Here is a 115,343-nt window from a genome sequence, read left to right as displayed (position 1 = left end):
TTCGTGAACTCGGCGATGCGCTGGGTGCGGGTCTCGCCGCCGTGGTTGGGGATCATCGCGTCGGTGAAGTGGGGGTTTATCTGGAAGGGAACCAGGCGCAGTGCGTCGAACTTCGACGGCTCCACGATGGGCATGTCGTTGGTGGTGCGGATGGAGGGGCAGGCCACGTTGGACCCGGCACTCCAGCCGATGTAGGGCGCGCCGGCCAGCACCCGCTCGCGGATGGCCCACAGCGACCCGTCGTCGTACATGGTCTTCAGCAGGTTGAACGTGTTGCCGCCGCCCACGAACACGGCCTCGGCGGACGCCACCGCCTTCGCCGCATTCTTCGCCTCGTGGACCGATGTCACCGCGATGCCCATCTTCTCGAACCGCTCTCTTGCCATGGTGGTGTAGTCCTCCCAGCTCACCGTCACCCCGGCGTAAGGTACGAATATCGCGTTCTTTACGCCACCCATGAAGGCGCGTATCCAGGGCTCGGCGTGGTCCAGCCAGCCACCACCGTAGTTCTTGGAGTTGCTCAACAGGAGGAGTCGGGCGCTTCGCTTGCTCATGACCGGTGTCCCTTTCGTCCGGGGATATTGGGGGTGTCTGCGGGCCGAGCCTCTAGTGTATCTTTCCTTCAAGGAGGAATCCATGCCCAACCCACAGGGTCTCCCGCTGGGAGAATCGATTCGATTTGGATGGAAGACGGTTCAGGCGCGCGCGGCCTTCATAGTCGGCGTCACGCTGGTTGCCTGGGCGGTGCCGGGCATCATCGAGTGGGCCGGCGACAGCGCGTTCGACACCCGGCTGCAGGAGTTCGGTATCTCCGTCATCGCGAGCCTGGTATCGAGCACGTTCGCGCTGGGCCTCGCCAAAATCTACCTCCGGTTTCGTGACGGCGAGACACCGATCTTCGAGAACCTCTTTGACGGTCTTGCCCGCCTCCACATCTACATCGCCGCCATGATCATCGTGGGCATCGCGGTTTTCATGGGCCTGGTCCTGCTGATCATTCCCGGAATCATCTTCCTGCTGCGGTTGTGGTTCGTGGGGTTCGTCGTTGTCGACGAAGCGGTGGGTCCGGTGGAGGCGATCCAGCGCAGCTGGGACATCACGCGCGGCCGCACCATGGACCTGTTTCTGCTCTTCCTGCTGCTGGTCGGCCTCAACCTGCTTGGCATCGTCGCGCTCGGCGTGGGACTGCTGGTCACGGTTCCCATCAGCGGGCTGTCGCTGGCCTTCGTGTACCGCGAATTGAAACCGAAGGCGGCGGTGGTGGTTGAGCAGCCGGTGCCGGCCACGTAGCCCTTCGCCGCAACACGAACTCAGGAGAGGTCCGGGGGGAGACGCCACTCGCGCGGCAGCTTGCGCCCGAGGCGGCGCGCGGCGTTTTCGTAGAGCGCGGTCACGAACTCGTGGCGGGCGACCGGATCGGTGAGGCTGGATTCGTCTTCCATGGCCGCGTCGGGAAAGCGGGCGCGTGCGGCGCGCGCGAAGAGCCCGTCCATGGACTCCGCAAGTTCATCGCCCCCCGCATCGAACACCCGGCTGTCGCCGTTGCCGCACGAGGGCGAGCGCGACTTCAGAATGAAACCATCCACGCCCTTCTCGCCGATCCACTCCAGGAAGCGGGTCGCAAAGGCACTCATCTCGTCGGTGAGATCGCGCCCGGTTTCCGGCTGAACCAGCCGGCTACCCGCCGCTTCGTGGACGAGGCGAATGACGGGCCGCGGAACACCCAGCCCGATCTCGAGTTCCGGGCACACCGGGATGGCGCGCACATGGCCGGCGATGCGCGACACCACGTCCGCGCGCACGATGTCTCCATCGTAGCGGCAATGGTCGAAGCCGAGACAGCGGCTCACAACGACAATGGGGGTGGGAAGGCGTGCCATGGAATCAATTGTATGGGGTATCGCGCTGTGGATGGAACACGGATGTTCCCGTCCTGCCGGGACGGAGATTTTTCGGAACCTCCCGCCCACCCGTTCGTAGAAAGATCACTAACAACCTCCAAGTCACCGCGACGGCTCCGGAACTGAGACCCTTGCGCTCCCCGCGCTTGCAGTTCCAGAGCCGTCTCTTTTGAACCGTTACGCCCGGTCAGGCTTCAACGGACGGGGAAGTCGTCGAGCCGTGCGCATTCGCGCAGGAAGTCCTCGATGGCCCGCTTCATCGGCCCCGGCAAGCGCATTCCCGACGCCATGGTGTGCCCCCCGCCACCGAAGCGCCGCGCCATCGCATTCGCGTCCACGTTGCCGTTGGAGCGCAGCGACACCTTGATGTCGCCCTCGGTGGTCTCCTTGAAGAAGGCCACCAGTTCCACACCCTTGATGGCGCGAACCAGGTCCACGAAGCCGTCGGTGTCGTCGTAGTTGGCGCCCGCGTTGTTCACCATTTCCAGCGTGGCGGAAATGACCGCCACCTTGCCGCCCGCCACGGATTCCAGCGTGCTCAACACCGGGCCCAGCAACCGGCCCGCACCCCAGCTCTTGCTGCCAAACACGCGGCGGTGCATCTCGAAGGGATTCGCGCCGGCATCGGTGAGCTCGGCCGCCGCGCGCAGCACGCGCGCGTCCGTGTTGGAAAACCGAAATGTCCCCGTATCCGTGATAATGGCGGCGTAGAGCGGATCGGCGATGTCCTGCGTAACGCGTCCCTTCATGTCGCGAATCAATTCCAGAATCAACAGCCCCACCGCGGCGGCGCTGGTGTCGGCCACCGTCGTCTCCGCGAACCCGGCCACCTCGCCCTGATGGTGGTCGATGCACGCCCGGGGCAGGGAAAGCGCCTGCAGCGCGCGGCCGATATGGCCCAGGTGGTCCCAGTTGTTCACATCCACGATGATGGCCGCGTCGATGCCGTCGATCAGCCCGCGCACATCGGGCTCGCCGTACACGTGGATCTCGTCCGCGGTGTCAAGAAAGCGCAGCACGTCGGGCGTGTCGGTGGAGTTGACAATCACGGCGCGCTTGCCGATCTGGCGCAGGAACCGCGCCAGCCCCAGCTCCGAGCCGATGGCATCTCCGTCGGGGTTGATGTGCGAAGAGATCACGAACGAGTCGTGGCGGTCGATGAACTGCCGGATGGAGCTCCACATGCGGGGCTACTTCTTCTCCGTTTCCAGCTCGTCCAGGAACTCCACCGCACGCCGCATATGGGGAATCACGATGGACCCGCCCACCACCAGCCCGACGCTGAATACCTCGAAGAACTCCTCGCGGCTGACCCCGGCCTGGTGGCATTCCTGGACGTGGTAGCGGATGCAGTCGTCGCAGCGCAGCACCATGGACGCCACCAGCCCCAGCATTTCCTTGGTCCTGGCGGGCAGGGCGCCGTCCTGGTAGGTGTTGGTGTCCAGGTTGAAGAACCGCTTCACCACCAGGTTGTCGGTGGCGAGGATGCGGTCGTTCATCTTCTTCCGGTACTCGTTGAAATCATGCACCATGTGCGACATGCCAGCCTCCGCGATCTCGTCTATAATGAGAGTGTCCCCCTAGCATACCGCACCTCGCGGGGGTGACGCCACCGGCGAGTCCCGGGCAGGTATCATGAAGATCCCGAGATTGCATTCCTGGACGGTGTCGATCGAGCGAGCCCGGGCGCTGCAGGTCGAACTGCGCGAGGAGCTGGTCTTCCACAAACTGCTCCTGGGCACCATTGGCACCGTCGCCGGCAGTGACATCGCCATCAGTCGCGACGGCAAACGCCTCATCGCCGCCACGGTGGTGATGTCCTTTCCATCCCTCGAGCTGCTCGAAACGCGTATCGCGGCGCGGCCGCTCACCTTTCCCTACGTGCCCGGCTACCTGTCCTTTCGCGAAGTTCCGGCGGTGATCGCGAGCCTGCGCCGGGTGAAGAACCCGGTGGGCGCCATTCTGTGCGACGGGCAGGGCATTGCGCATCCACGCGGCTTCGGCCTGGCGAGTCACGTGGGGTTTTGGGCCGGTGTCCCCGCCGTGGGGTCGGCCAAGAGCCGGCTGGTGGGCGTGCACGGCCCGGTGGGGGAGCGACGCGGAGCGCGCGCGAATCTCTACTACAACGACGAACACGTGGGAACGGTGCTGCGCACGCGCGACGGCGTGAAGCCCCTGTTCGTCTCCCCGGGGCATCTCATCGATTTTACCTCGAGCTGGCGTCTGGTGCTGGCGTGCTGCACGCGCTACCGGCTGCCGGAGCCACAGCGGCTCGCGCACATCGCGGCGGGGGAAGCGAAACGGGAGGGTGCGTGACTAGACGGCGCGCGCAACCGCGGCAATGCGGCTGTCGCGAATGAGATCGTACTTGCGGGCGAGGTCGTTGAACACGCGGATGCCGTCGAGCTCCTCGTCACCGAGGTCGTAGGACCAGGCGCGGGTGAGGTAGTCGTAGATCAGCATGGCGTCGATGCCGGATACGCGGGCGATGTCCTCGGCCACGGCCGGCAACCGTCCCACACCCTCGTCGCGCGAGGCGGTGAGCAGCAGCGCCATCTCGTTGGCCACCTGGCGGTCGTCGTAGACCCACACCGCGTGCACCAGCGGCGTTTTGGTGACCAGCTTCCACACGTCGGCCACGTTGTACCGAATGAGGCCCTTGACCCGCTCGGCGTTGGCCTCCCGGAATGCGGCGTCGCCGGTGAGAAGCACGGCGTCGTAGCGGTCGCGCCAGTCGTCCTGGCCGATCCGCTTCTCCACCAGCAGATCCGGGAAGACCTCGTGGTTCTCCGCCAGAACGATGCGCAGCACCGCCACCGCGTTGCGGCAGAATTCTCCCACCGCCACCCGTTCCAGCTCGTCGATGGGCTTCTGGGAAACCAGCATGATGCTGCCGGGCGCGCTGCGCCCCACCAGGGCCGGGCCGGCGAGCAGGTACTGGCCGACACCGCGGAGGTACTCGATGGTCGGGATGAGGGCGGCGTCGCAGCGCCCGCGCGCAAACGACTCGGTGATGGCCGCGGCCGGTTCCAGAGACACGCAGTGGCGCAGGGATTCGTCGTTGAGCAGGCCGAAGAGGAGCGGCCGGGTGGAGACAAAGTCGGTTGCGCCGAAGCGAAGCTGGCTCACGCGCGTCCTCCGGGACGTGGGCTGACGATCTTCAGGGTGTCGGAGCGCGGCGCACCAGTCCGCGCGTGCGATGCAAAGCGTTCTCGCTTATAGCACCGGGTGAAAAATTACAGCAAGCAATATTCCAGTCGGCAAGATGATCTGCAGACAATCTGCCCGCCGGCAGCGGTCGCCGGCACCCCACGGGGGTTCGGGGCGTGAGGACGCGATCCTCGCGGTCCTCAGGCCAAATCGCTGGACGCCCCCCGCACCCCCGGCTATCATCCTCGCTGACCGCCGGCAGCCGTCAGGACTCCATGCCCACCGAACCGACGCCACGAAAGCGCACGACGCGCATCAAGGAGGTTGCATTTTTCGGCCTCCTGACCGCGCTCGGCCTGGCCTTCTTCTCGCTGGCGCGCAACAACAGCTTCTGGCACGGCGACGACTGGAACTACCTCATCCAGGCCCTTGAGGTGGAGACGGACTGGCGCCAGCTCTTCTCCAGCCGACTGCACGAGACCATCCAGCCCCTCCCCAACCTGATCTTCTTCCTGGAATTCGAGGCCTTCGGCCTGAACGCCGCCTCGTACTACCTCTTCAACGTTCTGGTCCACTCGGTCAACGCGTTCCTGGTGTACTTCCTGGTGCGGACGCTGCTGCAGGACCGCGCCATCGCGGTGCTGTCGGGGCTCCTGTTCGAGTTCGCGGTGGGGAACTACGGGAAATCGGTGATGACCGTTTCAGGCAGCAGCGACCTGGTCATCACCGCCCTCACCCTGCTCACGATGATCTTCTACGTGAAGAACGAGCTCGAAGAGAACGGCGCCATCTGGGAGCGAAACTTCAACCTGTGCCTGCTTTTCTTCACCCTCTGCCTGCTCTCCAAGACATCCATGTTCTCGCTGCTGGGGCTGATGGTGGCGTTCAACCTGTTCTTCCGGGAGACGACGGGACGAAAGATATTCGACCGCAATGTCGTGCTGTTTACCGGGTTCGCGCTGGCGGTGCTGGTGGTCAAGCTGGCCATCCAGCGCGAGGTACCCGGTGCATCCGACATCGAGGTCACGTGGTGGTCGATTCCGCGCAATTTTGCGGGCTACCTGGTGCGCATGGTGTTTCCGATTCACTCCTCCACCCTGGTGGCCAACGCGGGGGCGCCCGTGCGGTTCATCTACGACTTCGCCACCGCCATCCGCGTGGTGATTCTGCTGTGCATCATTTCCTACTCGTTCTTCGGGTTCATTTTCGGTAACCGGGTTATCCGCTTCTTCATTGCGTGGACGTACATCGTGGTGACGCCGTTCTGCTTCTTTCGCTTTCCGGCGGACTGGCTCGATATTCGCTTTCTCTACCTGGTGTCGGTCGGTTTCGATTTGATTCTCGCCTCGGGTACGGTGCTGGCCGCCCGCCTGCTCTACCAGCACCGCTGGCGGCGAATGCTGCCCTACCTGATTCCGGTGTTCTTCGTGATGCTGTCCTATTTTGTGCTGGTGCAACTGGACGAAAACTACGAGTACAAGGCAAAGGCGCCAGGTCTCAACAAGGTGAAGGCGTCGTTCTACGAGATGTATTCAAGACGGACGGCGACGCACGAGACGCTGCCGGGGCCGGGAAACCGGAACTAGCCGGGATTGGCCTGGAGCAGGGACAGCATGGTGGTGACGAGCCCGGCGCTGTTTGCGGCGACGGCAACCACGAACAACGCGAGGAACCACACCGCGGCTTGCCGGCGTTTCATTGCCACCACCGCAATCGCCAGCAGAAGCAGAAGCGACACGAACCAGTGCTGTGAGTAGAGAAACATCTCGTCTCCCCACGCGCTGTGCAGGATCCAGTTGAACGCGAGTACCGCCGCGGAGGCCACGCCCACCGCGCTCCATGCCGGCCTGCGCCGCAGCGACACCACCACACCCGCCGCCGCCAGCAACACCGCAATCGCGCCCGGTAGGTTTCGCGCGGTGGGACGTCCCGGCCCCTCCTCGAAGGTGAAGCGGAACTGGTAGCGGTCGTCCGGGCGGAAGCTCATCGTCGGGCCGCCGGTGGAAATTCGCGCGGGTGCGATGGTGTTGGCGATGGCGGCCGGGAAGCGGATCGCCCGCGCGGGGAGATCGGCCCCGTGGATGAACGCCGTGGCCCACGACTTCGACCGGCCCGCTTCGAAGCTCTCGCCGCGAATCACCTGGTTGATGGCGAAGGAACTGGCGAAGGTCAGGATGGCGACACCCGTCGCCATCGCGGCCACCTGCAGCGTCGCGCGCGGACGGTTGCGGCCGGCGGCCCACATCGACCCCAGCATCAGGATGGCGATGATGGCCAGATTGGTGATGGTGATGCCTGCCGCCGCGAACATCACCGCGAACCACGCTGCCCACCGAACGGTGCGCGTTCGCTCCGTCGCCAGGAAGAGGTGATACGCGGCGGCGATGACCAGCGCGCTCAACGCCGGGTGATCGGGAATGCTGCCGAACACCAACGGACTGAAGGATACTGCGCCCAGCACGGTGAAGAGCGAAGCGAGCAGGAGCGACAGCCCGAGTCGCAGGAAGAGTGCAAAGACTGTTGCGGTGGTCACCGCCGACACGATGGGAACGATTAGCAACCCGAGGGCGCGCCTCGCCGCTTCTTCGTCATCGGTCACGCCGCTGCGGGTGAGCGCCATGGCGATCGCCCGTACAAAGGGGCTGGTGAAGGTGGCCAGGTTGGGGTGGGCAACGTTGCGGCCGGAGCTGCCCCAGCCGTGGCTCATGGCGCTGATGCGGTCGTTGGGATCTGCCTGAAAGACGACGTTGTACTGCTCGAACACCTCGAGCCGGTCGAGGCGGCGTTCGAGTGCATAGTGGAACGCAAACGACGCCAGCGCGAACACGAGGGCCAGCGTCGTGGCCGTCCGGCTTCTGGAATGGATCGCGCGCACTGCGTGTCCGGTGGGGAGCGCGCGCCGCCTACATCAGGTAGCGGACGCGTGTGCCGGGGATGGCTTCGAGGCGGCTCATGAGCTTGCTCTCGATGGTGCCGCTGAGCACGCACAGATCGTTGAGATAGTCGTTGTGGGCGTCGTGCAGCAGGCGGCGCACCAGCGAGATGGTCTTGCCGTCACCCGCGGGAAGCGTTACCTCCACGCGCACGTTGCGGCCGTAGAAGAACTGGTCGATACGCTCACGCAGCGCGTCCATGCCCTCTCCGCTCGCCGCGGAAACGAACACCGCGTCGGGAAAGCGCACCTGCAACCCCTCCAGCACCTCCGCCGGCACCTGGTCGACCTTGTTGAACACGTAGATCGTTTCCACACCGGGGTTGTCGATGCTGGCCACGGTTGTGTCGGCAATCTCCATCTGCTCTTCCCACGCGGGATGAGAGATGTCCACCACGTGCAGGTACAACTCCGCGGTGGCGGTGTCGCCCAGGGTGGCCTTGAAGCTGGTCCTGAGGTGGTCGGGGAGCTTGCGGATGAAACCCACGGTGTCGATCAGCAGGACGTCGTGGTCGTGATTCCCGTTTCCGTTGCCATTGCCGTTGTGGCCGTTCATGCGGCGCGTGGTGGTGTCGATGGTGGCGAAGAGCTGGTCGCGCACCACTACCTGGGCGCCGGTGAGACGGCGCATCACGGTGGACTTGCCGGCGTTGGTGTAGCCGATCAGCGCGGCGATGTGGCGCTCACCGCGTGCGCGGCGCAGCATTTCGCGCCGAAGGTCGATCTTCTTGAGCTGGCGCTTGAGATTGCCGATGCGCTGGTAGATCTTGCGGCGGTCCACTTCGAGCTGCGTTTCACCCGGGCCGCGCGTGCCGATACCGCCCGCCTGGCGCTCGAGGTGCTGCCAGAAGGACTTCAGCCGCGGCAGCGAATACTCCAGTTGCGCCAGTTCCACCTGGATCTTGGACTGCGTGCTCTTGGCGTGACGCGCGAAGATATCGAGGATCAGCTCGGTGCGGTCGATGACGCGCACGTTGAGTATCTTTTCCAGGTTCTTGGCCTGAGCGGGCGAGAGGTCATCGTCGAAGACGACCAGGTTGACGGCCCATTCGTCGCAGATCTGTTTGAGTTCGTCGACCTTGCCGACGCCGATGTAGGTGGTGGCGTCGATTCGGCCCCGTCCCTGGACGGTACGGCCGACCACTTCGGCGCCCGCCGTGACGGCAAGCTGCTCGAGTTCGTCGAGGTGTTCGTGCGCGGCTTCGGCGGAGGCACCCCGGAGGGCGACTCCCACGAGGTAGGCCCGTTCGACCCGCGCGCGGGTGATAACTTCAAATGCGCGCTTCACTTGGGAGGGCTTCCCCCGATATGTGGATTACGAACGGTTTCGATGGCGACTCCTTCTGGGACCTGTCCCGGGGGAAGTATAACAAGAGGCGGGCCAGTTCGGTAGTGGGGGGAAGAAATTGCCGGGGGGCGGGTGGTAGGATCGCCGGATCGACAGCCACCATCCCAAGGAGGCCTTGCCATGCCATCCCCGCTGGTCGAAGCCTGGGCCATGAGCAACGAAGCCAACCGCTACCTGCTCAAGCGTATCCCGGCCGCCTGTCTCCAGGACAGTTATGCGCCGCGCACGCGCACGGTGGCGCAGCAGTTTGCACACATGCACGGGGTCCGCGTGCGCTGGATGCAGTACGCCGCTCCGGACCTGGTGGGCAGGCTCAAGACCTTCCCCCGCGGGAGCACGCCAACCAAAGCGCAGCTGACCAGCGCGTTGAAGGCCTCGGAGAAGATGATCGCACGCTACCTCGAACGGTGTGAAGAGACCAGCGCGGTGAAGCACTGGAAGGGGAGCCCGTCCACGTTCCTCGCCTACATGGTTGCGCACGAGGCGCACCACCGCGGGCTGGCCATGGTGGCCATGCGCACGAACGGCCGCAAGCTCCCGAAGAAGACGGTGTATGGCCAGTGGCAGTGGGGGAAGACGTTCAACGAGCGGTGAGCCGCATTCGCCGCGCACCCGCAATGCTGGTCCGCAAGCGACGGTCCGCGTGACCTTTCCTACTTCAGCTGCACCAGGCGCTTGGTCACGCTGCGTTTGCCGATGGTGAGTTTGACGTAGTACACGCCGCTGGCCACGGTGCCGCCGTCGTCGCTCTGCGCGGTCCAGCCGGTGCGGTAACGCCCCGGGCCGTGCGTGGACTCAACCAGCGTTGCGATCAGCCGCCCGGTCACGTTGTACACCTTGACGCTCGTCGCCACCGCCGCGCCGGACAGGGTGTGTTCCACGCCGTCCTCGTCCACGACGCTGGTCGGGATCTCGTAGTCGATCGAGATGGCGTCGCGGAAAGGATTGGGCGATCCGGTGAGCAGGATCTCGTCGAGCTTGCCGGCCTTGAGCCAGAACGCGTCGACCACCGGGGCTCCGTTCAAGGAAACGGGTATGTCACCCATTTCGGGCGCGAGATCCTGGTTGTGGCTGGTGAGCGCCACCGGCGGCGGAATCATGCGCGCGGTCCCATCGCCCAGCACGGTGCGACGCGCCGCCTGCACGGCGCGCGTGGCCTGGGTCTCATCCGCGGGCGCTGCCACCAGGGCCAGGTAGACGGTTGCGGACTGACCGGGTGCCAGGTCGGTCAACACCGGCGACACGGCAACCACGTTCTCGCCGTCGTCACGAACATCCCATTCCGCCATTGCTTCCCCGGCCTGTGCAACCAACAGCACGGCGAGCGACTCGTCGTTGCCACGGAGCATTACACTGGCGGTCGTGTAGTCACCACTCACACCCTGTTTGCTGCGTGCCAGCAGCCTGTTGTCCGCGATGGCGGCGCCGGGAACCAGGGTTACGCCGATGCGCAGCCCCGGCAGAACCACGTTGCCGGTGTTTCGAATCACCAGGGCGGAGGCCACCATGCGATTGATGTGCGACAACGACCACGCGTACACCTCCTGGCGTACGGCAACAGCACCACCCTCCGCGGCGCCGTACTTCACCACCGCCATGACGTCGCCGATGGCGGCAAAGTCCTCGTCGATCTTGCCGTCGTGGTCGTTGTCGATGCGATCCAGCGGGTCCTCGTCGATTCTGCCATCGTGGTCGTCGTCCGCGCGCGGCGACGGATAGCGCGTGCCACCGGGTGCACCCTCCTGCACCATACCCACGCCGCCCGCAGGCAGCAGCGACTTCGTTCCACCCGCCGTGTTGAGCCGCTCGACCAGGTTGCCCTCGTCATCCGTGCTGAAAACGGCGATGCCGCCGCTCTCCAGCAGCAGGCGTCCACCCCGCGTACCGAACTTCCACGTTCCGGCGGGCACGATGGTGAGCACCACGTCGCCCGGGGCCACGCGAATGGTGCGCGGCTCCGCGGACGCGTCCCCCTGTGCGTGCGCAGGCCGGGGGTTTTGCCCCGCCAGCCCGCAAATGACGAACGGCGCGAGAAGCGCCGCCGTCCGCAGAAGATATGCCGTGTTGCGTGAACTCATTCCTGCGAAAGAAAGAAACTCAGACTCTCCAGCGCAACCGCCAGATTCACGTTGCGGAGGGAAACATCCTCCGGGACCGCGAGCTGGGTGGGCGCAAAATTGAGAATACCGCGCGTGCCCGCGCGCACCAGGATGTCGGCGATATCCTGGGCCGCGGCCGGCGGCGTGGCGATGACCGCAATGGCCACCGGGTCGCGCCGCAGCACCTCTTCGGCGTGGCGCTGGTGCGAGATCTCCACGTCCAACCACTTGCCGCCGACACGCTTGTCGTCGATGTCGAACACGTGGCGGAAGAAGAAGCCGTCGTCGCGGAAACCCTGGTGATAGAAGAGCGCCTGGCCCAGCGACCCGGCGCCGAAGAGCGCCATGGTCCACTGGTGGTTGAGCCCCAGGATCTCCATGATGGCCGCCTTCAATTCGGACACGCTGTAGCCCAGCCCGCGCGTGCCGAAGTTGCCGAAGTACGACAGGTCCTTGCGCACCTGCGCACTGGTGATGCCGCCCAGCTCGGCCAGACGTTGTGAGGACACGGTGGGCGTGCCGGACTTCTCCAGTTCCAGCAGAATCCGGAAGTAGTTGGAAAGCCGCCGGACCGTGAACTCGGATATCTTCTCCATCTTGAGTCTCACCTATGCGTCTTCCTCTTCCACGGCCAGGTGTGCAACGTCTACCACGCGGTCGCCCTCTTCCAGATTGATGAGGCGGACGCCCTGCGTGTTGCGGCCAATCACGGATATGCCCGAAATGGGGCAGCGGATGACGATGCCGTCCTTGGTGATCACCATCATCTGGTCGTTGTCCTTCACCTCCTGGATGGTCACCACCTTGCCGTTGCGCTCGGTGGTCTTGATGTTGATGACCCCGATGCCGCCGCGGCCCTTCACCGGATACTCCTCGAGCGGCGAGCGTTTTCCGTAGCCCTTCTCGGTGACGGTCAGCAGCGTCGCGCCCTGGCTCACCACCACCATGCCCACTACTTCGTCATTGTCGCGCAGCGTGGTGCCCTTGACACCGGTGGCGGTGCGGCCCATGGCGCGAACATCGCCCTCGTGGAAGCGGATGGAGCGCCCGTTCTTCTTGGCCAGCACGATGTCCTGGTCGCCGTTGGTGATGGCCGCACCGATCAACATGTCGCCGTCGCGCAGGTTCACCGCGATGATGCCCCCGCGCCGCGGGCGTCCGTAGTCGCTGAGCGTGGTCTTCTTCACCAGCCCCTTGCGGGTGGCGAGCATGAGGAAACGGTCCTCGCGGAATTCGCTCACCGGCACGCGCCCGGTCACGCGCTCACCCTCCTGCAACCCCAGCAGATTCACGATGGCCTTGCCGCGCGCCGCACGCCCCGCCTCGGGAATTTCGTGCACCTTCACCCAGTGGCAACGCCCGCGATCGGTGAAGAACAGGATGTAGCTGTGCGTCGAGGCGATGAAGATGTTGTCGACGAAATCCTCGTCGCGCATCTTGATGCCGGTGACGCCGCGCCCGCCGCGCTTCTGCTGGCGGTATGCATCCAGCGGGAGCCGCTTGATGTAACCGGCGTGCGAGATGGTGATCACCATGTCTTCTTCCGCAATCAGGTCCTCGATGTTGAAGTCCACCGGGCCGGCGTCCACGATCTCGGTCTTGCGCTCGTCGCCGTACTTCTCGCGGATCTCGTGGATCTCGTTCTTGATGATCTCGAGCACCTTCTTGCGGTCGGCCAGGATGGCCTTGAGCTCGGCGATCAGCTTGAGCAGGCCCTGGTACTCGTCCTCGATCTTCTGGCGCTCGAGGCCGGTGAGACGCTGCAGGCGCATCTCCAGGATGGCGTTGGCCTGGATCTCGGTGAGGCCGAAGTTGGCCATCAGGCCGCCGCGCGCCGTCTCGACGTCCTTGGAGGCGCGGATCAGCGCCACGATCTCGTCGATGTGGTCCAGCGCGATGCGCAGGCCCTCCAGGATGTGGGCGCGTTCCTCGGCCTTGCGCAGGTCGTACTTGGTGCGGCGCACCACCACGGACTCGCGGTGGTTGAGCCAGTGCTGGATCATGTCGCGCAGGGTCAGCACCTCAGGCCGGTTGTTGACCAGCGCCAGCATGATGATGCCGAAGGTGACCTGCATCTGCGTGTGCTTGAAGAGCTGGTTCTCCACCACGCGCACATCCGCGTCGCGCTTGAGAATGATGACCACGCGCATGCCTTCGCGGCTCGACTCGTCGCGGATGTCGGCGATGTCGCTGATGACGTCGTCCTTGACCAGGTCGGCGATGCGCTCGATGAGCATGGCCTTGTTCACCTGGTAGGGCAGCTCGTCGATGATGATCCACTCGCGGTCGCCCTTCGCCTCCTCGACGTGGGTGCGCGCGCGCACCACCACACGGCCACGGCCGGTGGTGTAGGCCTGGCGAATGCCGACGCGTCCCAGCACGATGCCGGCGGTTGGGAAGTCCGGGCCCTTGACCACGCCCAGCAGTTCTTCGTCGGCAATCTCCGGATTGTCGAGCACGGCAATGCTGGCGTCGCAAATTTCGCGAATGTTGTGCGGCGGGATGTTGGTGGCCATGCCCACCGCGATGCCGGTGGCACCGTTGACGAGCAGGTTGGGCACCTTGGCCGGAAGCACAATGGGCATGGTGCGTGACTCGTCGTAGTTGGGGCCGAAGTCCACCGTCTCCTTCTCGAGATCGGCGAGCATCTCTTCGGCGAACGACGTCATGCGCACCTCGGTGTACCGCTCCGCCGCCGGGGGATCGCCGTCCACCGAACCAAAGTTGCCCTGGCCGTCCACCAGCGGGTAGCGCAGCGCAAAGTCCTGCGCCATGCGCACGATGGTGTCGTACACAGCCTGCGTGCCGTGCGGGTGGTAGTTACCGGTGACGTCACCGGTGACCTTGGCGGACTTGCGGAACGCGCGGTTGTGCGAGAGCGAGAGATCGTTCATCGCCGTGAGCACGCGGCGGTGCACCGGCTTGAGTCCGTCGCGCACGTCGGGCAGCGCACGGGAAATGATCACGCTCATCGAGTAGTTGAGATACGAGTTGCGCATCTCCTCTTCGATGGGGATGGGCACGATCCTCTCGTTGATCGACATTCAGCTTTCTCCTGGTCTTCCTGAGCGGGTCCGGCCCGCAGGCGTAATCCTGCGCACGATTGTGTTTTTGCGGCATGGGGACGCCTTGTACCTGACTCGCGCGTCCCCGTTCCACCCCCGCCCGGCGGCGGGTTGTGAAACAATTTTCATGTGCCGCAATAATAGAGGGTCGAGGCCCGGATGGAAACTGATTTCCGGGGTCTTCGGGCCCTTCCACGGGGCGACGGACGTTCAACTTAACTATATGATAATAAACGAGTTGTGAACAATCCGGTGCCCCTTCGCACGGCCTCGCCGTTCCGCGGCGATTCCGGTGTTGATCGGCCGACATCACCCCGTGGCGCGGGCGCCCGCCGCGGAGGCCGAGCCAACGCCACGTTCCCGGCCCGGGCGCTCACCGCATCCGGGATCCGCCGGCTCCCGTCCGTCACCGTCTGCACCCCGTTCCTGTTGTTTCCCAACGACATGCGCCGCTCCACGCCGTTGGCTCGGCCTGTGCACTGCGGCGGTGGGCGCCGGCGCGGCAAGCAGGCGACCAGCGCCGAACGCGCGGAGGATTGGTTGACGTTTCAATGGAGGAGACAACATCACGAACCTGACCAAGTCGCTGTTTCTTATCTTGTGTTGTGTTTGCGCGATGCCGCTCGGGTGCGAGCCCGTCAATCGGCCCGAGCAAATATCAATCGCATAGTCAACGAGATCGTTCGTCTCCGCAAAGACGGCGTGTTTGATGTCTTTTCAGACGCTCCCCAGAGCCCCGTGGTTATCATCAATGCATGGGAGCAGCGTGGCTTCTTGGATCCTGAATCGGCGAGAGCCATGCGAGTTCGACTTTCGACGATGACCGGAGAACCGATCATTCGGTTACCTGTGGGATCGTCTCACGTGGTTCGAAGCACTTGCGCCGCTGGTTGGGCTTGTGCTGCTCGTCGCGGACATGCGTGGCAAGCTGCCCCGGTGGACGTTGATCGGCCACATGCGGGAACGCCGGGCAAACAAACAGAGAATCGACTAGGCTCCGCCGTCCCCCTTGCCGGCCCGCCAGCGGTCCCGCGCCTTGTCGGCCGCCTGACGGGTGCTCTCCTTTGCGCGCGCGAGCCAGCGGCGCGCGAAGGCAAACTCGAGTCCCAGCACGGCAAGCCCGCCGACAATGGTGAGCAACCCCGGGCCAGGCAACACCAGCATCGCCACACCCAGCAGCACGATGGTGCCGCCGATCACCGCGATCACCACGCGGCGCACGACGCGGTAGGCCCAGGTTCGTTGTGTTCGTTCCGCCATGCCGCCCTCCGGTTTCTCCGGCACGAGTATACACCGTAGTGTCGCGCGCGGAACAACGCGCCCTCATAAGAAACAACGGGAACAAAATGCGGCCCGCGACGCGCCCCCCTTGGAAACCATGGGCCCTTCTCTGATACAATTGATGCACGCGCTAAATCCGCCTCATCGTTTCTCCGGAGGCCCCCGGGTCTCCCGGTATTACCTCCAGTTCAGCAGAGCAGGTTGATTCTCATGCAACTCCGGCCTTCGCAGCGATGGCTTGCTTTCGCGCAACTGTGCGTCTTCTCCGTACTTGTTTCGTGCGGCCAGGGTGGCGACGTTGCCGCGCCGTCCGACACGAACTCGCACAACCGTAATGGCGGCGATGCCGCCGTCAACAGCTGGCGTCCCATGGACAGCGGCACCACCGAGCTGCTGTGGGGCGTTTCGGGTTCTCCCGCCGGCGAGGTAATCGCGGTGGGCACCCGCGGCACCGCCATTCACCTCGACACCGACCCATGGCAGGGCAAACCCACGCTGGTCTACCACGACCTGTGCGCCGTGTGGGGTGCGACGGACGGCCGCGCGCTCTCCGTGGGTACCGTCGGCACCCTCGTCGGTTACGACGGCGATGCGTGGGATCCCATGTCGAGCAGCACCACCCGCAGCGTGTACGACGTGTGGGGCTTCGAGGAGTACCAGGCGGTGGCCGTTGGCGACAGCGGCACCATTCTCGAGTTCGACGGCTCCGCCTGGACGACACTCGCCGACATCACCACCGTGACGCTGTTCGGCGTGTGGGGATCGTCGCCGGACAATGTGTTTGCCGTCGGGGTGGGTGGCACCATCCTCCACTTCGACGGCACCGCGTGGTCGTTCATGAACACGCCCACCACGGAAAACCTGTCCGCGGTGTGGGGCACGGCCTACAACAACGCGTGGGCGGTGGGCGACGGCGGCATCGTCATCCACTACAACGGCACCGTGTGGTCACCGGTGGCGCAGTTCGGCACCAACCTCTACGACGTGTGGGGCGTGGCGACCAACGACATCTGGCTGGTGGGCAAGGGTGGCCGCATCATGCACTACGACGGCAACTCGTGGATCGACGTGGCCAGCGGTACGGACCAGGACCTGTTCGGCGTGTGGGGGCGCTCGGCGGACGAGGTATACGCGGTGGGCGACGCGGGCACGGTGCTGCGCTTCGGCCCGGAGGAAGAGAGCAACGCCGCTATCTTCGCCCTGCACGACCATCCCGACGGCGGCGCGTTGCCCCCCGCCTACGGCCTGCGTATCGACGGGCTCCTGGGCGACGGGCGTTGGACCTTCAGCTTCGACTACGCAGACGCGCTGGAGAGCGCGGCGGTGACCCTGGTGTGCGACGAGGACGCCGGCACCATCCACATCTCGGGGCGCGCGTACGGCGGCAAGGTGGTCGACAACGCGTGGTCCGCCGATTCGCGCGGCTGGATCGACATCGACTTCACCTACACATCCAACTTCAGCGTTAAAGACGACTGCGGCGATATCGCGGGCGACGACTTCTACGTGACGCAGGAGAGCCCCGCCAACAACGGCACCGTGACCCTCGACGGATGGGGCGGAGACCAGGCGTTCTCCTTCTCGGACCGCTCGGGCGAGAACCACGGGTGCTCATTCACGTTCGACAACGACGAGGATTCCAAGGGCGACAAGGCCATTGCGGACGATCCGGCGGTGTGGTCGGGCTCGGGCTGGATTCAGCCGGCGGCGAACGGCTCGCGCGACTGGCTCTTCATCGGCGAACGGGTTCCCAAAGACTGATCAGGGCTGCTACTCCTCGCGGGGCGTCCGCGGCGTTCGGATTGCCGGGCGCGGCGGCTCGATGGTGCGGCGCATGCACACCGCACTCGCCGGGCACAGCGCGGTGAATTCGAGGGACCGCTGCATGGCCTGGGGTGCTTCTTCGCGCGCGCAGCGCGCGAAGCCGTGCCGCTCGAAGTATTCCGCCGCCGTGGTGGTTAACAGGAACATCTCGTTCACCTGACGCGACTGCGCCAGCCGCATGGCCTTCTCCACCAGCTCCGCGCCCAGCCCGCGCGCCTGCCAGCCCGCGTCCACCGCCACCGAGCGCAGCAGCGCCGACGCCGCGTAGATCTCCAGTGCGGCACAGCCGATAATCTTCCCCCGCGACCGCGAGATGAGCGTGGTGGCGAGAAAGTCGTCCAGGCCGTCGGCGGAGAGCCCGGCCGACGCGAGGAGCTCGCGGAGCTCAGGGAGATCACCCTCGGTGGCGGGCGCGACCTTGTGGGAGATGGGCAGTGACATATGCCGATTATAGCCGCTCCGCCGCGCGAGCGGGCCCGCGTTCCGCGGCCCGCCGCCCGAATCGCCGCTGGCACAGGGTGTTAAGCTGGCCTAGAATGATTCGGTTACCCCGTGCTGCTCCGTGCGGTCACCAGGAACACCTGCCCATGAACAACCGTCCGCTTCGAGGGGTGCTCGCACGCTTGCTTCTCGGCTGCGTCATCGCCGCCGGCTGTTCGAACGACCCCGTGGCCCCCGGTAGCCCACCGCCACCGGCGCCCATCGTGTGGAACCAGATCCGCGGCGGGCTTGGCGTTGGGGACATCCACGCCATATGGGGAACGTCGCGGCAGAATCTCTACGCCGCGCACGCCGGTGGCATTCTCCGTTACGACGGCAGCGCGTGGCGCGCGGAGTCGCTCCCCGCGCCACTCGACACGTTGCGTGCCCTGTGGGGCGCGTCGTCGTCGGTCGTATTTGCGGGTGGCGACGGCGGCACGATCCTGCGGCGTGCCGGCGGCGTGTGGAGCGCGATGTCCTCCCCCACCGGCAACCAGATTCGTGATTTGCACGGAACCTCCGCGACGAACGTCTACGCGGTTGCAGCCACCCCGCTCTATCCCGACACCACCGAGCTTCTCCACTACGATGGAAGCAGTTGGTCGCGGCTGGATGCGCGCGATGGCGTGGATGGCAACGCGGTGTTCGCGGCGGGTGGTACCGCGTTCGTGGTGTGCGACGCTGGCATCGTGCTGCGCCACGACGGCACATTGCTCATCGAGGACACCACCTTCTACACCGAGAACCTGTATGACGTATGGGCCGCGTCCGCCACCGACGCGGTCGCGGCGGGCGAGTTCGGCCGCATTCTGCACTTCGACGGCGCCGCGTGGGCACCCATGACCAGCGGCGTGGGAAGCACCCTGCGTGCGGTGGCGGGCAACGCGCCCGACGACATCGTGGCGGCGGGAGACAACGGCATGATGCTCCACTACGACGGCGCGTCGTGGTCGCCGGTTCCGTCCGGCACGACAAACCACGTCCGGTCGCTGTGGGTGTTCCCGGACGGTACCGGGGTTGCCGGCGGTGACTACGGCTCCGTGCTCATGGGCGGCGGCACGCAGTGGTCGCCGCGCCACCTGGGCCAGCCGTTTGCTTTCGAGGCGGTGTGGTCGAACCGGGACTACTACATCGCGGTGGGCAGCGGGCCGGGCGGTGGTGTGGTGCGCGATCGCGACGGCTTCGGTTGGTCGTTTCCGGAAGGTCTGCACGCCATTGCCGTGTCCGGCGATGTCCTCGTGGCCGGAGACGGCGGGGTGATCTACCGTTACACCGGCGGCGCGTGGCAGAAGGAGAACAGCCCTGCATCATCCACCCTGCGCGGACTGACCGCGCTGATCTCGCGCTTCGGCGAACCCTTCCGCGTGTACGCCGCGGGTGACGACGCAACCCTGCTGGTGTGGAAGGGCGGGGCCTGGACGCAGGCAACCGTGCCCGCCGGCGCCGAGAACCACCAGTTTGTGGACGTATGGGCGGCCGCCATCGACGATGTCTTCGCGGTGGCGAGCAACGCGACCTCGATTATCCGCTATGACGATCCCTATGAACTCAACGGCTGGACCATCGAGGACACGCCGGCGTCTGCGCCCCTGCTCGCGGTGAGCGGCTGGCGCGGCGACGTGTACGTCGCTTCGCAGGCGGGCGAGATCCTCTTCAACAATGGCAACGGGTGGAAGGCGATGGCGAGTCCGGTGGCCACGCCGTTGCGGGACATTCGCGCGCTTTCCGACACATCGCTCTTCGCGGTGGGTGACGGCGGCGTCATCATTCACTTCGACGGGGTTTCGTGGCGCAATACCGACTCCGGCTTTGCCGGGGATATCATGGGTATCTGGGGCACCGACGGGCGCTCGGTGTTCGCCACCGGCGCCGACGGCGCCGTCCTCCTGCACAACGACTAGTGGGTTTGACACCGCCCCGGGCGGGGTATAGTATTCACTGGCCGCAGTACAGGGCGGGCGCCGCCCGGGAGTACCATGATCGGGACGGTGGTTTCCCACTACAGGATTCTGAGCAAGATCGGGGAAGGTGCCCAGGGCGAGGTGTACCTGGCCGAGGACCTGGAGCTCGGCCGGCGGGTTGCCATCAAGTTCCTGCCCTTTCGCCTGTCGGGAGATCAACACGCCCTCGCCCGCTTTCAACGCGAGGCCCGGGCCGCCGCCGCAATCAACCACCAGAACGTCGTCACCATCCACGAGTTCGGTGTCCATGTGGACCAGCCTTATATCATCATGGAGTTCGTCGAAGGCACGCCACTTTCCGGCGTGATCCGCAACGGACGTCTCCTGGTGCGACGCGCGGTCGAGATAGCCCGGGCGGTGTGCGACGGCCTCGCCGAGGTTCATCGCGCAGGAATCGTGCATCGAGACATCAAGCCGGAGAACATCCATATCGACAAGGCCGGCCGCGTGCGCATCCTTGATTTCGGGCTCGCGCTGCGTGGCGAGCTGCCCACGTTGACGGACGAGAAGGCCCTGGTGGGCACCATCCTCTACATGTCACCGGAGCAGGCGCGTGGTGAGGATCTGGACCTTCGCTCCGATATTTTTTCCCTCGGTGTTGTTCTATACGAAATGTTGGGCGGGCGGCGGCCGTTCGGCGGTTCTCACCCGGCGGTGGTTCTCAACGCAATCGTGAACACGACACCGGAGCCGGTGGAACGGCTGAACACGCACGTCCGCGAGTCGACCGCGCGCGTGGTGCAGAAGGCCATGGCCAAGGACCCCGCGCACCGCTTCGGGAGTGCGGAAGCGATGGGCAAGGCGCTACGCCAGGCCGAAGGTTTCGAGGCTCGTATCCGGCGTCTTTTCCGGAAGCGCCTCTTCAAGATCGCTCTCCGTGCCGGGGCCGTTGCGCTAGTGGTCGGTCTCGCGTGGACAGGTTGGAACATCATCCATCACCGAGAACCCGAGTCCCTGGTCGTTCTCCCGTTTGTCAACATGTCCGCCGATCCTGAGCAGGAGTTCTTTGTGGATGGGATGACGGATCTTCTTATCACCCGGCTGGCGCAGATCAAGGACCTCAAGGTGATCTCCCGTACATCGTCAATGACCGAAAAGGGAAGGAAACGGCCGCTGCGTGAGATTGCCGATGATTTCCGCGTCCGCTACGTGGTGGAGGGGGCGGTGCTGCGTTCTGGCGATGAAGTCCGCATCACGGCACAGCTCATCGACGCGGTCGACGACATCCACATGTGGGCCGGCAGTTACGACGCCCCGACGTCGGGCGACATCATTGCCCTGCAGTCACAGCTCGCGACAAAGATCGTGCGTGAAGTGAGCGTGCGGATAACACCCGATGAGCAGGCCCGGCTGAAGACCAGCGGGGCGGTGGATCCAGGGGCGCTGGATGCGTACCTGCGCGGTCGCGATTCATTCAACCGTCGCACGCCAGCCGATGTGGCCGCGGCCATCGAGTGGTTCGATCTCGCCATCGCATTTGATTCCACGTTCGCGCCACCCCTGGCCGGCCTCGCCGCCTGCCACATCATTCGCGGCATGTGGAACTGGGATAAGGCCACCGTGGCTTTCCCCAACGCGCGCGAAGCGAGCGAACGCGCGTTACGGTTGGATCCGTTGCTCGCGGAAGCACACGCGTCGCTCGCCATGGTGCAGCTGTTCTTCGATTGGGATTGGACGGCGGCCGAGACCAGTTTTCGCACGGCCATCGGTCTCGAACCCAGCAACGCCATCGCCTACCACTGGTACGGCCTGTGCTTCATGATGCTGGGCCGTTACGACAGGGCCATCGAGCAGCAAATGAAGGCGGTCGATCTGGATCCAAACTCACCCATCATGCGCACCATACTCGCCCAGGCCTACGACATGAAGGGCCAGTACGAACAAGCCACCCGCGAGATCGAACGCGTGCTTGATATGTACCCGGAGTTCGGCCTGGCGTGGTTCGTGCGCTCCTGGATCGCCTACCACGAACACCGCTACCCGGACGCCATCGAGTACGCGCGCAAGGCGCGGGCGTTGCGTGTGGAACGCGCCGAAGTCCCCATGCTGGCGTCCATGGTGAAGCTGGGTGACGACCAGGCCGCAAGAGATGTGCTGGCCGACCTGTTCAAGCAGGAAAGGGTTCAGTACCACACATTGGCTGCCATGTATGCGTACTACGGCAACATCGATCGCGCGCTCGACCTGACCGAACAGGCCATCCAGGCGCACGAGTGGTTCGTTGTGGGACTGCGCTGCCGGTGGATGGAGCCGCTGCGCGACAACCCGCGTTTTCAGAAGCTCCTGCGCGAGCAAGTCCCGATACGCGGTCTCTAGGAAAGCGCGGCGAGTGCGGCACCGATTCGCGTCAACGCTTCCCGGAGATCGCTGGTCTCGATGCTCCACGCCAGGCGGACGTGGTGCGGGGCATCGAAGAAGCGGCCGGGCACGATGGCCACGCCGTGGTCGCGGTGCAGGGTTTCGCTGAGCGTCTCGCGGTCGATTCCCGCCACCCTCACCAGCCCGCAGGTTCCCGCGCGCGGTTTCACCCACGACAGGCGCTCGTTCCCGCGCACGAATTGATCCACAATGTCGATGTTGGGCATGAGCAGCGCGTTGGCGTTGTCGAGCAGTGCGTCAGCGGATGCGAGCGCGTGAAACGCGATGCGCGCGCTGGGGTGCGCGGTGTCGCCGGAGAACAGGTCGTTGAGACGGCGGATGCGCTCGGCAACGGCGGCCTCCGCCAGCACCCAGCCGAAGCGCAGCGCGTCGAGGCCGTAGACCTTGGTCATGCTGCTGGTCGCCACCACGTTGGGCGCAAGCCGCGCCGCGCTGCGCACACCCGCGGCGCACAGAAACTCCAGGTACACCTCGTCCACCAGCACGTGTGCGCCGGCATTCGCGGCGGCCTGCGCAATCTCCGCGAGCGCGGTATCATCCTCGTGCGCGCCGGTGGGGTTGTGCAGGTTGGAGAGCACCACCAGCGACGTCTTCGTGGTGAGCGCGCGCCGCACGTCGCCGGGATCTAGGCGCCAGCCGTTTTCCTCGCGGCGCGGCAGCGCAACCGCGCGCGCGCCGAAGTACGCCACCAGCTTCGCGAGCGGCTCATAGACGGGAGATTCCAGCAGCACGTCGTCACCGGGCTCGACGAACGCCGCGAACACCAGGTGGTTGGCCATGGAGCATGCGTGGGTGGTGACCACGTTCTCAGGCCCGAGACCGTGTCGCGCGGCAATGCGCTCCGCCACCGGGCGCCAGCCGTCGGCGTACGGCTCCACGGTGAGCACGTCGGCCAGGGAGAGGCCCAGCCGGTCCATGGGAAGCGTAGCCACGCCGCTGCGCGCGAGGTTGTATGTCGCGGGCGGGCGTTTCTTTGCCCAGAGGAGGTATTCGGAGCGGTGCGCGGGTCGATCCGGCCGGATCAACGGTGCCTCTGACCCTCGAGCCACGAGGCGTCGGCCATGTCCTGGGGACGGCCGACGGCACGCTTGTTGGTGGCCAGATCCTCGCGGTTCAATACCGGAATGCGGATTCCGTCGAGATTGACGTCGATCCGGCGCGGCCAGGCGTAGTCGAACGACACGCCTTCCAGTGTGGTCATGAAGTCGATGCGCTGTGGCGCGGAGCCGATCTGCACCACCGTGCCCTTGCGGGTGAAGTCTTCCGGCGAGAGGGTCTTGGTGGGAACACCGAACGTCTCCAGCGCGCCCATCACGCGGCCGGCGTTGTCGGGATCCGGCTTGACCCACAGGTCGAGGTTGCCGGTCGCGCGCGGGCGTCCATGCGCGGCCATCGCGTATCCGCCAACCAGCAGATACTCAGCCTTCGCGGTGGATAACGCGGACAATATGTCGTGATAATCTGTATTGAGCAATGTCGTACCCCATGAACGCCCACACATCGACGGTCAGCGGCCAGACCATCGCAATTCGATCCGCCGGTGTGGCGTCTTTCAAGTCGTCGTCGAACCCCTCGTGCCGTTCGAGCACGCGCACCCGGAGGTTCTTTCGGTTGACTGCCATGTTCTACACGTCCAGGTTCTTGACCGCGAGGGCGTTGTCCTGGATGAACTCGCGCCGCGGCTCCACCTCGTCGCCCATCAGAATCGAGAAAATCCGGTCGGCCTCCACGGCGTCCTGGATATCCACCTGCAGGATGGTGCGCGCCTCCGGGTCCATGGTGGTCTCCCAGAGCTGTACGGGATTCATTTCTCCCAGGCCCTTGTAACGCTGGATGTACACGCCGTCCGCGCCGCCCCAGTCCTTGAGGATGCGTTCGCGCTCTTCGTCGTTGAACGCGTACACCTCTTTCTTGCTCTTCTTGAGCTTGAACAGCGGCGGCTGCGCGATGTAGATGTAGCCCGCCTCGATGAGCGGCTTCATGTGCCGGTAGAAGAGTGTTAGCAGCAGCGTGCGAATGTGCGCACCGTCCACGTCGGCATCCGTCATGATGATGATCTTGTGGTAGCGCGCCTTGGTGAGGTCGAACTCGCCGGCACCGGTTCCCACCGCCGTGATGATGGTGCGAATCTCCTCGTTGGAGAAAATCTTGTCGGGCCGCGCCTTCTCCACGTTGAGCACCTTGCCGCGCAGCGGCAGGATGGCCTGAAACTCGCGGTTGCGGGCCATCTTGGCGGAGCCGCCCGCAGAGTCGCCCTCCACCAGGTATAGCTCGCTCACCTGCGGGTCACGCGCCGCGCAATCGGCCAGCTTGCCCGGCAGCGATGCCGATTCCAGCGCGGTTTTGCGCCGCGCGAGATCGCGTGCCTTGCGCGCCGCCTCGCGGGCGGTGAACGCGGAGAGGCACTTCTCGATCATCGCCTTACCGATGGCCGGATTCTCCTCCAGGTACTCCTTGAGGCCGTCCACCACCACCGCTTCAACGATTCCCTTGACATCGCTGTTGCCGAGCTTGGTCTTGGTCTGTCCCTCGAACTGCGGTTCGGGAATTTTCACGCTCACCACCGCGGTGAGCCCTTCGCGTACGTCGTCGCCGCCCAGCGTGACGCGCTCCTTCTTGAAGAGGTTGCGCTGCACCGCGTAGTTGTTGATGGTGCGCGTGAGCGCCGCCTTGAAGCCCACCAGGTGGGTGCCGCCCTCCATCGTGTTGATGTTGTTGGCGAACGAGAACACGTTTTCGGCGTAGCCGTCGGTGTACTGCAGCGCCACTTCCACCTGCACGCCGTCCTTCTCCGCCTGGATGAAGATGGGCTGCGGGGTGATCAGCGACTTGGCGGTGTCGATGTACTTGACGAAGGACACGATGCCGCCGTCGTACTGGAACACCTGGCGCTTGGGCTTCTGCGGCCGCTGATCGTCGAAAACGATCTTGAGTCCCTTGTTGAGGAAGGCGAGTTCGCGCAGGCGCTGCGCCAGCGTCTCGAACTGGTAGTCCACCTTCTCGAATATCTGCGCGTCGGGCAAAAAGGTCACCCGGGTTCCACGGCGATCGGTGGTGCCGAGGTCCTTGAGGTCATAGGAGGGAACGCCGCGGTCATAGCGCTGCATGTAATGCTTGCCGTCGCGGTGGATCTCGACCTCGAGCCACTCGGACAGGCCATTCACCACCGAAACGCCCACGCCGTGCAGACCACCCGACACCTTGTAGGAGTCGCGGTCGAACTTGCCACCCGCGTGCAGCGTGGTCATGACCACTTCCAGCGCGGGACGGTGCTGGGTGGGGTGCATGTCGACGGGGATGCCGCGTCCGTCGTCGGTGACGCTGACGGTGCTGTCCTCGTGGATGATGACCTCGACCTCCGTGCAGTGCCCGGCGAGGGCCTCGTCCACCGAGTTGTCGACAACTTCATAGATCAAGTGATGGACACCGTGAACGTCGGTGCTCCCGATATACATGGCCGGCCGTTTGCGCACGGCTTCGAGCCCCTTGAGCACCTGGATCTGTTTCGCTGTGTATTCTTGCGTCATCTCGGCCTTTCGCTCCGGTTCCACGGGCGGCACGGGGGGTGCGCTCTTGCGCTTTTCCGGCTGCCTGATTTCTTCGCTGTTCATCGTGTGTCCGTTCTATTCCATTTCCTTCGCGCCGAACCGGATTCTCACCAGATCTACGTCCGGGCACGCCGCGCGTAGCTTACGCACGAGTTCCTTTTCCATAAAGTGCAATTCCTGCATCCACGCCCCGTGGTCCACGTGGACGAAGAGCGTCCCGCGCTCGAAACGCATCGCGCGCGCGCGGCGCGCGAGTTCCGGCCCCACCACGTCGGGCCAGCGCTCGACGAGCCTGCGCTCACTGAATCGTTTCTGCAGCCCGAGATCCCGGAGAACGGACGGGAGGACCGCCCCGATGCGGGTAAAAGGACGCCGCGCCATACCTTCAGAATCTAGCGGTTTCGCGGCCGAAATGATACCTGTATTTTTGCGCGCCGGTCGGCGCAAATCCTTTGAAATAAATAAATTGTGGATGTAATCGGCGCGGTTAACACCGCCCCCGTCCGGGGGTGCGCGCGCGGCTCAATTCTCGCGCTCGATCCACCGGTCCACCCACGCCAGCATGCGCGCCTGGAAGTCCGCCTCCAGGGCCGGCTCAAACACAAAGTGCCCCGAGCGCGGGTAGACCACCAGCTCCGCCGGCACCTCCCGGCGCTTCAGGATGCGGTAGAACTCGCGCCCCTGCGACGGCGGCACCCGGGCATCGTTCTCTCCGTAGCACAGGAGCGTGGGTGTGATGACGTCCGCCGCATGGGTGACGCTCGAACAGCGGCGGTAGGTGTCCGCCACCTTCCAGGGGGTTCCACCCATGTAGGTCTCGATCAGCGGCGGGATGTCGGTGGTGCCATACTGGCTCAGGTGGTCGGTGACGCCCGCCCCCACCACCGCGGCGGCGAAGCGGGGCGTCTGCGTGATGGCAAACGATGTCAGCGTGCCGCCATAGCTCCAGCCCACGATGGCCAGCTGTTTCGGATTGGCCACCCCGCGTTCCACCAGCATGTCGATGCCGGTCATGACGTCCTTGAAGTCCCCACCCCCCCAGTCGCCCATATTGGCGCGCATGAAATCGCGCCCGTAGCCGCTGCTGCCCCGGAAGTTCGGGAAGAAGACGGCGTAGTCACGCTCCACGAAGGTGTGCGCCACCAGATCCGCCTGTGGCCATCCGGGCGCGCCAATCTGGGGGGAGAACGCGGCCATGCACGGGGTGGATGGTCCGCCGTGTATCACCGTCACCAGCGGCCGTTGCTTGCGGCGCCCCGCGGGTGTCACCAAGATGCCCTCGATCTCGAGGCCATCGAAACTCTTCCAGCGCACGATCTCCCCGCGGCCCAGCTTCGTCGTTGCGATGGCATCGTTGAGGTGGGTGAGTTGTACGGGCGCAAACGGCTGCGGCACCGAAACGAAGATCTCGGCGGGTTCCTCCATGGTGGTGCGCTGGAACGCCATGCGGGAGCCGTCCGCGGAGACGCTTACTCCACCGAAGACCGCGGTGCCCGCGCTCAAGCGACTCGACTGACCGCTCTCGGCGTCGATGGCAAAGATCTGCCGCGTCACCCCCTGTGGCGCCACCAGGTAGATGTTCTTCGAATCGGGGGACCACAGGTACTCGGCGCCGTAATCCCGTTCGTCGAAACCGGGTGAGACGTTGCGGGGGGGGGCGTCCCCGTCCACCGCGACCACGCACACGAAACAGGACCCGATCCAGTCCTTCACGCCGCCGTGGGAGAGAAAGGCCAGCGATTTTCCGTCCGGCGACCAGCGCGGATTGAAGTCCATGCCCTCGCGCGCCACCCGTGTCTTCATGGCACCGCTCGTCACATCAACCACGGCAATGTCGGAGCCGTAGAAGAATCCGATGGTTCCCTTCTGATCCTGGACGGTGACGGCCAGGCGCGTTCCGTCGGGGGACCAATCGAGCGTGGTGACATCGGCGGCGTCGATGGGCGGGAGTTCGCGGTCCGTGCCCGTGGCGACATCCACGATATGGATGCGCGACGGCGGCGTCGCCTCGTCTTCGATGTGCACGTCGGCTCCGTTTTCGGCGCGCCGGCGCGCCGCCTCCGATTGGCCGCCCGGGGTGAGAAACGCCAGCCGGCTCGCATCCGGCGACCACGCGAAGGCGGTGACGCCGTTGGGCGTGTCGGTGAGCTGGCGGGGCTCGGGGTCCGGAAGCGCAACCATGAACACCTGGTTCGCGCCCTCCCGGTCGCTGACGAATGCGAGCCGCCCCGATCCATCCGGCGCCCAGCGCGGCGTGTCATCCCACGCGTCGTCATGCGTGATGCGGCGCGCTGCGCCGCCGGCAACGTCCACCGTCCACACGTCCGCGTCCCACGCGCGTCCGCTGGAGTCCACCGCCGCCACGCCAAACGCCACCGTGGCGCCGTCGGGGCTGATGCGGGCCTCGGTGATGTTCTTCACCGACATGAGCTCCGCCACCGTCAGCGCGTGCGCGCTCGTCGCCAGTGTCAAACAGATTGCGAGCCCGAGCTGGATGCTTCGCGTCATGTCCTTCCCCCTCTTGTTGCTGTCGGTCATCATGCCGCCGAAATGCTTCCTTTGCTGACGTTGTAGAAGCGCGCACCGGGTGCGTGCACGTCGTCGATGGCCACCGGGCTGGTGACGAACACCTGGCGCGTCCCGTCCAGGGTGCGCTGCAGGCGCGCCATGATGGATGCGTCGAACTCGGAGAATACGTCGTCCAGCAGCAGTACGCACGGCTCGCGCAGCTCCGTTTCCAGATACGACAGTTCCGCCATCTTGAGCAGCACCGCGAACAGGCGCCGCTGTCCCTGCGAGCCGTAGCGCCGCAGATCCTGGCCGGCCATGCTGAACAGCACGTCGTCGCGATGCGGCCCCACCAGGGTCACGCCGCGGCGCGCCTCCTCGCGTGCCACCTCGGCCAACCGGTCGTGGAAGGCCCTGGTGAGGGTGGCCTCCTGGGTGATCTCGGCCGCGTGCTCCGCGGCGTCGTGCAGGGTGGTTTCGTAGCGCATCGCGAAATCAAACGGGCTGTGCACCTCGCCGGCGTGCGCGGTCATTTCGATTTCCATCAGCGCCACCAGTTCGCGGCGCCGCGCAATGAGATCAACGCCGCTTTCCACCAGGCGTTCGTTCCACGCCGCAATTTCGTCGCGGCCCGCTCGGGCCTTGAGTGCTGCGTTGCGCTGCTCGAGCGCGCGACGGTAGTCGCGCGCGCTGCGCAGGTACGCCGGTTCGGTCATCGTGCCGACCATGTCGAAGAAGCGCCGCCGGTGGTCGGGCTCGCCGGAAACGATGCGCAGATCGGCGGGGCCGAACAGCACCGCGGGAAAGCGTCCCGCCAGCGCGGAGCGGCGTGCCAGCACCTGGCCGTCCACCTTGATGGTCTTGGGTCCCTTGTGTTCAACCGAGAAGGCGAAGGTTTCGCTGTGTCCGTCGCTGAATGACGCGTCGACTTCTGCGCGGCAGAAGGTCTCGTCGAAATGGATCATCTCCGTGTCGGCCGCGGCGCGGAACGAACGGCCAAAACGAAAGAAGTACACCGCCTCGAGCAGGTTGGTTTTTCCCTGGCCGTTCTCGCCGACCAGGAAGTTCAGCCCCGGCGCGAATTCTATCTCGCCGCTTGCGAGATTGCGGAAGTTTGTGGAGAGGAATCGCTGGACGCGCACGCTGGGTGGGCTCCACCGCGGCGGCGGCTCCGCGCTGGGAGCGCCGCCGCGCGCGGTTCGGTTTATCAGTTGCTCACACGCTCAATCGCTGAGGCGCAGCGGCATCAGCAGGCACTCGTGCTTCATGTCGGCCCCTTCCGCCTCCGGCAGCACCACACCGGCGTTGTCGGTGCGGTCGAGCAGAAAAGCCACGTCGTCGCTGTCCATGGTGCGGAGAATGTCCAGCAGGTAGCGCGCGTTGTAGCCGATCTCCATCTTGGCCGCGCCGTAGCCGCACGTCACCTCTTCCACCGCTTCGCCCACATCGGGCGTCTTTACGGACAGGGTAAGCCGGTCGTCTTCCAGCACCAGCTTGACCTGGTGCGTGATGGCGCTGGAGAGGATGGCCACGCGACGGCACGCATCGGTGAGCTCTATCCGGCTTACGGTGAGCTTGCGGGTGTTCTTCTTGGGCATCACCTGGTTGTAGTCCGGGAACGGTCCCTCCAGCAGGCGCGAGTAGATCACGCTGTCGCCGAGATCGAAGGTGATGTGGTTGTCGGCCAGCGACACATTCACCGTGTCCAGTTCGGCCGCCAGCGAGCGATAGATGTTGAGCGCCTTGGGCGACACGATGACGTCCTTGTCATCTCCCGAGCCGGCGGCGTCGGGCAACCCCACCTTGGCCAGGCGGTGGCCATCGGTTGCAATCATGTTCAGCGCGCCCTTGCGGATCTCCCACAACACCCCACACAGCGAGGGGCGCGTGAGATCGGTCGAGACCGCGTAGCTGGTCTTGTTGATCATCTTGTCCAGGGTCGAAGCAGCAATCGAAAACGACACACTGGCCTTCTGCACGGGGAGCTTCGGGAACTCGTCCGAGCTCTTTCCGAGCATCTTGAAGCGGCTGCGCCGGCACTTGATGGAGATGCGATCACCTTCGGTCTCGATGACCACCTTGTCCTCGGGAAGTGAACGCGCAATTTCAAAGAACTTCTTACCCGGAACGGCAACACTGCCATGACCACTGGTTTCGCACGCGAGCGTGTTGGTGAGCGAAACATCAAGATCGTTTGCCGTCAGCGTGACCTTGCCGTCACCCTTCGTTTCCATCAGGAACGTCGACAGAATCGGAAGAGAGGTCTTGGTTGGTACAACGGCTGAAATACCCTGAAGACTCTTGAGCAAATCCTTCTGGTCGACTGTGATTTTCACACCCATTCCTCCCACCGTTTCGAGACAAAACTTTGAGGTTTGTTTAACGTGCCCTGGTTGTAGTGCTGGGGAGCCCGAGGACTATAGCGCACCCCGCGGTCTCTCGCAAGTTGGGGATGCATGGTGTGGAAAAGTTTTCGTGTCTCGCGGCGGGAGGGTTCTAGCGATAGATCGCCTTCAACCCGCCCCACGTGGTCGGTCGTGTGGGCACTACGTCGGGACCGAACTTCTGGATGCGATCGTTGCCGGGGTCGGTAACATAAAAATACCCATTCGCGTCGATGGCCACGTCCTCGGCCCGGTCGAAGAGCCCGTCGCCGCTGCCCGTGCCGCCAAACTTCTCGATGAACACGCCCTGCGCGGTGAAGCGCTTGATCCAACTGGGCGCTTGATCGACAACCCACACATTGCCTTGCGCATCGAAGGCGATGCCACGGGGTCCTTCGAACTGGTCGTCGTCCGGTCCCATGGAGCCCCACTCGGTCAGGAATGTTCCCGTGCCGGTGAACTTCTGCACCCGCCAGTTCGCGCTGTCGGACACATACACGTTCGCCGCGGCATCCACCGCCACCACCACCGGCTGATTGAATTTGCCCGCGGTATTCCCAAACCCTCCCCATTGGCCCAGGTAGCCCCCAGTGCTGGTGAAGCGCTGGATGCGGTGATTGAAGGAATCGGCCACGTAGACGCGGTAGTCGTGGTCAACCGCCACGCCCACCGGGAAGTTGAACTGCCCCGGCCCGGTGCCGGCAACGCCCCAGGCACGCACAAAAACGCCGTCCGCGGTGAACTTCTGGATGCGGTTGTTGTTGCGCTCCGCCACGTAGACATGGCCGCTGTCATCGGTGGCAATACCAAAGGGAAAATCAAACTTCCCCGGCTCCGTCCCCAGCCCGCCCCACGCCCCCAGGAACACCCCCTCGGCGGTAAAGCGCTGAATGCGATGGTTGTTGCGGTCGGCGACATACACGCTGCCATCCGCTCCCACTGTAATTCTTCGCGGGAAGTTGAATTCACCGTCACCGCTGCCGCTGGTCCCCCACGCGAGCAGAAAGACCGGTGGGGTGGCCAGGCTCGCGATGGGGAAGGCGAGCATCAAGAGAAGAAGAATATGCCCCAATGAGATCTTCATTGCTGTTGGATAATTGTATCACGCGCACCACGGATCGCGACTGGCTTCTTAACTAACTCTGGATTATTTAAATAACAGTAGTAGCAGTAGGACCTGTGGGTATGTGGGCGGTGCATCGTAAACACGCATGACACTATCGTGTTGCCGCCGTTCACACATGTCAACCGTGTGTGGAGTACACGCAGTTATCCTGTCCACTTGTTGATGTTGTTTTTCTCCCCACACATTGTCCACATTAGATTCCCCCAAATTGTGGAGAGTTTCTAAATACAAAGAGGCCGGGCGCTGATGACGGTGTTGCCGCATGGGAACCAACACGAACATCATCACACCCGGCCTCGTCTGGGAAGAATTGCTCGACAGTGTTAGGTCGAGAGCTCCTTCCGCAATTGACTGATGGTCGAGCGCAGCGAAACATCGCGTTCCACCATGTCTGAAATCTTCGAGCAAGCGTGGATCACGGTGGTGTGGTCGCGCCCACCAAACCGCTGTCCGATCTGCGCGAGCGACGCCTGGGTGAGCTCGCGGGCGAGATAGATGGCCACCTGGCGCGGAAAGGCAAGGCGCGCGGTACGCACCTTAGAGCGCATGGACTCGACGGGCACCCGGTAGTGCTGCGATACGATCTTCTGAATCAGCGAAATACTGGTCTTCTTGGGTGTCGACTTGACGAAGTCCTTGAGGACATCGTGCGCCATCTCGATGTTAACATCCTTCTTGTACACACTCGCGTGCACCAGAAGCTTGACCAGGCTGCCCTCGAGCTCGCGAATGTTGCTCTTCACGCTGTCGGCGATGAGCGCCAGCACATCGTCGGGAATCATGATGTTCTCGCGCTCCACCTTCTTGCGCAGAATGGCGAGGCGGGTTTCGTAATCGGGCTGCTGGATGTCGGTAATCAGCCCCCACTCGAAGCGCGACACCAGACGGTCTTCCAGGGTGGGAATCTCCTTGGGCGGCCGGTCACTGGTAACGACGATCTGCTTGCTGGCACCGTGGAGCGCGTTGAAGGTGTGGAAGAACTCCTCCTGGGTGCTCTCCTTGCCGGCGAGAAACTGGATGTCGTCGATCAGCAGCAGGTCCACATTGCGGTACTTGGTGCGAAACTCGTGGCTGGTGCCCTGGCGGATGCCCATGATCATTTCGTTCATGAAGGCTTCCGCCGAGCAGTAGTGAACGCGCGCGTGCGGCTGCCGCTTCAGGACGCCGTGGCCGATGCCCTGCATGAGGTGCGTCTTGCCAAGGCCGACGCCGCCGTAGATGAACAACGGGTTGTAGACCTGCGCGGGACGTTCCGACACGGCGAGACAGGCGGCGTAGGTCATGCGGCTGTTGTTGCCGACGACGAACTCCTCGAACACGTACTTCGGGTTGAGCCGCTCGCCCTCGGTTGCAGACCGCCGCGATCGAGACGCGGCCGAGATCTGCGAAATCTCCGGACGCCGCGAAATCTCCGGCGGGGCGTCATTGGCGTTCTGCAGCGACACCTGGGGATCGAGACCGATCACCTGGCGCAGCGCAAACTGGATCTTATCCGAATGGTGCTCGCTGACCCACTCCACGAAGAACTTGCTGGGGCAGTCGATGGTGACACGCGCACCATCCACGGAACTCAGGCGCATCGGCTTGAACCACGTCTCGAAAGTCTGTTTGTTGACGAGTGTGGCGACCGACGCGAGAAACTCCGACCACAGGTGGTCGTTGCCGTTCTGGCGGGAGGAAACCGACATGGAGGATACCCTTTCTCCCTGGGGGAGACTCCGTCACGCGCCTGCCGTCCGGCTGGCGTGTGCACAGACCCTTCATCAACCTCGTAACCACGACTTGGTGCGGGACCGTCGCGGTCGGCGGGCCCGGAAACTCTTGATTAATCGCCGGTTCCGACGCGGACCGGCAGCGGACGAGCGGTTATCCACAAATGTGGATAATACGCCAACTATTTGTGGACAAATAAGTTATGGGTAAAGCGGGGGTTGCGGTAGCGAAGTTGTCCACAGTACCTACTCTAGAGACTTTGAAACTGTCGGGAAATGCTTCAAACCCGGAAGAAATGCACCGAGACGGAAGTTATCAGAGCCGCGGCGGGGCCATCAACAGCGAAATGGAGTTGCTCACAGAAACGGACCATCTGGTGACATGGCAACCGGTTCAGTTGTCCACCGCTGTGGATAACCCTGTGGGTTTCTCCGGGCTTGACGGGCAGGGCCGATTGCTATAGAGTCTCCTCTTTCGGCGACTTATCGAAAGAGCACCCGTCCACGCCACCCGGTCGCCCCGGCCCGGTGGCCGGGCAGGATTTTTTATCACGCACACACAGGATTATCGATCATGAAGCGTACATTCCAGCCCAACCTCCTCAAGCGGAAACGCGATCACGGGTTTCGCAAGCGCATGAGCACGCGCGGTGGAAGGCTCGTCATCAAGCGTCGCCGTCAGAAGGGCCGCAAGCGCCTTTCGGCGTAGTGCATCCGGCGACGGAGTGCGGTGCCACCATGGGCCCGCGAGAATCCGCGCGATCATCCCGACGCCGCTTGCGCACGCTCCAGCACGCGTGGCAGTTTCGCCACTGCTATGACTCGGGGCGCAAGCTCGTTGCGAATCACACGGTTATATTTCTTTTCTCGCCGCCCGAACCGGATGGCCTGCGTATCGGGGTCGTCGCCAGTCGCCGTGTGGGAGGTGCTGTAAAGCGCAATCGCGCCAAGCGGCTGCTGCGGGAGGCATCGCGCCAGGTCATGGCGCTGTGGCCCGGCGACCACTGGGTGGTGCTGGTGGCGAGGGGGACCATCGTCACCCGCAGCGCGGAGGAAGTTCAGGCGGACATCGCGCTCGCGCTCCAGACGAATGGCGCGCACCGGGCGGGGAAATGACATGAACGGCACAGGAAGTGATCGTCAGATGTCTCGACGAATGTCCGCGCTGCTGCAACGCGCGCTGCTCGCGCTGATCACCGGTTACCGCCGCTGGATCTCTCCACTGCTGCCACCTGCGTGCCGCTTTCATCCCACCTGTTCGGACTACGCGGCTGAATCCATTCGTACCCACGGTGTAATGCGGGGCTCGGCCCTGGCGGCGCGGCGTGTGTGCCGGTGCCATCCGTTCAGCGCGGGTGGCTTCGATCCGGTCCCGCGGCGTGACAACGCCGGCGATGCGCCGGCGCACGGTTCTGTCCTCACGATGAAGGAAGTTCGATGAGCAAAGGATTCTCGATGGAGCGCCGCGCGCTCATCGCGTTCGTGGCGTCGATGGCCCTGTTTTTTGGCTACGACGCCCTGTTTCTCGCGCCCAAGATGAAGAAGGAGCGCGCGCGCCGCCAGGCCGAAGCGCTCGAGCAGGGTACGCTGGCCACGCGCGAGCCGGCCGCGGACACGTTGCGCCCCGGCAGGGAAGCCACACCGCCGGCCACGGCGCTCACTGCGCCTGCCGACACCAGTGCCCGCGTGACGGCGGAGGTCTTCGCCACACCGGAAGAAACCCCGTCGCAAACCATCACCATCGTGACGCCGCTGTTTGAGATCAAGCTCGACACGCGCGGCGCGGTGATCACGTCCGTGAAACTCTTGAACTACCTGACGCGCGATGAGCCGGTGGAGCTGCTGCCGGCCGGCGATAGCTGGTCTGGCACGCGCATGCTCTCCACCCGCGTCGATGGGCCCGCCGCGGATCTCGATCTGGACGACGTCGTCTTCGGCGCCAGCGCCGGTGGTGATGTGCTGCCCGATGGTGCGCGCGTGGTCGTGTCGGGGAGCGAGCCGGTCGACCTGGTGTTTCGCGCCGAGGGCAGCGGCGGCGTGGTGGAGCGCAGCTACCGCTTCTTCGGCGACCGCTACGATTTTGAGACGCGGCTCAGCATGAGCGAGGCGCTAGCGCCGGAGGCGGAGAACGTGGGGTGGAGCCTGGGCCCGGGGCTGGCCAGCACCGAGGCCAACGTGGGCAACGACCAGAGCGCGTTTCGCGCCACGGTGCTGCTGGGCGAGGAGAAGCACCGGCGCAAGCCGGGCGACTTTGGACGCTCGCACGTGGAGGACTACAGCGGCACATTTAACTGGGCGGCGTTGCAGAGCAAGTACTTCATGGTTGCGCTGTACCCGCAGCAGCCGACGCGCGCGGAAGTGCAGATGAGCGGCATTAAGGCCGAACACCGCATCAGCGAGACCATTGCCGTTCCCGCGGGTGTGGCGCGCGGCCAGGTCACGAGCATGATGCACGTGTACATGGGCCCCATGAGCTTCGACACGGTCGCAGCACTGGGCGTGGGCCTCGAGAAGAACATCGAACTGGGGATGAAGTTCATCCGGCCGGTGAGCGAGCTGGTGCTGAAGGCGCTCAAGGCGCTCTACCACGTGATTCCCAACTATGGCTGGGTGATCGTGATCATCTCGGTGCTCACCAAGGTTCTCTTCTACCGCCTGACGCACAAGAGCTTCAAGTCGATGAAGGAAATGCAGGATCTGCAACCGCGACTGCAGGCGCTCAAGGAGAAGTACGGCGACGACCGCCGCCGCGTGAGCGAAGAGACGATGAAGCTCTACAAGGAAGCGGGGGTGAACCCGCTGGGCGGGTGCCTGCCCATGGTGCTGCAGATGCCGGTGTTCATCGCGCTGTTCAACGTGCTGCAGTACACCATCGAGCTGCGCGGCGCGCCGTGGCTGGGGTGGATCAACGACCTCTCGCAGCAGGACGTCCTGTTCAAGCTGCCGCTGTCGCTGCCGTTGATCGGCGACAACTTCAGCCTGCTGCCGCTGTTGATGGGGGCGTCGATGTGGGCGCAGTCCAAGCTGGGCGGCTCGCCCACCGGCCAGGCCAACACGGCCATTCCGCCCGGGTTCAACACCATGCTGCCGATTGTTTTCACCGTGCTGTTCTACAAGATGCCCTCCGGCCTGGTGATCTACTGGATCATCAACACCGTCATCTCGGTGGCGCAGCAGTACTACATCGTCAAGGACTCGCGCCATGCCGAACCCGCCGCCGTGGTGGTCGAGCCGGCGCCGCGCAAGAAGGCCCGATCGGGTGGACGCAAGGGCCGCTAGGAGACGGCGCTCATGGCGGGATCCATCGAAACAGCCGGCAAGACCATCGACCAGGCGCTGGAAAAGGCGCTGAAGGAACTCGGTGCGCGCAAGGACGAGGTGGACATCGAGGTCCTGTCAGAGTCGCAGGGCGGGCTGCGCGGCATCTTCGGCGGCAAGATGGTGCGCATTCGCGTCACGCGCCGCAACGCGCCGGCGGGTGCCATCGGCAGCGAGAACTCGGAGATCGTCCGTGCCATCATCGGCGACGTACTGGGCTTCATGGGGGTGGACTTCACCCTGACCATCGAAGAGTCCGACGACACCACCTTCGTCAACATTTCTTCCAGCGGTCTCGACGGCCTTCTGATCGGCCGCCGCGGCGAAACGCTGTCGTCGATCCAGCACATCGTGAACCGCGTCTTCACCGGACGCACGCAGCGGCACAGCAAGATCACGGTCGACGTGGGCGGCTACGTGCACCGCAAGCACCGGCTGCTCATCGAGAAGGCGCACCGCCTGGCCGACCGCGTGCGGCGCACGCAGCGCGAGTGCGACTTCGAACCGCTCAAGGCCTCGGAGCGGCGCATCATCCACCTGGCGGTGGCGGAGTTCGACGACATCACCACCTACACGATCGGCGACGGACTGCTGCGCAAGGTGGTGCTGACGCCGCGTGGCTCCGACACGGGCGACCGGCCGCAAGACTAGCAACAGGGGCCGCGCGGGCGTGTTCAGCAACGACCGCACGGCGGGCCGCGCGGGCGTGTGCGACGCCGCTCCTCCGCTCATGGTCCTCGCGCGAAACATTTGAAATCGCGCTGCGGAAGTCGCGACGGAGCACCATCGCACATGCCCGGGAACCGTTGCGGCGCCCAGACCCCTTTCGTAGATTGATTACTCGGCCGCCCGGGCACGCATCCCCTGTGACTTCATGACCCGACGCGCACTCATTCTCTTGTTGATTCTCGCTCTCCTGCCGGCGTCGGTGTACGCGGCCGTGCTGAGCGGTGTGGCGCGCGATGCCGAGACGCGCGAGCCGATTGCGTACGTGACCGTGCAGGTGCTGGGGCGTTCCGACGCGGGCGACGAGCAGGCCCAGGGCGTCATGACGCTCGACAACGGCCGTTACGTCTTTGGAAACATCCCCCCCGGGCGCTACCTGGTGCGCTTTTCGCGCATCGGCTACACCGTGCGCGAGGACAGCCTGGTCGTGCGGGAGGGCTACGACTACACCCTCGATGCCACCCTCACGGTGGAACCGGTGCCGGTGGAGAAGATCGTGGTGGAGGAGGACCGGTACACCAGGATCGGCGCCGTCCAGCCGGGCTTCGTCTCCATCCGCGGCGACCAGCTCTCGTCGCTCCCGGGCATCGCCGAGGGTGATCCCATCCGCAGCCTGCAACTGCTGCCGGGCGTGCAGGCGGCGTCGGACTTCTCCAGCGCGCTCTACGTGCGCGGCGGCGGGCCGGACCAGACGCTGGTGCTGCTCGACCAGGCCACCGTCTACAATCCCACCCACGCTTTTGGCTTCTTCTCCACCTTCAACCCCGACGCAACCGGTGCGGTGAATCTGTACAAGGGCGCGTACCCGGCCGAGAACGGCGGCCGCCTGAGTGCGGTGCTCGACGTGCGCACGCGCGAGATCGCCACGCGCAACTTCAACGGCAAGGTGGGGGTGAGCACCATCGCGACGCGCCTGTCGCTCAACGGCCCTCTGGGCCGCGCGTCGTGGGCGGTCAACGGGCGGCGCACACACCTCGAGCCGCTGCTCAATGTCATCCGCGACGAGGACACGCAGGTGCCCGACTACTTCTTCTACGATCTCAACGCAAAGCTCTCGGTGCCCGCCGGGGGCGGACGGTTGGAGTTCTCCGCATACAACGGATCGGATGCGCTGGATTTCGACCTCGGGGTGGGGACGAGTCTCAAGCTGGACTGGGGCAACACGGTGGCGAGCGGGGCCTATATTCGCGCGTTCAGCGATGCGCTGCTCGCGACGGCACGCCTCTCTTTCAGCGATTACGGCAGCACCACCACCGCGAGTGCATTCACCACGCCCATCTCCATCGAGAATGACATCCGGGACGTGACCGCGGCCGCCGAACTCGCCTGGGAGGTGGGGCTGCGCCACACGCTGAGCGCGGGTCTTCAGGCGATCAAGTACAACGTGGGCTTCAACCAGGACTTCAACTCGGAAACCATCGTGAGTTACCGGCGCAAGCCGTTCGAGGCCGCGGCGTTTCTCTCCGACCGCTGGACGCCGTGGGCGGAGACCACCTTCGACCTCGGTGCGCGCGTGCGCTACATCGACGACGGAGAGCGCTGGCTGTTTGAGCCGCGCGCCGGCTTTGCCCAGGAGCTCACACCGACGGTGCGCCTCAAGCTGGCGGGCGGCATCTACCACCAGTACATGCAGCTGGTGGCCACCGAGGCGGTCTCCGCCGCGGACTTCTACGTGCCCATCGACGGCACCGCGGAGATCGGCCAGTCGTGGCAGGCGGTGGCGGGCCTCGATTGGCGCTGGCGGCCCTCCACGCTGTTCTCGATCGAGGGGTACTACACGGACCTCTCCAACCTGGTGTCCCTCGACAACACCACGCCGGCCAACGCGACGCTCGAGACCGCCGACGACATCTTCTATTTGAATGGGACCGGCTATGCTACGGGTGTCGAGCTGTTCGCGCGCCGCGACATCGGCCCGGTGACGGGGTGGATCGGCTACACGCTGGGATGGACGCGGCGCGAGTTCCCGGAGTTGAACAACGGACAGCAGTTCCCGCCCAAGTACGACCGGCGCAACGACCTGAGTGCCGCGGGCGAGTACCGGCGCGGCAAGTGGCGCTTCGGAGGCGCGTTCGTGTACGCCACCGGGCAGGCCTTCACGCCGGTGGCGTCGCGTTACACCATTCGCGACCCGGCCACCGGGGTGACACCCGACGACATCCAGTTGATCCAGGGTGAGCGCAACAGCGCGCGTCTGTTGCCCTACAACCGCCTCGACGTGTCGGTGGCGCGGGACTTCAAGCTCTTCGGGGCCCGCGCGGAATGGATGATCGAAGTGTTCAACCTCTACAGCCGGCGCAACGAGTGGTTCGTGCAGTACGACCGCACGGAAGAGGTCGTGGACGTGACGGTGGCGCGCATGCTGCCCATTATTCCCAGTCTCGGGGTGACGGTATGGTTCTGAGGCGATTGCTGCTTGTGTTGATGATGATGGTGTTGCCGGCGTGTTCCACTGAGCGCAGCGACGACGAGTTCTTTGCACCCGGCGGCGCGGGCGTTCCGGTGATCGATGCGACCATGGTGGTGGGGAAGCCATTCCCGAACGTGTACGTGACGGAAACACTGCTGCCGAACCAGCCGTTTAGTTATGAGGCGGCGGGGATCAATGGGGCGCGGGTGGTGATTGAGTGGGGCAGCCGCATCAGGATGCCCTACATCAATGAGACTCACGGGCTGTACGTACCCATGTTCCCCGATAGTCTTGTTCATAGCGATGTGATCTATGGCCTCACAGTTACCCTCCCTGACAACCGTGTGGTCAAGGCCACCACCACCACACCCGGCGCGCTACGCGTGCGCGAGTGGGTGCTGCTGGATGACGCCGGACAGACCGTGCAAGATACCCTGCGCACGTTTGACGAGTTTCCCAGCAACCCGGACACGCTGTACACGTTGAACCAGCTCACCTTCAGCAAGGGACTCCTGGAAGTCCGCCTGGAGAATGACCCCGCGCAGGGCTACCTCGTGGGCCTCGAGAGCCTCGATCTGGACTCGCCGCTGCTGGTGGACACGAGCTTCCTCGACGACGAGGACGTCGACAACTTCACGCGCCAGAACCAGTCGCCGCCGTTCGCGCCCACCCAGGCCTACCTGCGCGCACCGTGGTTCGCCATCTACTACGAGGGGCGCTACAAGGTGCGCGTGTTCAAGATGGACCGCAACTGGTACGACCTCGCCCGCACCGACCCGGTGCTGGGCCAGGGCGGCTTCGGGTTTGGCGGCGAGGCGGGCGACAACACGGTGCCACCGCTGTTCCACGTCGACGGCGGGGTGGGGCTGTTCGGCTCGCTGGCCTCGGACTCCATCGGCTTCTACGTCAACGCGCCGTAACGAGGCGCGCACGCGTGCTAGAATCAGCGGCTGATGTCTCTTCATACCGACACCATCGCCGCCCTGGCGACCCCGCCGGGGGAGTCGGGCATCGCCGTCATTCGCGTTTCCGGTGAGGGCGCCCTGGCGGTGCTGTCCACCGTGATGCGCTCCATGTCCGGAGACCGGTTTGCGGGCGAGTGGGAGCACCGGCGCCTCTACCACGGCCGCTTCGTGGCCCCGGATGGCGCCGCGATCGACGAGGTGATGGCGGCGGTGATGCGCGCGCCCGAGTCGTACACCGGCGAGGACGTGGCGGAGGTTTCCTGCCACGGCGGCAGTGCCATCGTGGCGCGGATACTCGAGACCCTGTTCTCCCTGGACGTCCGTCCCGCCGAGCCGGGGGAGTTCACCCGCCGCGCCTTTCTCAACGGCAAGATGGACTTGATCCAGGCCGAGGCCGTGGCGGATCTCATCCATGCCCGCACAGAATTGCAGCGCTCAGTGGCCGAGCGTCAGCTGCGCGGGGCACTGTCCGAGCGTATCGACGCCCTGGCCGACGGCATGCTGGGGCTGCTGGGACTGATCGAGGCCAACATCGACTTTGTCGAGGAGGGGATCGACGCGCTCAACATCCCCGATGCCCTGGCAGTCATCGAGCGCCAGCGCGCGGAGATCGACAACCTGCTCGCGTCCGCCGCCTTCGCCCGGCCCCTGCGCGACGGCTACCGCGTGGTCATCGCCGGGCCGGTGAACGCCGGCAAGAGCAGCCTCTTCAACCGCCTGGTGGGTGAGAGCCGCGCCATCGTCACCGAGATCCCGGGCACCACCCGCGACGTCCTGCGCGAAACCCTCGCCATCGAGGGCATCCCCTTTGTGCTCCACGACACCGCCGGCCTGCGCGAATCGGGCCCGGACCGCATCGAGTCCATCGGCATGGACCGGGCGCGTGACGCCGCCGGATCGGCGGATGTCGTCCTGTATGTCATCGATGGGAGCGAACCGCTCACCGATGAACAGCGCGCTTCCATCGAGCGGCTCGACGCGACCCGCGCAATCGTGGTAGTAAACAAGATCGACCGGCCGCGGCGGTTTGATTGGCCCGGTGCGCTGCAGGTGTCGGCCGAAACCGGAGACGGGCTTCCGGCGCTCAAGTCCGCGCTGCTGCGGCTGGCGCATTCGGACGATCTCACGCGGATGGCCCGCGATCGCGGCATCCTGAACGCGCGGCTGGTGGCGCTGCTCACGGCCGCCCGCGAACCGCTGGCCGACCTGGGGCGCGCCATCCGCGACCGCGAGACCCTGGAGCTCCTGGCGGTTCGGGCGCGCGATGTCCTCGCCTATTATGAAGAGGCAACGGGACGCCGCTACCGCGAGGATCTCCTGGACGTCATCTTCTCGCGGTTCTGCATTGGAAAGTGATTGTCAACTTTTGAGCTGTGCTTTGTAAACAAACGACCACGGTTATTGTCAACATTCCGAATGATAGATCGCTACGATATCATTGTAATTGGCGGCGGGCACGCGGGCTGTGAGGCCGCGCTGGCCGCCGCACGCATGGGGGCCAGCACGCTGCTGCTCACGCTGCGGCGTGATCGCATTGGCCACATGCCGTGCAATCCCGCCGTGGGTGGCCTGGCCAAGGGCCATCTGGTGAAGGAACTCGACGCGCTGGGCGGCGAAATTGCCCGCGCGACGGACCGGGCGGGCATCCAGTTCCGCATGCTGAACCGGGCCAAGGGCCCGGCGGTATGGTCACCCAGGGCCCAGGTTGACAAATACCGCTACGCGGCCCTCATGCAGGCCACCCTGGCGGCCCAGCCAATGTTGACAATTACCGAGGCCGAAGTGGCCGCCATTGTCAACGGCCCGGCCGGGTTCAGCGGTGTTCGATTGTCAACCGGGGCGGTGATCTCGGCGCCCGCATGCGTTCTCACCACGGGGACCTTCCTGCGCGGACTCATGCACACCGGTGAGACGCAGACCCGGGGCGGCCGCGAGGGCGAGCCCCCGGCCAACGGCCTCACCGCCAGCCTCACCGCACTGGGGCTGCGCACGGGGCGCCTCAAGACGGGCACGCCGCCGCGCGTGTTTCGCGACAGCGTGGACGTGTCGCGCATGGAGCTGCAGCCCGGCGACGACCCGCCGATCCCGTTCTCCCACAGGACAGATCGTATTGAGTTGCCCCAGGTGCCGTGTCACCTCACGTTTACAACCGCGCGCACGCACGACGTCATTCGCGCGAACCTTTCGCGCTCGCCCTTGTATGGCGGCGTCATCGAGGGTATCGGCCCGCGCTACTGCCCGAGTATCGAGGACAAGGTGGTGCGATTTGCCGACAAGGACCGCCACCAGGTGTTCGTGGAGCCCGAGGGGCTGGATCACCCGGAACTGTATCTCAACGGTATTTCCACCAGCCTGCCGGCGGACGTGCAGCTCGAGATCCTCGCGTCGATCCCCGGGCTGGAGAATGCGCGCATGGCGCGCCCGGGCTACGCGGTCGAGTACGACTTCTTTCCACCGGACCAGCTGCGGCGCACCATGGAGTCGAAGTTCGTGACCGGTTTGTACTTTGCGGGGCAGGTCAACGGCACCTCGGGCTACGAGGAGGCGGCCGCGCAGGGCTTCGTGGCGGGTGTGAATGCCATTCTGGCGCAACGCGGCGAGGCGCCGTTCGTGCCGCGGCGCGACGAGGCGTACATCGGCGTGCTCATCGACGACCTCACCACCAAGGACATCGACGAGCCGTACCGGATGTTCACCAGCCGCGCCGAGTTTCGATTGCTGTTGCGCCAGGACAACGCCGATGAGCGCCTGGTGGAAACGGGACACCGGCTGGGACTGGTGGACGACGCGGTGCGCGATCGCGTGCTCGTGCGCTGCGATGCGGTGCGAAGCCACATCGACTCCCTGCGCAAGGCGCAGTTTCCGGCGGACGGCAACGTATCGTTTGCGGCGGCGGGCCTGGAGCCGGTTCGTCACGGTGCGTCCCTCGCCGAGGTGCTGCGCCGGCCCGGGGTTCGCATCGCACACCTGCGCGACGTTGCGAACATCGGCCTCGACGCCGTGCTCGATGAACGCGTGGAGTGTGCCATCAAGTACGAAGGGTACATCGAGCGCCAGGCGCGGGATGTCCGCGCGCTGCGCGACCTCGACGGACGAACCATCCCGGTGGGGTTCCAGTATGACCTTGGTGGCATCAGCACCGAGGCGCGCGAGAAACTCTCCCGCGTCCGCCCCGAGACACTGGGCCAGGCGTCGCGGATTGCCGGTGTGCGCGCATCGGATCTCTCCATCCTTGCGGTCCACCTCGAGCGGCACCGCCGCGCCGCCTCATGAGCGAGCTAACCTCACAAGTTATTGTAAATAAAGCAATTACGCTTAATTCTAGCCTTCCCCCGGGCCCGCTTCTCGCCTATATTCAGGATCTGCTGCGCTGGAATCCGCAGCTGGGCCTGGTGTCGCGGCGCGATCCACTGGCCGCGTGCGAGCGCCTGGTCCTGGAAAGCGTGGAACTGCTGACACTCGCGCGCGCACGCGGGGTTGCATCTCCGGCGCGCTGCGTCGACGTAGGATCCGGGGGCGGCTTCCCCGGCATGGTGTGGGCCCTGGCGGAGCCGCAATGGCATTTCCTCCTGGTCGAGCGCAAGCTGGGGCGCGCCGCATTCCTGCGCGCAGAGGTTTTGCGTCTCGGGTTGACGCACGTGGAGGTGTTCGCGGGTTCAATCGAGGAGGCGGCCATACAGGACCCGTTGCGGGCAGCGTTCGGCATTGCGGTGGCGATGGCGGTCGGCGCGCCGGCGGACATCGCCCCGGGCGTGGAACCGCTGCTCTCAGCCGGCGGGTTGTTCCTGGGGACGATTCCTGCCGGAGTGGATCTTCCGCAACGGCTTGGAAAGGCCATTGAACTGGTTGGGAGCGAGGCGGGAGACTACGGCAACTACGCGCAATACCAGGTGCGCGGCGCCGATTAACGAAGGAGGGACCGTAATGCGTGGAATTCGAGGGCGCGTTATCGCTCTGGCGCTTGGAATCGCGGTGGTTGTGGCGTGCGGCGGGAAGGACGAGCCCGTCGAGCACATGGTGCTGGGTGAATTCGTGAGCGAACAGGACTCGTTCCCCCGCATTCGCTATTTCGAAACCGGCCTCGTCTCCATCAACGAGCGCTGCGCCGTCCGCAAGGTGAAGCTGAACCCCAAAATGCCACCGGTCTACGTCAATGGCGAGCCCGTCGGCTTCTGCTGAAGCCCGTGCGCGGTGGCCTTCGTGCAAGGCCCGGACCCCTATTTGATCGATATGGACGCCACCTTCTCGTGTGCGGTCCACCCCGAGCAGCCGGCCATCATCGACGCCGAACACCGCGTGTTCGTGAACTACGAGGTCTACTATGTGGGCTCGGACGCGGCACGGGAGGAATTCGAGGCCGAACCGTGGAGGTACACGGGCGGCGTGACGGATCCCGTGACGCGGGAGCGCTTCATCCCCGGGTCGGATAGTCCCCACCGGCTGTTCGACGGCCGCCAGTTCTACCTGGCGTCGCCGGAGAACGCGGCGACATTCGACGAGGATCCCGAAATGTACGGAACACTGCAGCCGGGGATGCGACCGAAGTCCTAGTCGCTGTTTCACGTGAAACCACCGGAACGAAGGGGCTACCGCAGGGCCGCCGAAGGGCCGCGGGAAGCGCTGACAAACTCCTTGATTCCGTAACGCCGCTGCCGCTATTGTGAGCCCAGGACAGGGCCCTCCCCACGAACAGTCTAATCGCTTGATATGAAAGGAATTACATAATTATGCGTCGGTTGCTGTGCGTGCTGGCCGCTTTCACCTTAGCGTGCTCGGGGAGTACCGAGACCGGGACCGAGCCGGTCAATCGCCCGCCCACGATCGCGTTTGGATTTGCCAAGCTTGGGGCTGTAAGAAACACATCCACAATACTTTCCGTTGCAGTTGACGACGCCGACGGGGATCCCATGACCGTCTCCTGGTCGATCACGCGCGGCGCGCTCACCCCTCAGAACGCCGCCAACACCGTCATGAGCTGGGCCGTGCCGGCGACGGTCGGCGAAGACACCGTGGTCGTCTCCGTCACCGACGGCAACTTCACGCGCCGGATCACCGAGCCCATCAAGGTCTGCTGGTCGTCCAGCGGTGCCCAGGCGACGTTCATCAAGTCGCGCTCGCCGTACATCGTGAGCCTCGATCCAGCCAATCCCATCCTTCCCGTCGATGCCGGTACGGAGACCAGCATCGAGGCGGGTGTCGAGATCCTGCTGGACAACGAGCAGACGGTGATCGATGTGAGCGGCCGCCTCGTTTCCAACGGCACCGATGCCGAGCCCGTGATTATCCGGCCCAACTTGCGCGGCCTGCAGTGCGGCGACGAACGCGGCTGGTGGATCGGCATCCGCGGATTCACGTCTGCCGGCCCGCCGTCCGATGGCGAGATCGAGCTCCATCACACCCAGGTGTGGTACGCGCTCAATGGTGTGTGGCTCATCAACAACGCGAGCGCAACCCTGAACGACTGTGCCATCGTGTGCAGTGGCGGGGCCGGTGTCCGGCACGATGGTTCGGGGATGCTCCGCGTGATCGACACCGAGGTGAGCAACGGGGCCGTGGATGGCATCGCGATCGGAAACAACGTGAGCACCGCCCTGCCGGATTCCGTACGCATCGAAGGCTGTGAGATCAAGTTCAACGCGAAGAGCGGCCTGGTTGTGAACATCGACGACCAGCCCGTGGCCGCGTCCATTATTGTGGAGTTCAACAGGATCGAGAACAACCTGCTGCGCGGGATCACGCTGGCGCGGGCCTCCTTCCCCGCCATTCATTTCAACGCCTTCAGTGGCAACGGCGTGGGTTCCGGTGTGTCCAATATCTACCTCGAGAACGGTTTCCCGAACGGCACCGGCGTGACCACACTCAGCGCGACCTGCAACTATTTTGGCGCGACCAGCCAGTCCGCCATCGACGCGACCATCCACGATTCACTCGACGCTCCCGTGCTCGTGCAGACACGCGTCGATACCGATCCGTGGCTCACCGCGAACCCATTCACCACGCCACCCAACTGCACACCGTAGGAGACCATGGGAAAGATCATCGCGGTTACCAACCAGAAGGGCGGTGTGGGCAAGACCACCACCGCCGTGAATCTCTGCGCGAGCCTCGCCGCCGCGGAGCGGCGCACGCTGCTGGTCGACATGGACCCGCAGGCCAACGCCACCTCGGGCGCCGGCATCGACAAGGCCGCGCTGAAGCACACCGTCTACGAGGTTCTCTTCGACGAGACCCTCGTGCGCGATGCCATCGTGGAGTCGCCAATGCCGTTTCTGCACGTGCTGCCGGCGAGTGCCGCGCTGGCCGGCGCGGAGGTGGAGCTGGTGGCCGAGCCGCGGCGCGAGTTCCGGCTCAAGCTGGCGCTCTCGAAGGTGCGCGAAGACTACGATTACATGGTGGTCGACTGCCCACCCAGCCTGGGCTTTCTCACCGTGAACACATTGACGGCGGCGGACTCGCTGCTGATTCCGTTGCAGTGCGAGTACTACGCGCTCGAGGGACTCGGGCAGTTGCTCTCCACCGTCAAGCGCGTGCAGGCCTCACTCAACCCGGCGCTTGCCATCGAGGGCGTGGTGCTCACCATGTACGACAAGCGCCTCAACTTGACGAGCCAGGTGGCGCAGGAAGCGGTCAACTATTTCGGCGACAAGGTGTTCAAGACGGTGATCCCGCGCAACGTCAAGTTGAGCGAGTCGCCGAGCTTCGGTAAACCCATCATTCTTTACGACGTTCAATGCCAGGGTGCGAAGAGCTACCTCGACCTGGCGCGCGAGGTGATTGGCGATGTCCAATAGGAAGGTTCTGGGACGCGGACTCGATGCACTCATTCCCACCGTGGGCAGCGTGGAACCCAGGGCCGATGAGGTGCCCACGCACATCCCGCTGGAAACGGTGGACGCCAATCCGTTTCAGCCCCGCAAGCGCTTTGACGACGACCGCCTCAAGGAACTGGCGGAGAGCATCCGCACCGACGGCGTGCTGCAGCCCGTGGTGGTGCGGCGCAAGGGGTCGCGCTACGAGCTGATCATGGGCGAGCGGCGCCTGCAGGCCGCCCGGCTGGCGGGCGTGCCCACCATCCCCGTGGTCATCCGCGACGTGCGCGATTCAGACGCGCTGCGCCTCGCGATCGTCGAGAACATCCAGCGCGAGAACCTCAATGCCATCGAAGAGGCCCAGGCGTATCGCCGGCTGATCACCGAGTTCAGCATGTCGCAGGCGGATCTCGCCGCCATGGTGAGCCGCGACCGCAGCTCGGTGTCCAACACGCTGCGGCTCTTGAACCTGCCCGAGGAGGTGCAGCGCATGGTGGAGTCGGGTGCGCTCACCGGTGGCCACGCGCGCGCGCTGCTCTCGCTCACCACCCAGAAGGAACAGCTGGTGCTGGCGCGCCGCATCGTCGAGCAGAACCTGAGCGTGCGCCAGGTGGAGGTGGCGGTCGGGCTGGTCCGTGAGAAGAAGAGCAGCGGGGGCAGACCCGCCCGGGAGAAGCCGGCCTACATCGCCGATCTCGAGAAGGCGTTCGCGCAACACCTGGGTACCCGGGTGTCTATCAACGAGAAGCGCGGCGGCAAGGGGCACGTCACCATCGAGTTCTATTCCTATGACGACTTTGAGCGGCTCGCGGCACTCATGAGCGTGCCGCTCCCCCGCTGACCACGGATGTCGAAACAGTTCTCGGTCATCATCGTTCCCCACGACAACCGGACGACGTGGAGCTTCCGCGTTTCCTACCGGCTGGTCGTCGTCTTTCTGGCGCTCCTCGGTCTGGCCGGGGTGTCGATGGCCGCCTTCGTCATCACATACGGACGTCTGGCCGGGCTGGCCCAGCGCTCGGTAAACGTGAGCCGGGAAAACGACCGCCTCAAGTTCCAGCTCGCCCAGGTCGACTCGCTGCGGTCCGAGCTGGAGAACCTCCAGGTCTTCCGGCTCCAGGTCAAAGGGATGCTGGGGATCCCCCTCTCGCCGGAGGACAGCCTGCTCGTGGCCAGCCTTTCACCGACTGCCAAGAGTCCATCCATCAAGAAGGTGGAAGAAGATGGGGGGGTGGGGCCCGAGGAGCAGCGCCTCATGCTGGAGGCAATGCCGTCGATGTGGCCGCTAAAAGGCTATGTGACAAGGGAATTCTTCGTAACGGGCGGGGAGAAGAGTCAACAATATCACCCGGGTATGGATATTGCTGCCCCGAGAAACACACCGGTATATGCGGCGGCCGATGGTATCGTTGAGATCAGTCGATTCGACGAGACCTACGGGTGGGAGGTGGAGATCGATCATGGCTACGGGATCCGCTCGGTCTATGGACACAATACCCGAAATCTGGTAAGTGTCGGGGACAGGGTGGCGCGCGGCAAGACGATCGCCTTCGTGGGGAGTACCGGTAAAAGCACGGCCCCGCATCTTCATTTTGAAGTGCGCGAGAATGGTGTGCCGGTCGATCCGCGGAAGTACCTGCTGAACTAGCGGCCGATCACTCGCATCAACTGAAGAAGGGTCCGGTTCTTATGCTGAAGTCTGGCTTCAAAGGCGCGACTCAATCGAACGAGGAGGCGAAAGTCATGTTTGGTAAGGACGACGGAATCACCACCGGCCAGGCCACGTTGAATTCGATGCTCGGCCAGGGCTGCAAGATCAAGGGTGACATTGAGATCCAGGGAACGATGCGTATCGACGGGACCTTCGAAGGCAACATTTCGTGCCCGGAGACCCTCATCATCGGCAAGACGGGTGTGGTCAAGGGCGAGATCAAGGTGAAGAACGCGGTCATCGGCGGCAAGCTCATCGGCAACATCGCTGCGGCGAACAAGATCGAGTTGCAGAGCGGTTCGCACGTCGAGGGCGACATCCAGACCGGTCGTCTGGTGATCGACGAGGGCGTGTTCTTCGAGGGCAACTGCAAGATGGGTTCGGCCGCCGGCAGCACGAGCACGACGGTGTCCCACCAGGACAGCACCAGCGCCAATAAGGACTGGGCGGCGCGCAAGGAAGAGCGCAAGCCCGAGCCCGCGAACATCCGCTAGACGCTCTCGTTCGAGAGAACCGATCCAGAACACGCCCCCGGATTCGTCCGGGGGCGTCTTCTTTTGGTGCCGGCCGATTTGCTACCCATTCCGGGTGAGTTGTCCACAGCTGGCGGGGTTCCTGTTAATAAGTCCCGCCTCGGCCACGTGTCGCGTAACGCATTATGTAACAAGGTGTTAACACGGCCATGCCCGAAAGGGAGGCGGCGTTGTCCACACTGGCGGCCCGGGCGGTCGTTCTAACTGGTTGGAAACCTTGATACTTCGCCCGGGAGGCCACGGGCGGAGCGCGAGCCTCGCGCAATAACCATTTGCAACCGCTGGGATTATGGTTCGTGTCGCGCTGGTGTTCAGCGTGCGACGGGCGTGTCGAGGCAACATCCGGCGATCGCCCGGACCAGCAACTCGCCCGCGCGCGACGCCCCGGCCGGGTTGAAATGACAATCGTCGTAGAAGAACTCGAGGGACTTTGGCAACGTGGCGGCAAGATCGCACACCGGTACGGCGCTCTCGGTGGCCACCATGCGCATGACGTCGTTCAGCTGCGCCATCGCCGCATCCATCTCCGCCTCGCCGTAGGTGACGCCGTCGCGGTAGCGCATCCACGACCGCGCCCGGGCCTCCGGGTCCACGGTGCTGTTCCAGGTGGTGGGCTGGGTCATGAACACCAGCGCGCACCCGTTGGCGCGCGCGATGCCCGCGATGGAGCGCAGGTTGCGCGCGTAGCTTTCGGTGTCGGTGCGCGGGTGCGACGTCGCGGGCGTCCCGCTTCGCTGCAGTTCGATGCGCCGCGCGTAGTTGGAAACAAGCGGGCGTGACTCCTGCACCGTGCGTGCGTCCGGTGTCATGCGGGTCTTGAGGCGGTGAAGGCGGCGGGCGATCTGAAAGTTCATGGCGAACTGCTTGTACCACGGCCGTTCGCCGGCGTGCGGATCCACGTAGTGCAGGTAGTCGAAGCCAAAGATGGAGCGGGTCAGATCGTTGATCCCGGCGAACACCACGATGAGGTCGGGCTGCAGGTGGATGAGCCGCTGGCTGATCATGGCGATGTGGTCATCACTGGCCGCACCCGACAAACCCACGTTGTAAACCCGGGCGGTGCGTCCGTCGGGAAGTGCGGGCAGCGCGTCCTGGATCACGCGGCCGATCTCCTGCTGGTCGCCGATGTAGAAGCACTCGAAGGTGCTGCCCCCCACCAGGAACACCCGGAATTCGCCGGCCGGCCTGGGACGCACGAGGTCATCGCCCCGAAAACCCATGTTGTTGGTGGTGAAGTGGTTGCGACCCGAGAGGCCGGGCAGGCCCGGCTCGGCTTCGGTCACCGCCGCGTAGTGTGGCGGGTACTCGAAGCGGATGTACCGGTTGACCCGCAGCGCCTCGGGGTCACCGTACGGGTTGGGAAACGGCGCCGCCAGGCGCAGCGTTACCTCGACCGCGGCGAACGCGAACACCAGCGATACCAGGGCGAGAAGAAAGGTACGCGAGCGCGGGGATGGACTCATGGCAGCAGCGTAGCCCAAACGGAGGACGGCGTCACTTCTTCCAGAACGAGGGGAAGAAGAGGATCACCAGGGTGTAGATTTCGATTCTCCCCATCAACATGAGCAGGGAGAGCAACCAGCGTGCGGCGTGCGACAGGTGCGCGTAGTTGTCCGTGGGTCCCACCGCGCCCAGGCCGGGGCCCACGTTCCCCAGGCAGGCGCCCACGGCGCCCAGCGACGTCACGATGTCGTTGCCCATGGCGGTCATGGCCAGCGTGCCCAGAAAGAAGGTGGCACCGTACAGAATGGCGAAGCCCAGGATGTTCGCCACCAGGTCGCGGTCCATGGCCGTCTTCCCCAGCCGCACCGGGACCACCGCGTGCGGATGCAGCAGGCGGGTCATCTCGCGGATCACGAACTTGAACAGGATGTGAACCCGGACCACCTTCATGCCCCCGCCGGTGGAACCCCCGCACGCCCCGATGAGCATGAGCCCCAGCAGGACGAACTGGCACAGGTACGGCCACAACTCGTAGTCGGCGGTGGCGAACCCCGTGGTGGTCATGATGTTGACGACCTGGAAGAAGGAGTCGCGGAAGGCGCGCTCGATGCTCGGGTAGGCCGGGGCCACTTTTGCAAACACCACCGTCACCGCGATGGCGATGATCAGCGAGTAGGAGCGCCACTCCACGTTGCGGAACAACGACTTCGCGTCTCCCTTCACGATCCGGTAGTGCAGGAAGAAGTTGATGCCCGCCAGGTAGCAGAACGCCGCGATGACGTACTGGATGTAGGCGCTGTCGAACGCGGCGATGCTGGCGTTGCGGGTGGAGAACCCGCCGGTGGCAATGGTGGCGAACGAGTGGCACAGGGCGTCGAACACGCTCATCCCGCCGAGGACCAGCAGCGTCGCCTCCAGCGCGGTCATACCAGCGTACACACCCCACAGGATCTTCGCGGTCTGGGTGACGCGCGGAGTCAGCCGGTCCGCGGCCGACATGAGCTCCGCCTTGTAGAGCTGCATGCCGCCGACGCCCAGGAAGGGCAGAATCGCCAGCGACATGACGATGATTCCCATGCCCCCGATCCATTGCGTGAGCGCGCGCCAGAGCAGCACGCCACGCGGCAACGCCTCGATGTCGGTCAAGATGGAGGCGCCGGTGGTGGTGAAGCCCGACGCGGTCTCGAAGAATGCGTTGGTGAAGGACGGGATGGCGCCGGTGATCATGTAGGGTAGCGAGCCGACGCACGAAAAGGAAATCCACGTGAGCGCCACGATGACGAAGGCCTCGCGGTGGCGCAACTCGCCCTCGAAGTGCGTCAACCGGCGCAACAGGAAGCCCAGCAGCAGCGCTCCGCCGGCGGCACCCGCGAAGGCAAAGTGGTCGCCGGAGTGGTAGTAGAGCGAGAAGGGAATCGGCGCCAGCATGGCCACGCCGATGAACATCAGCAGGGCACCGAGAAGATGCAGAATTCGTGAGGGGCGCATCTACTTGATAAAGAGCTTGTCGAGGGCGTCGAGCGCCCCGGGCAGCGCAAACACGACCACGCGGTCGCCCGCCTGCACCCGCGTATCGCCGCGGGGAATGATGAGCCGGTCCTCGTGCATGATGGCGCCGATGATGGCGTTGCGCGGGAAGCTGCAATCCTTGATGGGTTTCTTGGTGATCTTGTCGCGGTCCTGCACGATGTACTCGATGATCTGTGCGTCGATGCCCGGCACGCTGGCCATCGCGGCCACTTCCTGCTTCTGGATGAAGTGGTGCACCGCGTTCACGGTCAGCAGCTGCTTGCTCACCACCGCGTCCATGCCGATGGTGGGCGTGATGGGCAGGTACACCACCTTGTTCACCAGTGCCACCGTGCGCGGCACCTGCAGGTGCCGGGCGAGCAGCGTGGAGATGATGTTGGTTTCGTCGTCACCGGTGGCGGCGACGAACGCGTCCATGTCCATGAGGCCCTCGACCGCCATCAGATCGATGTCGGTGCCGTCGCCCTGGATGATGAGCGTGTCGGGCAGCAGCTCGGCGATCTCGCGGGTCTTCTCGGCGTTGCTCTCCACCAGCTTCACGTTCATGGAGCCGCTGAGCTCGCGCGCCACGAACTGCCCGATCAAACCCCCGCCGAGAATCATCACGTTCTCTACCTTGATGTTCTTCTTGCCGGTGAGATTGATGAACTCGGGCACGTACGCGGGGTCGCAGATGCCGAAGACCTGGTCTCCCGGTATCATCTCGTCTTCACCACGCGGGATCATGGTGCTCTGGTTGCGCTGGATGGCCACGATGCGCATGGGCGGGTTGCCAAACCGCTCCACCAGGCGCGACAGCGGCGTGCGCAGCAGCGGCGAGTCCGCCTCCAGGCGCACGCCCACCAGGCGGATCTTGCCGTTCTCGAAGTCGATGACGTCGGTGGCGCTCGCCTGCCGGATCAGCCGCACGATGGTGTCCGCGGTTTCCTTTTCCGGATGGATGAAGTGGTCCACCCCGAGGTCGCGGGCGGTGAGGGCGTAGTCGGGGAGGGTGTACTCGGGATTGCGTACCCGCGCGATTGTGGTCTTGACGCCGGCCTTCTTGGCCAGCTGGCAGGCGAGGATGTTGACCTCGTCGTTGTCCGTCAGCGCCGCGACGAGGTCGGCACTCTCCACGCCCGCCTTGCGCAGCGCCTGGATGCTCGCACCGTGGCCTTCCACCACAAGCGCGTCCATCTGCTCGCGCGCGCGGTTGGCGCGGGCGGGGTTGCTCTCGACGATGGCGATGTCCGCCTTCTCACGCGCGAGCCGGCGGCTCAGCGTGAAGCCGATGTCTCCGGCGCCGATGATCAGGATTCGCATAGCTTCTTCCCGTGCTCCAACAGGTTGCCTGCGCGCGCAACTGCTTGGTCAAGCGAGACATACTACATGAATCGCCAACCCGCTGCAACCGGGTCCGGGGTCCGTGTCCCGCGGCGCGCGCGGCACCATGGCGTTTGACGCGGTCGCGCGCTTGCCGTATCGTGACCGAAACCCGTGGACACAAGGGAGTCCTGCCCCATGCGCGTTTCCATCGAATACTGCATACCCTGAGACTACACCCCCCGGGCCCTCAGTTTGAAGGCCACCCTGGAAAAGGCGTTTCCCGGCATCGAGATCGAACTGATCAAGTCGAAGGGCGGCGCATTTGAGATCCGCCACGGCGACCGCCTGGTCTTTTCCAAGAAGGAAAGCGGGCGTTTCCCCTCCGACGCCGAGATCGTGAGTGCGTTACGCGTCTGATGCGCCCGCGGCATCGAGTGCCCGGCGCAGGGTCGCCGTGAGCGTGGAGGCGTCGAACGGTTTGGCGGCGAAACCGGCGACGTCGCGCTGCAGGAACTCGCTTGTGACCTTCTCCCCGTAACCCGTCGTGATGATGACCGGCACGTCGGGGCGCTCTTCGCGCACCGCCTGCGCGAGCGCCAGCCCGGTAATGCGGGGCATGGTCTGGTCCGATATGATGGCGTCGAAAGCGTCGGGATTGTCCCGGAAGGCCGACAGGGCCCGTTCGCTGGACGTGAAGGCGGTGACGCGGTAGCCGCGGGATTCAAGCATGCGGGTCAGCATGCGTACGATCTCCGGCTCGTCGTCGACGACCAGCACGTGTTCCCCCCTTGCGTGGCCTTCCGGCCCCGAATGCGCGGTTTCACCGGCGGCAGCGGGTTCGGCGGCGGGAAGAAAGACACGAAACACGCTGCCCTCGCCAGGCACGCTCTCCACCATCACCTCGCCCCCGTGGCTGTGCGCGATTCCGTGGACGACCGAGAGGCCAAGCCCGGTTCCCTCGCCGGATGGCTTGGTGGTGAAGAAGGGCTCAAACACCCGCGCGGCGATGTCCTCGGGCATGCCCTCCCCGGTGTCCGCCACCGTCAGCACCACGTACTCCCCGGCCGCGATCCCCGGCAGCGTCGATGCCTCCTCCTCGTCCACGGCACGACGCTCCAGCTCGACGCGCAGCACCCCACCCTGCGCGCGCATCGCATAGGCGGCGTTGGTGCACAGGTTCATGATGATCTGGTGCATCTGCCCGGCATCCGCCAGCACCGCGTCGTTGCGGTTGGCGATCCGCTGCGAGATCTCGATGGTGGTGGGAAGCGTGGAGCGGATGAGTTTGAGTGCCTCCTGGATTACCAGGTGCAGTTGCACGGGGCGCTTTTGCTGGTCCCCGCGGCGGGCGAAGATGAGGATCTGTTGCACGAGCTCGCGCGCGCGCCCGGCGGCATTCAGTACCTGCTGCAGGTCTTCGCGCGCGGGATGGCCGGCCTCGAGCAGGTCCATGGCGATGTCGGTATACCCGAGAATGGGAGAAAGGATGTTGTTGAAGTCGTGCGCGATGCCGCCAGCCAGCGTACCGATGGTCTCGATCTTCTGCGCCTGCAGGAGCTGCGCCTGAAAGTCCGTCGCCGCCTTCTCGGCGCGCATGCGGTCGGTCACGTCCCACGCGATCCCGTCGATGCCCGCCACCTGTCCCGCTTCGTCGATGCGCGGTGAGTAAAGCGTCTCATACACCGCGTTGCCGACGTACACCACCTCGTTGACCGATTCCCCGGCGAGGCAGGCGCGGATATTCTTAAGGATCTGCGGCGTGTGCTTGTACAGTTCGAACGCGGACATGCCCACCACCTGGCCGGGCTTGAGGCCCAGCGGTTCCAGTCCGCGCCCCTCGGAAAGTGTGAAACGGCCATCGGCGTCCATGGCGAACAGGACGATGGGCGCGCTCTCGACCACCGAACGAAGGCGCAATTCGGTGTCGCGCGCGAGGGACTCGCGTTCGCGGTAGCGTGCGATGACGGCGCGGAGTTCTTCCAGCTCCCGCCGCAGCGCCTCGGGGGACTTGTTGTTGGGTTCTCGTGGGCCGGGACTCATCGGTCAACTATAGGGCATCGCGGGGGAGGGCGTCCACGCGGCCGCCGGACGGTTCTTCGCCACGCTGGAGGGCGTCGCGCCAGTTCGTGAACACGCGGAAGAGCACCTCGGGGTTGTCGATCCTTCCCTCCGGGAGCGGCCAGTCCGAAGGGTGCACGATGAAGGCGTCGGTTTGGGGCCCCCCGAGCCCGCCATGCGCGCCCACCATCTCCTCGAACGAAACCACCTCACCGGTGGACGGGTCGTAGCGGCCGTTGAGCACGATGTCACCGCAGTGCGGGAAGCCCTCCAGGCGCGCCAGCTGGCGCGCCGCGTGCTCCCCGTAGCCATCCAGCGGATCGGCGCCGTGCACGCGGCCCTCGGCGAGGTAGCGGACACCGTCGCGGCCCATGACGACCGCGCCGTGCTGGGACGAGCGTACCATCGCGAATCCAATGCCGCCGTGGCCCACCAGCCCCTCGATGAGCCCGGGGTGGTCGGCAGCGATCTCCTCCAGCGTCAAGCGCTCCGCCGGATAGCGAAAGTAGATATGCGCCAGGTTGCCCGACGCGCACACCACGATTTCGGCGTCGCCCGCCACCGGATCCCGTCCCAGCTCCACCAGGTTTTCCCGCGTCCGGCGCCGGAGAAGGCGCCGCGTGGTGCGGCCGGTGAGGCGGTCGTAGCGGATCGCCTCGGTGAGCAGGGTGTTCAGGTGGCCCCAGCCTTCCGTCTTGCCCGGGGGCGCGTGCACGGAACGCGGCCCGCTGAGCAGCTCGCGCACCACGTGCTCGAGGCGGAACCCGTACAACTGGCGAAACGGTACGCTCCGCGTCTGGCCGTGGTCGGAGAGAACCACGAAGCGATACGGGCGCGGCGAGTCCACCGCTGCGCGCTCGATCATCGCCACCCGCCGGTCCAGATCGTGCAGCACCCGCAACGCGTCGGGCCGCTCGGGACCCGCGTGGTGCGCGACCACGTCGTAACCGACGTAGGTGATATAGGCCACGGGAACGCCGGCGAACATCTCGTGCATGAGCGTGTAGGTGCCGAGATCGCGCTGCGCCACCGTAGACATGGCCCGCAAGAGCGGAAACAGGCCGCCGCGCCCGACACGCGGCCGCACACGGCGGAGGCGCTGGCGATTGCTCTCCCACCACTCAACGACCAGCTCGCGAATGGTCAGCACCAGGGCGCGTGTGAAACTGTAGGGACTCAGGTAGAACGAGAAGTACAGTGGCGATGCGCGCCGCACCTGGCGTGCTGGCGAGGAGAACGCGCTGATGGTGGCGATGCTGCGCGGCGCATCACCGGTGAACATGTTGCACACGCTGATGCCGTCGGTGTGCAGGAGGCCCTTGCCGCGTGACACGCGCTGCTCGGTGCGCATCGCATCGCCGGGGTCGCTGGAGACCATCATGCGGCCGGCGGACTTGTCGAACCAGCGAAACGCGGGGATGTCGAAATTGTTGCCGAAGAGGATACCCGCCTGGCTCGAGGAGGTTTGTGACGGCACCCCGCAGTCCCAGTGTGCCAGGCGATGCGTCCCGGACCGGAGCCACTTTGCCATCGTGGGGAGGTAGCCCTTGTCGATCCCGAGTTCCAGCAACGATGCCGACACGCCGTCGAACTCGATGAGCACCAGCCCCGGGTTACGGGTTGCGGTGGCGGGCACCGAGCGGCGCGCGATGCGCCGCATCACATTGCGGTAGACGGACTCCTCGTCATTGAATGCGAATACGTACGCGCCCAGCGTGTTGGTGAGGGTGAGGCCGAGCGCGGCGATGACGCCGGTTCCGAAGTCGGCCAGGTGCAGATCCGGTACCGCGAGGGTCGCCAGCCACAGCACCACCCCGTTGAGCGCCAGGGTGAGCAATCCAAACGAGAGCACGGTGAACGGGAGGGTGAGGAACAGCAGCAGCGGGCGCACGAGTGCGTTGAGCAGCGCGATGGCCGCGACACCCAGGATGGCGGCGTCCCATCCGTCCAGGCTCAAGCCCGGGAGCGCGCGCGCCAGCGTCCACAGGGCAATCACCTCGAGCGCCCACAGGACGACCACGCGGCGCACCACCGCGAGGAGCGTTCGGCCCGATGACGTCATCGGGTTGATTATTGACGATCAGTTGGCCAAACGGAACAGGTTCCCGGGCCTCACGACATGAACGCTGACCTCGGGCGCGAGCTCGCTCGCGTGGTCGGCAAAGTCGAAGGGCGGGCTGGAGAGAAAGCGGGGGCGGAACCAGCGCATTCCGAACGGCGCAAAGCTGCCCCAGTGGATGGGGATGGCCGCCCTGGGACGCAGCATGGTGAGCGACTCGGCCGCCCGGCGCGGGTTCATGTGCCCCTCGCCGAGGGTCGGTCCCCAGCCCCAGACGGGCAGCAGGGCCACGTCGAGTGCCCCGTGGAGGTCGGACATTTCGGGGAAGATGTCGGTGTCGCCCGCAAAATACACGGCGGCCTCGCCATGGACGATGTAGCCGACCGCCTCGCCGGTGGGGCCGAAGGGGTGGCGGGCGCCGTCGTGGGTGGCCCAGGTGGTCTCGATGGAAACCGGCCCCACGCGGGTCAGGTCGCCGGGGCGCACTTCCTCGACATTGTAGAAGCCGTCGCGCCTCAGCAGGCGCGCGCTTCCCGCCGGAACCACCAGGCGCGCGTCGCGGCCGATCCGCCGCAGCGAGGGCAGGTCCAGGTGGTCGAGGTGCATGTGCGAAAGCAGGACCGCGTCGATGTCCCGCAGCCAGGAGGGGTGCAGGCGGCGGCGCGGGCGCGTGATATAGCCGATGCGGTCACGCAGAATCGGGTCCGTCAGCAGGCGCACGCCGTTCATCTCGATCAGGCAGGTCGCGTGGCCGATGTAGGTGATGTGCAGCAGTTCCTGCATGCGCCGGTCTGGTGCAAGTTGCCCGCCACTCGGCGGGCGTAAGTCGTTTGTAATCACGTTGGGTCGATGGGTCCTTGTCGTGGCGGTCACGGGCAATATAGCAGCCAGCGCCGTCCGGGCAAGCCCTTTCCCGAAAAGGAAACGTTAAGAAGCAATGGGCAAGCCGAGGCTGGCATAAGCGGGGCAAGGGCTTTGAGGATTTGCAATTGATTGACGGGTACTTTGCGGGTAGACTTTGGGATACAGGGCATGGTCAGCCGGTAACCCTACCGGCTTCCGCGGGCGCGTCGGCCTCCGGGTTGTTCCCGGGGGGGTTGCGGGAATTTGGGAGTGCACCATGAAGCGCCGCATACTTGTTGTTGACGACGAACCGGAGATTCGGGGCATGCTGCACGACTCTCTGGCCAAGGCTGGATACGAGGTCCTGGAAGCCCCGGATGGCAAGCGGGCCATCGAGATGCTCCGCAAGCAGACCTTCGATATCGTCATCTCCGATATCCTGATGCCGGAGAAGGACGGGCTGGAGGTCATCATGTACCTCCAGCGCGAAAGCCCCATGACCAAGTGCATCGCGATCAGCTCGCCGAGCAATCGCGTGTTCCTGCAGAGTGCGCAGCTCCTCGGGGCCACACGGGTGGTTGAGAAGCCTTTCTCCGTGACGGATATCGAAGCTGCCGTCCGCGATATTCTCGGAGCCGCCGGCTAGGCCCGGGTTGAGAAGATCTCCGCGAGCGCCTCGCGGCGATGCGCGAATATAGCCGCAACATCGCGCGCCACCACCATGCGGCGAACCACTTCGCCCAGCCAACCCGCGGGCACTTCGTAGTTCACCACATCGCGAACCAGGGTTCCGCCCGCGACGGCGTCGAATTCGTGCGTGTGCTCCCACACGCGGTACGGCCCCCGAATCTGCACGTCGACGAAGCGGCGTGGCGGCTCCCATTCCCGGATTTCAGACGTCCATACCATGGGTACGCCATGCACGCGGATCCTGTAGTCGATGCGTGCACCGGGCCGCATCTCCACCGGGGCGTCGGTCAGGATGCGGAAGCTGAGCCACGGTGGCGTGATGCGCTCCAGATTGCGCGCGTCGGCGTAGAAGGCGAAGACCTCCTCGACGGGGCGCTCGATAAGTTGCTCGCGGATGAGTGTGTGCATGGGATTCTCGAGCGAGTCCGTGAGGCACGATGCCGGCCGGCCCACCACTGGGACGGACACCGTGCCGTCACGGACTCCTGAAGACAGCTACTTTGTCGGCGGGATGAGGACGGTGTCGATCACGTGGATCACGCCGTTGCTCGCCATGACATCTGCCTTGGTGACGGTGGCGTTGTTGATCTTCACGCCCTTGGTGGTGTCGATCTTGATCTCGTCACCCTCGAGCGTCTTGGCCGACTTGAGCTTCATGACGTCCTTTGACGTCACCTCGCCCGCGACCACGTGGTACAGAAGAACGGACTTCAGCGCCTCCTTGTCGGCCAGCAGGGCCTGCAGGTCTTCCTGCGGGATCTTCTTGAAGGCCTCGTCGGTGGGCGCAAAAACGGTGAGATCGTCCTTGCCGGAGAGTGCCTCCTGCAGCCCGGCGGCCTCGACGGCTGCGATCAGCGTGGAGAATCCACCCGCCTTGGCCGTGTCGAAGATGGTCATGCTGGACGCCGCCGCCTTCGCGGCATCGTCCTTCTTCTTGCTGTAGTCACCCGCGACGGCGAGCCCCGCCACCGCAACGACCGTCGCCACAACGGCGAGGGTCGCCAGAGAGTTTCTCGACTTCATTGTTTTTCCTCCTGAAATGAATGGTCCGTGACTGGTGCCCGAACGGGCCAGTCGACGCGTAATCTCCAAACGAAACGCTGCCGTGTCAAAAAAAAGCGGTGGCGATCAGGCGAGTACGGACTGGAGTTCGGCGCGAAACTCGGCCAGGTCCCGCGGACAGGCAATGGCGGCGTCGGTGAGTTTGTTGCACAACGCCTCGCTGGCGCGCCCGCCCACGAAGATGGGAAGCGTTCCAACCAGTTCGCGCAGGCGCAGGATCTCATCGGGGGCGTGGTCGCCGTTGCGATACACCACACTCAAGGCGATCGCGCGCGCGCGCAGCTGTCGCGCCGCCGCGGCGATCTCTTCGGCGGGCAGGTTGGCGCCCAGGTAGTAGACGTCCCAACCGCTCTCATCCGCCACCGCGGCCGCCATGAGTGCGCCGAGCTCGTGGTGTTGTCCCGCGGGTGTGGTGATGACGATTCTCGGTGCGCGTTCGCGGTCGTGGCCGTTGCGGTTGGCGCTCATGAACGCGCGGACGATCGTGCTGGCCAGATGCTCGTGGACGATGCGCAGCGATCCTTCCTGCCAGCGACGGCCGATGGTATCGAGGAGCGGGACGATGAGGTGCTGGCGCACGTCCGGTGCGCTCAGTTGCACCGTGGCCTCGGCGAGCACACGTTCCAGGCCGCGCCGGTCCAGCGCTTCGAGCGCTTCGATGGCCTCGGCCAGCAGGGCCTCGGGAGAGACGCGGCCCGGGGCGGCGGCGTCGTCGGGCGTCGCGGAGGCCGCGCCGGTCTCATCCCGGTCTCCGGCCACCAGCGCCCGCAGCGCGCCGATTGACAGTCCCGCCACATCGCTGATCCGGCGACCCCCGGCCACCGCCCGGCGCAGCAGGCGCAGTTTCTCAATGTCCTCGTCGGAATAGAGCCGACGGCCCGTCTCCCCCCGGTGGGGGGTGACGGCCTCGTAGCGGCGCTCCCACGCCCGGATCAGATCCTGGGGGAGCCCGGTTCGGGAGGCCACGACGCCGATGGGATGCTGAGAATCTGGCTGAGATTTTTCTGGGCTCATGCCGAAACCTTACTCACTTGTCCGGACGATGTCAAAGAATTTTACATATTCACGCTTGACACCGACCGTGCGTTCATCTATTGTCCTAGACAAATGGCGGGCAAGAAACCGACCCGCCGGAAGGAGATCCCGTCATGGGGAACACCATGAAGACCGCAAGTGCAATGCAGACGTTCGACGGCGCAGATCGTACTACCCTGGGTCTCTACCTGAACGACATCAAGCGTTACCCGCTGCTCTCACGCGCGGAGCAGGACGAACTGGCCCGCCGCGCCCGCGACGGCGACGTGCAGGCGCGCGAGAAGCTCATTCGCTGCAACCTGCGGTTCGTGGTTTCCATTGCCAAGAAGTACGCGGGCAACGGCGTTCCCCTCGAGGACCTCGTCAACGAGGGCAACCTGGGCCTGCTGCGGGCGGCCGATCGCTTCGACCCCGACCGCGGCTACAAGTTCATCTCCTACGCGGTGTGGTGGGTTCGTCAGGCCATCCTGCATTCGCTATCCGAGGCTCCGCGCATGGTGCGCCTGCCCATGAACCGCGTGGGTCTCGCGCAGCGCGCCACCCGAACCGCGCGCAAGCTCGAGCAGGACCTCGGCCGCGACCCGTACGCGGAGGAAATCGCCCGCGAGCTGTCCGTGAGCGAACGGGAGGTGGAAGAAGTGATGAGCTTCTCCCGCGGGCATGTCTCTCTCGACGAACCCCTGTCGGCCGATGGTGAAGACGCGTTCATCGACCAGATACAGGACGAGGAGGCGGAGAGCCCGGACCAGAACCTGTTCGCGCAGATGCTGAGCCGCGACCTGCGACGCGCGCTGCTCCATCTGACCGAACGCGAGCAGACGATTCTCAACATGTACTACGGCCTCGATGGTGAGGAGCCCCTCACCCTGGAGGAGATCGGACGCCGGCTGGGCTACACGCGGGAGCGCATTCGCCAGGTGAAGGGCCAGGCCATCGAGAAGCTCCGCAACCGGCCGCGTGCGCAGGAAATCGCCGAATACCTGTGCGCATAATCCATCTTCTCTGCACGCATTGCGGACGCATTGGAAACAGCGCAACCCCGCGTGGAAGAACGCGCGATGCGCGCCTTGGGCGGCAGGGATTTCACGGTCGAGGTGCCACGTGAGCTCGTGCTATAATTGACGCCCGGCCCCCCGCACCCATGGTTCTACAAGAATGAGGAGGAGCTCGTGTCTTCCAGTGCCAATCCGAAGCCGTCCATCGCCATCACCACCGCGGCGTTCACGCTGACACTCGTCCTCGCACTGAGTGCGGCGTCCGCCCAGCAACTGAACCGGCCCGAACTGGAGCGGCTCTCACGGCAGTACCGCCAGCAACTCGAGGCGAAGCAGGGTACGGCGTACCTGCGCCTGCTGCAATCGCCCGACCCCGCGCAGCGTACGCTCAATGAGGACGAATCCCTCCAGCTCATGTTCGTGCGGCCCACCGGGATGCCCGCGTTCTTCCACCTGCACAACCTCAACGCCGCCAAGACGGTGCGCACCTGGGACGTCTGGCCCGGCGCTGTCGGTGGTGGCGCCTACTCGGCCGACGGCTCCGCCACCGCGGCCGGCGAGCTGGCGGTGTGGGACGGCGGCGGCGTGCGAACCACGCACCAGGAGTTCGGCGGACGCGTCACCCAGATGGACTCCCCCTCCGGGATCATCCAGCACGCGACGCACGTGGCCGGCACCATGATCGCGGCGGGCGTGAACGGGCTGGCGCGCGGCATGTCGTACACCGCCCCGCTGCACGCCTACGACTGGTTCTTCGACACCGCGGAAATGGCGGCGGCCGCGGCCAACGGTTTGCAGGTGTCGAACCACTCCTACGGTTACGCGAGCGGCTGGGAACCGTCCGGGAACTGGTACTGGTACGGCGACATGTCCGTGAATGCCACCGAGGACTACGGTTTCGGTTTTTATGACGACAGTGCGCGCGAGTACGACGAGATCATGTACAACGCGCCCCAGTATCTCATCTGCCTCTCGGCGGGAAACGACCGCAACGACGCCGGCCCGACCCCGGGCGGCTCGCACTACCATTGGAACGGCTCCAACTGGGTGCTATCCACCGACACCCACGGCACCGACTACCAGAACGGCGGCTACGATACGGTGAGCTGGACCGGCAACGCCAAGAACGTCCTGCTGGTGGGCGCGGTGAACGACATCGCCGCGGGCTATTCGATCCCCGGCAACGTCGTCCAGACGACGTTCTCCAGCTGGGGTCCCACCGACGACGGCCGCATCAAACCGGACCTCGTGGCCAACGGCGCCAGCCTGACCTCGTGCACCAGCACGGCGGACAACACCTACGTGGCGATGTCCGGCACGTCCATGTCGTCGCCCAGCGCGGCGGGATCGGTGAACCTGATTGCCCAGGAGTTCGAGATCGTGCGCGGCACCACGCCGTGGTCGTCCACGGTTAAGGCAATTGCCATCTGCGCGGCGGATGAGGCGGGGCTCTTCGACGGTCCGGACTTTCAGAACGGCTGGGGCCTGCTCAACACGAAGCGCTCGCTCGACATCGTTCACGCGGGCAGTACGGACAACCTGGGCGTCATCGAGGCCACGCTGGCCAGCGGGACCTCGGATGACTACTACTTTGTGGCCACCACGCCGGACGATATCCGAGTCACCATCGTGTGGACGGACCCGCCCGGCACGGTGAGCGCGCCGGCGCTCGACAACCCGGCGTCCAAGCTGGTCAACGACCTGGACCTCCTGCTGGTGGACACAGTGGGCGGGACGACCACGGAGCCGTGGACGCTGAGCCTGGCCCTGCCCGGCAACGCCGCCACCCGGGGCCCCAACCACGTGGACAACGTGGAGCAGATCGACCTGGCCAACGCGCCGCTGGGTGTCTACCGGGTGACGGTGTCGCACACCGGCGGACTGACCAGCGGCTCGCAGGACTACTCGCTGGTCTATCGCGGCATGCACTACGCGGCCACACCGGTGCTGGGCGCATCGCGCGCGCCGTCCTTCTGGATCGGCGAGCCGCGCCCCAACCCGGTGACGGGAACCGCGACCATCGACTTCGGCACGCGCCAGACGGACGTGGTGTCGATCCACGTGTACGACGTGGCCGGCCACCGCGTGGCGACCTTGGTGGAGAACAGCAGCGACGGCGCCGGCACGGTGACGTTCGACGGTTCGAGGCTTGCCTCGGGCGTCTATTTTGTGCGCATGGAATCCGCGGCGCAAACCACGACGCGCAAGATCACCGTGGTGAAGTGAGTTCTGCGGACGAGACGAGGTGTTTGAGAGAACGCCGGTCCCCTGGGGCCGGCGTTTTTCTTTAGCGGCGCAGGAGCAGGCGCGCGTAGGTGAGCGGTGAGACCAGCGCGCGCTTGCTGGCAACGGCATCGCGCGCCGCGGTCATGCGGCGGATCCACTCCAGCACGTCGGGCCGGGCCGCGGCGCGTCCCACGATGAAGTCGATGAGCCCCGCGTGGCGCGCGAGCCTGCGCAGCCGGTAGTGCAGCGCAATCTCGCCGCCGTCGAGCGCCCGCCACAGGCGGGCGGGATACTCGAGCGCGAACGCCTCCGGCGGTACGTCGCGCATCACTTCCGCCGCCACCTGCCCGGAATCCAGCGCGTTGCCGATTCCCTCGCCCGAGAACGGGTCCACCAGGCCGGCGGCGTCGCCGGTGAGCAGAAAGCCGTTGCCGGCAATGGTGCGCGAGACATCCGGCGTGGGCAGGTTCCAGCCGTGCACGTTCCCGATGCGCTCCACGCCGCGAAAGCGTTCCCGAAAGCGCGGCAGCGCCAGCGCGGCTTCGTGCATTTCCCGCAGCCCACCGCGGCGCTTCTTCAATTCCGCGTGCACGATACCGAGCCCCACGTTGGCGATGCCGTCGCCGGTGGGGAATATCCACAGGAAGCCGGGGAGCGATTCGCGCAGAAAGTGAATCTCCACCGTGCGTGGTGCCACGTCGAGGCCGCGGTAGTAGCCGCGCGTGGCCACACACCAGCGCGCGGAATCGTGACGGTACAGCCCCAGCCGCCGCGCCACCACAGAGTCGAAGCCATCCGCGCCCACCACGGCGCGCGCGTGAACTTCGCCGGTGCCCTCGCGGGTGGCGAACGACACCCCGGTAACGCGTGAACCGTCGCGCAGCACGTCGGTTACGCGGGCACCCTCCAGCACGGTGCAACGCGACCGGGCCGCCTCCACCAGTGCGTTGTCGAGGATCTCGCGGCGGCACACCAGGTGCGGGTCGGGGGTTTCGGGGGAGGAGAGATCCACTTCGATGGCGTCGCCGCGGGGCGAGGCGAGCAGTGCGCGCCCGATGGGTTCGTGCACATCCGCGCGCACGCGGTCCAGCACGCCCAGTTCGCGCAGGTGCGCGACGCTCTTGCGCGCCACCGCGTCGCCGCAGATCTTGTCGCGGGGAAAGGTGTGGCGGTCCAGTAGCACCACATCGAGGCCGGCGCGCGCGGCGTACAGCGCGGTGGCACTCCCCGCCGGCCCCGCGCCCACCACCGCAATGTCGCAACTGCGTCGTTTCATGCGCGCAGTCTACACCACCCGTCCCCGGAAAGCGAAGAGAGCCGCCCGCTCCATGAGCGGACGGCTCCCGTGCAAACGGTACCCGGACGGTCAGGCCGTGGCCGGGTCGGGACCGTACTGGTTGCTGCCCGACGCCCCGCGGGTGAACAGCAGAATCAGGCCGAGGTAGATGTTGTAAAACGGCACGAAGAACAGCCAGTAGTGCCACCCCGGCTTGCCGAGGTCGTGCAGGCGGCGCACGGCGATAAACGCCTGCGCCGCGCAGCCCAGCGCGCCGATCAGAAAGCCCAGCGCACCGGCGGCTTCAACGCCGCTGCCGGATACGCCGCTCGCGAAGCCGACCGCGAACGCGCATGCGTACGTGACGGCCATGATCATCATTGAATATATGACGTACTGTTTGCGACTGAGTCGCCCCTGCATGGTGAATACGTTGCTCATGTCTGGCTCCTTTCGGGAACGGAGCGCCACGGGCACTCCACCCGGACGCCGTTCTCGCGCGGCGCGCACCCCGCAAGTCGGCGCACCTGACAAATGCGCACTAACTCCCCACGAAGCTCGTCGCAATCGCCGGGGTGCACGTCCGCCGCGCGGTTCGGACAAGAACGGACGGAGGGGCATTCGGCAAGAACCTTGCCGGTCGCGCAAAGTTATTCCCGGGGAGGGAGCAGGAAGGCGTGGCGCGTGGCGGAATGTCCGGCTTCAGACGGCGACCCGGAAAAAATGTCCCGGCGCACCCGCCCCGCCAGCGGGCAAACTGGCGAGCAGCCTGTCGTTTGTTGCGAAGGGTTGCACAGCGGGGGTAGTTGTGCCGGGTGTCCACGTTATGCGCGGAGCCAGCGTTTCCTCCCTTGCCCACAGCCAAGTTGATTGACAGGTTGCCGAAAGCGGACCAGATTGTAAACAGTGAATTCTGGGAAGATGTTCACTGCCCACCCCGCAGTCGCATCTTCCGCCTTCAATCATTCGATTCACTTGCCGAGGTACGCACTCATGAATCGTCTTTCGTTGTGCATCATTCTAGCGGCAGCGATGTTCGTGTTCGTGCTGGCTGATCCGCCCGTTCAGGGTGGGAGGTCGGATGGTCGATCCGGTACGCCGGTGGTTCGAGCGGATACTATGATCGCAACCGACTGTGAGCTGATTCTGTTCGGAAAAGATGTCTTGCCGGTTACTCGCCAAGGCAGGCGTGGTTACTGGATATCGCGAGATGACACCTCGGTGACATGTAACGGAATCACATGCATGACCGTGTCCGACTATTTCCCAAAGGTCGTAATCACGCCGGAGATTGAGCGGAAGACGCGCCTCGTGAGGCGAGCGGCGGAAAGGATTTGGGAGTCTCGCGAAACAAACCACGGCAGCGTAGTTATCGATGAGGAAGTGCGAGGACCGGCGGAGGTGTTTCAACTATCTGTGCCGGAGGAAGACGCCATGGTGACCATCCGGTTGAGCGAGAACGAAATGACCATTTACACTGACGTCAACGATATCGCGACGGTGTATCCACTCGACCGTCCTCAGATGCTGTCACAAGATGCTCTCGGCGAACGAATCGTCCGCAGCGCCTATCAAAGTTTGGTTGACGCCATCGTTCCTAATCGTCTTGTCGTAGTGGGTGCTGGGTATCGGTACTCATATCCGCGTGCGATGGCCGCGGAGGTTCGTGCAGCACTAGGCGAAATTCCGCGTGCTGCCGAGCTTGACTACGTGGATTCGCTCGGAAGGGCGAGGTACAAACCCGTGAAGACCAGGATCGCAACGTGGAACCCCACCCTGGTAGGCGAAGTCATGGAAGGGGAATAGAATTGGACCGCCTTACTTGGGCCAAGGTGTGTGTGGCTTCTGGAATTCTCGCGGCTGTGGTCGCGTGCTTTTCCACTGCACGTGCAAGCGAAAGACAGATAGCACCGCTGAGTATCGTCGAGATCCAGCCATTTCTCAATATTAACCTGTCCACAGGCGTTGGCGATGACGAATTGGGATGGGAAGACTGACCGTGGTCAGCCCGTCGCGAGCGGGGTTTATTTCTACAAGCTGGTCGCGGGGTCGTTCACGGACACCAGGAAAATGACGATTCTGAAGTAGGGGGTCGGGCGACGGGAAGATGCCTCTGGAAAGGGCCGCCTTGGGCGGCCCTTCTGTTTGCCAGACGCGTCGGGTGTGACGCCTCGGTTTGCGTCGCTCCGGTTTGGTTACACGTAGCGGCGTTTGGAGGAGCGGCGGGAGCCGCGGTGCATGCGTCCCAGTTCGGCGCGCGTGGGGGTAAAGCGGCCCACGCCGTGGTCGAAGTCGCGGTAGCGGCGGCGTTCCAGCTTGGCGCCGATGTGTTCTTCGATGCGATCCAGGAACTCTTCTTCGTCGAATGACACCAGTGTCACGGCGTCGCCGGTTGCCTCGGCGCGGCCGGTGCGTCCGATGCGGTGGATGTAGTCCTCGGCGTTGCGGGGCACGTCAAAATTGACCACGTGCGAGATGCCGTCGATGTCAAGGCCGCGCGCGGCGATGTCGGTGGCGATGAGCACGCGGTGCTCGCCGTTCTTGAACCCCTCCAGCGCATCGCGCCGTTCCTTCTGCGACAGGTTGGAGTGCAGTTCCGCCACGTCGACACCGTTGTGCGAGAGCCGGCGGGTGAGAAACTCCGCATTGTCCTTGGTGCCGGTAAACACGAGCACCATGTCCCAGTCCTCGTTCTCGAGGATGATCCGCAGCAGTTCCATCTTGCGGTCGCGCGGCACCGGGTACACGTACTGGGTCACCGTGTCCGTGGGGCGGCGCTGCTCACCTACCTCCACCAGCACGGCGTCGTGTTGCACGCGCTCGGCGAGGCGGCGCACTTCCGATGACATGGTGGCGGAGAAGAGCAGCGTCTGGCGCTCCCCGGGAATCTTGGCGATGATGCGCCGCACGTCCTGGATGAAGCCCATGTCGAACATGCGGTCCACCTCGTCGAGCACGAAGTACTCCACGTTGCGCAGGTCGATGGTGTGGCGGCTGAGATGGTCGAGCAGGCGTCCCGGCGTGGCGATCACGATGTCGACGCCGGCGTGCAGCTTCTTGATCTGCCGGTCGATGGGCATGCCGCCGTAGATGGCGAGCACGCGCAGGTCGAGGTAGCTCCCGTAGGCCTTGAAGGCCTCTTCGTTCTGCACGCACAACTCGCGCGTGGGGGTCAGCACCAGGGCGCGGACGGCGCGCGCGCGCGCGTTGGCGCCCTTTCGCTGCGGATGGCGCGGCGGCTGGGCGCCTTCGGCGTCCTGATTTCCATCGTTCGTTGTCAGGCCCACCAGGATGGGAATGGCAAATGCCGCGGTCTTGCCGGTGCCGGTGGCGGCGCGGCCCAGAATGTCGCGGCCCTCCAGTCCCGGCGGAATGGCCTGTGCCTGGATCTCTGTGGGTGTGTGGTATCCCGAATCCTTGATGGCGCTGAGTATCGGGGCGGGCAGGTTCAGTTCTTCAAACGTCATAGTGAAAATTGCTCCAATTCGATTCTTTTCATACACACGTAGCATACAACGGCTCACTGCCCGAAACAAGCGCGTAAGTGACGGATTGGCCCGCTGTTTGCTCTGCCGATCCGGGTTCGCACATGTACCGAAGCGGCAGAATAACCGGGTGGACGGCTCCACTAACCGTGCTCATCATGGCACTTGTGGTTGCCTGTGGCGACGACGGCACCGCCCCGCCTCCTCCGGACACCCCCACGCGGTCGTACCGGATGGGCTTTTCCGGAATCCCGCCCCGGGCGGATTTTCAGGTTGCGATTGCCTCCATCGACATGTGGTCGCAGCGCGCGGACGCCGCCATCCTGAGCTTCGAACTTCCGTGGGATTCGCTCCTGGCCGGGGTCCCGCCGGAGACACTCGTGGTTCGGGACCAGGCTGAACTGGCCAATTACTACCGCTACAAGGGGCACGAGATCTGGGTCTACCTGGATCCGGCCAACGGCCTCGATCGCGCCGGAGAGTCCGACGCACTGGCGAACGCGGGGCGCAGCATCCAGGAGCCGGAGGTTCAGGCCCTGTTCCGGCGCTACGCAGTGGTGATCGACAGCATTGTCCGCCCCGCACATCTCGGTCTCGCGCTGGAAACCAATCTGATTCGCAGCCTCGCACCCGCCCCGCTGTATGCCGCCGTCCGTCAGGTGGTTAACGATGCGGCCGCCGACGTGCGCGCGGTGGACCCGCTGGTCAAGTTGAGCGTCAGCGTACAGGTGGACCACGCGTGGGGACGACTCGTGGGCGGTGGATTCCAGGGGCTCGACACCGACTTCGCGGACTTTCCGTTCATGGAGGAAATCGGTCTCTCGTCGTATCCGTACCTGGCCGGGTTCGCGGTGCCGGAAGACATTCCTGCCGATTACTACGCTGGACTTCTCTCGGGGCGCACAATACCCGCCGCCGTCACCGAGGGAGGCTGGGCATCCGAGACACTCGACTCGATTGTGTCATCGGAGGACGAGCAGAAGCGCTACATCCAACGTCAGTCGGTGCTGCTCGATCGTGTGAATGCGATTGCCGTCTTCCAGCTGGTCTTCACCGACCTCGACTTTGCCGCGATCACTCCGCCACCCCCGCCCATTCTGATTCTCTTCACACGCCTGGGGCTGGTGGACATGGATCTCAACCCCAAGCCCGCGCTGGCGGCGTGGGACGCGGTGTACGCGCGCCCGCGCGTCTGAGCCTAGAGCCGGCCCACGTACGCTTCCGTCTGGTAGAGCATCTCCACCGTTCCGTCCTTTGCATGCTCGTCCACGAGCTGCTCCAGACCCTGCATGAACGCCGCGTGCCCGGGATGCTCCGGCGCGGGCACATATGACGACGACATCGACAGGCCGCGTACGTCTTCGAAAGTCATCGCGCGCGTGAACTCGAAGCGCCAGTCGTGCATGTCGTCGAGAAACGCGCGCAGGTTGTCACCCAGCACGCGGCGGTGGTCGACGCCCTGGTAGTCGACGGCGTTGGCCACGAGGAAGGCGTCGTAGGCGCGCATGAAGGGGCTGGTCTCCACGCGGCGCGAGTTGAAGACGACCAGCGCGCGGCCGCCCGGGCAGAGGATGCGCTGCCACTCGCGGCGGGTTGCCTCCGGCTCGAACCAGTGGAACGCCTGCGCGGCCGTCACCAGGTCCACCGAGCCGTCGGGCAGCGTGGTGGCCTCGGCGGAACCGTCGACGGAAACGAAGTGCGGTTCGCGCTCGAATAGCTCCTCGGCCGCGGTGCGCATGGCCGCGTTGGGTTCCACCCCGTACACCAGGTTGCCGTTGCGGCAGAATTCGCGGGCCAGCATCCCGGTGCCGCTGCCCACGTCGGCCACGATCCACGACGGGCGCAGATCGATTTTGTCCGTGAGCCAGGCGATCAATTCCGGCGGGTAGCCGGGGCGGTGCCGGAGGTAGTCCTGGACGCGGTTGGAGAACCGCAGCCGGGGATCGTGCTCGTGCGGCTTGTCCACGCCGCTACTGCACCTTTCGCCCGCCGCTGAACCGCTCGAAGTTGCCCCGCGGTCCGATGAAGGCGTTGGCGCACCAGCTCACGAACGACACGATGATCGCGGTGAGCAGCGCCGAGCCGAAACCATCCACGCCGAAGCCGCCCATCATCTTTCCCACCAGCCACACCATCAGCGCGTTGACCACCAGCAGGAACAACCCCAGCGTCACAATGGTAATGGGCAGGGTGAGAATGACGATGATGGGCCTGATGATGGCGTTCACCAGCCCCAGCAGCAGCCCCGCGCCCAGAATGGGGAGCAAGCCACCGGAATGGACGCCGGGCAGCAGTGCGGATGCCACCCACAGCCCAAGCGCCGCAAGCAGTCCCCGAATCAGAAATCCTCTCATACGCACCTCCTTGATCGTCTCGATACAGAGTACGCTCGAAGCGCGTGCTTCGCACGCACCGCTTGCTATATCGCCGGCACGTTGCGGCCGTAGTAGTCGTAAATGTGCTGCACCGCCTCTTCCGCGGTTTCGACGATGGTGAACAGCATCATATCCTCCGGCGAAATTACGCCCTCCGCCACCATCAACTCGAAGTCGATCAGCTGGCTCCAGTACTCGCGGCCCACCAGCACGATGGGCATGGAGCCGACCTTCTGCGTCTGCACCAGGGTGAGTGCTTCGAAGAGTTCATCGAGGGTGCCGAATCCCCCCGGGAACGCCACCAGCGCCACGGCGCGCATCAAAAAGTGCATCTTGCGCATGGCGAAGTAGTGGAACTGGAAACACAACTCCGGGCTCATGTAGGGGTTGGGTTCCTGCTCCATCGGAAGAGTGATGTTGAACCCGGCGCTTACCGCCTGCACGTCGTGCGCACCCCGGTTGGCGGCCTCCATGATGCCGGGACCGCCACCGGTGACAACAACAAAGTCGCGCCGGTCGGCCTGCTTGAACAGCGTGGACACGATGCGCGAGAACTTTCGCGCCTCTTCGTAGTACTTGGAGAGCAGCACGTGCCGCTCCGCGCGCGCCAGCGCGCGGGTGAGATCCCGGTCATCCGGCTTCTTCTCCGCGGCGCGCGCCGCGGCGTCACGGTGCGCAACGGCCTTGTCGCGCGGAAGAATGCGCGCACTTCCAAACACCACGATGGTGGAACGGATCTTCAAGCGGCGCAGCAGCATCTCCGGTTTGAGCAACTCCAGTTGCAGCCGGATCGGACGCAGCACCTCCTCCTTGAGGAAGTCGGCATCCTCGAACGCAATGCGATAGGCTGGACTGTCCTTCAACTCGGAGATGAGCTGCTGGCGTTCGTCGTGATTCGGTTCGGGGCGCTCGGGGAAACGTTCGTTTGTATCATCTGCCATCGGTGGGCTCTCCTTGGGGCTGTTTCCATACGGGCGTGTGTAACACGCGGCCACATTGTAGCACGCGCGGCGCGGTAAGCATAAAATTCATGCTAAAACTGAGCGCGGTGCTTGACGCGCGCGTGTCCGGTTCGAAATAATGAAGGCTATCTCGCTGAAGGAAGGAACAGGGGGAGCGAAGCCGCCTTCGGGCGGGCCGTTGCGGGGGCCCACCAGCCTCTACGGTGCGGTCAAGCGCTTCCAGACCGCGTCGCTCCCGCTGCCTTTTGCCCGCCGGGGCCGGCTGGTGTAGTATCCCGCCATGCCCCGCTTTCCGTCGTTCTCCGCGCGTACGTCGCGTATCTCTGGCTCGGTCTACGAAAAGTTCCGCGCGCGCATGACGGTGCAGGGCGGTAGCCTCATCGGGTTGCACATCGGCGACGCGTTTCCGCCACCGCCGTATCCCATTCCCATCGACGAAACCTTTGCACGCACGCATGCGGGGTTCCACCGCTACTGCGACACCTTCGGTGTGGCCGCCCTGCGCGACGCTCTGGTTGAGAAGCTGCGCGACGACAACCATCTCGAGGTAACGCGCGACAACGTGTTGGTGACGGCGGGCGCCACCAACGCCCTCAGCGCCATCGTGCAGAGCCTGGTGGACGACGGAGACGACGTTCTTCTGCTCTCGCCCTTCTGGCCATTCTTCCGTGGCATGGTGAGGATGGCGGGCGGGAATGCCGTGGAGGTGCCGTTGTACGCAAAGCTCTACGACACGCCGCAAACCGACGTGCGCGCGTTGTTGGAGGACGCGCTCACCGAACGTACCGTGGCGGTGTACCTCAACACCCCCAACAACCCCAGCGGCAAGGTGCTCACGCGGGCGCAGGTGGAAACCATCGCGGACTTTGCGCGCCGCCACAACCTGTGGCTCATTTCCGACGAGGCCTATGACGGCATGACCTTCGACGGGCGCGAGCACGTCTCACCCGCGAGTCTTCCCGGGGCTGCGGAACGCACCATCGCCGTGTACACCTTCTCCAAGGTGTACATGTTCGCCGGACTGCGGCTGGGCTATGCGGTGGGGGGCGCGGACGTCATCCGCACGGTCAACAAGGCCATGGTGCATCAATTATATAGCCCGTCGACGGTGGCGCAGCAGATGATGGTGGAGGCGGTGCGGTCCCGCACCGCGTGGTCGCGTGACTTCGTGGACGCGTGCGCGCGCATCCGCGACACCGTGGCGGCTGCGCTGCGCGTGGATGCGGCGCTTCCCGACGGCGCGTATTACTTCTTCTTTCCGGTGGATGCGTACCTGCGCGGCCGCTCCTACGAGCGTGTGATCGAGGAACTCCTCGACGCGGGCGTATCCGTGGCGCCGGGCGCCGACTTCGGCGTGGACTTCGCCGAATGGATACGGATCTGCTTCGCGGGCGAATCACCGCAGCGCGTGCTCGAAGGCGTCGAGCGGCTGAACCGCGTACTCGCCGGCTGACTTACACCGCGCCCAGTGCCCGCGCCGCGCGCGCGTAGTCTTTGGGCTTCACCCACAGAATCATGCCGTAGCGGCCCTTGCCGGCGCACACCGCGTCCGCCGCGGTGACACTGATCTTGGCCGCCGCCAGCTTCTTGATGTGGCGGTTCACCGCGCCCACGGAATCCTTGCCCTGGATGAGGAACGCGTTCTTGGTGCGCCCCAGTTTCCATCCCTTCCTGGTGGCGAGGCTGCGCAGTTTGGTCATCTTCTCCGGAACCAGGTCCAGCTGGGCGCGCCCGTTACCGGCCGGGAAGCCGGAGAACGCAATGAGATTCACGCCCGCTTCGCGCAACTCGGAAAGAATCTTTACGCCGGTTCCCGCGCGCATCGGAACCATTGCATAACAGTACGACACCTTGTGTACACGATCCGCCATCACGGAACCTCCAGGTTTGCAGGTTGAGCCGCAAGTATAGCGTGCCGACGCCACCGGTCAATGGCCGTGCCGCCGCGCTTGGAACGACGTCCACTTTGCGATATACTCCCCGCTGACGATGGGCAACCGCCGCGGCGATTGCCGCCGCGTCCGCCCCCGATCAGTAGCGGCTCATGATAGGTCACATCGTCTCGCATTATCGCGTCCTCCAGAAGCTGGGGGGCGGTGGCATGGGCGTGGTGTACAAGGCCGAGGATCTCAAACTCCGCCGTACCGTCGCCCTGAAATTTCTCGCGCCCGAACTCACCCGCGACGAAGACGCCAAGAAGCGGTTTCTCCACGAAGCCCAGGCCGCGTCCGCGCTCGATCACCCCAACATCTGCAGCGTCCACGAGATCGACGAAACCCCCGAGGGGCAACTGTTCATTGCCATGACCTGTTACGACGGCGAATCGCTCAAGGAGCGGATCGCGCGGCGCGGTCTCGATGTGGAGGAGGCGTTCCAGATTGCGTTTGCGGCCGCGCAGGGGCTGGGGCGCGCGCACGCGAGCAACATCATCCATCGCGACATCAAGCCCGGCAACATCATGATCACCGCCGACGGCTTCGTGAAGATCATCGACTTCGGTCTCTCGAAGCTCATCGGCCGCTCGCGGGTCACCGGCAGCGGCACCACCCTGGGAACGGCGGCGTACATGTCGCCCGAACAGGCGCGCAGCGAAGAGGTGGATGGGCGTACGGACATCTGGTCGCTGGGCGCGGTGCTCTACGAGATGCTCACCGGGCGGGTGCCGTTCCGCGGCGAGATCGACCAGGCGGTGGTGTACTCGATTCTCAACGAGACACCGGAGCCCATCCGCAAGCTGAAGCCGGATGTTCCCGATGCGTGCGTGGCCATCGTCGACAAGTGCCTGTCGAAGGACCCCGAGAAGCGCTACCAGTCCGCCGAAGACTTTTGCGTGGCGGTGTTCGAGGCGGGCAAGAAGCTGGGCTGGGGCGACTCGTTCGCCACCGGCGGCGTGCGCGCGGTGAGCGTGGTGCGGGGGCGGGGCCGGAGCCGGAGCCGCTCGAACTTCGCGTGGGCCGCCGTGGCCATCGTGGTCATCACAGGCGCGGTCCTTGGCGCGCGCGCATGGTACGCGCGGGTGGCATCGCCGTTCAGGACCGATGTCCGGCTCGCGGTTGTTCCGTTCGATCGCATCGGTGACGTCCCCTCGCAGGCCGCCGCGGACGGTATTGCGCACTGGGCGTCGTTGATGCTCGAAGGCGCGCAACCGGGCGGAAGATCGATGTGGGTCATGCCTTACGAACGGGTGCTGTCGGACCGCCCTGCCAGTGTCGAGCGGATTTCCGCGACGATGGGCGTGAATCGCCTGCTGAGGGGGGAGTTTCAGCCATTCTCCGACCGCATCCGTCTTACGCTCACAATCGAGGACGCAAGAACGCAGAGACAGTTGCGATCTGCCGTTGTGGATCTTGCCCCGAAGTTCGAGGGACTGCCCGCGCAACTCGATACGGCGATGTCCCGCCTCCTGGGAGTGGATGTCTCCCCGGGTCCGGCGCCCATGGAGGACGAAGACACTCCTGCGTTCCCGCTGTTCCTCGAAGGACTCGGTTACCTCGATTACTACAAACACGCCGATAATAACGAGCAGGCGCTCGACCGTCTGCGATCGGCCGTGGAAATTGCGCCCGGATTCGCGACCGCGCGGATGGCGCTGTCGATGGCGTACGTGCGCGGGAACGCACGCGATGGAGGTGAGAGCTGGCTGGAGATGGCACGGGCGGAAATGCCGGTCGCGTTTGCAATCGACTCGGTTGGTGCCTGGCCCCGGACGGTGCGGGCGGAGGTGCTTCGGGCCTTGAACCGGGACCGTGATGCGGAACTGCAAGCCCGAGGTGCGATCCACGACCAGCCGGACGCGATAAGGGGCCATGAGATGCTCATGGACGTCCTCATCGCCTCCCGCCGGTACGCCGAGGCGATCGAAGTTGGGAAGAAACTGGCGGATCAGTTTCCGGACTACTACCGTGCCCACTGGCGGCTGGGATGGTTGTATCGCCGGATCAACGACCCGGAAAGCAGTGTTCGCGAGCACTTGCTGGCCAACCGTCTCGCCCCGGGCAACGACGGCGTGCTTGGAAGCCTGGGCGTTCATTACTATCAGGCTGGCGATTACCCGCGCGCACGAGAATTCTTCGAGCGGTCCTATCTCGTGAAGCCGACTTACGCGAGCAGTTCGAATGTTGGTGCCCTTATGTATCTCGAAGGGAGATTCGAGGACTCCGCCAGATACTACCAGTACGCGTTGGAACTGGGCGACTCCTCCTCCTACATCAACTGGGGCAACTGGGCCTCGTCGCTCTACTGGGTCGATGGAAATCGCGAACAAGCAATTCCGCTGTTCCAGCGGGCGGTGGATCTTGCACTCGATAATCTGGACAAGAACCCGGATGACGCCACCGTCATCGCGCGACTCGCCGACTACTACGCGATGATGGGGAAAGTGGATGATGCGCGGGGGATGATCGCGCGTGCGGCCCGTTACGATGACGCGGAGGTCGACTTCCGGATTGCATGCGCGTATGAGAAGCTCGGCGACCGCGAGAAGTCGCTCGAATACCTCAACCGCGCCATCCAGGCCGAATACCCCATGCAGGATATTGAGAGGGAGCCCCTGTTCAGGGATCTGAGGCGCGACGCGCGCTTCCAGATGCTTGGCGCGCCCATAGAAAAATGAGGGTGCAGTTTTAAGCTGTCCGTGTGTTGTTCCGAACCTCAGGAGGTTGTTTCATGCGCAGGAAAATTCTTCAAACCATACTGCTACTCGCGCTCGGGGGGGTGTTCGCGGTGGGTGGTTGTCTCCCCACGGGTGGCGTCGTCATATGCATCACGGATGATTGCCAGGTTGTTGCTCCCAAGACGGCGGACGGCAATATCCACATCAAGCGGGGAAGCATGATTGAGTGGTGCAACGAGAGCCATGGCACCGTGGTCATACGGGTGAGCCATCACAAGCTCCTGAGCGGATCGGCCACCATCCGGCTGGCACCCGGTGAGCGCGTTAGCAGGAAGATCGGGCGGCTTCCCGCTGGACCATACGAGTGGAAGTTCTTCTGCCTTGAGACCGGCGAGGGCAAAGAAGAGGGGGGGCCGGGCCCTCCGGTTGTCGTTGAACCTGAACCCTGATGCTTTTCGACCGGCGGAGCGGCGGGCGCGATCAGCGCCCGCCGCCCGTGCCGGAGAGAGGTTGCTCGCGCCCGTTTCTCGTAAGCTGGCACTCTAACTTGAGTTCGCTCGAAGTTGGGGCGCCGCTGTAGAACAGCATTGTATAGCTGCGCAATCGCTCGGCTGGGAATGCGACCTCGATGACACCATTTACCGGCGGCCCACCCCGCATGATTTCGTGCATCTCCGAATCCACGATCACCACGCGCGCGCCGGGACCTGCGTTGCTGCGGATGCGCAGAATCGCATCGTCGGGCCGGTGGAACTCAGGATCGCATATGATGCACCGCGGAATCGGCGCACGCACCAGCGATTCCATGAGCCACATGAAGCGCATAAGGTCGTCGAGTGACGAGTCGAAGGTAAGGACGGAGACGAAATCTTCGATGGAATAGCATATCCCCAGCAGGGCCTTCCGAACGGCGTCTTCGCACACCGCGCAGAACGGGTCGTTGCCCGGACACAGCACGTAGTCCATGAGGCAGTACCCGGATGGCCGGTAGATGCCGTGCGCGTAGTAGCCACCACCTTCCCAGGCGCCAATGCGGTATCCGTTGCACTCCTGCGTGTACAGGGTTGGATAGGTGCGGGCGTTGGTCATTGATGTCCAGGGAAGCTTGTCCCGCTCATACTCCGTGGTCAGGTTGGGGTTCTCGGGTTCGCCCTCGGTGGCGAGGGGATAGGTGCGATCCAAGTCGTCTTCACAATTCCTGCACATGTACTCATCCGCAAGATTTGCAATTATGTGTCCGATCTCGTGGGCTGGTATGACTCCATACGGGTACTTCGTCGACGAAATGATGACCTTCGATTCCGGATACGCGGTTGCAAGGTAGTTGACGTCGTCGTTGATTACCACGTAGACGATGTCCGCTGGCGCTCCCACCAACGACGGAACATCCCGAACGTCCGTGAGATTGCAGTCGACCGCAGCGGTGTCTCCCGTCGCCACGCATCCCAGCGAACTGGCGGACGACGGCGATATCATATCAACAGCCCAGAAGTTGAATGCGCACTTGTAATCCGAGTAGGGTTTGATCTCCAGCAACTCGGTGATCATTTGCTTGATAACGTCGGCGAAGTAGCCCAGTTCGCTCTCCTGGAATCCATCCGCGACGAACACGAGGTCAATCCGCGAGCTAGCACCGGTTCCCAGGACGAGCCGATACAGGGAGCCATCGGGCTGGACCAGGAAGCTGTGCCCGCCCCTCATCTCTGTATCGGCGTTTGCCCCACCGGATCCAGCGAGCCACGCAATCAGGCCAAGCACAACGAGGGATCGTTTCATGGCTTCACCTCTTCGTGGGCGGGGAATTCGCCCAGCAGCGTCATCGCCTTACGACTCTCCCCCTGCGTGGCGTCAATCCTGCGGGGAACCCGATACACGCGGATGGTGTTCGTCTCTTGGAGGTTGGGGACATAAGCAATGAGTACCGCAGTGTCGGGTACTCGCCCCCGGCGAAACGACAGGGCCTCCGCGCCCGCGGGCGCGATGATTTCCGGGAGCGACGCGGAGACGTCTATGAGGGTGGTTGAGAACAGGATGCTCCCGTCCGTTGCAACAAGGTCCACCGCGATGCGCTTTCCCCCGACAGGCGCGTGGCCCGACCACGATTCGGCGGAGAGCCCCGCGCTGGCCAGGTGGGCGCCGCCCTCGTCGAGAACAATATTCAACGCGCGGGTCATTGCCTCCCGTGTTTCGAGCGCCGATGTGGCGACGGTGCGGTCGCCGGCAAGGATCGACAGGGTGTGAGTTCCCGGCTCGAGCGAGGGGATGATTACCCCCACGTGGCGGGAGTCAATGGCTTCCACGATCTTGGCTGGCTTGTCGTCAAGGGTCATCCGGATCTGGCTGGCGTCGCAGTTGCGGGGCAACTCGACGATCACCACCTCTCCGGGGCGCGGATTTTCGGGAAGAATGGTGACAGAACCGGACCGGCTGCACGATGCAAGGGCGAGGATGAAGAGCACTGCAATCGCGGGCGGATCCGTGACCAGGGAAACGACTCGAGCGCGCATGGCCGGCCTCCCTGTGTAGTTGGTTGATTGAAGACTACTTGCTCGGATCGCGCTGGTCAAGATACCCGAAGGATGGTGCGCCGGAGCGCCCCATCTGATACATTCTCCCGGTGGCTGGGCTTCCTGGCGCGGCCATGCCGGACTGAAAAGGAAGGATCTTTCGATGAGTCAGACGCCGAACGCCGCAACCATGGATGACGTCAGGAAGTTCAACGACGCCTGCAGCCGCCTGCGCAACGAAATCGGCAAGGTCATCGTGGGGCAGGACCAGGTGATCGAAGAGCTGCTCATCGCGCTCTTCGCGGGCGGGCACTGCCTGCTGGTGGGTGTGCCCGGCCTGGCCAAGACCCTCCTTATATCCACCGTGGCCGAAGCGCTGGACCTCAGGTTCTCGCGCATCCAGTTCACGCCCGATCTCATGCCCAGCGACATCACCGGCACCGAGATCCTCGAAGAAGACGCCGCGTCGCGCAAGCGTTCCTTCCGGTTCATCAAGGGCCCCATCTTCGGCAACGTGATTCTCGCCGACGAGATCAACCGCACGCCGCCCAAGACGCAGGCCGCACTGCTGCAGGCCATGCAGGAAAAGAAGGTCACCGCGGGCGGCGAGACCTTTTCGCTGGATCTGCCCTTCTTCGTGCTTGCCACCCAGAATCCCATCGAGCAGGAGGGAACGTATCCGCTGCCGGAAGCGCAGCTGGACCGCTTCATGTTCAACATCCGCGTGGACTATCCGAGCGAGGCGGAGGAAATCCAGATTGTGGAATCCACCACATCGCCGTCGGGTGAAAAGCCGTCCATCGTGCTGCACGCGGACGACATCCTGCGCACGCAGGCACTGGTGCGCACGGTTCCGGTGGATTCGCACGTGCTCAAGTACGCCATCCGCCTGGTGCGCGCCACGCGCGACGACACCGTGCCGCAGGTGCAGCAATACGTGTCGTGGGGCGCGGGCCCGCGCGCGGGACAGAATCTCATCCTGGGCGCCAAGGTGCGCGCCGTCATGAACGGCCGGCCCATTCCCAGCGTGGAGGACGTGCGCGCCATCGCGCACCCGGTGCTTCGGCACCGCGTGGTCACCAACTTCAATGCAGACGCAGATGGCGTTTCCACCGACAACATCATCGACATGTTGCTGGAAGGTGTCAGCGAGTAGCGCCCCATCGATGGCTTTTTGCCGCCGCCCATTCGTGCGCGCACGTGGTCTCGCCGCCGCGCTGGCTTCGATAGTCGCGGCGATCGCTGTCCTCGCCGCCGCGGGTGCAGCGCGTTGCCAGGCGCCCGAGGACGACCCGCGCACCGTCGAGTGGGTGCTGGCCAACCAGCCGGAGCGCGTCCGCGCCCTGTTCGACACCCTCAATCTCACCCGCCCCGGGCTCGAAGCCGTGCGCCGCGCGGTGGTTGCCGACGACTATATCGCCGCCTGCTACGCGCTTCTCGCCTACTACCGCACCGCGCCCACCGCAGGCTGGTTGCGCCACCCCGCGGTGCCGGTGAGCGAGCGCAGCGACGCGCGCGCCGATGCGATGCTCCAGGACGACTTTACCTTCTACAACCAGCGCGGAACATTGCGGCGCACGCGCTCGGGCGGCATCGACTGGTCGTACGACGGTCCCCGCAACGATCCTGAATGGGGATGGTCGCTCAACGACCTCTACTGGTTCAACCTTCTGTGCGCCGCCTACTACAAGACCGGCCGCGTCGAGTACGTGGAGCGTGTCGACACCGATACGCGCGACTGGATCCTCAACAATCCCATGCCGTCGCGAATGACCAGGACCGGTCACTGGCGCGGGCTCACCACGTCCGCGCGCGCGCGCGCATGGATGTTCACCTTCTACGGACTGCAGCAGTGCGACGAGTTTTCGCCCTCCACGCGCCTGCTCATGCTCTCCAGCCTGTTCCACCACGCGCAGTACCTGCTGGTGTTCCACCGGCATGACGCGTTCAACTGGACAATTTCCGAACTGGAGGGACTCGCCACCATTGCCACCGCGTGGCCCGAGTTCGACGACTCGCCCGGATGGCGCGCGTTCGCGTTGGAGCGCATGGGCGAAGAGATGTCGAACCAGGTCTACCCCGATGGCGCGGATGTGGAACTCACCGCCATCTACCACCGCATCACCACCGAGCACTTCGAGAAGTTCATCGGCGTATTCCGGGAGTTTGGCTACGACGTTCCTGACTCGCTGAGGCACGGCGTGGAGGAGATGTGGAACTACCTGGCACTCACCCTGCGTCCCGACGGTACCACGCCGGAGAACAACGACTGCGACCGCCGCAACATCGGTGAGAAGCTACTCAACGCGGCGCGCGTACACGATCGCCCGGACTGGACCTGGTGTGTCACCAACGGCACGTCCGGCACCGAACCCGCCGCCGGCCAGTCGGTGACGTTCCCGTGGGCGGGTCACGCGGTGATGCGCTCCAGCTGGCGGCGCGACGCGCATTGGTCCTTCTTCGACATCGGCCCCTACGGCACCAACCACCAGCACCGCGACATGCTGCACGTCTCGGTGGATGCCTACGGGCGCGCACTACTGGTGGACGCGGGGCGCTACAACTACGAGCGCGGCAAGTGGCGCGACTACTTCACCGGTTCCCGCGCGCACAACGTCATTCGTATCGACGGTGGGGGCCAGAAGGCGTACAGCGAACGCGCCAGCGTGCCGCTGAACGTATCCAACTACGGCACCACGCCTGACTGGGACTTCGCGCGCGGCATCTACTCCGGCGGATACGCGGGGGTCAGCGGCCAGGCCATCCACACGCGCACGGTCATCTACGTGCGCGACCGTTTCTGGGTGGTGGCGGATCGCATCGAGACCGACCGGCCGCGCGACATCGAGGCGCTGTGGCACTTCGCGCCCGACTGTTCGCTGGTGGTGGACGACCGCTCGGTGGTCACCGCCGACCCCGGCAAGGGCAACCTGCGCGTGGTGCCGGTGGGCGGGATGCGCTGGAAGGTGAATGTCGTCAAAGGCCAGGAACGCCCGTCGGTCCAGGGGTGGTACAGCGGCTACTACAGCGAGAAGCAGCCGTCGCCCACGGCGGTTTACACCGCGGAGCTTCCCGGCACCACCACCTTCACCTGGCTCCTGGTCCCCGGACGGGGTGCCGTGCCCGCAATCAACGCCACGGTGATATCGAGCCGTCCGGAGCGGGTGGAGCTGCGCGTGCAGGTGGACCCGCAGGAATCGTACCTCATCACCGTCCCCATGAACGCCTGGCGCCCCACGGTGCGACGCGACTGACGCGCTGGTTCCCGGGCGCCGGGACGTGTATAATCGCGCCATGGCTGAACCACGCAAGTTCCAGTCGGGACTGGTCAATGTCACCTTCGGCGAGGGGGTTACCATCGTCGAGCCGTGCAACCTCTACGGCTGCGCCATCGGCGACGGCGCCTTTATCGGGCCCTTCGTGGAAATCCAGAAGCAGGTCACCATCGGCAAGCGCACCCGCGTGCAGTCGCACGCCTTCGTGTGCGAATTGGTAACCATCGGCGACGACTGCTTCATCTCGCACGGCGCCATGTTCATCAACGATATGTTCCAGATCGGCGGGCCCGCCTACGGACAGGACCACCTGTGGAAGCCGACCAGGATTGGCAACAAGGTATCCATCGGCACCAACGCCACCATTCTGCCCGTTTCCATCTGTGACAACGTGGTGGTGGGGGCGGGCGCGGTGGTCACCAGGGACATCACCCAGCCCGGCATCTATGCCGGCAATCCGGCGCGGTTGATCCGAAAACTGTGAACCCCGATCTGATATCGTCAACCCCCGCCACCGCGGCGACGGAAGCGCCCCCGGGGGCCGCGAGGCCCGGCCGCGTTCTCATCGCCGCCAGTTCGCTGCGCGTGGGCGCTGCCGAGGTCATGACGGTTTCTTTGGCCAATGCTCTGGCCGGCGAGGGCATCGAGGTGTTCCTGGCCAGCGCGGACGGCGCGCTGCGCGGCGACCTCGACGCGCGCGTGCGCTACCTGCCCACCGACAACCCGCACGGTGCGCCCAGCCGCGTCACCCACGAGCTGCTCCTTTATATCAAGCACCACAAGTTCGACGTCGTTCACGCCCAGGGCGCGTCCAGCGCGATGCTCGCCGCACTCGCCGCCCGGGCGAGTCACCTGCGTCCGGTTCGCGTGCTCACCCACCATTCGCGCATATTCCGCCGCGCACCACGACGCGTGTCGGGTGCGGTCATGCGCCGTTGCGCGGACCGTTTCATTGCCATCAACCGTGACAAGCAGCTGGATCTGGAATCGCTGGGCATCAGGCCGGAGCAGATTTCGTTGATTCCCGGGTTTGTGGACGTGGACGCCATCGCCACCCGGGCGGCATCCGCGGAACGCGGGCCGACACTGCGCGATCTCGGCATCCCCGAGGGTGCGCGCGTACTGATGATGTCGGGGCGGGTGCTGGCATCGCGGCGTTTCGACAACTTCGTGCGCATCGTGGCCGAGGTGGCGCGCCGCGAGGCGGACCGCGAGGTGCACGGGCTCGTCGTGGGTGAAGGACCGGACCTGGACGAGGTACGCCGCGTGGCGGTGCGCGAGGAGGCGCCGGGGCACATCCACTTCCTGGGCATGCAGCGCGACCCGCTGGCGTACCTGGCCGCGTCCGACGTGGTCATTGACACCTCGGAGGCTGGCGAATCGCTGCCCATGTTCCTCATCGAGGCGTGCGCGGCGGGCAAGCCCATCGTGTGCTCCGACATTCCCGCGCACCGCGAGATCATCGACGACGGCGAGACGGGTTGCATCGTGAACGCCGGCATCGGTGAGTACGCCCACGCGGTCACCGAACTGCTCGCCCACCCGGAGACCGGTGCGGTGTATGCGCACGCCGCACAGCAGGGTGCGCTGCGCCGCTTCGACCGCCACGTGGTGGCACGCGCGACACTCGACGTGTACCGGAATCTGCTGGCTGCAAAGAGCGCTTAGCGCGTCTGCGAAAAGGCGAGACCCACCGGCAGGCGGGCAAAAGAAATCCCCACGATCATGTCGTCGCCGCGCACCCCGGTGTAGAACCCGGTCGCAAGCCCCCCCGGCGAGAAAACCCCCGGATACACCGTCAGCCGGAACGTCTGCGACCACGCCTGCGACATCTGCATGGAGGCGAGCAGCGAGCCGTGGCGGTGCAGGAACACGCCACCGTCCAGCTTGACGCGCGCCACCAGCGACGACGTCTGGTAGCGGTCGTCCTGAGCGTTCAGTTCGTCCACCGCGCCGCCCAGCCCGACGGACCAGTCGAACAGGTCACCGCCGCGCACGGTGACGCCGAACAGGTGGCTCATCCCCATGTACGCAAACACGCCCACGCGGTGGGTGTCGCGGAAGAAGTAGTGCAGGCCGTAGTTTTCGCCGGCGTTCTCGAAGGTGTTGACCGCCGGGTTGTACACCGGCTGCCCGGACCAGATGGACATGTTGAGCGTTTGCGAGAAGAAACGCGCGATCCCATCGTTGGAAAAGAGCAGCGCACCCACCGGGTCGAAGAAGAGCATGTCGGCCACGGGGTCCACGGTGGGGCGGGTGGCGTTGTAGTGCTCCACCGCCTCCACCGCGAAGGCGTGCGCCATGGTGGTGCCGAAGGCCCACACCGCCGGCGCGGCGAAGCCGCGCGCGTGGTACCACTCCGTGAAAGCGCGGTTTCGCGCGCCACCTCCGATCATGTGCAGCGTATAATTGGGCACCCATTGCAGGCTGCTCCAGTCGAGCCGCGCGGGGAGCATTTCGTCCTTGAGGAAGTCTTCGCGCCCGTAGGCGTCGATGGTGCGGCCGGGGTTCGAGATGCTTTCCCAGGTAACCCGGAAGCCCTGGCTCCAGTCCACGTCGTCAAGCGGCACCCAGTTGCTGGAAATCTGCATGATCCCGAAGGCGCCGTTGATGATCTCGCTCGCCGGGTTGAAAGCGGCGTCAGAGCCGTAGCCGAGGCCCTTGTAGAAATAGCCCTGGGGGGCAGGCTCCATGGGGGTCTGCGCGGACAGGGGGGCGGCCAGCACCAGCATGGAGAATGTGGCGCCCCAGCGGGCCAAACTGCGGGGAAGCATCCCATAATTGTACCCTGCCCGCCGGCAAGATGGTAGCCCCCCCGGGGTCCTTGCCGTGGACGCCGCAACCCGGTAGATTGAGCACCCATGGCTTACCTGCGAGACAAGCAACAGGTCTCCCGCTACCTCGACCCGGCCGTGGTCGGAAAGCTCCAGAACATGGAGCTCAAGGCGCGGCTCATCGTGGAGGGATACATTGCGGGATTGCACCGCAGCCCCTACCACGGTTTCTCGGTGGAGTTCGCCGAGTACCGCCCCTACATGCCCGGCGACAACATCAAGACGGTGGACTGGAAGGTGTTCGGCAAGACCGACCGCACCTACGTCAAGGTGTTCGAAGAGGAAACCAACCTCATCGCCAACATCCTGCTCGACAAGAGCGGGTCGATGGGATTCCCCGAGGGCGGGGTAACCAAACTGACGTATGGGGGCATGCTGGCGGCGAGCCTGGCCTACCTCATGATCCGCCAGCAGGACGCGGTGGGGCTGTGCCTGTTCGACGACAAGGTGCGCGAGCTCATGCCGCACCGCTCGGTGCGCAAGCAGCTGTTCCACATGCTGCACACCCTGGACGGCATTGCGCCGGGAGAGAAGACGTCCATCAGCCCCGCGCTGCACGAAATGGCGGAGCGCATGCGCCGGCGCGGACTCGTGATCCTCATCTCAGATCTCATGGACGACCCCGAGAAGGTGCTCATGGGGCTGAAGCACTTCCGCCATCGCCAGCACGAAGTCATCGTGTTCCACGTGCTCGACCCGCGCGAGATGGACATGGACTACCGCGAGTCGGTGGAGTTCGAGGACATGGAGACCGGGCGCAAGCTGCGCGTGGAGCCCGCGTTCTTGCGCGACCAGTTCAAGAGCGACGTCCGCGCGTGGATCGACAAGCTCGAGCGCGGCTGCCGCAACCACGCCATCGAGTACCACCTGCTGCGCACCGACACACCCTTCGACAAGGCGCTCACGGCGTTCCTGGGCAAGCGCGAGCGGATGGGGTAGATGGGTTTTCTCAATGCGGCGTTTCTGATCGGCCTGGTAGCGGCCGCGGTGCCGGTGATCATTCACCTGCTCAACCGCCGCCGCGTCAAGCGCGTCAAGATTTCCTCGCTGGAGTTTCTGGAGGAGGTCAACCGGCAGCGCATGCGTCGCATCAACCTGCGGCGTCTGCTGGTGCTGCTGCTGCGCACTCTCGCCATCCTCGCCCTCGTGTTTGCCTTCGCGCGGCCCACGCTGCGCAGCGGCTTTCTCTTCAGTGGTTCCGTGCCCAAGAACGTGGTGGTGTGCCTGGACGCCAGCTACAGCATGGGCCTGGAGGAAGAAACCGGCACCGTGTTCGACGCCGCGCGCCGCGCCGCCAAGACCATCGTGGACGAAGCCGGTGCGGGCGACGCGGTGAACCTCATCGTCTTTGCCGACCGCGCCGAGCCCGCGCTGGAGCGCGGCACCCGCAACAAGAGCGTGGTCAAGGCGGCCATCGACCGCTCCGTGCTCACCCGCGAAACCACCGCCATCCGCCCCGCCATCCAACGCGCGCTCGCGCTCATCGAGGCGAGCGACGTGGACGGCGGCGAGATCTACGTGGTGTCCGACTTTCGCGCCAGCGAGGACTCCGCACTGGTCGACGAAGCCGCCATCCCCGACAACGTGCGTCTGTACTTCGTGCCCGCCGCATCCGGCGATGCCGACAACGTGAGCATCGATCGCGTCGGCGTGCCGCGCAAGCTGTTGCGCCCCGGCGAGGTGGTGCGCGTGTCGGTGACCGCCAGCAACCACTCGCGCCGCGCCAGCGCCAGCGTGCCGCTGGAGATCGCCCTGGACGGCGACCGCAAGGCGGAGCAGGTGGTGGAACTGGCGCCGATGGCGTCGCAGACCATCACCTTTCCGCTGTCGGTGGGCAAGTCGGGACGCTATCACGGCCGGGTGGCCAAGAACCGCGACCGGCTGCCGGTGGACGACGACCGCTTCTTCCTGGTGGAAGTGTCCAACAGCATCCCGGTGACGGTGCTCGCGGGCCGGCGCCGCATGACCGGCGCCGACGGCGGCGCGGGAACACCCGGCGTGTTCTACGTGGAGAAGGCGCTCAACCCGCGCGGCACCCTCGAGGGCGAGTTCACGGTGCGTTCCATCGACGAGCGCGAACTCACCGCCAACGCGCTTCCCGCCGCCGGCGTGGTGGTGTGGGTGGATCCGCAGGCCATGGAGCCGCGGCGCATGGTGCTGCTGGAGCGCCACGTGCGGCGCGGTGGCGGCCTGCTGGTGTTCCTTGGCAATGTGAGTACGGCGCTGCGCGACGACGCGGCGTTTCGCGCGCTGGTGGGCGCGCGTGCCTTCACCGACAAAGCGGTGGACTCGCGCCCCGCGTTCACCTCGTTCGAGAAGGCGCACCCGGTGTTTTCATTGTTCACCGCAGAAGAACTGCAGCTTCTCTCCCGCGCGCGCGTGCGCTCGTACGTGGCGGCGCGCGGTGTGGCACCGGACTCGGTGCTGGCGTACGTGGGTGGCGGCGATCCCGCCATCTGGGAAACGTCGCGTGGTGCGGGGCGTGTGCTGGTGATCGCGCCCGGCGCGGATCTCGAGACCGGCGACCTGCCGCTCTCGCCCATGTTCCTCCCGCTGGTGCACACGTCGGTGTCGTACCTGGCCGGATCCAGCGACGCCACCGGCGGCGAAGAGCACCTGGTGGGCAAACCCATCTCCTTCGAAGTCTCCACCACCGGACTCGACGAGTCGCAACTCGTCATCCGCGATCCTGCCGACGCCACGCTCAAGCCGGTGGTGGGCGGGCGCAGCGGCGGCGACGTGGTGGTGGCCTACGAACGCCCCCTCGATCCCGGCTTCTACCGGCTCTACCGCGATACCACGCGCGTGGCCGAAACCGCCGTCAACGTGGACACGGAGGAGTCCAACCTCACCGTGTCGAGCCTGTCCGGCAAGCGGCCCAGGGGTGTGAGCGTGGTGGAGGCGGGCGCCGGATTCCGCGACGACCTGCGCGAGGCGCGCGAGGGCCGCGAGATCTACGCCATGTTCGTGTTGTTCGCAATCGCGGCACTGGCCGCCGAGTCGGTGCTGGGAAGGAAGGCGTGATCGCATGCACTTGAAACCACTGGTGGTCATGATACTGGCAGGTATCGCGAGCGGTTCGACGCAGGCGCACGGCGGTGGCGACAATCCCGCCACCGTTGCAGCCAACGCCATCAATGCGTTGGGCGTCGACATCCTCTCGCGCGGAACGGAGGCGACCGACAACGCCCTGCTGTCGCCGTACTCAATTCAGATGGCATTCGCGATGACGTGGGCCGGCGCGGACGGTGTCACCCGTGACGAGATGGCGCGCGTTCTGCACTACCCCGGGAACGACATACACGACTCCTTTGCTGCGTTGACAGCCGACCTCGCCGACATCGCGCAACGCAGCGCCGAAGCTGCTGCGCAGGACAAGGCCAATGGCGACCCCATCGTTCTGACCACCGCCAACCGCCTCTTCGGCCAGCAGGGTTACGACTTCCGCCAGTCGTTCCTCGAGCTTCTGGCCGACACCTACCAGGCGCCGTTCGATCCGGCGGACTTCGTAACGAACGCAGATGGCGAGCGCATCCGGATCAACGCGTGGGTGGAGGAGCAGACGCGCGAGCGCATCAAGGACCTCATACCCGGCGGCGCGCTCAACCGTGACACGCGGCTCGTGCTGGTGAATGCCATCTACATGAACGCGCCCTGGAACGTTCCCTTCGATTCCACGCTGACGCAGGCACGCGGGTTCTACACGGGTGCGGGCCAGAACGTCGACGTACCCACGATGGAGCACACGGGGTCGTACGGGTACCAGGCGCACGACGGGTTCTGTGCGGTGGTCCTTCCCTACCGGGGCGGCGAGCTCCAGCTGCTCATCCTGCTGCCGGACGACCGGGACGGCCTCGCGTCGCTGGAGAAGACCATCACGCCGCAACTGCTGACCGATGCGGCGCAGACCGGAAACAAGCAGGTGCGTCTGCGCATGCCGCGGCTGCACATTGAACCGCCGTCCATGAGTCTCAAGAAGGCAATGATCGGGCTGGGGATGCAGACGGCGTTCGACATTCCCGAGGAATCGGCGAACTTCGACCGGATGGCGCCGCGCCGCCCGGATGACTACCTGGCGATATCGGACGCGTTTCACAAGACGTTCCTCGATCTTGACGAGAAAGGCACGGAGGCCGCTGCCGCGACGGCGGTGGCGATGGTACAGGTCACCAATATCGGCCGCCCCGTGGACCTGATCGAAGTCAACGTGGACCACCCGTTCCTGTTTGCCATCCAGCACCGCGCGAGCGGCGCGTGCCTGTTCCTGGGGCGCGTGGTCGATCCCCGTTCGAAGTCGTGACACTGGTATCTTCAGAGTCGGGCGAATCCAATCCGCTGTTGCAGAAGATCGCGGCGCTGCCCGGGGCGCGTTCGCTGCGCGCCGCCATCGACGAGGCCGCCCGCGCTGCGCGCGAAATCGCCACCACCGATTCCGGCCGCGCCATCGACCGGCCCGCCGGCACCTACGGCGACAAACTCGAATCGCGCCTGCGCGTGCACGTCACCGGCCTCAAGGGCTCTTCGCCCGTGTTCCTGGCCGAGGCCGTACGCCAGTCGCTGGGCCGCAGCATCCTGCTGGTCTACCCCGACGACGAATCCGCCGAGGACGCCGCGTCCGACTTCCGCACCCTCTCATCCGGCCGCGTGGTGCGCTTTCCGGAGCGCGCGCTCGCACCGCATCGCTTTGAACTGCGCGAGAACCTCGCCGCCGGTGGCGACCGCAACGAGAGCCTGCTCACCATTCTCAACGGTGGCGCGGACGTGGTGGTCACCAGCACGCTGGGTTTCATGGAGAAGACCATCACGCGCCACTCGCTGGCCGCGCACCAGCGCCACTTCGGCGTGGGCGACACCATCGACCTCGAGGAACTGCGCGAACACCTGGTGGCCATGGGCTACGACGTGGTGTCGGTGGTGGAAGAGGCGGGGCAGTTTGCGGTGCGCGGGGCCATCGTGGACGTGTTCGACCCGGCGTGGGACTACCCGGCGCGCATCGAGCTCGAAGGCGACGAGGTGGCGTCCATCCGATCCTTCGATCTCGACACACAACGCTCGGTGCAGGCGCTGCAGAGCTGCACCATCCTGCCCGCGTCCAGCGTACCGTTGGACGAAGCCGCCGCCGCAGACCTGCGGGCCTACCTGGCTGAACGCGATTTCCCGAGGGACCTGATCGAACGCATCGCCGACGAGGCCGAGCACTCGCGCTCGTCCTACGTATGGCGCCGCTACGCGCCCGCGCTGGGGATGACCGGTTCGTTGCTGGAGTTCTTCCCCGAACCACCGGTGGTGTGGTTCGTGGATGGAGAGGGCGTCAACCGTGTGGCGGCCAACCTCTCGCGCGAGTTCGCGGGCGCGGCCACCCGCCCCGAGGACGAGTTCCCCGCGCTCGCGCTGCAAGACTACGTGCACCCGCTGGATCACGGGCGCGCCCACGCGGCCCCCGTGGTGATTCACTGGGCACTGGCGGATGCGCCCGCCACCGATCCCACCACCGCGGCGCTGCTGCCGCCACGCGAGAACGAGACGCTGCTCAAGTTTCTCGTGAGCGAACATCCCAGTGTGGTGGGAAAGCTGGAGCCGCTGTTCAAGCAGATCCGGTCGATGCGCGCCAAGCATGTCGACGTGATGATCTACTCGGAAACACCCACGCAGCGCGACCGCCTCGCCGATCTGCTGGGCGAAGAGGAAGAATCGCTGGTGCATCTTCCGGTGGGATGGGTTGCGAGCGGGTTCGTGTGGGAGCAGGCGGGCCTTGCCATTCTCACCGATCACCAGATTTTCAACCGCATGCTGGCGCGCCCGCGCAAGCGCCGCGCCAAACGCCGCGTGGCGGCGCTGCGCACCGACGCGCTGCGCTCGGGCGACTACGTGGTGCACGTGGACTACGGTGTGGGGCGCTTTATCGGCCTGGAAAAGATCGGCTCCAACGGCGACACCACCGAGTGCCTGGCCATTCGCTTCGACGGCGGCGACCGCATCTTCGTGCCGCTCGACCAGATGCACCTGGTGGAGAAGTACCTCGGGCGCGAGGGTGTGGAGCCGCGCCTCGACAAGCTCTCCGGCAGCCGCTGGCAGGCCACCAAGGAGCGGGCGCGCAAGGCCATCGAGGACATCGCGCGCGACCTCCTGCAGGTGTACGCGCGGCGCGAAATCGCAAAGGCGCACGCCTTCGGGCCGGATTCGCAATGGCAGCGCGAGCTGGAGGCGTCTTTCCCCTACGAGGAGACGCCGGACCAGATCACGGTGACGCGCGAGATCAAGGACGACCTGGAGAGCGACCAGCCCACCGACCGTCTCATCTGCGGCGACGTGGGTTTTGGAAAGACCGAGGTGGCCATTCGCGCGGCGTTCAAGGCGATCAACGAGGGCAAGCAGGTGGCGGTGCTGGTGCCCACCACGCTGCTCGCCTTCCAGCACCATCGCACCTTCAGTGAGCGCATGAAGGCATTCCCGGTGCGCATTGCCACGCTGTCGCGCTTCATCTCCGCCGCCGAACAGAAGAAGGTGGTGGCGGGACTACGCGAGGGGACCGTCGACCTGGTGGTGGGCACGCACCGGTTGCTCTCGAAGGACGTTGCGTTCAAGGATCTCGGTCTGCTCATCGTGGACGAGGAGCACCGCTTCGGCGTCAAGCACAAGGAGCGCCTCAAGCAAATCGCACAGAACGTGCACGTGGTGACCCTCACCGCCACCCCCATTCCGCGCACGCTCTACATGTCGCTCTCGGGGCTACGCAAGATCTCGCTCATTGAAACGCCGCCGCGCAACCGTCACCCGGTGAAGACCGAGGTGACGTCCTTCGACGAAGAACTCATCGCGCGCGCCATCTCCGAGGAGATCGGCCGCGACGGGCAGGTGTTCTTCGTGCACAATCGCGTGCAGTCCATTCTCTCCATGAAGGCGTTCCTGGAACGCCTGCTCCCCGGCGTGCGCATCGGGGTGGGGCACGGGCAAATGGGCGAGGGCGAACTGGAAGACGTGATCATCGACTTCATGGCGCGCAAGTACGACGTGCTCGTATCCACCATGATCATCGAGTCGGGGCTGGACTTCCCCAACGCCAACACGCTCATCGTGAACCGCGCGGACCGCTTCGGTCTGGCGCAGCTCTACCAGTTGCGCGGCCGCGTGGGACGTGGCGAGCGCCAGGCGTACGCGTACTACCTGGTGCCGCGCCAGATTTCGCTTACCCCCACCGCGGTCAAGCGGCTGCAGGCCATGGAAGAGTTCGAGGAGCTGGGCAGCGGCTACCGTCTGGCAATGCGCGACCTCGAGATCCGCGGCGCCGGCAACGTGCTGGGCGTGGAACAGCACGGCCACGTGGCGGCGGTGGGCTTCGAGCTGTACTGCAGGATGCTCAAGGAGACGGTGGAGCAGCTGCGCGGCGAGAAGCGCGAGGAAACGCCGCCGTGCCGGGTGGAGGCGCCCTACAGTTGCTACATCCCGGACCGCTACGTCCCCGACGCGGACGAACGCATGTTCCTCTACAAGCGGTTCGCGCGCATGAGCGACCCGGCCGAGGTTCCGGCCATGGAGGCGGAGCTGGCCGACCGCTTCGGGGAGATCCCGCCCCCGGCCCGGGCGCTGCTGGACCTGGCCACCATCAAGCTTGAAGCCCAGTCCCTGGGTATCGTTCTGGCCCAGCTGCGCGACCCCGGCCACCGGCTGGGCGCACGCGCCGGGGCCACCCCCCCGCGCGGCGAAGCCAACCTGGAGTTTGCCCCCGGAAAAGCCCTCGTTCCGGAGGCCTACGCGAGACTTTCGGAAACTTTCGGGCGCCGGATATTGTTTAAGGCCGGTAAGACGCTGGCCGTGAGCCTCATCGGACAGCCGCCCGCGCGGCTCCCCGACGAGGTGAAGAACCTGTTGCAAGTGGCACGTTTCTCAAGTAATATCAATACCTTACCAAGCCGTTAGCGATAGTTTCCCCCCGCCCGACACCACCGGTTGGAAAGGAGTTTCGTTCGATGAGGGTTGCATCTTTGCTTGGCCTCGGCCTGATCGCGTCGATTGCGGTCACCGGGTGCTCCAAGCGCGAGGATTTGAAGATCGCGGAATTCAAGGATCGCTCCATCACGGTGGGCGAGTTCGAGACCGCCTACGCCGCCGTGGATCCCCAGTACCTGCCCACGGCCACGGGTTTCGAGGGCAAAAAAGAGTTTCTCCAGACGATGCTGAACAAGGAGATCATGGCCGCCAAGGCGGACGAGCTAGGCTATGACAAGGATCCCAACGTCGCCATGGGGATGGAGCAGTTCAAGCGCGTGACGCTGAATATCGCCTACCTCAAGAAGATGGTGGCCGATGACGTCAAGGTCACCGACGCGGAGGTCAAGGAGTACTACGACAACATGGGCGTGAGCCTGTCGGTCAAGCAGATCCTTGCCGACACCGAGCAGCAGGCGGAGGAAGCGTACGCCGCCCTGCAGGATGGCATGGACTTCGAAACCGCCTGCCGCACCTACTCGAAGAGCGACGATGCGCCCGACGGCGGCAAGGTGGTTACGGCAACCTTCGGTGGACTGATCCCTGAGTTGCAGACGCCGCTGTTCCGGCTCCCGGTCGGCGGCTACACCGAGCCGGTCTACACGACGCACGGATGGGTGATCGTCAAGGTGCTCAAGCGCTCCGACCCGGCGCGCAAGGAGCCCTACGAAGACATAAAGGAAGATCTCACCAAGCGGCTGCGCAGCATCATGGAAGCGGTGGCGCTGAACGAGTTCACGGAGAAACTGCGCGACGATTACGGCGTCCAGTGGAACTACGACAACATCGCCATCGTGTTCAACGCGTTGCCGCCGGATCGTTCGTTCGACGACGCGCCCGCGCGCTCGGCGGAAATCTACCCGCTGCTGATGTTCGACCCGGCTGACTACGACAAGCCGATCGTGGCCTACCAGGGCAAGACCATCACCATCAAGGACTTCTCGGACTTCTACGACCAGTCGTCGTTCTTCGCCCGGCCCCGCCGCGCGTACCGCTACGGCGGCATCCGCTCCTTTCTGACCGAGCGAATCATGAACGAGATTTCAGCCGACGTGGTGCGCAAGTCGAAGATCGAAGAGGATCCCGAGGTTGCGCTGGTCCTGCAGGGCAAGAAGGAACAGCTCATGGTGGGCGTCCTGTATGAGGACATGATCAACAAGCAGGTGGTGGTGACCGCCGCCGAGGTGCAGACGTACTACGACGACAACAGCGAACGCTTCCGTACACCCGAGAAGCGCAAGTTCGGCGTGGTCCTCACCGGCGACATCGAGACCGCACTGCAGGCCTACAAGGAGATCAAGTCAGGGAAGCCGTTCCGCACCGTGGCGCTGGCGTACTCAGTGGATGAGGACACGCGCGAGTCCATGGGTGAAACCAAGGAACTCTCCCAGGGCGAGCAGCCGGAGATCGACGCGGTGGGCTTCTCGCTGCAGAAGGTGGGCGACGTCTCCGAACCGTTCCAGACCGCACGCGGCTGGATGGTTTTGAAGCTGCTGGAGCGCACCGAGGCGCGAACCTTCACGCTGCAGGAAGTGCGGCCGCGCATCGAAGCGGCGCTGCGCGAGATCAAGAATGACGAGCGCCTGGAGGAACTCCTCGCCAAGTGGAAGGAAGAGTACGGCGTCGTCATCAACGAGAAGAACCTCGAGAAGACGCAGATCACGGAGCGCTCGGCGGCTGAGCCCGCAGACGCGCACGCCGGACACGATCACGGTTGAGTCCATCGCCGATGATGAACGGCCTGGTTAGATGGTTTGGATCGATAGGGGGCCTCGCGCCCCCTATCGTATTGGTGGTCGCAGGGCTGGTCGTGACCGGCTGCGAGCGGCGCGAGGTAGGCAGCATCGCCACCGACCCCGGCCCGGTGGTGGCGCGGGTCAACGGACGCCCCCTGTACCGGGTCGACCTGGATGCGTATCTTCCCACCGAGGAAACCGGCGCCCTCACCGCCGACGAGCGCAAGACCTACTTCGACCGCTGGGTGGCCACGCAGCTGCTCTACGAAGAGGCGTCGCGCAATGGAATGGGTCTCTCCGAGGAGATCGATCGCAAGATCGAGCAATACCGAAAGGATCTGGTGGCCGACCACCTGGTGGAACAGGTTCTCAAGACGCGCGCGGTGGTTTCGCGCGATGAAGTGATGGCGTACTACCGCGCGCACCAGGACGAGTTCACCCTGGAGTTTCGTGTGAGTCACATTCTCACCAACACGCTGGAAGACGCGGAAGAGGCGCTGGAGATGGTGCGCACGCGGCCGTTCTCCTGGGTGGCGCGGAAGATGTCGGTGGATCGCCACACCGGCGCCGGCGGCGACCTGGGGTACCTGTCAAAGGGCAACATGCTGCCGGAGTTCGAATCGGTGGTGTTCAAGATGCGCGTCGGCGAGGTGAGCGACGTGATCGAATCCGAGTTCGGCTACCACATCATCAAGTTGATAGACGTCCGCACCATGAGCAACGAACCGTCGTTCGAGACGGTTGCGCCGGAAATATCGCGTCAGCTCCTGCTGGAGAAGCGGGTGGCCGTCTACGACAGTCTCATTGCGGCCCTGGTGGCGCAGGCCAACATCGAAGTGGTGGACCCAGGCCTGCAGTACGCCATCGAAGCCGCGGATTCCATGCGCGAAGCGCAAACACCGGAAGCACCGCCGCCGGTGGCCGGTTTCACCCGTGCCGTGCCCGAGCCGGACGAAGATCGCCGCCGTGCGGCGCCACCGGATACGTCCAATGCGGATGACCCGCAGGGAGTTCTCGATGAGTAAGTGGTTTTGTGGTGCAGCTTCCGTCTGGATTGCGGCCATGGCGGTTTCGTTGCTGGTGGTTGCCCCGGCAATCGCGCAGGAACAGGAATTGATCGACCGCGTGGTTGCGCTGGTCGACGACGAGGCAATTTTTCAGAGCGACGTGGAGACGGCCGTGCGCCAATACATGTTTCAGCGCGGCACCACCAGTATCAAGCCCGAGGAGCGCGAGGCGCTCTACAACGAAGCGCTGCAAACCCTCATCGACGACCGGCTGGTGATTGCACAGGCCGCGCGGCTTGGTATCGACGTTCCTTTCTCCGACGTGGAGGCGCAGGTCAACAAGACGCTGGAGGAGAATCGCAAGGCGCTGGGCGGTGACGCGGAGTTCGAGCGGCAGCTAGCGGTGGAGGGGCTCACCCTGGAGGACCTCAAGAAGCTCTACCGCACTCAGCTACGCAACCGCATGCTGGTGGAGCGCGTGTTGCAGAAGGACATGAAACGCCAGCAGGGCGACGTCACCGAAGAAGAGCTGCGCGCGTTCTACGAGCGCAATATCGAAAACATTCCGAAGCGCCCGGAGGTGGTTCATCTGAAGACCATCTTTGTGGGTTTCGAGTCTTCGTCCAAGGCGGTGGCGGTGGCGCGGGACAAGGCCAACGCGATCCGCATGCGCCTCATCAACGGCGAGGATTTTGCGGAAGTGGCCAAGGCCGAATCGGAGGACCCCAGCGCGGCGCTGGGCGGTGAACTGGGCTGGGTGCGCCCGCAGGACCTGCGCGAGCCCGCGTTCGCGAAGGCCGTCGAGTCGATGGACGCGGGGCAGATCAGCGAACCGGTGCTGACCGTCTACGGCTACCACATCATCGAGGTCACCGACAAACGCCCGCAGAGCGGTGAGGTGCAGATCCGGCATATCCTGGTGCGCTCAGCGCCCAGCGACGAGGACATCCAGGTGGTGTTCGCGTCGGCCAACGCCATCCGCGACGAACTGACCGCCGGCGCGGTGTTCGACTCTCTGGCCGCGCGCTACAACACGGACCCTGCCGCGGACAAGTACGGTGATCTGGGCTGGCTGAAGGTGTCGGAACTGCCGCAGTTCTTCCGCGACGTGCTGGCCGACATGAAGCCCGGTGATGTGAGCCCGGTTCTGCGCGAGTCTTCCGGCTTCCGTATCGTGGAGCTGATTGAACGCGAAGAGGAGCGCCCCTACAAGTACACCGAGATCATCGACGATCTCACCCGTCTCTACGAGCAGGACCGCTTCGGTAATACCTACCAGGCGTACATCGAGGAACTGCGCAAGAAATTCAACGTGGAGATCCGCACCTGACGCATCACTGCGGCTTGCGTAGCAGGGTGTAGAGCCCGAACAAATCCGTTTCCAGATTCATCTGGGCGTCCCATCCCAGCGCCTTGCCCATGGCTCGCGCCTGCGCGTTGTCGTCGGTGTCGTAGGCGACCACCGCAAAGCCAACGCGCTCGTACAGTTCGCGCGGCCACGGCGAGCGGCCGTCCGCCCAGTGCTTGTAGGGTTCCTCGGGCCTGGAGGGCGCGGGTGCGAGGTTGTAGATGAGTGCAAACCCGCCCGGCTTGAGAAGGTCGTACATGGCGCGCACGAAGGTCTCGTCGTCCACACGCAGCTGAACGAGCTTGCCGGGATCGACGTCGCGCTCGGGGTGGATGTAGCCGCGCTTGAGGGTGTTCTTGGATATGAACACGTCGTAGCCATCGCCCACCTGCCGGGTGATGGCGAGGTCGGCGGGAAACTGTCCGAAAACGAGTTCCAGGCTGCCGTCGCTTCCCTCACCCGCCACCTTGCAGCGCTCGATCACGCCGGTGTCGCCCGGTTGCGAGTAGATGGCACGGAGCAGCGCGTCCACCTCGATACCGGATGCGTGCGCGCCGACCGCAGCAAGCGCCCGCAACTGGCCGATGGTGCCAAAGCCGAAGTCGACGACCTTGAGCCCTTCGGAACTCTTGACCCCCGCGCGCCCCAGGATCTCCAGCGGGCGCACAAACGCCACCGGCGTTCCGTATCGCGTGTAGTAGAAGAACTCCTCCGGGATTTCAGTTGCCTCGAAGCCCGCCAGTTGCGCCTGTGCCAGCGCCTGTGCCTGCGCAACGGTCAGGGCGTCGCGTGTCTGCTTGTTGTAGAAGACAGTGCGCGTGTCCACGCGCGGCAGGCATGCGATGGCGTCGAGGAACTCCATCGCCAGGGACGATTGCACCAGCGGCCGCACGGCGGCGGCCTCTTGCACCATCTTGTCCACACCGGTGGCCTCCGGGGTGTCGCCGGCGGGCGGTGCATACTGGACAAGGAGCGCAACGGCGATAGCGGCCGAAAGTCGGATCATCATCATCTCCCCTCGAAGGCGTACACCACTGTGTCATTCACAGCCCGCGGCGGCAAGACCATACGTGCGATTCGCCCCCTGTGGGGCGATTCCCGCTTCGGGGAAAAGCGCCCCGTCTGCTAGATTGGACGCATGCCCACGCCCTTCGTCAGGCCTTTCGTCGCCGTCACCTCGGGCGATCCCGCCGGGATCGGCCCCGAGATCGTCGCCCGGCTCTTTGGCCGCTACCGTTCGGCCGGCTCCATCGCCCTCATCCTGGGGGCGCCGGAGCTGTTCGAGCCGTGGGCGTGCCGCTTTCGCTTCCGTCCGCCGGTGGTGACGTCCATCGGTGAGGCGCAACGGCTCGCCGTGTCCCGGCCCGTGTCCCGCCGGCCGCGGGTGATCCTGCTCGACACCGGGGTCCGCGGCCAGGCCCCCCTGGGCCGGGACAGCGAAACCGGCGGCCGACACGCGGGCGCCGCGATTCTGCTGGCGTGCGAGCTGGCCAATAATCATTCAGTCGGCGCCATCGTCACCCCGCCCATCTCCAAGAAAGCGTTGAATTTAGGGCACTTCGACTTTCCCGGGCACACGGAGATGTTGGCGCGCTACTTGAATGCACCCAACTGCCAGATGATGATGGTGCGGCGTCACTTGCGCGTGGTTCCCTTTACCCGGCACATCCCCGTCTCGCGGGTGGCGGGTTTTGTGACCGCCGACCGCCTCGAGATCTGTATCCGGGTCACGGCGGAGGCCCTGCGGCGGGACTTCAAGATTTCGCGGCCCCGGATTGCCGTGGCGGGGTTGAATCCCCACGCGGGCGAGGACGGCGTCATCGGTCCCGAGGATCGCGACGTGATCGCGCCGCTGGTGGCGCGCCTGCGCAAGACAGGGCTCGATGTCAGCGGTCCCCACCCGGCGGACTCGATGTTCCAGTCCGCACCCGAGGCGGCGCGCGCGCCCGCGGCACCGCGGCGGGGATCGGCCAGGACCGGTAGCTGGAGCACGCGGCCGCCGGTGGCGTCGTACTACGACGCGTACATCGCGATGTACCACGACCAGGGGCTGGTGCCGTTCAAGATGCTGGCACAGCGCCGCGGCGTGAACGTCACCGTGGGACTGCCGGTGCCGCGCACGTCGGTCGATCACGGCACCGCGTATGACATCGCGGGCAAGGGTATCGCAGAATCGGAATCCCTGCTGGAAGCATACCGGCTCGCGGAGACCATGATGGCCACCCCGCGCAGAAAGAAGAAATGAGCGAACAGGAACGCGAAGATCGATCCGTCATCGGTGTCTATCACCTGATGAAGACGTACCGGGAGCAGAACGCCCTCGACGACGTGAACTTCACCGTCGGCAACGGGGAGTTCGTGTTCCTGGTGGGGCCCAGCGGCGCGGGCAAGAGCACGCTGCTGCGCATGATCTACATGGACGAGTATCCCACCAGCGGACAGGTGGTGGTGGGCTCGTTCGTGTCCACGCGCATGAAGCGCGGCGACATTCCGTTTTTGCGCCGCCGGGTGGGCATCATCTTCCAGGACTACAAGCTGCTCGACGACCGCAACGTCTACGAGAACATCGCCATCGGCATGCGCATCGTGGGGGCCGCACCCTACGCCATCAAGCACCGCGTGACCTGGCTGTTGAACGAGGTGGGCCTGTACCACAAGCGACTGGAGATGCCGGAAACGCTCTCCGGCGGCGAGCGCCAGCGTGTGGCCATCGCGCGCGCGCTGGTCAACCACCCGGTGATCCTGCTGGCAGACGAACCCACCGGAAACCTGGACCCGGATTCGGCCGAGGACATCCTGCGCCTGCTCTTCAAGATCAACAGCGGGGGCACCGCCGTGCTCATGGCCACGCACGACCATTCCTTCGTGCAGAACTTCGGCCAGCGCATCATCCATCTGCGCGACGGCAAGGTATTCGAGGACCGCAAGACCGACTTCATCGGCAGCCTGAGCGACCGGCTGGAAACCGTGCGCCGCGACCGCGACCGCCAGCGCCGCATCGACCGCGAAATCAAACGCCAGCGCGCGAGCATCCTCTCGCCCACGCGGGACTCGGAGTAAGCAACCATGATGCGCCGCTGGCTCTACATCTTTGACGAAGCGTTCCGCACCGTGCGCCGCCACAAGGGGCTCACGTCCATCTCCGTCATCATCATGAGTCTTTCGCTGCTCATGCTGGCCGTGTTCCTGCTCGCCACCGACAACGTGCTGCGGCTGGTGGGACAGGCGCAGGACGAGATGAAGATGTACGTGTACCTGGATGACAGCAACAGTCAGGACGAAATCGAACGGCTCCACGGCCTGATTCTCTCGCAGGACGAGGTGTCGACCGTGACCTTCGTGTCGCGCGAGGAGGCGCTGGCGGACTTTCGCGACCAGCTCGGCCCCGACGCCGACATGCTTTCGGCGCTGCGCACCAACCCGCTGCCCAATTCGTTCTGGGTGACGCCCAGGAACGACTACAAGAATCGCGACGCCATGGTCAAGCTGGCGGCGCGCATCGAGGAAATGAAGGGTGTGGACGAGGTGCGCTACGGCCGCGAGTTCCTGGACAAGTTTGCGTCCATCCTGGCCGGCATCTACACGGTGGACGTGGTGGTGGGATTCATCGTGATTCTCTCCGCGGTGTTCATCATTGCCAACGCGGTGCGGCTCACCGTCATCAGCCGCCGCAAGACCATCGAAATCCTCAAGCTGGTGGGTGCCACCAACCCGTTCATCGTGGCGCCGTTCATCATCGAGGGCGCGGTGCAGGGCGGTTTTGCCGCCATCCTCTCGCTGCTCTTGCTGCGCGTGATCACGGAGATCAGCAGCAACATCATCTCCGACATCACCTTCTTTTCGCTGGAGAAGTCGCTGATCTTTGCGGCGACCTGCGTAGTCATCGGTGCCATCGGGAGTTTCATGGCGCTGCGACGCTACCTCGAAATGCGATGAGCCCCCGTTCGCGCAGATGGATTTCCGCGGCGCTGGCCGCGATGGTGCTGGCGCTGGCCGCGGGCGCGTTCTCCAACCCGGCCGACGACGTCGATGCCAAGCAGAGGGAACTCGAGCGCATCCGCAAGGAAATCGAATCGCAGCGCGCCAAGTCCAAACAGCTGCAGACGCAGGAGCGCCAGGCGCTGAAGACGCTGTCCAGCCTGGACAAGGAAATCGACCTCACCAACCGGTACATCAAGCGGCTCGCCGAGCAGGAAGAGATACTGGACGAGCGCGTGGGCGACCTGCGGGTGCAGATCGGCGGCCGCGAAATCGTTCTCACCCAGCAGGAGGAGGCGCTGGCGGCGCGGATCCGGCAGATGTACAAGCGCGACCCCCAGTACCGCTGGGAGATTCTGCTGGGCGCGCAGAGTTTCAACGAAGCCATGACGCGTTATCAGTTCATGAAGCTGGTGACCGCGCAGGACGCGAAGCTCATCAACGAGTTCCGCGAGAGCAAGACACGGCTGGAGGTGGAATCCGCGCGGCTGGCGGAGTCGTTGCAGGAGATCATCGAAGTGCGCGCCGCGCGGGAGGCGGAGAGCAAGCAACTCGAGAATACCAAGAAGAAACGCCAGACCACGCTCTCGCAGATTCGCAACGAGAAGAACCGCAACGCCGATGCCATCAAGGAGCTGGAGAAGGCGCAGGAGGAGATGCAGGCGCTGATCGACGAGATCATCCGCCGGCGCGTGAGCGATCAGGACCTGCCGCCCAGCGGCGAGTTCGCCGCCATGAAGGGGCGCCTGCCGTGGCCGGTCAACGGCAAGATGATCCGCGGCTTCGGCAAGCACACGCACCCCAAGTACGGCACGGTGACGATGAACAACGGCATCGACATCCAGGCGCCGGGCGGCACGCCCATCATTGCGGTGGCGGCGGGCGTGGTGGAGTTCGTGGACTGGATCGATGCGTTCGGCAAGTGCGTCATTCTGAATCACGGCGGCGGCTTCTACACGCTGTACGCGCACGTTTCCACCACCATGGTGGCGCAGGGCCAGAAGATCTCGCGCGGCCAGGCCATCGCCGAGGTGGGCGACACGGGATCGCTGCAGGGCTACGTGTGCCACTTCGAAGTCCGCCAGGCGCGCAAGGCGCTCAACCCGATGGACTGGCTGGGCAGGAAGCCGAGTTCGTGAGTCTGTCTCTTCCTTCCCGATTTCAGCCGAAGCTCCGGACGAGTCCTGACACGCAACAATCCCCGCGCACCGCGGCACCGCACGCATGCGAAGTCGCGCGGTGCACTGCCTTTGTCACACGCACTTTCTGCGCGCGCAGCACAATTCATGTTGACTAACTAGCTAACATACGCTATGTTTCGCGCATCCTCCCATTCATCATGAGGAGGTCCCGCCGTGTCGCTTCGCTCTTTCTCCGACAAGAAACTTCTCTCCCGCACCCACAGGCTGGTTCGTTGTGAGCGCATGTGCATGGTGCGCGTACTGTCGCACCTGAACGAGATCGAGGAGCGCAAGCTCCACTTCGAACTCGGCTATCGCTCCATGCTCCACTTCTGCGTCGAGGCGCTGGGCTACGCGCGCTCCTCGGCGGGCCGGCGCATCACGGCGGCGCGCTGCATGAAGCGCTTCCCCGAAGTGCGTGCGATGCTCGATGCGGGTGAGGTCAACGTGGTCACGATTGCCTGCGTGGCCGGCATCCTGACACCCGACAACAGCAAGGAGGTTCTCAAGCAGATCCGCGGCAGGACCCAGGAAGAGGTGGAAGCCATCGTGGCCTGCTACCGCCCCCGCGAGGCGGTGCGCGACCGGGTGCGCGAGGTGCTCGTGCCGCGGCTGGTGGTCGTAGCCGCGGTGCCGACGATCTCCGCGCAGACGGTTGGGGCGTCGTGCGTGCCCGCAGCGGCCGCGCAGACGGTTGGGGCGTCGTGCGTGTCCGCGGCAGTCGTGCCCGAAGCCATGCAAGCGCCGGCCGGGGAGCAGTCTCATTGTGAGACTGAATGTAAAGATTCTCCCGGAGAGTCTACTGACAATCCCCCGCAGACCGAGTTCGAGCGCCGCGCCGTGCTGGAGTTCTCCGTGAGCAAGGCGTTCATGGGCAAGCTGGGGCGCTTTCGCTCGCTCATGTGGCACCGTCTCCCCGCGAATGCCTCGTTGGAACAGGTGTTCGAGCTGTTGCTGGACCGGACGCTCCAGAGAGAAGACCCCGTCGCACGCCGGGAGCGTCGTCAGAAGCGAGAAGATCGGAGACAGACGAACTCGTCACCCGCCCGCAGACAGTCTCATTGTGAGACTGAATGTAAGGATTCTCCATCGCGCAAGCCGCGTAACCCCCGGCACATCCCCGCCCGCGTGCGCGACGAGGTGTTTGTGAGAGACAAGGGCCGGTGCGCGTTCGTGGGCTCAACCGGACGTAAATGTGGATCTACAAGCGGCTTGCAGGTGGATCATGTAATACCAGTCGCGCGCGGCGGTGGGGCGACGCTTGGCAATTTACGGCTGTTGTGCGCGAATCATAATAGACTGGAAGGCGAGAGAACCCTGGGGAGGGCGGCCATGGCGCCGGTGGCACCGGCCGTCTCACAATGAGACAGAATGTGAAGAAGCAGAACCGCTGACGCCACCAATCGACCGCGCGAGCGGGTTGCGCTATACTCCGGCCATGCCACCCAAAGCCCAGGAAGACGTCCGTCCACTGCCCGCCTTCGACCTCGAGCAGCCCCAGGCGACCGCGTATCTCACCTCGCTCGATCGCGGCAACGTGCCGCCGCTGCTCTTCGCCGGCCCCGAGGGCTCTGGCAAGGAATACACCGCCATCGACTTTGCGCGGCGCCTGCAGTGCGAGAGGGACGAGCCCTGCCGTCTCGACGGCCCCAAATGCGCGTCTTGCCTGCACGCGTCCTTCCTGGAACACCCCGGCATTCATTTGATATATCCGACGCCGACCCAGGGGTCCAACGAGGATGAAGAGGGCGATATAGACGATATCGCGAAGATCCTCGAGACCAAGCGCCGCGACATCTTCGCCAGCGAGAACTTCAGCAAAAAAACCTCGATACGCATCGCGCGTTCGCGCGCGGTGATCCAGCGCGCCAACACCAAGCCCTTCGACGCGCGCTGCCACGTGTTCATCTTCGTCGACGCGCACGCCATGCGCGAAGAGGCGCAGAACGCGCTGCTCAAACTGGTGGAGGAACCACCCGGACACGCGGCGGTTCTCTTCGTCACCCCCAACCACGAGGCGCTGTTGTACACGATCCGCTCGCGCTGCCAGCGCGTGCGCTTCTTTCCATTGAAACGGCCGGTGCTGGAGCGCATCCTCACCGGCTACTGCGGCGCCGACGCGGCGAAGGCACGACGCACCGCCGCCCTGGCGCAGGGTTCCATCACCCGCGCGCGCGCGTTGCTCGACTCCGCCGATCTCGCCGACCGTGATGCGGCACTGGGGCTGGTGGCGGGCATCGTCAAGCAGCCCGAGTCGTGGCTGTTCACGCAGGCGCTGGTGGGCGCACGCAACGCCAACCGCGAGAACGTGGCGCGCGTGCTGGATGAGATGGCGGTGATCCTGCGCGACGCCATGACGGGCAACGCCGAGCTCATGGTCAACGGTGACATCGAAAAGGACATCGAGCGCGTGGCCGCCACCTGGGGCCGCGACAATCTTCCGCGCGCCATCGAACTCGTGCACGACGCGCGCGGCCAGGTGTTTCACGCCAACGCCAACATCGACGGCGCGTTGGCGGATTTGTTTGTGAAGCTCAAACGGCTGCAGTAACCAATCACGAACCGGAGATGAGAATGATGAGACGAACGTTGGTGTTCGCACTGGCGTTGGGCATTCTTGCGTGCGGCAAGGAGGCCCCCCCCGAGCAGGCGATGGACTTTATTTTCTTCGGCGGAAACATTGTCACCCGCTCGGCGCAGACCCCGCAGGTGGAAGCAGTGGCGGTGAAAGACGGACGCGTGGCGGACATGGGCACCTTCAAGGACATGCACGACGCGCACGCCGGTGTGCTGACGCGAATGATCGATCTGGATGGCGGCACAATGGTGCCCGGCGTGGTGGATTCGCTGCAGGCGACGGATGTCTCGGGCGTGCTGGAAGTGCTTGCCGCCGGGACCAGCGAACCAGCACCGTCGATCGCCATCGGCAGCGCGGCCGACTTCGTGGTCTTCAGCCGGGATCCCCTCGCCACGGGCACGGAAGCGCCGGAGGATCTGCGCGTGACGCGGGTCATTCGCGACGGCGAGACGGTGTACCGCGCCGGGCACTAGCGCGGCGGACTCATCACGACGCGTCGTTGGGGGGTGTGTCGCCGGGCTTGTTCGCCATGCGGCGCATCCCCACCGAGATCAGCAGTGAGGAACTCAGCACCGCCACCACGAAGCCCAGCGTCACCCCCACCGGCATCGTGTACCAATTCGAGATCAGCATCTTCACCCCGATGAAGGCCAGGATCACCGACAGCCCGTGGTGGAGGAACTCGAAGGAGACGATGAGCTTTCCCACCACCGAGTACAGCGAGCGCAGGCCGAGGATGGCGAAGGCATTGGAGGTATAGACCAGGAACGGGTCGGTGGTGATGGCGAGAATCGCCGGCACCGAATCTACTGCAAACACGATGTCGCTGGTTTCGATCACCAGCAGCACGATCATCGCGGGCGTAATGAGCAGACGGCCGTTTACGCGGATGAAGAAGCGGCCCGAGTCGTAGGACTGGGTTCCCATGAAGGGCCGCAACAGCTTGAAGACCGGGTTGCGTTCCGGGTGCACCTGGCGGTCCTTGGAAAACGCCATACGCGCCGCGGTAAACACCAGAAACGCGCCCAGCACCCAGGTCAGCCATTCGAACCTGTGCAGCAGCGCCACACCCGCCAGAATGAACGACAGCCGTGTCACCAGCGCGCCGATGATGCCCCAGAACAGAATGCGGTGTTCGAACTTCTTGGGGACGTGGAAGTACTGGAAGACCACGTAGAAGACGAACAGGTTGTCGACGCTCAGCGACTGTTCCACCAGGTAGCCGGTGAGGAACAGCACCGCGGCGTGGTGACCGCGCACCAGGTGGATACCGAGGCAGAAGCAGAGCGCCAGCGCCACCCAGACGCCCACCCAGGCCAGCGCGCGCCGCGCGCCAACCGCTTCCGGGCGGCGGTGGACGACGCCCAGGTCGATCCACAGCGCGGCTCCCAGCAGCACGTGAAACACGACCCATTGCCATAGGACGGGCATAGGAAGAAGACATTAACACCGCGCGCAAACACGTGGTAGAGTGATCGCGATGAACACTGAGCCCGTTCCGGCACAGTCCTCGACGCCGCGGCGACCCGGCCGTTTCCTGGCACACATCCGCCGTTTTATCATTCGCGGCACGCTGGCGCTCATCCCCATCGCGCTGCCGGTGGTTGCGGTATACCTGCTGTACGGCTTCATCGACCGGCGCCTGGTGGTGCTGGTGGACAGGACGCTGCACGTGAACTTCCCCGGCCTGGGGATCGTGCTGCTGCTGGTGACGCTCTACCTGGTGGGGTTGATCGTCAGCAACTTCGTGGGCCGGCGCGTGCTGGAAGGGCTGGAGAGTCTCACCGAGCGCATTCCCATAATCAACACGGCGTACCGGATCGGCAAGCAGCTGTCCGGCACGCTGGCGCTCCCCGAAAAGCAGATCTTCCGGCGGCCCATCCTGGTGCCCTATGCGTACCAGGGGATCTGGCAGCTGGGGTTCGTCACCGGCGAGGTGGTGTCCGAAAAAGACGGTGAAGTTCTGCTCAAGGTGTATGTTCCCACGCCACCCAACCCCACCTCGGGCTTCGTCTATTTCATTCCGGCGTCGGAGACCCGCGACCCGGGGTGGACGGTTGAAGAGGCCATGCAGTGTATTCTCTCCGGCGGCCTGATCGGCGCGCCGAACATCAAGTAGCCGCCGGGAGGACTTGTATGAGTCGATTCAAACAGTTCCTGTTCATGTTCATCGCCGTGGTTCTGCTGATCGTCATGGTCCAGAACGCGCAGAAGGTGACCTTTCGGTTCCTAAACTGGCAGTACGAGGTCTCACAGCTGTTGATGGTGCTGATCGTCTTCGTGCTGGCCTTCGTGCTGGGCTTCGCCACGGCCAAGTGGCCGCGCAGGAAGCAGGATGACTTCACGCCGACGCCGACGCAGCGTTAAGATCCGCGCGCCGCGCCTGTACAAGCGCCACCAGGCGCAACCCGGACAGCCTCCGGGGACCCTGGTGTACGACCGCCCGCCGCGGGTTGACAAGGTATCGATCCGGGTCATCGACTATGGCGCCGACGCCTGCGCGGTGCGGACCACCAGCGAGGTGGAAGACACCTTCCGCCTGCGCGATTCCGACACCGTGTCCTGGATCGACGTGGAGGGGCTGCACGACACGGACCTGCTGAATCGCTTCGGTAGCCACTTTGGCCTGCATCCCCTGGTTCTGGAAGACATCCTCAACACGCACCAGCGCCCCAAGATCGAGGAGTACGACGACTACCTCTACATGGTGGTGCGCATGCTCGCACCGGGCACCAACGGTGCCGAGCTCCACTCGGAGCAGGTGAGCATCATCCTCGCCAGACGCTTCGTGATCACGTTTCAGGAAATTCCTGGAGATGTGTTCGACCCGCTGCGCAAGCGCATCGACCTGGGCAAGGGACGCGTTCGTCGCATGGGGACGGACTACCTGGTCTATTCGATCATCGACACCATCGTCGACAACTACTTCCTGCTGCTGGAGAAAATTGCCGAGCGTATCGAAGAAATAGAGGACAGCATCACGGCATCACCGCAACCGGAGGATCTCTCGCGCGTGCACCAACTGCGCCGCGAGCTGGTGTATCTGCGACGCAATATCTGGCCGCTGCGTGACGTCGTGATTTCCCTTGAGAGATCGGAAACGGAACTGGTGAGCGAAGACGCGCGCATCTACATCCGTGACCTGCACGACCACGTGGTTCAGGTGATCGAGTCGTTGGAGAACTTCCGCGACGTGCTGGCCAGCTTACAGGATCTGTACGCGTCGTCCATCGGCCAGCGCACAAACGAAGTGATCCGCGTGCTGACCATCATCTCCACCATCTTCGTGCCGCTCACGTTCCTGGCCGGCGTGTACGGCATGAACTTCGACATCCTGCCAGAGCTGCACTGGCGCCACGGCTACTTTGCATTCTGGGCGGTGAGCGTGGTGCTGGTGGCCTCGCTCATCGCATTCCTGCGCTCGCGCCGCTGGATCTAGGGGTATCCCGCCGCGCGATACCGCGTGCCTACGACTCCCTCTTTAACTCCTCCAGTGCGCCGCGAAGCTCCACCGGTTGCGACACCTTGCGCAGGCGCAGGTTGAGCATCTCCACCAGCACCGAGAAGGCCATGGCGAAGTAGATGTAGCCCTTGGGGATGTGGAAGGAGAGCCCCTCGCCCACCAGCGACACCCCGATCAGAATGAGAAAGCTCAGCGCGAGCATGCGGATGGTGGGGTGCCGGTCCACGAAGTCGCTGATGGGCCTGGCGAACGCCATCATGAAGATCACCGCCACCACCACCGCCGTCACCATCACGCCGATCTGTTTGGCGAGACCGATGGCGGTGATCACCGAGTCCAGCGAGAAGACGATGTCCAGCAGCACGATCTGCAGCACCACCACGCCGAACACCGCGCGCGCCGGGGCGGCGCCCTTCGCCTCGTGGTGGCCCTCCAGCTTGTCGTGGATCTCCAGCGTGCTCTTGGCCAGCAGGAACAGCCCACCGCCGATGAGGATGAGGTCGCGCCCCGAGAAGTCGTGGCCGAGGAAGGCGAACAGGGGGCTGGTGAGCCGCATCATCCAGGTCAGGGAGAACAACAGCCCCACGCGGGTGAGCATGGCGATGGCCAGGCCCAGGAAGCGCGCCCGGCCCTGCTGGTGCGCGGGGAGCTTGGCGGAGAGGATGGCGATGAAGATGATGTTGTCGATGCCCAGGACGATCTCGAGGGCGGTGAGGGTGGCCAGCGCCACCCACACCTGGGGGTCGGTGAGCCAGTGCATTGTGTCCTAACTCCTTTGTACTGCTTGCGATCCCGCGACGGTGATGCTACATTCTACGAACACTTTCCCAGGGAAATCCAGAAGTTCCGTGAAACCGACATTCTACGTTACCACCGCGATCGACTACGTCAACGCGCGCCCGCACCTTGGCACCGCGTACGAGAAGATCGGCGCCGATTGCCTGGCCCGCTACAAGCGGCTGGCCGGGTTCGACACCTATTTCCTGATGGGCACCGACGAGCATTCCACCAACGTGGAGCGCGAGGCGAAGAACCTGGGCAAGGATCCGCAGGCCTATACCGACGAGATGGCGCCGTTGTTCGAGCGCACGTGGAAAACGCTGCATATTTCTCACGACCAGTTCATCCGCACCACCGACCCCATGCACAAGCGCGCGGTCAGCGCCCTGTTCACGAAGATCCACCAGAACGGCTACATCTTCGAGGGCGTTTACACGGGGCTGTACTGCGAGGGCTGCGAGGAGTTCAAGGTGGAGAAGGACCTGGTGGACGGCCTGTGTCCGCGGCACAAGACGCCGCCGAAGCACATCGAGGAGAAGAATTACTTCTTCGCGCTGTCGAAGTTCAGCGAACCGCTGAAGAAGCACATCCTCGCCCATCCCGATTTCATCCGCCCCGAGATCCGCAAGAACGAGATTCTCAACGTGATAGAGTCCGGCCTGGAGGACATCAGCGTGTCGCGCGCGGGCAAGACGTGGGGTGTGCCGCTGCCCATCGCACCCGACCAGGTGGTGTACGTGTGGTTCGACGCGCTCATCAATTATATTTCCGCGCTGGGCTACGGCGGCGATGACGACGCAAAGTTCAAGAAGTACTGGCCGTGCAACGTTCACGTCATCGGCAAGGACATCACCCGCTTCCACTGCCTCATCTGGCCGGCCATGCTGATGGCCGCCGGCGTGGAGCTGCCGGAGAGCGTGTTCGGCCATGGCTTCGTGTACAACCGCGGCGAGAAGATGAGCAAAACCATCGGCAACATCGTGGATCCGGTGGATCTGGCCGGCTTCTTTGGCGCCGACGCGCTGCGCTACCTGCTGCTGCGCGAGATTGCCTTCGACCGCGACGGCGATTTCACGGTGGAACTGTTCGTAACGCGTTATAATGCAGAACTGGCCAATGAACTGGGCAACCTGTTCTCGCGCACGCTGTCCATGACCAGGCGCTACTTCGAGGGTGCGGTTCCGGCGTGGAGTGCGGAGGCGCAGAAGGAGTTCGCGCGCATCACCGCCGGTGTCACCGGCGACTACCGCCGCCACATGGACCGGCTCGCCTTCGACCAGGGGCTGGCGGCGCTGTGGCGCTCGGTGCAGGAAGCCAACCGCTTCGTGGAGGAGCGCAAGCCGTGGGCGCAGGCCAAGGCCGGCGACACCGCCGCGCTGGGCGCAACCCTGCGCGCGTTGCTCGAGGTGTTGCGGGTGGCGTCGGTGCTGTGTGTTCCCTTCATGCCCGAGAAGGCGGCCGAGATGCGCACGCAGCTCGCGTTGCCGCCCGCCGCCACGCTGGACGAGGTGGACCGGCCCGGCGACGCAGCGTGGAAACAGATCGGCGAGCCGGTGGTTCTCTTTCCCCGGCTGGAAATGCCGGTGCAGTAAGCAAAGAAGCACGAATGATCGATTCTCACTGTCATCTCAATTCACGCCACTTCGACGACGACCGCGAAATCGCGATTGCGCGCGCGGTATCCGACGGCGTGGTGTCCTTCATGAACATCGGGTTTGACCGCGAGTCGCTGCGCGACACGCTGGAACTGGTGGAGGACTACCCGTTCATGTTCGGGGCCGCGGGGGTGCACCCGCACGACGCCGCCTCGCTGGACGACGCCCTGGAAGCCGACGTGCGCAGCGCGCTGCAGCATCCGCGCATCGTTGCGGTGGGCGAGATCGGCCTCGACTTCTACCGCAACCTGGCGCCGCGCGAGGTGCAGGAGGCCGTGTTTCGCAAGATGATTGCGCTGGCGCGCGAGACCAACAAGCCCATCGTGATCCACTGCCGCGACGCCTTCAACGAGGTCATCGAAATGCTCGCCGCGGAGGGTTCGCAGCACCGCGGTATCTTCCACGCCTTCTCCGGGAGCCCGGAGGACGCGCAGCGCATCTTCGACCTGGGCTTCCACGTGGGCATCGGGGGCGTGGTGACGTATCGCAACGCGCGTCTCTCCGAGACGGTGGCGGCCCTTCCCATCGAGAAGATCGTGCTGGAGACGGACTCCCCCTACCTGACGCCACACCCGTGGCGCGGCAAGCGCAACGAGCCGTCGTTCGTGGCCCACGTGGCGCGCACCATCGCGAGAATCAAGGACCTCCCGCTGGCGGAGGTGGCGCGCATCACCACCGGGAACTACCTGGCGGCCATGGGCATCACCGCCGAGGCGCTGCCGGGACCCGTTTACAGGATCGACGGGTCGGTTTATATTCAGGCCGCTTCCGCCGGGCCGGCGGACCTGGAGCCGGTTTCCAGGGAGGACGAAGACGAAGCGGTGCTGACCGGGGTCGTCGATCCCATGGACGGTCTCGAGCACACGCTCGCGCTCGCCACCGTGGCGAAGGAACGCGGTCTGCGCGTGCGTATCAACACGGGCGGGCTGGCCAACCACACCGCGGGGCGCGATGTGACTCCGGAACTGGCCGGCAAGGTGGACGAGATCGTGGTGGTGTTCTACGGAACCACCGCCACCACCCACAACACGCTTGCGTACCCCGCGGTGGCCGCGGAGGAGTGGGAGCTAATACGCGACTTCATCCGTTGTTCGGTGGCCGCCGGAATCGACACCGTATGCGAGTTTGTCGCAACACCCGGGTTCGACCCGGATCCGTGCCGTCTGTTCGCCAAGGAACTCGGCGCCCAGTACGATATCCGAATGTACAGATCGTGAGGAACAGACGATGAAGTGCGACCACGCCGACGGCACCATGGTGGGAACCTGCGCGGTATGCGGGGATCCCGTATGCAGCGAGTGTTTTACACCCATTTTCAACTCCGTGATCTGTGCCAATCACGAGGGTCTCGACGATGAGGGCGAATGGGAACTCATCGCCATCTACGCCTCCGTTGCGCCGCTGGAGAGCGTTCGCTTCATGCTCGACGACCAGGGACTGTTGTCGCTGGCGGTCGAGAACGAAGAAGGCATGATGGAGCTCTACGTCCCCATCTCCGAGAAGGATGACACCTGGACCGCCCTCGAGGGTGGCGAGGCCGGGGATGAACTGTCGCGCTGCGAAGACTGCCGCGTCTATTATACAAGCCAGATCAGCGAATGCCCGATCTGCGGCAAGGAAGGCGATCAGCAATGAAGATTCTGGTAACCGGCGGAACCGGTTTTGTGGGGTCCGCCCTGCGCCGTGAACTCAAGCAGCAGGGCCACGACGTGCGCCTGCTGGTGCGCGTGGACAGCGTATCCAAAATCGATCCGCGCGAGGGTTTCGACGTGATGACGGGTGACGTGCTGGACACGCACGCGTGCCTGCGCGCCGCCGCCGGCTGCGACGCGGTGATCCACCTGGTGGGCATTCGCCGCGAAGAGCCGCAGGACGGCATCACCTACGAGGCGATGCACACCGAGGCCGCCTACTCCATCTTCGACGCGGCCGCGCGCGAAGGCGTGCAGCGCGCAGTGTACCTGAGTGGCCTGGGCGCGCGCCCGGATGCGCCTTCGGGTTACCACCGCACCAAGTACGAAGCCGAGGAAATCCTCAAGAAAACGGGGATGCGCTGGACGATCTTCCGCCCGTCGGTGATCTTCGGCCCGGGCGACGAGTTCCACCCGCTGGTGGCGGACCTGGTCACACGACCGGTGGTTCCCGTCATCGATGGCGGCAAGTCACTCATGCAGCCGGTGTCGCTGGCCAACGTGGTCGGCCCGCTGGCCCGCACGGTGACCATGCCGGAAACGCAGGGTCGCACCTACGAGATCGGCGGCCCGGAACGGATTGCCTTTGTGGATATTCTGGAAAAGGTGGCGCGCGTGTACGGCGTGTGGCCCAACACGATGTCGGTCTCGTCGCTGCTGGCAAAACCGCTGGTGAAGTTCGCGCAGCATTTCCGCGGGTTCCCGCTCACGCTGGACGAGTTGAGCATGCTGCTCGAGGACAACGTGTGCGACGCCACAGTGTTCACGGAGACGTTCGGCGTCAAGCTGGACACGTACGTGGACAAGATTCCGTCGCTGTGCCCGAAGCAGGAACTGGCGGCCTGACTCCGAAGGTGACGAGGGCCGTCATGTCTCTTCGCGGCGGACGCCTTCAGAGTGTGGTCCAGTCATATCGCTTCGCTTGCTCAGACAGTCCTCGCGCGACAGAACTCCGTCTGGTAGTCGCGCTGCGGAACTCGCCGCGAAGCGATATGACTGTCCCCGCACCCGCGACGGCCCCCCTCGCACTCACCGCATCGCCTGATCGGCTTCCTCTTTCGCCTTCTTGAATTTCTCCACCTGTTCCTTGAAGTACGGATCGTCGGGATCGCTGGCCAGCGCCTCGCGGCCGATCTTGATGGCGTCGTCGTACTCGCCGCGCGCGTAGTACACCTCGGCCAGCGTGTCGAGGATGCCC

Annotated in this window: 101 protein-coding genes and 1 pseudogene (1 of these 102 running past the window's edge); 58 read left to right on the top strand and 44 right to left on the bottom strand. The window is 64.9% G+C overall.

Features of this window, described 5'->3' with window-relative positions:
* Window positions 1–554: the 5' portion of a dipeptidase PepE gene (gene pepE, locus OEX18_05965; protein ID MDH4336809.1), read on the bottom strand. The gene continues 169 nt to the left of window position 1, outside the view; only the first 554 of its 723 coding nucleotides appear in the window; the start codon lies at window positions 552–554; the stop codon falls past the left edge of the window.
* An 82-nt stretch (window positions 555–636) separates the two neighbouring features.
* On the opposite strand from pepE, the gene OEX18_05960 reads away from it, so the two are divergent.
* Window positions 637–1,290 carry a DUF975 family protein gene (locus tag OEX18_05960; GenBank protein ID MDH4336808.1) on the top strand — a complete coding sequence of 218 codons (654 nt, stop codon included), beginning with the start codon at window positions 637–639 and terminating at the stop codon, window positions 1,288–1,290.
* Between the two features lie 20 nt (window positions 1,291–1,310).
* Here the strand turns inward: OEX18_05960 and OEX18_05955 are convergent, their stop codons facing one another.
* The 3 genes from OEX18_05955 to OEX18_05945 form a co-directional block, all read right to left on the bottom strand.
* The gene (locus OEX18_05955) at window positions 1,311–1,880 is read right to left on the bottom strand and encodes a DUF523 domain-containing protein (GenBank protein ID MDH4336807.1); all 570 of its coding nucleotides are present in this window, start codon (window positions 1,878–1,880) and stop codon (window positions 1,311–1,313) included.
* Window positions 1,881–2,095: 215 nt separating this feature from the next.
* Complete coding sequence (locus OEX18_05950; protein ID MDH4336806.1) at window positions 2,096–3,085, bottom strand: bifunctional oligoribonuclease/PAP phosphatase NrnA; 990 nt, start codon at window positions 3,083–3,085, stop codon at window positions 2,096–2,098.
* A gap of 6 nt (window positions 3,086–3,091) precedes the next feature.
* The gene (locus OEX18_05945) at window positions 3,092–3,442 is read right to left on the bottom strand and encodes a carboxymuconolactone decarboxylase family protein (GenBank protein MDH4336805.1); all 351 of its coding nucleotides are present in this window, start codon (window positions 3,440–3,442) and stop codon (window positions 3,092–3,094) included.
* 94 nt (window positions 3,443–3,536) lie between these two features.
* Here OEX18_05945 and nfi point away from each other — a divergent pair, with 94 nt between their 5' ends.
* Window positions 3,537–4,217, top strand: a complete 681-nt coding sequence (gene nfi, locus OEX18_05940; protein MDH4336804.1) for a deoxyribonuclease V — start codon at window positions 3,537–3,539, stop codon at window positions 4,215–4,217.
* On the opposite strand, the gene OEX18_05935 is transcribed toward nfi, so the two are convergent.
* Window positions 4,218–5,030, bottom strand: a complete 813-nt coding sequence (locus OEX18_05935) for a hypothetical protein (GenBank protein MDH4336803.1) — start codon at window positions 5,028–5,030, stop codon at window positions 4,218–4,220.
* Window positions 5,031–5,326: 296 nt separating this feature from the next.
* Between OEX18_05935 and OEX18_05930 the strand changes: the two genes are divergently transcribed.
* Window positions 5,327–6,637 carry a glycosyltransferase family 39 protein gene (locus OEX18_05930; GenBank protein ID MDH4336802.1) on the top strand — a complete coding sequence of 437 codons (1,311 nt, stop codon included), beginning with the start codon at window positions 5,327–5,329 and terminating at the stop codon, window positions 6,635–6,637.
* Here OEX18_05930 and OEX18_05925 read toward each other — a convergent pair.
* Both OEX18_05925 and hflX read right to left on the bottom strand, forming a co-directional pair.
* Window positions 6,634–7,926, bottom strand: coding sequence for a hypothetical protein (locus OEX18_05925; protein ID MDH4336801.1), 1,293 nt, complete (start codon window positions 7,924–7,926; stop codon window positions 6,634–6,636). The two genes, OEX18_05930 and OEX18_05925, sit on opposite strands and share 4 nt — an antisense overlap.
* A 28-nt stretch (window positions 7,927–7,954) precedes the next feature.
* Window positions 7,955–9,271 carry a GTPase HflX gene (hflX, locus tag OEX18_05920; protein MDH4336800.1) on the bottom strand — a complete coding sequence of 439 codons (1,317 nt, stop codon included), beginning with the start codon at window positions 9,269–9,271 and terminating at the stop codon, window positions 7,955–7,957.
* Window positions 9,272–9,451: 180 nt separating this feature from the next.
* Here hflX and OEX18_05915 point away from each other — a divergent pair, with 180 nt between their 5' ends.
* Window positions 9,452–9,925 (top strand): DinB family protein, encoded by a 474-nt coding sequence (locus tag OEX18_05915; GenBank protein MDH4336799.1) that lies wholly within the window; start codon window positions 9,452–9,454, stop codon window positions 9,923–9,925.
* A gap of 59 nt (window positions 9,926–9,984) precedes the next feature.
* Here the strand turns inward: OEX18_05915 and OEX18_05910 are convergent, their stop codons facing one another.
* The 4 genes from OEX18_05910 to OEX18_05895 form a co-directional block, all read right to left on the bottom strand.
* A complete protein-coding gene (locus OEX18_05910; protein ID MDH4336798.1) occupies window positions 9,985–11,271 on the bottom strand; it encodes a T9SS type A sorting domain-containing protein in 1,287 nt (428 codons plus the stop codon).
* 134 nt (window positions 11,272–11,405) lie between these two features.
* On the bottom strand, window positions 11,406–12,038 hold the full coding sequence (locus OEX18_05905) for a redox-sensing transcriptional repressor Rex (GenBank protein ID MDH4336797.1): 633 nt from the start codon (window positions 12,036–12,038) through the stop codon (window positions 11,406–11,408).
* On the bottom strand, window positions 12,039–14,474 hold the full coding sequence (gene gyrA, locus OEX18_05900) for a DNA gyrase subunit A (GenBank protein ID MDH4336796.1): 2,436 nt from the start codon (window positions 14,472–14,474) through the stop codon (window positions 12,039–12,041).
* A gap of 1,011 nt (window positions 14,475–15,485) precedes the next feature.
* Window positions 15,486–15,755, bottom strand: a complete 270-nt coding sequence (locus tag OEX18_05895) for a PGPGW domain-containing protein (GenBank protein MDH4336795.1) — start codon at window positions 15,753–15,755, stop codon at window positions 15,486–15,488.
* 231 nt (window positions 15,756–15,986) lie between these two features.
* Between OEX18_05895 and OEX18_05890 the strand changes: the two genes are divergently transcribed.
* Window positions 15,987–17,537, top strand: a complete 1,551-nt coding sequence (locus tag OEX18_05890; GenBank protein ID MDH4336794.1) for a hypothetical protein — start codon at window positions 15,987–15,989, stop codon at window positions 17,535–17,537.
* A gap of 9 nt (window positions 17,538–17,546) precedes the next feature.
* Here OEX18_05890 and arsN2 read toward each other — a convergent pair whose 3' ends face one another.
* Entirely contained in the window at window positions 17,547–18,041 is a 495-nt protein-coding gene (gene arsN2 / locus OEX18_05885) for an arsenic resistance N-acetyltransferase ArsN2 (protein MDH4336793.1), read from the bottom strand.
* Between the two features lie 146 nt (window positions 18,042–18,187).
* Here arsN2 and OEX18_05880 point away from each other — a divergent pair, with 146 nt between their 5' ends.
* Together OEX18_05880 and OEX18_05875 are read left to right on the top strand one after the other, a co-directional pair.
* Window positions 18,188–19,981, top strand: coding sequence for a hypothetical protein (locus tag OEX18_05880; GenBank protein ID MDH4336792.1), 1,794 nt, complete (start codon window positions 18,188–18,190; stop codon window positions 19,979–19,981).
* A gap of 75 nt (window positions 19,982–20,056) precedes the next feature.
* Entirely contained in the window at window positions 20,057–22,357 is a 2,301-nt protein-coding gene (locus OEX18_05875; protein ID MDH4336791.1) for a protein kinase, read from the top strand.
* On the opposite strand, the gene OEX18_05870 is transcribed toward OEX18_05875, so the two are convergent.
* From OEX18_05870 to dnaA, 10 genes are all read right to left on the bottom strand, one after another.
* The gene (locus OEX18_05870; GenBank protein ID MDH4336790.1) at window positions 22,354–23,352 is read right to left on the bottom strand and encodes an aminotransferase class I/II-fold pyridoxal phosphate-dependent enzyme; all 999 of its coding nucleotides are present in this window, start codon (window positions 23,350–23,352) and stop codon (window positions 22,354–22,356) included. The two genes, OEX18_05875 and OEX18_05870, sit on opposite strands and share 4 nt — an antisense overlap.
* Before the next feature lie 89 nt (window positions 23,353–23,441).
* Window positions 23,442–23,813: a hypothetical protein gene (locus OEX18_05865; protein ID MDH4336789.1), complete on the bottom strand. Its 372-nt coding sequence runs from the start codon at window positions 23,811–23,813 to the stop codon at window positions 23,442–23,444.
* A 25-nt stretch (window positions 23,814–23,838) separates the two neighbouring features.
* Complete coding sequence (locus tag OEX18_05860) at window positions 23,839–24,042, bottom strand: hypothetical protein (GenBank protein ID MDH4336788.1); 204 nt, start codon at window positions 24,040–24,042, stop codon at window positions 23,839–23,841.
* A gap of 3 nt (window positions 24,043–24,045) precedes the next feature.
* Complete coding sequence (gyrB, locus tag OEX18_05855) at window positions 24,046–25,947, bottom strand: DNA topoisomerase (ATP-hydrolyzing) subunit B (protein MDH4336787.1); 1,902 nt, start codon at window positions 25,945–25,947, stop codon at window positions 24,046–24,048.
* 96 nt (window positions 25,948–26,043) lie between these two features.
* Window positions 26,044–26,349: a DUF721 domain-containing protein gene (locus OEX18_05850; GenBank protein ID MDH4336786.1), complete on the bottom strand. Its 306-nt coding sequence runs from the start codon at window positions 26,347–26,349 to the stop codon at window positions 26,044–26,046.
* 141 nt (window positions 26,350–26,490) lie between these two features.
* On the bottom strand, window positions 26,491–28,509 hold the full coding sequence (locus OEX18_05845; GenBank protein MDH4336785.1) for a S9 family peptidase: 2,019 nt from the start codon (window positions 28,507–28,509) through the stop codon (window positions 26,491–26,493).
* Window positions 28,506–29,618, bottom strand: a complete 1,113-nt coding sequence (locus OEX18_05840) for a DNA replication/repair protein RecF (protein MDH4336784.1) — start codon at window positions 29,616–29,618, stop codon at window positions 28,506–28,508. Before OEX18_05840 ends, OEX18_05845 begins: the two co-directional genes overlap by 4 nt.
* Window positions 29,619–29,699: 81 nt before the next feature.
* The gene (dnaN, locus tag OEX18_05835; GenBank protein MDH4336783.1) at window positions 29,700–30,812 is read right to left on the bottom strand and encodes a DNA polymerase III subunit beta; all 1,113 of its coding nucleotides are present in this window, start codon (window positions 30,810–30,812) and stop codon (window positions 29,700–29,702) included.
* A 160-nt stretch (window positions 30,813–30,972) separates the two neighbouring features.
* A complete protein-coding gene (locus OEX18_05830; GenBank protein MDH4336782.1) occupies window positions 30,973–31,944 on the bottom strand; it encodes a 6-bladed beta-propeller in 972 nt (323 codons plus the stop codon).
* A gap of 365 nt (window positions 31,945–32,309) precedes the next feature.
* A complete protein-coding gene (gene dnaA / locus OEX18_05825) occupies window positions 32,310–33,674 on the bottom strand; it encodes a chromosomal replication initiator protein DnaA (GenBank protein ID MDH4336781.1) in 1,365 nt (454 codons plus the stop codon).
* A gap of 598 nt (window positions 33,675–34,272) precedes the next feature.
* Here dnaA and rpmH point away from each other — a divergent pair.
* From rpmH to OEX18_05740, 17 genes are all read left to right on the top strand, one after another.
* Entirely contained in the window at window positions 34,273–34,407 is a 135-nt protein-coding gene (gene rpmH, locus OEX18_05820; protein MDH4336780.1) for a 50S ribosomal protein L34, read from the top strand.
* 68 nt (window positions 34,408–34,475) lie between these two features.
* A complete protein-coding gene (gene rnpA / locus OEX18_05815) occupies window positions 34,476–34,814 on the top strand; it encodes a ribonuclease P protein component (GenBank protein MDH4336779.1) in 339 nt (112 codons plus the stop codon).
* 28 nt (window positions 34,815–34,842) lie between these two features.
* Window positions 34,843–35,139, top strand: coding sequence for a membrane protein insertion efficiency factor YidD (gene yidD / locus OEX18_05810; GenBank protein ID MDH4336778.1), 297 nt, complete (start codon window positions 34,843–34,845; stop codon window positions 35,137–35,139).
* Window positions 35,136–36,977: a membrane protein insertase YidC gene (gene yidC / locus OEX18_05805; protein ID MDH4336777.1), complete on the top strand. Its 1,842-nt coding sequence runs from the start codon at window positions 35,136–35,138 to the stop codon at window positions 36,975–36,977. Before yidD ends, yidC begins: the two co-directional genes overlap by 4 nt.
* A 12-nt stretch (window positions 36,978–36,989) precedes the next feature.
* A complete protein-coding gene (locus OEX18_05800; protein MDH4336776.1) occupies window positions 36,990–37,667 on the top strand; it encodes a Jag N-terminal domain-containing protein in 678 nt (225 codons plus the stop codon).
* Between the two features lie 223 nt (window positions 37,668–37,890).
* Window positions 37,891–40,146 carry a TonB-dependent receptor gene (locus OEX18_05795; protein ID MDH4336775.1) on the top strand — a complete coding sequence of 752 codons (2,256 nt, stop codon included), beginning with the start codon at window positions 37,891–37,893 and terminating at the stop codon, window positions 40,144–40,146.
* The gene (locus OEX18_05790) at window positions 40,137–41,072 is read left to right on the top strand and encodes a hypothetical protein (GenBank protein MDH4336774.1); all 936 of its coding nucleotides are present in this window, start codon (window positions 40,137–40,139) and stop codon (window positions 41,070–41,072) included. The genes OEX18_05795 and OEX18_05790 overlap by 10 nt, the downstream gene beginning before the upstream one ends.
* A gap of 33 nt (window positions 41,073–41,105) precedes the next feature.
* Window positions 41,106–42,473 carry a tRNA uridine-5-carboxymethylaminomethyl(34) synthesis GTPase MnmE gene (mnmE, locus tag OEX18_05785; GenBank protein ID MDH4336773.1) on the top strand — a complete coding sequence of 456 codons (1,368 nt, stop codon included), beginning with the start codon at window positions 41,106–41,108 and terminating at the stop codon, window positions 42,471–42,473.
* A gap of 60 nt (window positions 42,474–42,533) precedes the next feature.
* Window positions 42,534–44,390 (top strand): tRNA uridine-5-carboxymethylaminomethyl(34) synthesis enzyme MnmG, encoded by a 1,857-nt coding sequence (gene mnmG / locus OEX18_05780; GenBank protein MDH4336772.1) that lies wholly within the window; start codon window positions 42,534–42,536, stop codon window positions 44,388–44,390.
* A complete protein-coding gene (locus OEX18_05775; protein ID MDH4336771.1) occupies window positions 44,387–45,025 on the top strand; it encodes a class I SAM-dependent methyltransferase in 639 nt (212 codons plus the stop codon). The genes mnmG and OEX18_05775 overlap by 4 nt, the downstream gene beginning before the upstream one ends.
* A 16-nt stretch (window positions 45,026–45,041) precedes the next feature.
* On the top strand, window positions 45,042–45,296 hold the full coding sequence (locus tag OEX18_05770) for a hypothetical protein (protein MDH4336770.1): 255 nt from the start codon (window positions 45,042–45,044) through the stop codon (window positions 45,294–45,296).
* A gap of 21 nt (window positions 45,297–45,317) precedes the next feature.
* Window positions 45,318–45,668, top strand: a complete 351-nt coding sequence (locus OEX18_05765; protein MDH4336769.1) for a hypothetical protein — start codon at window positions 45,318–45,320, stop codon at window positions 45,666–45,668.
* Between the two features lie 356 nt (window positions 45,669–46,024).
* The gene (locus tag OEX18_05760) at window positions 46,025–47,137 is read left to right on the top strand and encodes a right-handed parallel beta-helix repeat-containing protein (protein MDH4336768.1); all 1,113 of its coding nucleotides are present in this window, start codon (window positions 46,025–46,027) and stop codon (window positions 47,135–47,137) included.
* A 6-nt stretch (window positions 47,138–47,143) separates the two neighbouring features.
* On the top strand, window positions 47,144–47,908 hold the full coding sequence (locus OEX18_05755; protein MDH4336767.1) for an AAA family ATPase: 765 nt from the start codon (window positions 47,144–47,146) through the stop codon (window positions 47,906–47,908).
* Entirely contained in the window at window positions 47,898–48,767 is an 870-nt protein-coding gene (locus OEX18_05750) for a ParB/RepB/Spo0J family partition protein (GenBank protein ID MDH4336766.1), read from the top strand. The genes OEX18_05755 and OEX18_05750 overlap by 11 nt, the downstream gene beginning before the upstream one ends.
* A 6-nt stretch (window positions 48,768–48,773) precedes the next feature.
* On the top strand, window positions 48,774–49,574 hold the full coding sequence (locus tag OEX18_05745; protein ID MDH4336765.1) for a M23 family metallopeptidase: 801 nt from the start codon (window positions 48,774–48,776) through the stop codon (window positions 49,572–49,574).
* Between the two features lie 95 nt (window positions 49,575–49,669).
* The gene (locus OEX18_05740) at window positions 49,670–50,131 is read left to right on the top strand and encodes a polymer-forming cytoskeletal protein (GenBank protein ID MDH4336764.1); all 462 of its coding nucleotides are present in this window, start codon (window positions 49,670–49,672) and stop codon (window positions 50,129–50,131) included.
* Between the two features lie 350 nt (window positions 50,132–50,481).
* On the opposite strand, the gene OEX18_05735 is transcribed toward OEX18_05740, so the two are convergent.
* Genes OEX18_05735 through trkA form a run of 3 tightly spaced genes read right to left on the bottom strand, consistent with a single transcriptional unit; the run spans window position 50,482 to window position 54,445 of the window.
* The gene (locus tag OEX18_05735; GenBank protein ID MDH4336763.1) at window positions 50,482–51,633 is read right to left on the bottom strand and encodes an SGNH/GDSL hydrolase family protein; all 1,152 of its coding nucleotides are present in this window, start codon (window positions 51,631–51,633) and stop codon (window positions 50,482–50,484) included.
* 31 nt (window positions 51,634–51,664) lie between these two features.
* Window positions 51,665–53,101 carry a TrkH family potassium uptake protein gene (locus OEX18_05730; GenBank protein ID MDH4336762.1) on the bottom strand — a complete coding sequence of 479 codons (1,437 nt, stop codon included), beginning with the start codon at window positions 53,099–53,101 and terminating at the stop codon, window positions 51,665–51,667.
* A complete protein-coding gene (gene trkA, locus OEX18_05725; protein ID MDH4336761.1) occupies window positions 53,102–54,445 on the bottom strand; it encodes a Trk system potassium transporter TrkA in 1,344 nt (447 codons plus the stop codon).
* Between the two features lie 198 nt (window positions 54,446–54,643).
* Here trkA and OEX18_05720 point away from each other — a divergent pair, with 198 nt between their 5' ends.
* Window positions 54,644–54,865, top strand: a complete 222-nt coding sequence (locus tag OEX18_05720) for a SelT/SelW/SelH family (seleno)protein (GenBank protein ID MDH4336760.1) — start codon at window positions 54,644–54,646, stop codon at window positions 54,863–54,865.
* Here the strand turns inward: OEX18_05720 and OEX18_05715 are convergent.
* From OEX18_05715 to OEX18_05705, 3 genes are read right to left on the bottom strand one after another with little or no spacing between them, the layout of a single operon-like run.
* A complete protein-coding gene (locus OEX18_05715) occupies window positions 54,854–56,488 on the bottom strand; it encodes a response regulator (GenBank protein ID MDH4336759.1) in 1,635 nt (544 codons plus the stop codon). The two genes, OEX18_05720 and OEX18_05715, sit on opposite strands and share 12 nt — an antisense overlap.
* A gap of 7 nt (window positions 56,489–56,495) precedes the next feature.
* On the bottom strand, window positions 56,496–58,568 hold the full coding sequence (locus OEX18_05710) for a phage holin family protein (GenBank protein MDH4336758.1): 2,073 nt from the start codon (window positions 58,566–58,568) through the stop codon (window positions 56,496–56,498).
* A gap of 18 nt (window positions 58,569–58,586) precedes the next feature.
* Window positions 58,587–59,348: an MBL fold metallo-hydrolase gene (locus tag OEX18_05705; GenBank protein MDH4336757.1), complete on the bottom strand. Its 762-nt coding sequence runs from the start codon at window positions 59,346–59,348 to the stop codon at window positions 58,587–58,589.
* A gap of 337 nt (window positions 59,349–59,685) precedes the next feature.
* Between OEX18_05705 and OEX18_05700 the strand changes: the two genes are divergently transcribed.
* On the top strand, window positions 59,686–60,054 hold the full coding sequence (locus OEX18_05700; protein ID MDH4336756.1) for a response regulator: 369 nt from the start codon (window positions 59,686–59,688) through the stop codon (window positions 60,052–60,054).
* Here the strand turns inward: OEX18_05700 and OEX18_05695 are convergent.
* The 3 genes from OEX18_05695 to OEX18_05685 all read right to left on the bottom strand — a co-directional run bounded on the left by OEX18_05695 (window position 60,051) and on the right by OEX18_05685 (window position 62,126).
* Window positions 60,051–60,506 carry an SRPBCC family protein gene (locus OEX18_05695; GenBank protein MDH4336755.1) on the bottom strand — a complete coding sequence of 152 codons (456 nt, stop codon included), beginning with the start codon at window positions 60,504–60,506 and terminating at the stop codon, window positions 60,051–60,053. The two genes, OEX18_05700 and OEX18_05695, sit on opposite strands and share 4 nt — an antisense overlap.
* An 87-nt stretch (window positions 60,507–60,593) precedes the next feature.
* A complete protein-coding gene (locus tag OEX18_05690) occupies window positions 60,594–60,995 on the bottom strand; it encodes a fasciclin domain-containing protein (GenBank protein ID MDH4336754.1) in 402 nt (133 codons plus the stop codon).
* 231 nt (window positions 60,996–61,226) lie between these two features.
* Complete coding sequence (locus OEX18_05685; protein ID MDH4336753.1) at window positions 61,227–62,126, bottom strand: cobalamin B12-binding domain-containing protein; 900 nt, start codon at window positions 62,124–62,126, stop codon at window positions 61,227–61,229.
* 194 nt (window positions 62,127–62,320) lie between these two features.
* On the opposite strand from OEX18_05685, the gene OEX18_05680 reads away from it, so the two are divergent.
* Both OEX18_05680 and OEX18_05675 read left to right on the top strand, forming a co-directional pair.
* Window positions 62,321–63,187, top strand: a complete 867-nt coding sequence (locus OEX18_05680) for an RNA polymerase sigma factor RpoD/SigA (protein ID MDH4336752.1) — start codon at window positions 62,321–62,323, stop codon at window positions 63,185–63,187.
* Between the two features lie 177 nt (window positions 63,188–63,364).
* Window positions 63,365–65,416: a S8 family peptidase gene (locus tag OEX18_05675; GenBank protein ID MDH4336751.1), complete on the top strand. Its 2,052-nt coding sequence runs from the start codon at window positions 63,365–63,367 to the stop codon at window positions 65,414–65,416.
* 61 nt (window positions 65,417–65,477) lie between these two features.
* Here OEX18_05675 and OEX18_05670 read toward each other — a convergent pair whose 3' ends face one another.
* Together OEX18_05670 and OEX18_05665 are read right to left on the bottom strand one after the other, a co-directional pair.
* On the bottom strand, window positions 65,478–66,692 hold the full coding sequence (locus OEX18_05670) for an NAD(P)/FAD-dependent oxidoreductase (protein MDH4336750.1): 1,215 nt from the start codon (window positions 66,690–66,692) through the stop codon (window positions 65,478–65,480).
* Window positions 66,693–66,782: 90 nt separating this feature from the next.
* Window positions 66,783–67,133, bottom strand: a complete 351-nt coding sequence (locus OEX18_05665) for a DUF805 domain-containing protein (GenBank protein MDH4336749.1) — start codon at window positions 67,131–67,133, stop codon at window positions 66,783–66,785.
* A gap of 552 nt (window positions 67,134–67,685) precedes the next feature.
* Between OEX18_05665 and OEX18_05660 the strand changes: the two genes are divergently transcribed.
* A complete protein-coding gene (locus OEX18_05660; GenBank protein MDH4336748.1) occupies window positions 67,686–68,498 on the top strand; it encodes a hypothetical protein in 813 nt (270 codons plus the stop codon).
* A gap of 389 nt (window positions 68,499–68,887) precedes the next feature.
* On the opposite strand, the gene OEX18_05655 is transcribed toward OEX18_05660, so the two are convergent.
* The gene (locus tag OEX18_05655; protein ID MDH4336747.1) at window positions 68,888–70,159 is read right to left on the bottom strand and encodes a DEAD/DEAH box helicase; all 1,272 of its coding nucleotides are present in this window, start codon (window positions 70,157–70,159) and stop codon (window positions 68,888–68,890) included.
* 176 nt (window positions 70,160–70,335) lie between these two features.
* Between OEX18_05655 and OEX18_05650 the strand changes: the two genes are divergently transcribed.
* Window positions 70,336–71,373, top strand: coding sequence for a hypothetical protein (locus OEX18_05650; protein MDH4336746.1), 1,038 nt, complete (start codon window positions 70,336–70,338; stop codon window positions 71,371–71,373).
* A 2-nt stretch (window positions 71,374–71,375) separates the two neighbouring features.
* Here the strand turns inward: OEX18_05650 and OEX18_05645 are convergent, their stop codons facing one another.
* From OEX18_05645 to OEX18_05635, 3 genes are all read right to left on the bottom strand, one after another.
* A complete protein-coding gene (locus OEX18_05645) occupies window positions 71,376–72,143 on the bottom strand; it encodes a class I SAM-dependent methyltransferase (GenBank protein ID MDH4336745.1) in 768 nt (255 codons plus the stop codon).
* Between the two features lie 4 nt (window positions 72,144–72,147).
* Window positions 72,148–72,531 carry a phage holin family protein gene (locus OEX18_05640; GenBank protein MDH4336744.1) on the bottom strand — a complete coding sequence of 128 codons (384 nt, stop codon included), beginning with the start codon at window positions 72,529–72,531 and terminating at the stop codon, window positions 72,148–72,150.
* Between the two features lie 65 nt (window positions 72,532–72,596).
* Window positions 72,597–73,493: an LOG family protein gene (locus tag OEX18_05635; GenBank protein ID MDH4336743.1), complete on the bottom strand. Its 897-nt coding sequence runs from the start codon at window positions 73,491–73,493 to the stop codon at window positions 72,597–72,599.
* Between the two features lie 301 nt (window positions 73,494–73,794).
* On the opposite strand from OEX18_05635, the gene OEX18_05630 reads away from it, so the two are divergent.
* Window positions 73,795–74,967 (top strand): pyridoxal phosphate-dependent aminotransferase, encoded by a 1,173-nt coding sequence (locus tag OEX18_05630; protein ID MDH4336742.1) that lies wholly within the window; start codon window positions 73,795–73,797, stop codon window positions 74,965–74,967.
* A 1-nt stretch (window position 74,968) separates the two neighbouring features.
* Here OEX18_05630 and OEX18_05625 read toward each other — a convergent pair whose 3' ends face one another.
* Entirely contained in the window at window positions 74,969–75,385 is a 417-nt protein-coding gene (locus tag OEX18_05625; GenBank protein MDH4336741.1) for a hypothetical protein, read from the bottom strand.
* Window positions 75,386–75,558: 173 nt separating this feature from the next.
* On the opposite strand from OEX18_05625, the gene OEX18_05620 reads away from it, so the two are divergent.
* Window positions 75,559–78,126 carry a protein kinase gene (locus OEX18_05620; protein ID MDH4336740.1) on the top strand — a complete coding sequence of 856 codons (2,568 nt, stop codon included), beginning with the start codon at window positions 75,559–75,561 and terminating at the stop codon, window positions 78,124–78,126.
* Between the two features lie 53 nt (window positions 78,127–78,179).
* Window positions 78,180–78,575: a hypothetical protein gene (locus OEX18_05615; protein MDH4336739.1), complete on the top strand. Its 396-nt coding sequence runs from the start codon at window positions 78,180–78,182 to the stop codon at window positions 78,573–78,575.
* A 31-nt stretch (window positions 78,576–78,606) separates the two neighbouring features.
* Here the strand turns inward: OEX18_05615 and OEX18_05610 are convergent, their stop codons facing one another.
* Window positions 78,607–79,902: a M64 family metallopeptidase gene (locus OEX18_05610; protein ID MDH4336738.1), complete on the bottom strand. Its 1,296-nt coding sequence runs from the start codon at window positions 79,900–79,902 to the stop codon at window positions 78,607–78,609.
* Window positions 79,899–80,633, bottom strand: coding sequence for a hypothetical protein (locus OEX18_05605; protein ID MDH4336737.1), 735 nt, complete (start codon window positions 80,631–80,633; stop codon window positions 79,899–79,901). Before OEX18_05605 ends, OEX18_05610 begins: the two co-directional genes overlap by 4 nt.
* 163 nt (window positions 80,634–80,796) lie before the next feature.
* Between OEX18_05605 and OEX18_05600 the strand changes: the two genes are divergently transcribed.
* From OEX18_05600 to OEX18_05585, 4 genes are read left to right on the top strand one after another with little or no spacing between them, the layout of a single operon-like run.
* Window positions 80,797–81,789, top strand: a complete 993-nt coding sequence (locus OEX18_05600) for a MoxR family ATPase (GenBank protein ID MDH4336736.1) — start codon at window positions 80,797–80,799, stop codon at window positions 81,787–81,789.
* Between the two features lie 34 nt (window positions 81,790–81,823).
* Entirely contained in the window at window positions 81,824–83,887 is a 2,064-nt protein-coding gene (locus OEX18_05595; protein MDH4336735.1) for a heparinase II/III family protein, read from the top strand.
* 40 nt (window positions 83,888–83,927) lie between these two features.
* Window positions 83,928–84,392, top strand: coding sequence for an N-acetyltransferase (locus OEX18_05590; GenBank protein MDH4336734.1), 465 nt, complete (start codon window positions 83,928–83,930; stop codon window positions 84,390–84,392).
* Window positions 84,389–85,576 carry a glycosyltransferase gene (locus OEX18_05585; protein ID MDH4336733.1) on the top strand — a complete coding sequence of 396 codons (1,188 nt, stop codon included), beginning with the start codon at window positions 84,389–84,391 and terminating at the stop codon, window positions 85,574–85,576. The genes OEX18_05590 and OEX18_05585 overlap by 4 nt, the downstream gene beginning before the upstream one ends.
* Here OEX18_05585 and OEX18_05580 read toward each other — a convergent pair.
* Complete coding sequence (locus OEX18_05580) at window positions 85,573–86,682, bottom strand: hypothetical protein (GenBank protein ID MDH4336732.1); 1,110 nt, start codon at window positions 86,680–86,682, stop codon at window positions 85,573–85,575. The two genes, OEX18_05585 and OEX18_05580, sit on opposite strands and share 4 nt — an antisense overlap.
* A gap of 87 nt (window positions 86,683–86,769) precedes the next feature.
* Between OEX18_05580 and OEX18_05575 the strand changes: the two genes are divergently transcribed.
* From OEX18_05575 to OEX18_05545, 7 genes are all read left to right on the top strand, one after another.
* Entirely contained in the window at window positions 86,770–87,681 is a 912-nt protein-coding gene (locus OEX18_05575) for a DUF58 domain-containing protein (GenBank protein MDH4336731.1), read from the top strand.
* Window positions 87,682–89,766, top strand: a complete 2,085-nt coding sequence (locus tag OEX18_05570) for a BatA domain-containing protein (protein MDH4336730.1) — start codon at window positions 87,682–87,684, stop codon at window positions 89,764–89,766. It abuts the gene before it with no gap.
* A gap of 4 nt (window positions 89,767–89,770) precedes the next feature.
* Complete coding sequence (locus tag OEX18_05565; protein MDH4336729.1) at window positions 89,771–91,042, top strand: serpin family protein; 1,272 nt, start codon at window positions 89,771–89,773, stop codon at window positions 91,040–91,042.
* Window positions 91,039–94,659: a transcription-repair coupling factor gene (gene mfd / locus OEX18_05560; GenBank protein MDH4336728.1), complete on the top strand. Its 3,621-nt coding sequence runs from the start codon at window positions 91,039–91,041 to the stop codon at window positions 94,657–94,659. Before OEX18_05565 ends, mfd begins: the two co-directional genes overlap by 4 nt.
* Window positions 94,660–94,709: 50 nt before the next feature.
* On the top strand, window positions 94,710–96,446 hold the full coding sequence (locus tag OEX18_05555) for a peptidyl-prolyl cis-trans isomerase (protein MDH4336727.1): 1,737 nt from the start codon (window positions 94,710–94,712) through the stop codon (window positions 96,444–96,446).
* A 92-nt stretch (window positions 96,447–96,538) separates the two neighbouring features.
* The gene (locus tag OEX18_05550) at window positions 96,539–97,489 is read left to right on the top strand and encodes a peptidylprolyl isomerase (protein MDH4336726.1); all 951 of its coding nucleotides are present in this window, start codon (window positions 96,539–96,541) and stop codon (window positions 97,487–97,489) included.
* Complete coding sequence (locus OEX18_05545; GenBank protein MDH4336725.1) at window positions 97,482–98,801, top strand: peptidylprolyl isomerase; 1,320 nt, start codon at window positions 97,482–97,484, stop codon at window positions 98,799–98,801. The genes OEX18_05550 and OEX18_05545 overlap by 8 nt, the downstream gene beginning before the upstream one ends.
* A gap of 4 nt (window positions 98,802–98,805) precedes the next feature.
* Here the strand turns inward: OEX18_05545 and OEX18_05540 are convergent, their stop codons facing one another.
* Window positions 98,806–99,825, bottom strand: coding sequence for a hypothetical protein (locus OEX18_05540; protein ID MDH4336724.1), 1,020 nt, complete (start codon window positions 99,823–99,825; stop codon window positions 98,806–98,808).
* Window positions 99,826–99,957: 132 nt separating this feature from the next.
* On the opposite strand from OEX18_05540, the gene pdxA reads away from it, so the two are divergent.
* From pdxA to OEX18_05505, 7 genes and pseudogenes are all read left to right on the top strand, one after another.
* On the top strand, window positions 99,958–101,064 hold the full coding sequence (pdxA, locus tag OEX18_05535) for a 4-hydroxythreonine-4-phosphate dehydrogenase PdxA (GenBank protein ID MDH4336723.1): 1,107 nt from the start codon (window positions 99,958–99,960) through the stop codon (window positions 101,062–101,064).
* Window positions 101,061–101,732 (top strand): annotated as a pseudogene (gene ftsE / locus OEX18_05530) (cell division ATP-binding protein FtsE). Before pdxA ends, ftsE begins: the two are co-directional and overlap by 4 nt.
* Window positions 101,733–101,885: 153 nt before the next feature.
* A complete protein-coding gene (locus OEX18_05525; GenBank protein ID MDH4336722.1) occupies window positions 101,886–102,755 on the top strand; it encodes an ABC transporter permease in 870 nt (289 codons plus the stop codon).
* Window positions 102,752–103,936, top strand: a complete 1,185-nt coding sequence (locus OEX18_05520) for a peptidoglycan DD-metalloendopeptidase family protein (GenBank protein MDH4336721.1) — start codon at window positions 102,752–102,754, stop codon at window positions 103,934–103,936. The genes OEX18_05525 and OEX18_05520 overlap by 4 nt, the downstream gene beginning before the upstream one ends.
* A 216-nt stretch (window positions 103,937–104,152) precedes the next feature.
* Entirely contained in the window at window positions 104,153–105,343 is a 1,191-nt protein-coding gene (locus OEX18_05515) for an HNH endonuclease (GenBank protein MDH4336720.1), read from the top strand.
* 73 nt (window positions 105,344–105,416) lie between these two features.
* Window positions 105,417–106,529, top strand: coding sequence for a hypothetical protein (locus OEX18_05510; protein ID MDH4336719.1), 1,113 nt, complete (start codon window positions 105,417–105,419; stop codon window positions 106,527–106,529).
* 26 nt (window positions 106,530–106,555) lie between these two features.
* Entirely contained in the window at window positions 106,556–107,029 is a 474-nt protein-coding gene (locus tag OEX18_05505) for a hypothetical protein (protein MDH4336718.1), read from the top strand.
* A gap of 13 nt (window positions 107,030–107,042) precedes the next feature.
* Here the strand turns inward: OEX18_05505 and OEX18_05500 are convergent, their stop codons facing one another.
* On the bottom strand, window positions 107,043–107,987 hold the full coding sequence (locus OEX18_05500) for a TerC family protein (protein ID MDH4336717.1): 945 nt from the start codon (window positions 107,985–107,987) through the stop codon (window positions 107,043–107,045).
* Window positions 107,988–108,036: 49 nt separating this feature from the next.
* On the opposite strand from OEX18_05500, the gene OEX18_05495 reads away from it, so the two are divergent.
* From OEX18_05495 to corA, 3 genes are read left to right on the top strand one after another with little or no spacing between them, the layout of a single operon-like run.
* The gene (locus tag OEX18_05495; protein ID MDH4336716.1) at window positions 108,037–108,675 is read left to right on the top strand and encodes a DUF502 domain-containing protein; all 639 of its coding nucleotides are present in this window, start codon (window positions 108,037–108,039) and stop codon (window positions 108,673–108,675) included.
* A gap of 17 nt (window positions 108,676–108,692) precedes the next feature.
* Window positions 108,693–108,923 (top strand): LapA family protein, encoded by a 231-nt coding sequence (locus OEX18_05490; GenBank protein MDH4336715.1) that lies wholly within the window; start codon window positions 108,693–108,695, stop codon window positions 108,921–108,923.
* Window positions 108,892–109,995, top strand: a complete 1,104-nt coding sequence (gene corA / locus OEX18_05485) for a magnesium/cobalt transporter CorA (protein MDH4336714.1) — start codon at window positions 108,892–108,894, stop codon at window positions 109,993–109,995. The genes OEX18_05490 and corA overlap by 32 nt, the downstream gene beginning before the upstream one ends.
* Before the next feature lie 28 nt (window positions 109,996–110,023).
* Here the strand turns inward: corA and OEX18_05480 are convergent, their stop codons facing one another.
* Entirely contained in the window at window positions 110,024–110,779 is a 756-nt protein-coding gene (locus OEX18_05480) for a TerC family protein (protein ID MDH4336713.1), read from the bottom strand.
* An 88-nt stretch (window positions 110,780–110,867) separates the two neighbouring features.
* Here OEX18_05480 and metG point away from each other — a divergent pair, with 88 nt between their 5' ends.
* From metG to OEX18_05460, 4 genes are read left to right on the top strand one after another with little or no spacing between them, the layout of a single operon-like run.
* A complete protein-coding gene (gene metG / locus OEX18_05475; GenBank protein ID MDH4336712.1) occupies window positions 110,868–112,391 on the top strand; it encodes a methionine--tRNA ligase in 1,524 nt (507 codons plus the stop codon).
* 14 nt (window positions 112,392–112,405) lie between these two features.
* A complete protein-coding gene (locus OEX18_05470) occupies window positions 112,406–113,671 on the top strand; it encodes a TatD family hydrolase (GenBank protein ID MDH4336711.1) in 1,266 nt (421 codons plus the stop codon).
* Between the two features lie 10 nt (window positions 113,672–113,681).
* Complete coding sequence (locus OEX18_05465; GenBank protein MDH4336710.1) at window positions 113,682–114,089, top strand: hypothetical protein; 408 nt, start codon at window positions 113,682–113,684, stop codon at window positions 114,087–114,089.
* Window positions 114,086–114,991 (top strand): NAD(P)H-binding protein, encoded by a 906-nt coding sequence (locus OEX18_05460; GenBank protein ID MDH4336709.1) that lies wholly within the window; start codon window positions 114,086–114,088, stop codon window positions 114,989–114,991. The genes OEX18_05465 and OEX18_05460 overlap by 4 nt, the downstream gene beginning before the upstream one ends.
* Window positions 114,992–115,343 lie beyond the last annotated feature (352 nt).

The organism is Candidatus Krumholzibacteriia bacterium (assembly GCA_029865265.1).
Classification (GTDB): Bacteria; Krumholzibacteriota; Krumholzibacteriia; order WVZY01; family JAKEHA01; genus JAKEHA01.
The sequence above is the reverse complement of the archived record's forward strand: the minus strand, read 5'-3'. Positions and strand labels throughout refer to the sequence as shown.

What these genes read in the sequence shown, in the direction of transcription:
- OEX18_05660 (MDH4336748.1), top strand. Translation starts at nt 67,686, where the DNA reads ATGAATCGTCTTTCGTTGTGCATCATTCTAGCGGCAGCGATGTTCGTG.
- OEX18_05495 (MDH4336716.1), top strand. Translation starts at nt 108,037, where the DNA reads ATGAACACTGAGCCCGTTCCGGCACAGTCCTCGACGCCGCGGCGACCC.
- OEX18_05620 (MDH4336740.1), top strand. Translation starts at nt 75,559, where the DNA reads ATGATAGGTCACATCGTCTCGCATTATCGCGTCCTCCAGAAGCTGGGG.
- OEX18_05540 (MDH4336724.1), bottom strand. Translation starts at nt 99,825, where the DNA reads ATGATCCGACTTTCGGCCGCTATCGCCGTTGCGCTCCTTGTCCAGTAT.
- OEX18_05605 (MDH4336737.1), bottom strand. Translation starts at nt 80,633, where the DNA reads ATGCGCGCTCGAGTCGTTTCCCTGGTCACGGATCCGCCCGCGATTGCA.
- OEX18_05950 (MDH4336806.1), bottom strand. Translation starts at nt 3,085, where the DNA reads ATGTGGAGCTCCATCCGGCAGTTCATCGACCGCCACGACTCGTTCGTG.
- OEX18_05790 (MDH4336774.1), top strand. Translation starts at nt 40,137, where the DNA reads ATGGTTCTGAGGCGATTGCTGCTTGTGTTGATGATGATGGTGTTGCCG.
- mnmG (MDH4336772.1), top strand. Translation starts at nt 42,534, where the DNA reads ATGATAGATCGCTACGATATCATTGTAATTGGCGGCGGGCACGCGGGC.
- OEX18_05795 (MDH4336775.1), top strand. Translation starts at nt 37,891, where the DNA reads ATGACCCGACGCGCACTCATTCTCTTGTTGATTCTCGCTCTCCTGCCG.
- OEX18_05590 (MDH4336734.1), top strand. Translation starts at nt 83,928, where the DNA reads ATGGCTGAACCACGCAAGTTCCAGTCGGGACTGGTCAATGTCACCTTC.
- OEX18_05845 (MDH4336785.1), bottom strand. Translation starts at nt 28,509, where the DNA reads ATGATGACCGACAGCAACAAGAGGGGGAAGGACATGACGCGAAGCATC.
- OEX18_05615 (MDH4336739.1), top strand. Translation starts at nt 78,180, where the DNA reads ATGCGCAGGAAAATTCTTCAAACCATACTGCTACTCGCGCTCGGGGGG.
- arsN2 (MDH4336793.1), bottom strand. Translation starts at nt 18,041, where the DNA reads ATGTCACTGCCCATCTCCCACAAGGTCGCGCCCGCCACCGAGGGTGAT.
- OEX18_05465 (MDH4336710.1), top strand. Translation starts at nt 113,682, where the DNA reads ATGAAGTGCGACCACGCCGACGGCACCATGGTGGGAACCTGCGCGGTA.
- OEX18_05460 (MDH4336709.1), top strand. Translation starts at nt 114,086, where the DNA reads ATGAAGATTCTGGTAACCGGCGGAACCGGTTTTGTGGGGTCCGCCCTG.
- OEX18_05690 (MDH4336754.1), bottom strand. Translation starts at nt 60,995, where the DNA reads ATGACCATCTTCGACACGGCCAAGGCGGGTGGATTCTCCACGCTGATC.
- OEX18_05630 (MDH4336742.1), top strand. Translation starts at nt 73,795, where the DNA reads ATGCCCCGCTTTCCGTCGTTCTCCGCGCGTACGTCGCGTATCTCTGGC.
- OEX18_05670 (MDH4336750.1), bottom strand. Translation starts at nt 66,692, where the DNA reads ATGAAACGACGCAGTTGCGACATTGCGGTGGTGGGCGCGGGGCCGGCG.
- OEX18_05505 (MDH4336718.1), top strand. Translation starts at nt 106,556, where the DNA reads ATGAGACGAACGTTGGTGTTCGCACTGGCGTTGGGCATTCTTGCGTGC.
- OEX18_05895 (MDH4336795.1), bottom strand. Translation starts at nt 15,755, where the DNA reads ATGGCGGAACGAACACAACGAACCTGGGCCTACCGCGTCGTGCGCCGC.
- OEX18_05880 (MDH4336792.1), top strand. Translation starts at nt 18,188, where the DNA reads ATGAACAACCGTCCGCTTCGAGGGGTGCTCGCACGCTTGCTTCTCGGC.
- OEX18_05865 (MDH4336789.1), bottom strand. Translation starts at nt 23,813, where the DNA reads ATGGCCGCGCATGGACGCCCGCGCGCGACCGGCAACCTCGACCTGTGG.
- OEX18_05665 (MDH4336749.1), bottom strand. Translation starts at nt 67,133, where the DNA reads ATGAGCAACGTATTCACCATGCAGGGGCGACTCAGTCGCAAACAGTAC.
- OEX18_05730 (MDH4336762.1), bottom strand. Translation starts at nt 53,101, where the DNA reads ATGCGCCCCTCACGAATTCTGCATCTTCTCGGTGCCCTGCTGATGTTC.
- OEX18_05650 (MDH4336746.1), top strand. Translation starts at nt 70,336, where the DNA reads ATGGCACTTGTGGTTGCCTGTGGCGACGACGGCACCGCCCCGCCTCCT.
- OEX18_05945 (MDH4336805.1), bottom strand. Translation starts at nt 3,442, where the DNA reads ATGTCGCACATGGTGCATGATTTCAACGAGTACCGGAAGAAGATGAAC.
- OEX18_05510 (MDH4336719.1), top strand. Translation starts at nt 105,417, where the DNA reads ATGCCACCCAAAGCCCAGGAAGACGTCCGTCCACTGCCCGCCTTCGAC.
- OEX18_05875 (MDH4336791.1), top strand. Translation starts at nt 20,057, where the DNA reads ATGATCGGGACGGTGGTTTCCCACTACAGGATTCTGAGCAAGATCGGG.
- OEX18_05740 (MDH4336764.1), top strand. Translation starts at nt 49,670, where the DNA reads ATGTTTGGTAAGGACGACGGAATCACCACCGGCCAGGCCACGTTGAAT.
- OEX18_05930 (MDH4336802.1), top strand. Translation starts at nt 5,327, where the DNA reads ATGCCCACCGAACCGACGCCACGAAAGCGCACGACGCGCATCAAGGAG.
- OEX18_05600 (MDH4336736.1), top strand. Translation starts at nt 80,797, where the DNA reads ATGAGTCAGACGCCGAACGCCGCAACCATGGATGACGTCAGGAAGTTC.
- OEX18_05830 (MDH4336782.1), bottom strand. Translation starts at nt 31,944, where the DNA reads ATGAAGATCTCATTGGGGCATATTCTTCTTCTCTTGATGCTCGCCTTC.
- pdxA (MDH4336723.1), top strand. Translation starts at nt 99,958, where the DNA reads ATGCCCACGCCCTTCGTCAGGCCTTTCGTCGCCGTCACCTCGGGCGAT.
- OEX18_05710 (MDH4336758.1), bottom strand. Translation starts at nt 58,568, where the DNA reads ATGACGTCATCGGGCCGAACGCTCCTCGCGGTGGTGCGCCGCGTGGTC.
- gyrA (MDH4336796.1), bottom strand. Translation starts at nt 14,474, where the DNA reads ATGTCGATCAACGAGAGGATCGTGCCCATCCCCATCGAAGAGGAGATG.
- OEX18_05700 (MDH4336756.1), top strand. Translation starts at nt 59,686, where the DNA reads ATGAAGCGCCGCATACTTGTTGTTGACGACGAACCGGAGATTCGGGGC.
- mnmE (MDH4336773.1), top strand. Translation starts at nt 41,106, where the DNA reads ATGTCTCTTCATACCGACACCATCGCCGCCCTGGCGACCCCGCCGGGG.
- OEX18_05625 (MDH4336741.1), bottom strand. Translation starts at nt 75,385, where the DNA reads ATGGCGGATCGTGTACACAAGGTGTCGTACTGTTATGCAATGGTTCCG.
- OEX18_05640 (MDH4336744.1), bottom strand. Translation starts at nt 72,531, where the DNA reads ATGAGAGGATTTCTGATTCGGGGACTGCTTGCGGCGCTTGGGCTGTGG.
- OEX18_05565 (MDH4336729.1), top strand. Translation starts at nt 89,771, where the DNA reads ATGCACTTGAAACCACTGGTGGTCATGATACTGGCAGGTATCGCGAGC.
- OEX18_05850 (MDH4336786.1), bottom strand. Translation starts at nt 26,349, where the DNA reads ATGGCGCGGCGTCCTTTTACCCGCATCGGGGCGGTCCTCCCGTCCGTT.
- OEX18_05915 (MDH4336799.1), top strand. Translation starts at nt 9,452, where the DNA reads ATGCCATCCCCGCTGGTCGAAGCCTGGGCCATGAGCAACGAAGCCAAC.
- gyrB (MDH4336787.1), bottom strand. Translation starts at nt 25,947, where the DNA reads ATGACGCAAGAATACACAGCGAAACAGATCCAGGTGCTCAAGGGGCTC.
- OEX18_05860 (MDH4336788.1), bottom strand. Translation starts at nt 24,042, where the DNA reads ATGGCAGTCAACCGAAAGAACCTCCGGGTGCGCGTGCTCGAACGGCAC.
- OEX18_05490 (MDH4336715.1), top strand. Translation starts at nt 108,693, where the DNA reads ATGAGTCGATTCAAACAGTTCCTGTTCATGTTCATCGCCGTGGTTCTG.
- OEX18_05750 (MDH4336766.1), top strand. Translation starts at nt 47,898, where the DNA reads ATGTCCAATAGGAAGGTTCTGGGACGCGGACTCGATGCACTCATTCCC.
- OEX18_05480 (MDH4336713.1), bottom strand. Translation starts at nt 110,779, where the DNA reads ATGCACTGGCTCACCGACCCCCAGGTGTGGGTGGCGCTGGCCACCCTC.
- OEX18_05745 (MDH4336765.1), top strand. Translation starts at nt 48,774, where the DNA reads ATGTCGAAACAGTTCTCGGTCATCATCGTTCCCCACGACAACCGGACG.
- OEX18_05500 (MDH4336717.1), bottom strand. Translation starts at nt 107,987, where the DNA reads ATGCCCGTCCTATGGCAATGGGTCGTGTTTCACGTGCTGCTGGGAGCC.
- OEX18_05755 (MDH4336767.1), top strand. Translation starts at nt 47,144, where the DNA reads ATGGGAAAGATCATCGCGGTTACCAACCAGAAGGGCGGTGTGGGCAAG.
- corA (MDH4336714.1), top strand. Translation starts at nt 108,892, where the DNA reads ATGACTTCACGCCGACGCCGACGCAGCGTTAAGATCCGCGCGCCGCGC.
- OEX18_05655 (MDH4336747.1), bottom strand. Translation starts at nt 70,159, where the DNA reads ATGACGTTTGAAGAACTGAACCTGCCCGCCCCGATACTCAGCGCCATC.
- yidC (MDH4336777.1), top strand. Translation starts at nt 35,136, where the DNA reads ATGAGCAAAGGATTCTCGATGGAGCGCCGCGCGCTCATCGCGTTCGTG.
- OEX18_05570 (MDH4336730.1), top strand. Translation starts at nt 87,682, where the DNA reads ATGGGTTTTCTCAATGCGGCGTTTCTGATCGGCCTGGTAGCGGCCGCG.
- OEX18_05735 (MDH4336763.1), bottom strand. Translation starts at nt 51,633, where the DNA reads ATGAGTCCATCCCCGCGCTCGCGTACCTTTCTTCTCGCCCTGGTATCG.
- OEX18_05525 (MDH4336722.1), top strand. Translation starts at nt 101,886, where the DNA reads ATGATGCGCCGCTGGCTCTACATCTTTGACGAAGCGTTCCGCACCGTG.
- OEX18_05770 (MDH4336770.1), top strand. Translation starts at nt 45,042, where the DNA reads ATGCGTGGAATTCGAGGGCGCGTTATCGCTCTGGCGCTTGGAATCGCG.
- OEX18_05545 (MDH4336725.1), top strand. Translation starts at nt 97,482, where the DNA reads ATGAGTAAGTGGTTTTGTGGTGCAGCTTCCGTCTGGATTGCGGCCATG.
- OEX18_05955 (MDH4336807.1), bottom strand. Translation starts at nt 1,880, where the DNA reads ATGGCACGCCTTCCCACCCCCATTGTCGTTGTGAGCCGCTGTCTCGGC.
- trkA (MDH4336761.1), bottom strand. Translation starts at nt 54,445, where the DNA reads ATGCGAATCCTGATCATCGGCGCCGGAGACATCGGCTTCACGCTGAGC.
- OEX18_05610 (MDH4336738.1), bottom strand. Translation starts at nt 79,902, where the DNA reads ATGAAACGATCCCTCGTTGTGCTTGGCCTGATTGCGTGGCTCGCTGGA.
- OEX18_05695 (MDH4336755.1), bottom strand. Translation starts at nt 60,506, where the DNA reads ATGCACACACTCATCCGCGAGCAACTTATCGAGCGCCCCGTCGAGGAG.
- OEX18_05555 (MDH4336727.1), top strand. Translation starts at nt 94,710, where the DNA reads ATGAGGGTTGCATCTTTGCTTGGCCTCGGCCTGATCGCGTCGATTGCG.
- OEX18_05960 (MDH4336808.1), top strand. Translation starts at nt 637, where the DNA reads ATGCCCAACCCACAGGGTCTCCCGCTGGGAGAATCGATTCGATTTGGA.
- OEX18_05715 (MDH4336759.1), bottom strand. Translation starts at nt 56,488, where the DNA reads ATGAGTCCCGGCCCACGAGAACCCAACAACAAGTCCCCCGAGGCGCTG.
- OEX18_05705 (MDH4336757.1), bottom strand. Translation starts at nt 59,348, where the DNA reads ATGCAGGAACTGCTGCACATCACCTACATCGGCCACGCGACCTGCCTG.
- OEX18_05635 (MDH4336743.1), bottom strand. Translation starts at nt 73,493, where the DNA reads ATGGCAGATGATACAAACGAACGTTTCCCCGAGCGCCCCGAACCGAAT.
- yidD (MDH4336778.1), top strand. Translation starts at nt 34,843, where the DNA reads ATGTCTCGACGAATGTCCGCGCTGCTGCAACGCGCGCTGCTCGCGCTG.
- nfi (MDH4336804.1), top strand. Translation starts at nt 3,537, where the DNA reads ATGAAGATCCCGAGATTGCATTCCTGGACGGTGTCGATCGAGCGAGCC.
- dnaA (MDH4336781.1), bottom strand. Translation starts at nt 33,674, where the DNA reads ATGTCGGTTTCCTCCCGCCAGAACGGCAACGACCACCTGTGGTCGGAG.
- OEX18_05680 (MDH4336752.1), top strand. Translation starts at nt 62,321, where the DNA reads ATGAAGACCGCAAGTGCAATGCAGACGTTCGACGGCGCAGATCGTACT.
- OEX18_05760 (MDH4336768.1), top strand. Translation starts at nt 46,025, where the DNA reads ATGACCGTCTCCTGGTCGATCACGCGCGGCGCGCTCACCCCTCAGAAC.
- OEX18_05470 (MDH4336711.1), top strand. Translation starts at nt 112,406, where the DNA reads ATGATCGATTCTCACTGTCATCTCAATTCACGCCACTTCGACGACGAC.
- OEX18_05775 (MDH4336771.1), top strand. Translation starts at nt 44,387, where the DNA reads ATGAGCGAGCTAACCTCACAAGTTATTGTAAATAAAGCAATTACGCTT.
- OEX18_05580 (MDH4336732.1), bottom strand. Translation starts at nt 86,682, where the DNA reads ATGCTTCCCCGCAGTTTGGCCCGCTGGGGCGCCACATTCTCCATGCTG.
- OEX18_05890 (MDH4336794.1), top strand. Translation starts at nt 15,987, where the DNA reads ATGCAACTCCGGCCTTCGCAGCGATGGCTTGCTTTCGCGCAACTGTGC.
- OEX18_05520 (MDH4336721.1), top strand. Translation starts at nt 102,752, where the DNA reads ATGAGCCCCCGTTCGCGCAGATGGATTTCCGCGGCGCTGGCCGCGATG.
- OEX18_05575 (MDH4336731.1), top strand. Translation starts at nt 86,770, where the DNA reads ATGGCTTACCTGCGAGACAAGCAACAGGTCTCCCGCTACCTCGACCCG.
- OEX18_05800 (MDH4336776.1), top strand. Translation starts at nt 36,990, where the DNA reads ATGGCGGGATCCATCGAAACAGCCGGCAAGACCATCGACCAGGCGCTG.
- rpmH (MDH4336780.1), top strand. Translation starts at nt 34,273, where the DNA reads ATGAAGCGTACATTCCAGCCCAACCTCCTCAAGCGGAAACGCGATCAC.